Below are 107723 nucleotides of genomic sequence, written 5' to 3'. Positions count from 1 at the left end.
TCCGGTGCTCGTCCATCTGATCCGTTCAGGCGAAGCCACCGGCGACGTTACGACGATGCTCGATCGTGCAGCCGAAGGCGAAGCACGCGAACTCGAACGACGCACGATGTTTCTGACGAGTTTGCTGGAGCCGCTATTGATTCTGGCAATGGGCGGCGTCGTGCTGGTGATCGTGCTCGCGGTGATGCTGCCGATCATCGAATTGAATAATCTGGTGCAGTGAAGTCGGCAGTGAAGTCGGCAGTGAAAAAAGGCGCGGCGACGCGCCTTCGAACCGCGTATCAGCGCACGTAGATGGTCGGGCCCGCAGCGTTGGCGGGCAGCGCGATTTCCGAGCGCACGCCATGGCGGTCGATGATGATCGAGCGCGCGCGCACTTCGGCGAGCTTCGAGTCCTGGCTGATCGGGCCGCCGAGCGAGACGGCCTTGGCCGGTTCGCCGCCGACGCTCAGGATGGCCGCCGCGCCTTGCGCAAGCGCGAGGATGCCGAACAGGTGAATGTCCTGCACGGCGCTGCGTTCGAGCTTGCCGCCGAACAGCGTGCCCGCCTGGTCGAGCGACACCGGCGCCTGGGCGGCGGCGGCCTGCACGGGCGCGGCGCGCGTGGTGGCGATTTCGAGCGTCCACCACGCAGCCGTGGCGCAAAAGGCCGCGAAGGCGGCGAGTGACAGGAGGCGGATTTGCAGTGGGTTCATGCGCACCATTGTACGGAGTATTGTGGGCGTTTTGATGGCACCGCGAGGGCCGTCCGCGCAACCTGAGGCGGGCCTCCACAACGCGGTGGACGAGCGGCGTGAAAGGCGCGGAAAGGGACTTCGGAAACGGGTCGCGAAGGCGTCATCGTGTGACATTACAATGACCCGTCACAGAGACGCGAACGCCTGGTTCGCGTGCAGGACGGAGTGCGGCGCGCAACGGTGCGCCGCAACGATTTTTAGCGAGGAGGGAAAGAAGTCATGTCCATGTGGGCCCAAAAACGGACGCAATTCGGCCGTGCACAAATCGAGGGGCGCCGCCAGCGCGGTTTCACGCTGATCGAAATCATGGTCGTGATCGCGATCCTCGGCATTCTGGCCGCGCTGATCGTGCCGAAGATCATGAGCCGTCCCGACGAAGCGCGCCGCGTCGCGGCGAAGCAGGACATCGGCACGGTGATGCAGGCGATGAAGCTCTATCGCCTCGACAACGGCCGCTATCCGACTCAGGACCAGGGCTTGCAGGCGCTGATCCAGAAGCCCACCACCGACCCGGTGCCGAACAACTGGAAGGACGGCGGTTATCTCGAGCGCCTGCCCAACGATCCGTGGGGCAATCCGTACCAGTATCTGAATCCGGGCGTGCACGGCGAAATCGACGTGTTCAGCTACGGCGCCGACGGCAAGCCGGGCGGCGAAGGCAACGACGCCGACGTCGGCTCCTGGCAGTAAGCGACGCCACGCCACGCGCGCCTGCTTGTCATGCAAGCGGCATGCGTGGCGCGCCGCCGCAGCAGCATTCGACGTATTCAACGTATTCAACGCATTCGACCATCCGAACCCAGCCTCATCCAGCCCGCTTTTTCCAGCCTCATGCGCTCTAGTTCTTCCCGCCGCTGTGTCCGCGCGCCGGTCCGTGCGTCGGACCGCGAGCCGTCACGCGCGCGCGCGGCGGGCTTCACGCTGCTGGAAATGCTCGTTGTGCTGATGATCGCGGGCTTGCTGGTCTCGCTCGCGTCGATCTCGCTCACGCGCAATCCGCGCACCGATCTCAACGAAGAGGCGCAGCGCGTCGCGCTGCTGCTCGAATCGGCGGGCGACGAGGCGCAGGTGCGCGCGCAGCCCATCGCGTGGCAGCCGCTCTCGGGCGGTTTTCGCTTCGACGTGCGCACCGAGGACGGCTGGCGTCCGCTGCGCGACGATCTGCTCGGCCCGCGCCATTGGGAAGGCGGCGTGACGGGCGTGGTGATCAACTATCCGGGCGCCGACGACTCGCAGGCGAGCCGCGTCGTGTTCGGCACCGAGGCCGTCGATCAGCCTGTGCAGATCACGCTGTTCTCCGCCGTGGGCCGCGCGACCATCGTCGGCACCGGCACCGGCCGCTTCGAGGTGCGTTGAGATGCGCCGCCCTGCCCGCTTCGGCCCTCGTTCAGGCCGTCCTGGCCGTCCTGAACGTTTCGCGCCGCGCGCCGCGCGCGGCTTCACGATGATCGAAGTGCTGGTCGCGCTCGCGATCGTGGCGATCGCGCTCGCGGCCTCGCTGCGCGCGGTCGGCAGCCTCGCGGCCAGCGAAGCCGATCTGCACGACCGCCTGCTGGCCGGCTGGAGCGCCGACAACGCGCTCGCGCAGCTCCATCTCTCGCATGTCTGGCCCGACATCGGCCAGCGCAGTTTCGACTGCTCGCAGGGCAATCTGGCGCTCATGTGCACGCAGCGCGTGGCGTCCACGCCCAATCCGGTATTTCGCCGCGTGGAGGTGTCGGTGACGACGCCGGGCCGCGCCGGCAATCTCGCGCAACTCGTCACGGTGATCGGCAATGAAACGAACCGGTCGCTGTGATCGCGCGCTGCGCCGCGCCGCCGGCTTCACGCTGATCGAACTGCTGGTCGCCATCGCGATCCTCGCGGTGGTCGCGATTCTCGCGTGGCGCGGGCTCGACCAGATCGTGCGCGGGCGCAACATCATCAGCCAGTCGATGGCCGAGGAGCGCGTGTTCGCGCTCACCTTCGACCAGATGCGCATCGACGCGCGCATGGCCGTCAGCGACGACGAAGCGGGCGGCCCAGCCGTCTCGGTCGAGGGCGGCGCGCTGCAGATCGTGCGCGCGTTCGCGGTGCCGCCGGGTGCGCCGCCGCGTCTGCAAGTGGTGCGCTATCGCGTGTCGGATGGCCGGGTGGTGCGCTACGCGTCGCCGCCGCTGGCGACCGTGGGCGCACTGCGGCGCGCGCAGCGCGGCGGCGAATCGGACGCCTGGAGCGCCCTGCCGATGATGCAGGGCGTGGGCTCGATCGACGCGCGCCTCTATGTGCCGAAGGTCGGCTGGACCTCGAACATGGGCGACGTGCGCGGCCAGCTGAACGCGAACAACAACAACGTGAAGGTGCCGCAGCTCGGCAACGCGCCGGTGCCGCGCGCGGTGACGGGCTTGCAGGTGAGCATCGGCGCGCGCTCGCTCGCGCGGCCCGTGACGCGCGTTTTCGTGATCGGAGAATGAACGTGCGCCGCCTTCGTTCTCGCCTTCGTGCTACTTCGTATCGTTCTTCGCGCATTGCTTCGCCCGCGCCGCGGCTGCGCCGCAGGCAACGCGGCGCGGCGATCATCAGCGCGCTGCTCGTGGTGGCGCTTTCGGCGATCCTCGTGTCGGGCATGCTGTGGCGCCAGCAGGTGCAGCTGCGGCGCATCGAAAACCAGCGGCTGCTCGCGCAGGCGCAGTGGATCTCGCGCGGCGCGCTCGACTGGACGCGCCTCGTGCTGCGCTCCGAAGCCGATACCTCGGCGGGCGTGACCTATCTGGGCGGCGCGTGGGGCATGCCGGTCGCGAAGACGCGGCTGTCCGATTTCCTCGGCCAGATCGGCGACGTGCGCGCGGAGCAAGGCCAGGACACGTGGGTGTCCGGCTCCATCGAAGACGCGCAGGCGCGCTTCAATCTGCGCAACCTCGTGTCGACGCCCGCGCCGGGCGCGCTGCAACTCAATCTCACGCAGATCCAGGTGTTCGCGCGCCTGCTGCAACTGCTCGGCATCGACGGGCAACTGGCCAAGAACGCCGCCGTCTTTCTGCGCTCGGGCCTCAACTATTCGGTCACGCGCTTCCAGACCGGCTCGACGCCGGGCAGCACCACATCGAGCACGCAGCAAGTGGGCGGCGGCAGCGGCGGCACGAATTTCAGCAGCAATCCCGGCCTCTCCGATTCCGACGGCAACAGCGGCAGCGCGCCCATCCTGATGACGAGCGTCGACGCGCTGCAGGACGTGCCCGGCTTCACGCCCGACATCGTCGCGCGGCTGCGCCCGTTCGTGACGATCCTGCCGACCACCACGCCCGTGAACATGAATACCGCGCCCGCCGAAGTCGTGGCCGCGACCGTTCAGGGCATGAGCCTGTCGAGCGCGCAGGCCTTCGTGGCGCGCCGTCAGACCGTGTTTTTCCGCAATCTCAGCGACGTGCAGCTTGCGCTGGAGGGCTCCGGTGTCCCGCAAACGGGCATCGACACCTCGCTCTGCGACGTCAATTCGAGCTATTTTCTGATCCACGGGCGCGTGCAGCACGAGCGCGCCGTGGTGGACCGGACCACGCTCGTCTGGCGCGATACGCTGACCCATACGACGCGCATCGTGCGCGTGCGTGACGAACCATGAAACCGTACCAGTCCAACATCGAAAAGAGGTGCGTTTGAGCACGCTGATCGTCCTGATGCCGCCCCGCGATCCGGCGGTTCACTCGCAGGAATGGCAGTTGCCGGAACTGCCGTTCCTGCTGCTCGACAAGGCGGGCAACACGCAGCGTGCGGGCCGCTCGGCGCTCGGCTTGTTGCCGAAAGCGCCGGCGACCGTGCTGCTGATCGCCGCGCGCGACCTGCTGACCGTGTCCGCGACCGTGCCGCCGCTCAAGGGGCCGCGGCTGCGCCAGGCGCTGCCGAACGTCGTCGAGGATCATCTGATCCAGGATCCGCAGACCTGCCATCTGGCGCTCGATCCCGCGCGCCAGCCCGACGGCCGGCAGACCGTGGCCGCGATCGATCGCGGCTGGTTCCGCTTTCTCGTCGAGGGCTTCACGGGCGCGGGGCATCGCAACGTGCGCGCGGTGCCGGTGGCGCGCTGCCTGCCCGCCGCGCAGAGCGTCGTGGCGGAAGCCGCAACGGCCGACGCCGAAGCCTCTGGAGCCGCTGAAAGCGCCAGGGACGGCGCGCCCACAAGCGCCGCCGCCTCCGCTGCCGCTGGCGTCGCGCCCGCAATCACGCCGGTGACGGCCTGCGTGTTTGGCCCGGTGATGTCGACGGCGCCCACGCTGCTGCCCGATGTGGCGCTGCCGGCGTCCGCCTCCCTCGGCGCGAGCGGACTGCTCGAACTCGCGATCGTGCGCGGCGCGGCGGCAGAAGGCTTCGCGGTGCCGGCGGCGAGCGTCGCGGCCACCGTGGCGGCGCTGGCCGGCGACGCGCCCGTCACGCGCTACGTGCTGACCGGCTTGCCGGGCGAGCCCGCGAGCGCGGCCAGCAAGGCCGCCGCGCTGGCCGCCTTCCCCGGCGCGCAGCCGCTGGCCTTCGAGACGCTCGCCAAACGCGCGCTCGCCAGCAAGTTCGACTTGTGCCAGTTCGAGTTCGCCGCGCAGCCGTGGCGTCTCGACCGCGCGACGCTGCGCCGTCTGCGCGTGCCGATCGCGCTGGTGGTGGCGTCGCTGGTGGTGGCGATCGTCGGCGCCAATGTGCAGTGGCTGATGCTCTCGCGCCAGCAGGACGCCATGAGCGCGCAGATGACCGAACTGCTGCTCAACGCGTTTCCCAAGACGACTGTGGTGCTCGACCCGGCGGGCCAGATGGCGCGCCAGCTCTCGCAGCTGCGCGTGGCGGCGGGCGAACCGTCGCCCGACGATTTCCTCGCGCTCGCCGACGGCCTCGCGCGCTCGCTCGGTCCCGTGCCGGTGAACGCGATCGCGGCGCTCGACTATCACGACCGGCGTCTCGACGTGACCTTCAAACCCGGCGTGAACATCGACGCGGATCTCAACAAACGCCTCGCGCGCAACGGCCTCGCGGGCACGCAGGACAGCAGCAGCGGCAAGTGGACCATCAGGAGCGCATCGTGAAGACATCGGCGGGAAGCGGCGCTTTGGCCGAACTGTGGCAGGAGCAGTGGGGCAATTTCTGGGACGCGCGCACGGCGCGCGAAAAGACGCTGCTGACCTGGGGCGGCGCGCTGCTGGCCCTGGCGATCGGCTATTCGGTGCTGTGGGCGCCCGCCGCCGACGGCCGCGCCAAGCTGCGCCAGAACCTGCCTGCGATGCAGCGCCAGCTTGCGCAGATGACCGCGCAGGCCGACGAGGCGCGCTCGCTCGCGGGCGCGGCGGCGAGCGTCGCGCCGGGCGGCCAGGCGCTCAAGGATGCGCTGACCGCTTCGCTGGCCGATCACGGCATGCCGGGCGCGCAGGTGCAGCTGATCGGCAGCTCGGTGCAGGTGCAGTTGAAGAATGCGTCGTTCCCCGCGTGGTCGGCCTGGCTCGACGACGTGCGCAAGCAGTTCAAGGTGCAGGTGGTCGAGGCGCACATCACGGCGCTCAAGACCGACGGCCAGGTCGATCTGACCGCGTCGCTGCAAAGCGCGAACGCCCACTGAGCACGGCCGGGAGAAACGCTTCATGTCTTACTGGATGCGGCGCGTGCGCGCCGCGCTGCCCTGGCTGTTCGTCGCGATCGTCTCGGTGGCCGTCGTCCTGCTCGTGCGCCTGCCCGCCGCGTGGATCGCGCCGCAGTTCGCGCGCGCCACGCAGGGTCATGTCAATCTCGTCGATCCGCAGGGCTCGCTGTGGCGCGGTTCGGCCACGCTGATGCTCGCGGCGGGCCACGACACGCAGGGCGCGACGCTGCTGCCGGGCCGCATCGAATGGCGCGCCTCGTTCTGGGCGCTGCTCACGGGCCGCGTGCGCCTGCAGATGCGTCAGACGGAGGCGATGCCCGATCCCGTCGACGTGGAAGCGACGCTGCGCGGCGCGAACGTCACGGCGGGCGCGATCGCGGTGCCGGCCTCGCTGCTCGCGGGGCTCGGCGCGCCGTTCAACACGCTCGATCTGGACGGCAACGTGCGGCTCGCGTGGACGCCCTGGCGCGTGTTCGGCACCGATGCGTTCGGGCGGCTCACGGTCACGCTCGGCGACATGAGCTCGCGCGTCTCGCTGGTCAAGCCGCTCGGGTCGTATGAGGCGGTGTTGCAGGCGCAAGGCGCGTCGTCGACACTCGATCTGAAGACGCAGAAAGGGCCGCTGCTGCTCGACGGCCACGGCACCTTCTCGCGCAATTCGTCGATGTTCAACGGCACCGCGAGCGCGACGCCCGAGCAGCGCGAGAATCTCGCCGGACTGCTCAATCTGCTGGGACGGCCGGTTGGGCCCGGCACGGTGGCGCTGAACTTCATGCGCTGATCGGCGCGCGCGAATTTCACGCGGACGCATCGCGTAAACGAAAAACGGCGGCTCAGGCCGCCGTATTTCGTTGCAGTGCGTGTGATGGCGTTACTGCGCCCGCGCGCCCGGAGCGCCCTGCGTGGCCGCTTCCGTCGCGGTTGGCTGCGTCGAGGCCGAACCCGGCGCCTTGACCTGATCCGCCGCCGCGCCCGATGCCGCCACCGGCGCAGGCGCGCTCACGCTGCCGGTCTCGCGGTCCATCTGCGAGGCGTCCCAGCCGCCGCCGAGCGCCTTCACGAGCCCCACCGACGACACCATGCGCTGCCCCGCGAGACTCGCGAGCTTCTGCTGCGCGGTGAACGCCGTGCTCTGTGCGGTCAGCACGTTGACGTAATCGACCGTGCCCGCCTTGTATTCGTTCGTGACGATGGCAAGCGCGTGCAGCGCCGAGTCCACCGCCTGCTGCTGCACGACGATTTCCTGCGCGAGGATGCGCTGCGACGCGAGGTTGTCCTCGACGTCCTGGAACGCGGCCAGCACGGTCTGCCGATAGGTGGCGACCTGCTGGTCGTAGGCCGCGCGCGCCGCTTCGGTCTGCGCGCGGCGCAGACCCGCGTCGAACACCGTGGCCGCAAGCGACGGCCCGAGCGTCCAGAAGCGCGACGGCATCTGCAGCAACTGCGAAAACACCGAGCTTTCGAAGCCGCCGCTCGCCGAGAGCGTGAGCGTCGGGAAAAACGCCGCGATCGCCACGCCGATCTGCTCGTTGGCCGACGCTGCCTTGCGTTCCGCCGAGGCGATGTCGGGACGCCGCTCCAGCAGCGCCGACGGCATCGTGACCGGCACGACGGGCGGGGTGGCCGCGAGCGGCGACACCGGAATCGAGAACGACGAGGCCGGCTGGCCGACCAGCACGGCGATCGCGTGCTCGTCCTGCGCGCGCGCCACGCCGTTGTCGATGGCCGAGGCTTGCGCGGATTGCAGCTGCGTCTGTGCCTGGATCACGTCGGCGCGGCCCGCCACGCCTTGCGCGTACTGGTTCTGCGTGAGTTTCAGCGACTTCTCATAGGCCGCGACGGTGTCGTCGAGCAGCTTTTGCTGGGCGTCGAGCGCGCGCAGCGTGAAGTACGTCTGCGCGAGCGTGGCTTGCGCGGACAGGCGCGCGTTCGCGAGATCGGCGGCCGCGCCCTGCTGGCTCGCTTCCTCCGAGCTGACCGTGCGGCTCACCTTGCCCCAGAGGTCGGGTTCCCAGGTGGCGTCGAGGCCCAGATTGACGTTATTGGAGATCGTGCCGCTCGAGTTCGAGACGCGCGTGGGCGTGCGCGAGCGTGTGCCCGCGAACGACGCGCTCACGACCGGGAAGTACGCGGCGCGCGCCTCGCCGACCAGCGCGCGCGCCTGGCGGTAAGCCGCGGCGTACTGCGCGACGGTCTGGTTGTTCGCGTTGAGCTGGTCCATCAGGCCGTTGAGCTGCGCGTCGTCGTAGATCAGCCACCACGGGCCACGGTCGGCGGCGTCGGCGGGCTGTGCGACCTTCCAGCCTTCGGGCGCTTCCTTGTAGGCCGCGGGCACGGCGCTGTCCGGGCGGTGATAGTCAGGCCCGACCGCGCAGCCGCCCAGGGCGAACGCGAGCGCCGAGGCCGCGCCCAGCAGCGCGAGCTTCGGTGCGCGGCGCGCGCCGGCAGACGGGACGTGCTGGGCGTCGCGAGCGGCGAACGCGCCATCAGCGGCATGAGAGGCGTGACGATCGTGACGGCGGGACATGCAAGGAATTCCTGTCGATGCGGCTGGCGAACAAGCGAACAAAAGCGAACGCGCCGTGCGCGGCGATGAACGGTGTAATCGGTAAGGCGACGTGACCGGCGCGCGGCGGATCTGGCCGAAGGCGCGCGGACACGGATTGCGCGGCGTTCGCGCGGAGCGGCAATGGTAGCGCACGCGCCGCGCGTCGCGCGCAATCTGTAAGGTTAAGCCGGGAACAGGGACGGATGTGTTACGGCGTGTGAGGTGCAGATTACGCGTCGTTACGGCAGCCCGCCGCGCAAAGCAGACGGACGGCCGCCGAAGCCGGCGGGTTGGCTTCGTTTTTCGTATTGGCCGTGCTTGCGCCACTCGCTGCGCTTGCCGCGCCCGTGCTCGCGGCATCGCCGCGCCGCGCGCGACGCCAGTCGGACCACAGCATCAGCACGACCGCCACCGAACCGCCGGGCAGGAGGAACATGCCCGCGTAGAGCGCGAGCTTGCGCCAACGCGCCGCCCCGCCTGCTTGCGCAAAGGCAAGCCTGGCAGTGCTATGAACCGAGCGGCCAATGCCGCCGAGCGCGTGTTTGAGGTAAAGCATGGCGCGAGCTACGTCGTCGAAAAAGGGAATCTGTGGAGTGTAAGTGGTTGCCTGCAATAATATTGACTATGCAATCAATTCACAACATACTTTGCAGCGCATCAAATCCGTTGTTGTTTTTACGCCGCGATAGCGACGAATCGATGACGAATGCTGCGAGGCAATCACCGAAATTCCTGCCCAGGCAGAAAATTCTCGGGCTAGAATTCGCCAGTTTCGTTTGCCTGCGATGAGAGTGCTTTCCCCATGAGCGACGGCTCCAACATGTCCAGCAAAGTCGGCGTCGTGCCGAGTCTCGGCTACTTCCTGTCGACGGCCCGCAACGTGCTGGCCACCCGCATGGACCGCGCGGTTGCGCCGCTCGGGCTCACCTCGTCGCAGATCGGCGTGATCCTGCTGCTCTGGTACGAACGCGCGCGCACGCCCAACGAGATGTCGCGCGTGCTCTCGTACGACACCGGTTCGATGACGCGCATGCTCGACCGCCTGGAGCGCAAAGGTTTCCTGCTGCGTCAGCGCAGCCAGTCGGACCGCCGCGTCGTCGAACTCGTGCTCACGCCGCTGGGACGCGACGCGGCGCAGCAATTGCCCGACGCCATCGCCACGGTGATGGATGACCAATTGCGCGGCTTTTCCGCCGAGGAAGTCACGACGCTCGTGCATCTGCTGCAGCGCTTTATCGCCAATGACGCCGAAACCAGCGCGGTCTGTACGGGCGCCGAATGCCCGGACGGCCCGGCGGAAGGCGATTCAGGCGCCGATAGCGGCGTCGATAACGGCGCATAAGAACTGGCCGCCCGGCGGCCTCCTTTGGGCCGCTCGCAACGCTGTATTCGGGCCCTTCTGCAAGTGAATACCTGTCTGGGCAGAGAATGCCACGACACGAAATCGTCGGCCGCAAGCCCTACCCGGCTGCTTGCACGCGGCAACGGTCTGCCTCATTGAAAGCACCGCAAGGACACTGAAGATGGACGCATCCACCGCCGCGCCGGCCGGCGCGCCGCCGCAGACACCCGCACAGCCAGCGCCACCTGCGCCCCTTTCGGGCGGCACGCTCGCGCTGCTCACCGTGGGCCTCGCGCTCGGCACCTTCATGGAAGTGCTCGACACTTCGATCGCCAACGTCGCCGTCCCGACCATTTCGGGCAACCTCGGCGTGGCCAACAGCGAGGGCACGTGGGTCATCTCCTCGTACTCGGTGGCCTCGGCCATCGCCGTGCCGCTCACGGGCTGGCTCGCGCGCCGCGTGGGTGAAGTGCGCCTTTTCACGCTCTCGGTGCTGCTGTTCACGATCGCGTCGGCGGCCTGCGGCTTCGCCACGAACTTCGAGACGCTGATCGCGTTCCGGCTCGTGCAGGGGCTCGTCTCCGGTCCGATGGTGCCGCTCTCGCAGACCATCCTCATGCGCTCCTACCCGCCCGAAAAACGCGGGCTCGCGCTCGGCCTCTGGGCGATGACGGTGATCGTCGCGCCGATCTTCGGCCCGGTGATGGGCGGCTATATCACCGACAACTACACGTGGCCGTGGATCTTCTACATCAACGTGCCGATCGGGCTATTTTCCGGCGTGTGCGCGTTCCTGCTGCTGCGCGGCCGCGAAACGAAAATCACGAAACAGCGCATCGATGCCGTGGGCCTCGCGCTGCTCGTGATCGGCGTGTCGTGCCTGCAAATGATGCTCGACCTCGGCAAGGACCGCGACTGGTTCAGCTCGAAGTTCATCGTCGCGCTCGCGATCATCGCGGTGGTGTCGCTCGCGTTCATGCTCGCGTGGGAGGCGACGGAAAAAGAGCCGGTGGTCGATCTCTCGCTGTTCCGCGACCGCAACTTCGCGCTCGGCGCCACCATCGTCTCGTTCGGCTTCATGGCCTTCTTCGGCTCGGTCGTGATCTTCCCGCTCTGGCTGCAAACGGTGATGGGCTACACCGCCGGCATCGCGGGCCTCGCGACCGCGCCCGTGGGGCTGCTCGCGCTCGTGCTATCGCCCTTGATCGGACGCAATATGCACAAGCTCGACCTGCGCATGGTGGCGAGCTTCGCGTTCATCGTGTTCGCGCTGGTGTCGATCTGGAATTCGACCTTCACGCTCGATGTGTCCTTCAATGACGTGATCCTGCCGCGTCTCGTGCAGGGCATCGGCGTGGCCTGCTTCTTCGTGCCGATGACGACGATCACGCTCTCCAGCGTCTCCGACGAGCAGCTCGCAAGCGCGTCGGGACTCTCGAACTTTCTGCGCACGCTCTCGGGCGCGATCGGCACGGCGGTCAGCACGACCTTCTGGGAAGACGATGCGATCTATCACCACGCAGTGCTCTCGGAGTCGGTGAATCCGTATTCGGCGAACACGATTGCGTATCAGGACGCGCTGAAGACGCTCGGTTACGCGGGCCAAAGCGTGACGGCGAAAATAAACGATGTGGTGACGTCGCAGGGCTACATGATGGCGACCAACGACTTCTTCCGCATTTCGTGCGCGGTGTTCGTGGTGCTGGCGCTGCTGGTGTGGGCGACGAAGCCAAGAAAAGGCGCGGGACCGTCGATGGGCCATTGAGGCCCGGTCCCGCGCCTGGTGCGCTCTGAACGTTGAGAACGAAAACGTTCAGAGCGTTCAGAACGATTGGCGAGCGCGATTAGCGCGCCGTGATGCCGCTCGTCTGGATCTCGACGCGGCGGTTCTTCGCGCGGCCCTCGGCCGAAGCGTTCGAGGCGACCGGCTTCGAGAAGCCATAACCGTTCACCTCATACTGGCCCGCGTGCAGCCCGTGCGATTGCAGATAGTTGCGCACCGACTGCGCGCGGCGCAGCGAGAGGCGGTCGTTGTAGGCCTTCGTGCCCTTCGAGTCCGTATGGCCGTTGATGACGACGGTGCCGATGTTCACGCCGTCGCTCTGCTGGATGAACTGGTCGAGCGCCTGCTTGCCCGCGGGCAGCAGGTCGGACTTGTCGAACGCGAAGTTGGCGTCGGCGTTCAGCGTGATGGTTTGCGGCCGCGTGTCGACAGGCGGGGGCGGCGGAGGCGGCGGTGCGACGTGCGGCTGCACGACCGGTTGCGGTGCCTGGCAGATGAACATGATTTCACGCGGGTCGTTTTCGGGCACGAAGCCCGACGCCGCACGGTCGACTGCCGAGACGCGCAGCGGCTGCTTGTCGCCGCAGATCTCGTTGACCTTCTTCATACAGGCCTTCGAGCTTTCGAGCAGGCCCAGACACTGCACGCGATAGGCTTGCGTGCCATTCGCGAGCGTAACGATGTCGAGATTGTGCAAAGGCCCCGATGCCGTGGTGCAGCCTGCAGCCGCGACGAAAAGAGCGGCCAGCGGGACGGCGAGCGCACTAGCAGGCAGAAGTCGCATTTTCATTGTCGATTCGAGTGATGGAATAAGAGTGAACTGCCCGGCGCGGGCCGAACCAGCGCCAAGGTTACGAGGCCTCGGCGCTGCTGTTCCATCAGAAACGGCTTAAATGCGTAATCGGAGTGATTCGAATCGCGATAATCGTTCGGACTGCATTCGATCGTGCCGCCAGGCGGCAGTGCGATCGAATGCGGATCGGGGCAACGCCCGAAGGCGTCGCTCCGACACTGCGTCGACGCTATGCCGACTTCATTGCGCCGCGGCGGCGGGCGCCGAGGCCGGCGCGGTGGCGGTGGTCTTGCCCGAGTCGGCTTCGTCGCCGGCCTGGTCGTGGACCGGCTGCTCGACGCCGGTGCGCACGTACTGCTTGAAGGCCGCGCCCGCGGCCCACGGATCGGGCTTGCAGCCGATCGAACTGTCGCAGTGCGCCGCGAAACCGATCGTGGTCGTGCCGTCGGGGTTCTTCGTCTTCGTGATTTCGTAGGCCAGCGCACGCTTGCCGCCGCCGGGGCCGGTGGTCTGGATCAGCGTGTCGGTGGCGGTTTGCACTTCGTACTTCGAATGGCCGCGCACCCAGTCCTGGGCGCGTTGCCACCAGATGTCGCACTCGGGCTGATCGCCGCAGGTGAGCGGCGCGGTGGCGATCTGCATCACGTCGGGATTGACCTGACCGCGCGGCGCGCAGGCCGCCGCCGTCACGCAGAGCAGGATCGGCAGGATTCGTTTCATCGCGTGGGTTCCTCGCAGAATGGGCGCGCGGCGTGCGCGCGCCGGTCGTTTGTCGTTGGTGTGAGGTTCGTGTGACAAGGGCGGCGCGCGCAGCGATGCGTGACGTTGCGCGCGCGGCGCCAATATGACATTGGACTGCGTGGGCGCGCCAGTGTTTCGAGCAAAAGCGATACCCGGCGCGATCGAGCACGCACCACATGCACCACCTGCACCACACGCGCCGCCGCTGGACGGCGGCGCGGCCGTGCGACGGGCGCGGCGATCAAACGCTGTAGCGATTGAGCGTGTAGGCGCGATAGGCGGCGACGAAGGCGTCGAACGAGCCGACTTCCTCGCGTTCGAGCTTGGCCTGCTGATCGAGCGATTCGCGTGCGAGCGCTTCGAACTGCGCCGTGGCCTCGGCGTCGAGCGGACGCGAAAGGAAATACGCCGCGTGACGCTCGCTTTGCACGAGCGCAAATTGCAGGAAGGATTGCTGCTGCTCGCGCATCGTCTTCAACACGCGCGCGGACGGCGTGAGCGACGCATCGGCGAGCTTCGCGCGCTGTGCGGCCAGTGCGCGCGCATGTTCGTCGCCGCCCTTCGCCGCGTCGAGCAGCGCAGCCGCCTGCTCGATCTTCGCGAACAACTCGGTGGCCCAGTCCTGCATCGCGACGCGCTGGCCGTTGCGCGTGAGTTCGAGCCCCGGCTTGCGCCCTTCCTTCGTGACGATGCCGAAGTTCTCGTTGGCTTCCGCGTAATCGGCTTCCGGCAGCGACGCGCTCTCATCGAATGCGCAGGCGAGCAGATAGGCGTCGAGAAAACGCGCGGCTTCGAGCGAGATACCGGTCGGCTCGAACGGATCGATATCCATGCAGCGCACTTCGACGTATTGCACGCCGCGCGCGGCGAGCGCATGCAGCGGGCGCTCGCCCGGATACGTCACGCGCTTCGGGCGGATCGTCGAGTAGAACTCGTTCTCGATCTGCAGCACGTTGGTGTTGATCTGCACCCACTCGCCGTCGCGATGCGTGCCGATCGCCTCGTAAGGCGGATACGGCTGGCTCACGGCCTGTGCGAGCGCTGTGAGATAACCGGGCAGCGTGTCGTAATCGGCGTGCAGCGCGGACTGGCCCGTGGTGTTCGAGTAGCCGAGATCGCTCATGCGCAGGCTGGTGGCGTACGGCAGATAGAGCGTGTCGGCGTCGAAGGTGTCGAGCGTGTGCGGACGGCCGCGCAGGAAGCGCGCGTCGAGCGCGGGCGACGCGCCGAACAGGTACATCAGCAGCCAGCTCGTGCGGCGGAAGTTGCGGATCAGCGCGAGATAACGCTCCGACTGATAGTCGGTTTGCGTGGCCGTGGACTGATCGTGCGCGTGCAGCGTGCGCCACACGTCTTCGTTAAGCGAATAGTTGTAGTGGATGCCCGCGATGCACTGCATCGTGCGCCCGTAACGCAGCGCGAGGCCCATCCGGTAGACGTATTTCAGCTGGCCGATGTTCGAGCTGCCGTAACGCGCGATGGGAATGCCCTCGTCGCTCGCGGGCAGCAGGCCCGGCATCGATTCGTTCCACAGCATTTCGCCGTCGCGCGCGAGCACGCCGTAGACGAAGCGATGCAGTTCGTCGAGCTTGTCGAGCGTGATGGAGGCGTCGTGTTCGGCGGGCGTGATGATCTCGATCAACGCTTCCGAATAATCGGTCGTGAGCGACGGATGCGTGAGCGCAGAACCGAGCGCCGCGGCATGCGGCGTCGTGGCCAGCTGGCCGTCGCGCGTCACCCGCAGGCTTTCCTTTTCGATGCCGCGCAGACCGCGCGTGAGCGCGTCGCGTTGCGGCCCGGCGCTCAGCACGGAAAGGCGCTGTGCGAGAACGTCGTTCGTGCGTGTGGAGGTCGTGTCTGGCATTGAAGGCAGGTCGGGCTCTGGCCGGCGAGACGGTGCTGCGCGCGCCGCCGACAGGGATATTTTCGGTAGCGGGCACTTTAACATCTCGCCGGAAGACCTGCTTGAGGCCGCTTCGGGCGGGGTTTTGCGGCCTGTGGCGCGGGTTCGGCGGCGGTTCTGCCGCGTGCGGGCGGACGTCGAATCGGCGTGATTTCAACGCCGGTTTGAGGCGGGGTTGACGTCGGGTTGACGTGATCGCGACGGTTTTTATGTGATTGCAGAGATGCGTTTGCGCGACGTTCCGCCACGTCCATGTATCGGGCGTATCAGCCGCCGCGCGCCCCGCCCGCCCGATCGGCGATTTCGTTCCACAGATGCATCGCCGCATACGCGCGCCACGGACGCCAGGTGTCGGTGCGCGCGCGCTGCTGCGTCGCACGCACGAGCGCCGGATCGCGCGCGGCGATGGCCTGCATCAGCACGAGATCGGTGGCGGGCCAGGCGTTCGGATCGCGCCACGCGCGCATCGCCACGTATTCGACCGTCCACGGCCCGATGCCTGGCAGCGCGAGCAGCGCGGCGCGCATGGCGTCGAGTTCAGCGGCGTCGCCTGCCTGCGCCGCGCCCGGCAGATTGCTGCGTTCGATCGCGACCTCGCCGCTCGCGACCGCGCGCGCGAAGCCTTGCAGCGCCGCAACGCGTTTGCCCGGCATGCCGATGCCCGCGAGATCGGCGGCCCCGAGCGCGGCGGGCGTCGGAAAACGCCACGCGGTATGCGCGTGCGGATGCCCGTCGATGCGCTCGCCCACGCGCTGAACCAGCCGACCGATGATGGTCGTCGCAGCCTTCACGCTCACCTGCTGCCCGACGATCGCGCGCACCACCAGCTCGAAGCCCGACCACGCGCCCGGCACGCGCAGCCCCGGCACGGCCTCGATGAGCGGCGCGAGCCACGGGTCGCTCGAAAGATGCGCGCCGATGGCCGCCGTATCGGCCTGAAGATCGAACATGCGCGAGAGCGGCGCGGCGAGCGCCTGCGCGTGCGCGCTCACGGGCCCGTCGATCTGCACGACGAGGCAGCGCTTGCGCGCGTGGCGGCGCACGGCGAGCGTGCCGCTCGCGCCCGCGAAGTCGATGGCGCGCAGCCACGCGCCGTCCTCGACGGCTTCGACGCCGGGCGTCGCGCGGCCGCCGAAAAAGCGCAGCACGCGCGGCCAGTCGTAGGGCGCGCGAAACGGCAGTTCGAGCGTGGCGGAGTCGGTGCCGGACGCCGGGTTGGGCGGCGTCGGCCGGGATGTTCGGGATGTCGACTGGACGGCGCTCAAGCGGCGGTCTCCGGCGTGGCTGCGGCGCGTTTGGCGCGGGGTTTCTGGTCCGCTGGATCGGATGAATTCGCGGGCGAATTCGCGGCGGATTTAGCGGCGGGCTTCGCGATCGAAGTCCTGGCCGATTGTGCCGCATCGGGGCGCACCTCGCCCGCGCGCGCTTCCGCGTCGAGCAGCGCCGCCTTGCGCGTGATGCCCCAGCGATAGCCCGCGAGCGAGCCGCCCTTCTGCACGACGCGATGGCACGGAATCGCCAGGGCCACCGGGTTCGACGCGCAGGCGCTCGCCACCGCCCGCACCGCGCGCGGCGCGCCCAGCGCTTCGGCGATCTGCGTGTAGCTGCGCGTTTCGCCGTAGGGAATGTGCTGGAGCGCGTCCCAGACGCGCTGCTGGAACGCCGTCGGCGCCACGTCGAGCGGCAGGTCGAAGCGCTCGCGGCGGCCGTGCAGATAGGCGTCGATCTGCGCGACGAACGGCGCGAGCGCGGCGGCGTCTTCCACGCATCGCGCGTTTTCGAAGTCGGCGCGCAGGCCGGCCGTCAGCGCGTCGCCATCGTCGCCGAATGCGATGCGGCAGATGCCCTTCTCGGTGGCCGCGATCAGCACGCGGCCGAGCGGCGTGGCCGCGTTCGCGAAGCGGATCGTCAGGCCCGCGCCCTTGCGCCGGAACGCCGACGGCTTCATGCCCAGTTCGCCCGCCACGCTCTCGTAGAGCCGCGACGATGAGTTGAAGCCCGCATCGGCGCTGGCGCGCGTGACGTCGGCGCCCTGGGCGAGCGCGTCGCGCAGCACGGCCCCGCGGCGCGCGGCCTGATACTGACGCGGCGACACGCCCAGCACACGCTTGAACAGGCGTTGCAGATGGAACGGGCTCAGATGCACAGCCTCGCCGAGCTGCGCGAGCGTGAGGCGCGATGGCGGATCGGCGTCGAGCGCGGCGCAGGCGCGGCGCACGATGTCGAGTTCGCGCGGCAGTCCGCCCGGACGGCAGCGCTTGCATTCGCGATAGCCGGCGGCGCGCGCGGCGTCCGCATCGGCGAAAAACTCGACGTTCTCGCGGCGCGGCAGCCGCGATGCGCAGGACGGACGGCAGAACACGCCGGTCGTGCGCACGGCGTAGAAGAACTGGCCGTCGGCGTGGGCGTCGCGCGCCTGGACGGCGGCCCAGCGCTCGGCGTCGGCCTTGCTGCTCCTGGCGCTGTCGGTCACGGTTCGGGATGCGTCGTTCGGAATGGCGTTCATGTCAGGACTCCCGCTGGTGCTCGTGCTTGAGCTCACTCGATGGTCCCACTGTAAAGGCTCGGGCGCAGCACGGCGCGCCGGTTCTTGCGCTGTCGTTCGGGTGAAGTGCGGGTGAAGTTCGGGTGAACAAAAGGGCACCATTCACGCGCACGCCCGCCCTGTCAACGTGCAACTGCGACAAAATGGCACCATTGCGGGTTTTCCCTTAAAAACTTGTTGCGTCGCGTCAGACCGCTGTGTATAGTGATTCCTGTCTCCTCCATGTCTCCTCCTGATATGGATTAAGCCCGCTCACAGCAGCGGGCTTTTTTTCGTCCAGCGTTTTTAGCGCGCTCGGCGTCCGGTGTGTCCCCCGCCTTCCCCTACACTGCAATGACCGTTTCCGCACACGCCAATCGGCGGAGGACGTCATGCAAATCCAGATTCGCGAAATCGATCACGTGGTGATTCGCGCCGCCGATCCTGTCGTCATGACGCGGTTTTACTGCGACGTGCTCGGCTGCCGCGTGGAACGCGAGGAAGCGCAGCTCGGCCTCGTGCAACTGCGCGCGGGCCGCTCGCTGGTCGATCTGGTGTCGATCGGCGGCCCGCTCGACCGTGAGAAGGCGGACAACGCCAGCGTGTCGCCGACGGGCGCGGGCCGCAACATGGATCATCTGTGTCTGCGCGTGGAGCCGTTCGACGGCGCGGCGCTCAAGGCGCATCTCGCCGCGCTGGGCGCGCGTCCCGGCGATGTGGTCGAGCGATACGGCGCGGAAGGTTTTGGGCCCTCGCTGTATCTGTTCGATCCCGAGGGCAACATGCTGGAGCTGAAAGGGCCGCCGAACGGCTAGCCCCGAAGTGCCGCAAGTTGCGGCGGACGGCGCTCAGACGTTCTCGGGCGCCTTGAGCACAGTCCATTCGACGGCCACCGGCTCGCTCGTCGTGCTGCCGATCCACGCGGCGCCGTCCTGCACCGTGCATTGCAGGCGCATCGTCCGTTCGGCCAGCTTGCCGAGCGAGGCCGCCACGTCTTCGCCGAGCGACCAGACCGTCACGTTGCGCAGACGTTCGACCTTGCCGCGCACGCCCTGCCACCAGATGTCCGAGGTGCGGCCGCCGTAGGCGATCACGATCACCTCATCCGCGCGCCCCGCCGCCTTGGCGATGCGGCGCTCGTCGGGCTGGCCGACTTCGATCCAGGTCTGGATCGCGCCCGTGTAGTCCTTGCTCCACAGATCGGGCTCGTCGGTGTCCGACAGGCCCTTGCAGAATTCGAGACGCTCGCCCGCGAACAGCGCGAAGGCGGCGATGCGCACCATCATCCGGTCATTGGTTTCCGACGGATGGCACGCGATCGTCAGCGCATGGTCGGCGTAGTAATGCCGGTCCATGTCCGCGATCTGCAGTTCTGCCTTGAAGATGGTCGATTTGAGTGCCATGCCGAATTTCGCCCCTCGATACCCGCTGCGACGGCATGTGGCCGCGCAAAAACCGCACATGATAGCGAGTTTCCAGCACGAGCTGTGCCGGATTCATCAGACGGCGACGTCACGCTTACGTCGATTTGACGCCGAATGCACGTTGATGATCGGAAGCGAAAATGACGCCGCGATGAAGGGGGCGAAACAGAAACGGTGACGATGACGGGGACGAGCAAACGCTCGCGCCGCGCCTGTGTGTGCGCGGCGTCGGCGGCAATGCGCGCGAAGACCGGCTTATTGCTTGATGAAGCGGTCGCTGGTCCAGAGGCCCTGATCGTCGGCGTTGGCGGCGTTCACGAACTCGACGTCGTGGCCCACGACGCGCACCACGCGATACGACTGGTTTTCGGGCGTGGCGAGGCAGCGGTAATCCGCGAAATATTCCTGCATCTGCTGATGCTCGCCGGCCTGCTCGTGCTGGGAGACGGCATCGAGCTTGTCCCGGGAGAGGCAGCCGTACGCGCCCGGTTTGAGCTGCACGGTCTGTTGTGGCTTGACCGGCGCCTCTTGCGCCTGCGCCGGTAGCGCGGCGGCGAAACTCGAAGCGCCGACGACCCAAGCGGCCACGGCCATTGCGGATAGCCCTTTCATTGTTCTGCCTCCTGGGCGGGTTTGTTGACTTCGGTTAGCTATGTATTTAACGGCCACGTCCGACCCGCGTCTTTCAATGTAGAGGAGCGCGAAGGGAGTGCAAGAACAACTTGTGTGCAGGCGCAACAGGCGGCAACGAAAGCCGCGCCCGGACGGCGCGTAACCCGCATGACGCGCCGCACATAAAGACCTTCGACGCCCGCTTCGAAATGCTCGCGTGCATTCGCAAGTCGCTGAATAAAAACGATGCCAGGCTCGCCGCGATCGCGCCGCCGCCGCCGCCATATCGCGACTTGCGCACGCCCGATCTTCGTGGATAAATCGGGCTTCCCAATCGGGCTTCCCTTCAGGAGACTCCCATGACTCTCGCTCACTGGCTGCCGTTCGCGATCGCCTCGGCCATCCTCGTCGCTATTCCGGGGCCGACGGTGCTGCTCGTCGTGTCCTACGCGCTCGGCCACGGCCGCCGCTATGCGCTCGCGACCACCGCGGGCGTCGCGCTCGGCGACTTCACGGCGATGACCGCGTCGATGCTCGGCCTCGGCGTGATTCTGGCCGCCTCGGCGACGCTGTTTTCCGCGCTCAAGTGGGTCGGCGCCGCGTACCTGATCTATCTGGGCATCAAGCTCTGGCGCGCGCCCGTGGCGAACCCCGAAGCGCCCGATACCAGCGAAACGCGCACCGGCCGCATCTTCGCGCACGCCTTCGCGGTCACGGCGCTGAACCCCAAGAGCATCATTTTCTTCGTCGCGTTCGTGCCGCAGTTCATCGACCCGCATCTGCGCGCGCTGCCGCAGATCGTCGTCTTCGAGGCAACGTTCCTCGTGCTCGCGACGCTCAACGCCTTCGGCTACGCGCTGCTCGCCGCCGCGGCGCGCAAGGCCGTGCGCAGCCCGCGCGTGCAGCGCGCGGTCAATCGCACCGGCGGCTCGCTGCTGATCGGCGCGGGCCTGTTCGCCGCCGTCTGGAAGCGGTCGGCCGCCTGAATGCGCCCGGCCTCGCCCGTCGGTGTTTTCCCGGCTTGCGAAGGCGGGCACGCGCGCTGCTCAAGGCTTTACGTACGGCGGATCACGTTCGTTTCCGAATAAGTCGACGCCCGGCGTGCAAACTGTAGCGTTCCAGCTACAATGCAATTGCAACCGCTTGACAGCCAGGAGGTAATCGTGATCGAACACGTAATACTGGGCGCGTTTCTGGTCATCCCCCTCGTCATTGTTGTATTCCTGTTCTCAGACGAGATTCTTGAGGAGCACCGACAGCGCGTACTCGCCGGGGATCACCATATCGACTGGCGTCATCCGTTACGCAGCATTCTTCATCATTGATGAAGCGAGCCGGCGTCGCGCCCGGTCTCTACAGGTCCGGGCCGCGCGCACTCTGGCTTTGGCGCGCGCCGGCGTTCGTCCGGCGTCGCGTTAATTCATCATCCGCGTAATTCGTCGTTACCCTTTGCAGCACCTGTATCCGCGCTTCGGGGCCACAATCGTTTGCATGTTTTCATACAGTTCTCGAGGAGAACGACATGCGTAAGATTGCAGCCGTACTGGTGCTGGCAGGATGCGTGGTGGCGGCTGGCCCGGCCAGCGCGCACGATGGGGGTGGCGACGTGGTGGGCGCGCTCGTGGGCGGCGCGCTGATCGGCGCCGTGGTGGGTGCGGCGATCAACGGCCCGGTGGTCGCGGCGCCGCCGGTTTATGCCGAACCGGCCCCGGTAGCCGTGCCCGTCTACGCCGAGCCTGCGCCGGTCTATGCCGCGGCGCCCGCTCCGGGCGGCTGCTACGATCAGTATTCGGGCCGTTACGTGCCGTGCGGGCCGCCCCAACCCGCGCCGCCGCCGCCGTATGGCGGGTATGGGCAGCCGGGCTGGTAACAGGCTGGCAACGGATCGGCAACGGGTCAACAAGTCACCCGGCTTCGAGCCGATCCGTCACACGCGGCCGCGCTCCGGTTTCCCGGAGGCGGCCGCGAGTCATTTGGGCGGCGCGCTTTCGCGTGTCGCCATCGCTGATCAAGAAGCCTGCTCGACGGGCGTCACCTGCAGATTCAACTTCTGCGTCAAACGGATCACCGTGAATTCGACCGCGCGATCGATGCGCGAAGCGTCGAGCAGCCGTTGCAGCGCATCGATGCTGTCGACGGGCAGGCCGTCGATTGCAACGATCGTGTCGTCCACACGCAGGCCGCCTTGCGCCGCCGGACTGCCCTTCACGCTTTCCATCACCCGCACGCCGGTCGTCGTGGCCAGCTCGAAATAGCGCTGCACCTTGCGCGCGATCGGCACGTTGGTCCCGGCGATGCCCACATAGGCGCGGCGCACGCGTCCGTGCATGAACAGCTGCGTGATGACCCATTTCGCCGTATCGATCGCCGTCGAAAAGCAGATCGCCTGCGCGCCCGGGATGATCGCCGTGTTCACGCCGATCACCTGGCCCGCCGAGTTGACAAGCGGTCCGCCCGAATTGCCGGGATTGAGCGCGGCATCGGTCTGGATGACGTCGTAGATCATGCGCCCGGAGGCCGATCGCAGCGAACGCCCGAGCGCCGACACGACGCCCGTGGTGACGGTCTGCGCGAGTCCGAGCGGGCTGCCGACGGCGATCGCGATCTGGCCGACGCGCAATTTCGCCGATTCGCCAAGCGTGGCGTGCGGCAGGGCCTCGGACGCGCCGATGCGCAGCACGGCGAGGTCGGTGCTCGGGTCGTCGCCGATCAGGTCGGCGTCGTGCGTCGAGCCGTCGGCGAGCGTGACGCGCAGCGCGCTCGCGCCATGCACGACGTGGCTGTTGGTGAGCAGATAGCCGTCGGGCGTGAACAAAAAGCCCGAGCCGGTGCCGCCGCGCGCCGCGGCGTGGCCGGTCGGGCGATGCTCGACGGCGATATGGGCGACGGCGTGCTGCACGCGCTCGAGCGCCCCGATGACAGTTTGCGAATAGGCGTCGAGAATCGCTTCGTCGCTCGCGGTGCGCACGTGGGCGCCGTCGGGCGAGAGATCCCGAGCCAGATCGTCGATGAAGGCAGGTCGGCTTCCCACGATCGATGTTCTCCGATGAAAGTGGGCTCTACATGCAGGGAGTCCGCCGGGATTTCAAGATGGATTCGGCGAGCGGGAAAACTTCGCCTTGGAGGGTCATAACGCAGGGCGCGCGGACGGCTGGCGGCACGAACGAGGCGCGACGGTTAAGGATTGTCAGATCGGCCTCGTAGCCATTGATGGCCCAGGAATCAGCCGTGACAATGATTCGGCGGCGACGTCCCCTCGCGCCGTGTTGTCAGTAGGCAAGCTCTTCGCCGCGGCCCCTGCCGCGGCATTTTTTCGTCCGCGCATTGCGCACATGTCGTGGGCGTTGGTCGTGTTGGTCGTGCGCCGATTGCTGCGGAATCCTTAAAAAGAAAAAAGCCCGCGCGAAGGCGGGCTAATCCATGCTCGGGTTACATGGCGAGGTAAATCGGCGGGCCGTGCCTTTTTGCGGATTACCGCGGGCATCGGCCGGGACGAGCGGAATGCTCAGGCAGCGGCGCGTATTTGCAGGCGCTCGAGCTGGGTCATGAGCGAGTCGATCGTACAAAACTGGGCGTGGGAGAGCTGTGCCGTATCGAGCAGATTCGAGAGGCGCTTGTGCCAATACTCGAACGAAAGGATGGGGATCGCGCCTTCAGTCAGCAGCGATGGCACCATGACGCGCATGATGTGCGCGATTTCCTGATCGATAAACTTCACTTTTCACCCCCCGGAGATCATCGAAATCTCATTGACTGGATTTCGTGTAAACAACTGTAATTCGCCGCTCGGAGGTGTATAGCTATCACTTCTGATAGGGCGTTGTGAGGGCGTGTTCCACCCCGGATCAAAGCCTTGCCAGCCGGGCATTTCAGCCATCCTGACGATCGGTTGACAGGCTCGGATCGGGAGATATCCTGGTGTGGCTAGCGCGCTATTCACACGCATTTTGCGAGGTATTGCGCGTGGTTCTACGGGAGTGCTTAATGTCGCCAGCCGCGGCCGTAATAGCCGCCCACGCCTACCCCAATATCGACGGCCGGCGCCGCGTAATAACCCGGCGCATAACCGTAGCCGTATCCATAAGCCGGCGCCGGTGCATACGCATAAGGCGGCGCCACTACGCATCCCGTGAGGCTGGCGAGTCCGGCGGCCAGCGCAATCGCGCAACAGAGTTTGATCGTCTTCATCGTTTTCTCCTGATGCACGTATTGTCGGCGTGCGCTTCGTTTGAAAACGAAACGATGTGTGACGATGAATTACCGTCTAAAGGCGCGGCGGCGCTGCCACGCGGGGCGCGTAGCGATTCCTTACGTTTATGCGGAACTCGCAATGGGAATCGGCGGCGTATTCGGGGATTTTGCCTTTCGAAGGGCTAACGAAAACGCGTAAAAAGGCGCGTTATTTCCCAATACAAAAACGGCTGAAAATCACGCCGAGCAAATCGTCGGAAGTGAATTCGCCGGTAATGGAATTAAGCGATTCCTGCGCAAGCCGCAATTCTTCCGCAAAGAGATCGAGCGCCTGTGCATTTTGATCGGCATGCGCTGCTGCGTTGGCGAGCTGGTCGCGCGCCGCGCGCAACGCGATCAGATGGCGTTCGCGCGCGAGATAGACGCTTTGCGCGTCCGCCTGCCAGCCCGCGATGCGCAGCAGTTCCCCGCGCAGCAGCGCCACACCGTCGCCCTGCTTCGCCGACAAACGGACTTCGCACACCTGCGAGCCGTCGCTCGCCGCGCGCGTGGCGACGGCGGGCTCGACGCCCGTGAGATCGGTCTTGTTGAGCACGCGCACGACCGGCACGCCCGCCGGAAACCGCGCCGCGATGACTTCGTCTTCGGGCGTCATGCCCACGCGCGCGTCGAGCAGATGCAGCACCACGTCGGCGCGGCCGATCTCGCTCCACGTGCGCTCGATGCCGATCTTTTCGACTTCGTCTTCGGTGTCGCGCAGACCCGCCGTATCGATCACGTGCAGCGGAATGCCCTCGATCTGGATGGTTTGCGAGATCTTGTCGCGCGTGGTGCCCGCGACGGGCGTGACGATCGCGAGCTCCGCGCCCGCGAGCGCATTGAGCAGCGACGACTTGCCGACGTTCGGCTGCCCCGCGAGCACGACCGCGAGGCCCTCGCGCAGCAGCGCGCCCTGACGCGCCTCAGCCAGCACATGGTCGAGTTGCGCGCGGATGTGCGCGAGCTTGCCGCGCGCGTCGGCGGCTTCGAGGAAATCGATTTCTTCTTCGGGGAAGTCGAGCGTGGCTTCGACGAGCATGCGCAGCGTCACGACGTCGTCGACGAGTGCGTGGATATCGCGCGAGAACGCGCCGTCGAGCGAGCGGCCCGCCGAGCGCACCGCTGCTTCGGTGCTCGCTTCGATCAGGTCGGCGACGGCTTCGGCCTGCGCGAGGTCGAGCTTGTCGTTGAGGAACGCGCGGCGCGTGAACTCGCCGGGCTCGGCCAGACGCAGGCCGAACGCGCGCCCTGCCTCGATGCAGCGCTGCAAGACGAGTTGCAGCACGATCGGGCCGCCGTGCCCCTGCAGTTCGAGCACGTGCTCGCCGGTGTACGAATTCGGCGCCGGGAAATACAGCGCGATGCCGCGGTCGAGCGCGGTGCTTTCACCGTCGAGAAACGGCACGTAGCTCGCATGACGCGGCGCGAGCGTCTGGCCCGTGAGCGCCTGCATCAGCGTTTCGGCGGCAGCCGCGCCCGCGCGGCCGAACGAGACCCGCACGACGCCGATCCCGCCGCGTCCGGGCGCAGTGGCAATGGCAACGATGGGATCGGAATCGGTGGCGAGCATGGCGGGATGAATCGAGGTGGTCAAGGCCGCAACGGGCAGGCCGACGCCGCGACGGACGCCGGAAAGAAAGTGCGTGGATTGTAACGCGGCACGCGCGAGCGCCTTGGCGCCCGGCTTCGCCGAGTCTTATCTCAATTTATCTCAGATTGGCTAAGATTGATCTTAGAGCGCGGCTGCGATTTTCGGAGCGCGAAGCGGATCTCGCAGGCATCTCGTCGGCACAACGCCGCATTAACAGGCATCGACGAATCGCGCCCCAATTCGCAACCGATTTATTGCGCTACTTGCGACTTCAGGCGAACTCTAACTTATATGAGCTAGATCTAGCTCAACCAGTTGCCAACTTCGACAAAAGCCGATTGCACAATCTGGCCCATGCCAACGCCCGAAGAAAAAGCCGCCTTCGCTGAACGCCTGCAACTGGCGATGCGGCGCTCGCCCGACAAACCGCGCGGCAGCACGGATCTGGCGAACAAGTTCAATCTGCGCCACCACGGCGAGCATCCGGTCTCGCCGCAAACGGCTCACAAATGGTTGAGCGGCCGCACCATTCCCACGCACGACAAATTGCAGACGCTCGCCAGCTGGCTCGACGTGGATGTGCACTGGCTGCACTACGGCCCTTCTCCTCAAACGCCGGCGACCGGGACCACACCGAAGCCGCGCAAACCCGACGAGCGCTACCCGCTTTCCGAGGAAACGCTCGAACTCGCTTCGAAGATCGAGTCGCTGAGCCCGCACCATCGCTATTTGCTGGAAGAACTCGTTTCGCAGTTCTACGGCGGCCCGGAGAAACGCTGAGCGCCAGTATCGCCTGAGCGCGCTTTGCGGCTGCAAGCGAATAACGCGTCGTCCCTGTCCACGGACAAATAAAAAAGCCGCCCGGTTTGCACCGGGCGGCTTTTTTTGCGGCTAAGGCCTGAGAGACCGGAACCCGCGCTTACGCGGCTTCCTTCTTCTTGCTCTTGCCCATCATGCGCGTGATGTAGTACTGCTGCGCGATCGACAGCACGTTGTTCACGACGTAGTACAGCACGAGACCTGCCGGGAAGAAGAAGAACATGACCGAGAACGCGATCGGCATGAACATCATCATCTTGGCCTGGACGGGGTCCGGCGGCGTCGGGTTCAGCTTGGTCTGCACGAACATCGAGACGGCCATCAGCACCGGCAGGATGAAGAACGGATCCTGCTGCGAAAGGTCGTGAATCCAGAGAATCCACGGCGCGCCGCGCATTTCCACCGACGACAGCAGCACCCAGTACAGCGAGATGAACACCGGAATCTGGATCACCACCGGCAGACAGCCGCCGAACGGATTCACCTTCTCGGTCTTGTAGAGCTCCATGAGCGCCGCGTTCATCTTCTGCGGGTCGCTCTTGAAGCGCTCGCGCAGCGCCTGCATACGCGGCGTGATTTCCTTCATGCGCGCCATCGACTTGTAGCTCGCGGCGGACAGCGGGAAGAACACAGCCTTGATCAGCAGCGTGAGCAGCACGATCGCCCAGCCCCAGTTGCCCACGTAGCCGTGGATCTTCTCGAGCAGCCAGAACAGCGGCTTGGCGATGATCGTCACCCAGCCATAGTCCTTCACCAGCTCCAGACCCGGCGCGATGCCTTCGAGCATGCGCTCCTCTTCCGGGCCGGCGAACAGGCGTGCCTGCACGTTGTCGGTCGCGCCCGGCGCGATCGTGCCGAGCGGCTGCTTGACGCCCACGCGGTAGAGGTTGTTGTCGAACTTCTCGACGTAGATGTCACGCTTGACGCCCTGCTGCGGAATCCACGCCGTGGCGAAGTAATGCTGCACCATCGCGACCCAGCCGTTGTCGGCCTGGTTCACGTAGTCCGCCTTGTTCTTGTCGATGTCGCCGAACGTGATCTTCTGGAAGTGATGCTCGTTCGAGTACACCGCCGGGCCGATGAACGTATGCGAGAAACGCGGCGTTTCGACCGGCTCGCTGTCGCGCACGAGCTCCATGTAGAGCGTGGGCGAAACCGGCGTGCTGCCGACGTTCTGCACCTTGGTGTCGACGCCGATCACATAGCTGCCCTTCGTGAACGTGTAGGTCTTGCTGACCTTCACGCCGCCTTTTTCGGGCGATTCGAGGGCGATCTGGAACGACGTGGCGTCGCCGCTCAGGTCGCGCGGACCGTTGGCGACCGTGTAGACGTCGGTGTGATTCGGGAAGTCGCCGCCCAGCAGACCCGTACGCGCGAGGTACGTGTGGTCCTTGGTGTGGTCGAACAGCGTGATGTACTGGTCGGGTTGCTTGCCGTCGCCTTCCTTCACGAGCGAAAGCTTCGTGAGCGTGCCGCCGCGCGTGTCGATCACGCCGTCGTAGACATCGGTACGGAAGTGCACGAGCTGCGCGGCGGCTTCGGCGGGCTGGGCCGTGCCGGTGGGCGCCTGGCCTGCGGCCGTGGCCGGCAGATCGGAGGCGGCGTTAGCCGCGCTCGCGGGCGTCGCGCCGCTTGCGGCGGCCTGCTGCGTTTGCGTCGCGCTCGGGAAGAACATCGACTGACGTCCGTGGTCGCGCTGCCAGTTGTCGTACAGCATGACCGCTGACATGAAGAAGATGACCCATAGGACGGTGCGTTTGATATCCATGCGTTGTCTCAGTGTCGATGGAAGGCGCGTCAGCGCTTTTTCGGAGATGCAGGCGGGACCAGGTCGACGCCGCCCGCCGAAAACGGGTGGCAGCGGCAAAGCCGCCGCGCGGCGAGGTAAGTCCCGCGCGCGGCGCCATGATACTGGATTGCCTCGCGCGCGTAATCCGAACAGGAAGGGTAAAAACGGCAGCGGTTGCCGAGCAGGGGACTCACGGCAAGCTTGTAGAAGCGCAGTAAAGCGATCAGTACCGTTTGCATGGCGTGGCGGCCGGACAGCGCCGCTTGGAAAGACGAACGTCGTGCCCGGCCAGCGGGCGCGGCCTGCACAGCAATCGCGACGGACCGGCGCACGGCCCTCACGAGGCGGCGCTGCCCGTCTCGGGCGCGGCGCGCCGCTTCGCGACTTCGCGCGCGGCCTTGTCGAGCAACATCTCGATTTCGGTGCGGCAAAGTGTCTTCAGCGGCGGCGACGAAGCACACGGCATGGCCTTGCGGTCGAATTTCGTATGCAGGCGCAGCAGCAGGTCGAAGCCTTCGAACTGCGCGCGGCGCAAGCGAAACGCCTCGCGGGCGATGCGGCGCACCAGGTTGCGCGTGACCGCGCGCGGCGCGTACTTCTTGCCGATCACGAGCCCGAGCCGCGCCTCGTTGCCGGTGGCGCGCCCGTACACGACGAAGTGCGCGGCGCGGCGCCAGGGGCGCAAACGAAAAACGGATGAGAACTCATCCGTTTTCAGTAGCCTTGCGGCTTTCGGGAAAGCGGCCTGCGTTCGCGACGTGCTGTGAGGCACCTCGTTCGCGTTGTCCGCTTCGTCCGACAGTTTCACGTCTGGCCCGCTATCGTCGATCGTGGTCGATTGTGCTGATAGCGGTGCTATCGACAAAACTGGAAAGCGGCGCGCTTAGATGGCGAGACGCTTGCGACCCTTCGCACGGCGTGCGTTGATCACTTTGCGACCACCGGCGGTCTTCATGCGCACGCGAAAGCCGTGGGTACGCTTGCGACGGGTAACGGAAGGTTGGTAAGTACGTTTCATGTTGCTCTCACTTGTTGAGAAATGACCGCGGCGAGCATCGCGGAAAAAAGCAATGGCCGGTGGTACAAGGGATTGGTTTTCGCGGAACCCGCTATTTAATCCGGTTTTTCGTTGGCCGTCAATAGGTTAGAGCGGGTTAGCGCTTCGAAGGCCGCGCGAAGGGTCCGCGAAGGAGGCAAATCCGGTGCAAATCGCTCCGTCCCGTATTCGTGCGGCGCCTTGTTGCGCGACGCTCGCCCAGACTATGGGAGAAGATACGCCCCCTTGATCCGTCCCTGTGGATAACTTCCTGGCCAGGGCTTTTCGGCGTTAGAATCTCGGCTATCCCAAGAATCCTGCTTGCCGCTCCGGCCCGCCTGCTTGCCGCAACTCCTTGCCGCGCGGGCGTCCGGAGCATTTGTTTTCGCCCCGCCAGGGCCTTGTTGCATTTGTGCGACACGCGCGGCGCGAAGGCATTTGCACGCAAACAAAACGACCACAGCATCTCGATGAACGAATTCTGGCAACACTGTTCCGCACTACTGGAGCGCGAGTTGACGCCCCAGCAGTACGTGACGTGGATTAAACCGTTGGCCCCGGTTGCCTTCGACGCTGCGGCGAACACGCTGCAGATAGCCGCTCCCAACCGCTTCAAGCTCGACTGGGTCAAAAGTCAGTTCTCGGGCCGGATCACCGATCTGGCGCGCGACTTCTGGCAGACGCCCGTCGACGTGCAATTCGTCCTCGACCCGAAGGCGGGTATGCGCGCGCCTGTCGCCGCTCCGGCTCCGCGCGCGCCGCTGGCCGCCGCCGAAGCCGCGCCCGCTGCCGCCTCGGCGATCTCCGCCATGCAGCAAGCCGCGCCGATCCACGCGGGCGCCGCCGCTGTCGCCGCCATCAACAGCCTCGCCGCCGCGCAAACCGCGAGCGCGGCTCACGCCGACGACGCAGCCGACCTCGACCTGCCGAGCCTCGACGCCAACGAAGCCGCCGCCGGCCGCCGCAGCTGGCGTCCGGGCCAGGGCGCGGCCGCCGCGGCCAGCGCCGAGCCGGATCCGACCTACGAGCGCTCGAAGCTCAACCCGGTGCTCACGTTCGACAATTTCGTGACCGGTAAGGCGAACCAGCTCGCGCGCGCCGCGGCCATCCAGGTCGCCGACAACCCCGGCATCTCGTACAACCCGCTGTTCCTGTACGGCGGCGTGGGCCTCGGCAAGACCCACTTGATCCACGCGATCGGCAATCAGCTGCTGATCGACAAGCCGGGCGCGCGCATCCGCTACATCCACGCCGAACAGTACGTGTCCGACGTGGTGAAGGCGTACCAGCGCAAGGCGTTCGACGACTTCAAGCGCTACTACCACTCGCTCGACCTGCTGCTGATCGACGATATTCAGTTCTTCTCGGGCAAGTCGCGCACGCAGGAAGAGTTCTTCTACGCGTTCGAGGCGCTGGTCGCCAACAAGGCGCAGGTGATCATCACGAGCGACACGTATCCGAAGGAAATCTCGGGTATCGACGACCGCCTGATCTCGCGTTTCGACTCGGGCCTGACGGTCGCGATCGAGCCGCCCGAACTCGAAATGCGCGTCGCCATCCTGATGCGCAAGGCGCAGTCGGAAGGCGTGAGCCTGAATGAAGATGTCGCGTTCTTCGTCGCCAAGCATCTGCGCTCGAACGTGCGCGAACTCGAAGGTGCGCTGCGCAAGATCCTCGCGTACTCGAAGTTCCACGGCCGCGAAATCTCGATCGAGCTGACCAAGGAAGCGCTCAAGGATTTGCTGACGGTGCAGAACCGCCAGATCTCGGTGGAAAACATCCAGAAGACGGTGGCCGACTTCTACAGCATCAAGGTCGCCGACATGTACTCGAAGAAGCGCCCCGCGAACATCGCGCGGCCGCGCCAGATCGCGATGTACCTGGCCAAGGAGCTTACGCAGAAAAGCCTGCCGGAAATCGGCGAGCTGTTCGGCGGACGCGATCACACCACGGTGCTGCACGCCGTGCGCAAGATCGCCGACGAGCGCACCAAGGACGCCCAGCTCAACCACGAGCTGCACGTTCTGGAGCAAACCCTCAAGGGCTGACGGGGCGGCTCCCCTGAGGTTCCCCCTGTTTATTGCGTGGATCGCCCCCAATTTAGGGAAGTGGTCCGTTTTCAGGCACAATATGGGTTTAACCGTCCGGCGCTCCGGCCGACCGGGCGGATTCCACGCCACGGCCTGTGCTGCAGGGCGGCGCCGGGATCGGGCGCACGACGCCCGGCCCGGACAGGGTGCGCAGACCGTCACATCAACGAAGGAACTCTATGCAACTGGTCAAGACCGAACGCGATAACCTGCTGAGGCCGCTGCAAACGGTGAGCGGCATTGTCGAACGCCGCCACACGTTGCCGATCCTCGCCAATCTGCTGATCACCAAAACCGGTTCCGACGTCTCGTTCCTGTCGACCGACCTCGAGTTGCAGATCACCACGACGGCCGACTTCGGCGTTGGCAGCGAGCAGGTCGCGACCACGGTCGCCGCACGCAAGCTGCTCGACATCCTGCGCGCGATGCCCGACGGCCAGGTCACGCTCACGCTCGCCGACAAGCGCCTCACGGTGCAGTCGGGCAAGAGCCGCTTCGCCCTGCAAACGCTCGCCGCGGACGAGTTCCCCACGGTGGCGCAGGCCAAGGACTTCGGCGCGAACCTCGCGGTGCCGCAGAAGACCTTCCGCCAGTTGCTCGGCATGGTCTACTTCGCGATGGCGCAGCAGGACATCCGCTACTACCTGAACGGCATGCTGCTCGTGGTGGACGGCGACCAGCTGATGGCCGTGGCCACCGACGGCCACCGCCTCGCGTTCTCGTCGATGAAGATCGAAGGCTCGTTCGCGCGCCAGGAAGTCATCATCCCGCGCAAGACCATTCTCGAACTCCAGCGCCTGCTCGAAGACATCGACGACACGCTGAAGATCGACATCGGCTCCACGCAGGTGAAGTTCACGTTCGGCCAGGTCGAGCTCGTCTCGAAGCTCGTGGAAGGCAAGTTCCCCGACTTCCAGCGCGTGATCCCGAAGGCGCACAAGAACACCTTCCAGATCGGCCGCGAAGAACTGCAACGCTCGCTGCAACGCGCGGCGATTCTCACGTCCGACAAGTTCAAGGGCGTGCGCTGCATCATCGAGCCGGGTCAGCTCAAGATCATGTCGACCAACGCCGACCAGGAAGAGGCGCAGGAAGAACTGGAAATCGCCTACCAGGGCGACACCATCGACATCGGGTTCAACGTCACGTATCTGCTCGACGTCCTCGCGAACCTGAAGGTCGACACGCTGGAAGTGAGCCTCGGCGACTCCAGCTCCAGCGCGCTCATCACGATTCCCGAGAACGAGGAATTCAAGTACGTGGTGATGCCGATGCGCATCTAAAAAGCGCGACAGAAGAAGAACACCAGGGGGCGCTGCGCCCCTTTGGCGTTTTTATGGCTTTTCAAAAAGTCTCGAGCAGTAACGCTGGCAGTACAGCAGAACCGGAAAAATTCCATGACTGATACGAACAACTCGCAACCCGACAACAGCTACGGCGCTTCGTCGATCCAGATCCTCGAAGGTCTGGAAGCGGTGCGCAAGCGTCCCGGGATGTACATCGGCGACACGTCGGACGGCACCGGTCTGCATCACCTCGTCTTCGAAGTGCTGGACAACTCCATCGACGAAGCGCTCGCCGGCTATTGCAACGACATTCGCGTCGTCATTCACGCCGACAACTCGATCTCGATCACCGACAACGGCCGCGGCATTCCCACGGACGTGAAGATGGACGACAAGCACGATCCGAAGCGCAGCGCCGCTGAAATCGTGATGACCGAGCTGCACGCGGGCGGCAAGTTCGACCAGAACAGCTACAAGGTGTCGGGCGGCCTGCACGGCGTGGGCGTCTCGTGCGTGAACGCGCTGTCGAGCTTCCTGCGCCTGACCGTGCGCCGCAACGGCAAGAAGCACTTCATGGAGTTCCACCGTGGCGTGCCGCAGAACCGCGTGCTCGAAGAACGCGACGGCGTGACGGTCTCGCCCATGCAGCTGGTCGGCGACACGGAAAACCGCGGCACCGAAGTGCACTTCATGGCCGATGAAACCATCTTCGGCAGCGTCGAATATCACTACGACATTCTCGCCAAGCGCATCCGCGAACTCTCGTTCCTGAACAACGGCGTGCGTATCCGCCTGACCGACCAGCGCTCGGGCAAGGAAGACGATTTCGCGTTCGCGGGCGGCGTGAAAGGCTTCGTCGAGTACATCAACAAGGCGAAGACGGTCCTGCACCCGAACATCTTCTACATCTCGGGCGAGAAGGACGGCGTGGGCGTGGAAGTCGCCATGCAGTGGAACGACAGCTACAACGAAAGCGTGCTGTGCTTCACGAACAACATTCCGCAGCGCGACGGCGGCACGCACTTGACGGGCTTGCGCGCGGCCATGACGCGCGTGATCAACAAGTACATCGCCGACAACGAAATCGCCAAGAAGGCCAAGGTCGAAACCTCGGGCGACGACATGCGCGAAGGTCTGTCGTGCGTGCTGTCCGTGAAGGTGCCGGAGCCGAAGTTCAGCTCGCAAACCAAGGACAAGCTGGTGTCGTCGGAAGTGCGCGCGCCGGTGGAAGATGTCGTGGCGAAGGCGCTCGAAGACTTCCTGCAGGAAACGCCGAACGACGCGAAGACCATTTGCAGCAAGATCGTCGACGCCGCGCGTGCGCGCGACGCCGCACGCAAGGCGCGTGAGATGACGCGACGCAAGGGCGTGCTCGACGGCGTGGGCCTGCCGGGCAAGCTCGCGGACTGCCAGGAGAAGGATCCGGCGAAGTCCGAGGTGTATATCGTCGAGGGCGACTCCGCAGGCGGTTCGGCCAAGCAGGGCCGCGATCGTAAGTTCCAGGCGATCCTGCCGCTGCGCGGCAAGGTGCTGAACGTCGAGAAGGCGCGTTACGACAAGCTGCTCTCGTCGGAGCAGATCGTCACGCTGATTACCGCGCTCGGTTGCGGTATCGGCAAGGAAGATTACAACCTCGATAAGCTGCGTTATCACCGCATCATCATCATGACCGACGCGGACGTGGACGGTGCGCACATCCGCACGCTGCTGCTCACGTTCTTCTATCGCCAGATGCCGGAGATGATCGAGCGCGGTTATGTGTATATCGCGCAGCCGCCGCTTTACAAGCTCAAGGCGGGCAAGGACGAGCGTTATCTGAAGGACGACGCCGATCTGAACGCGCATATGCTGCGCCTGGCGCTGAATGGCTCGGAGCTGGTGCCGACGGAAGGCGCGACGGCGATTTCGGGCGATGCGCTGGGTGAACTGGCGCGGTCGTATCAGTTGGCTCGGGCGGTGGTGGATCGGTTGTCGCGTCTGTATGACGTGCGCGCGCTTGAGGCCATTATGGATGGCGTGGCGATTGATCTTTCGAGTGAAGCGTCGACGGAGGCTTCGGCTCGGGCGCTCGAAGCGCAGCTGCGCGATGATCCTTTGAAGCCTGAGGTTTCAGTCGTGCCGATGTATGACCCGGTGCGTGAGCAACGTTCGCTGCGTGTGGAACGTCGTCATCATGGGAACGTTAAGGTTTCTGTTATTGATGAAGAGTTCCAGCTGACCGCGGATTATCAGCAGCTTGTGAATACGGCTAATACGTTTAAGGGTTTGATCGGCAAGAATGCGCTGATCAAACGTGGTGAACGTAGCATGGCTGTGACGGACTTCAAGAGCGCGATGAAGTGGCTGATTGCGGATGCTGAGCGCAATGTCTCCAAGCAGCGTTATAAGGGCTTGGGTGAGATGAATCCTGAGCAGCTTTGGGAAACGACGATGGATCCGGCTGTGCGTCGTTTGTTGCGCGTGCAGATCGAGGACGCTATTGCTGCCGATGGGATCTTCACTACGTTGATGGGTGACGATGTGGAGCCGCGTCGCGCGTTTATTGAGAGCAATGCGCTGCGGGCGGGGAATATTGATGTTTGATGGTGTTGTAGCGAGAGCCATAACCTGAGATTTTGGGAAGCATCCATTGAGACATTTATTGATGGATGCGCCCCGATAGCCAGATGACGGCAGTAACAGACCTCACAACCGCAAGAACAAGGGGCACGATGTTCGTGTGCTCTCGCTTTCTCCGTCTGCGCAGCAATCACGGGGACGCTGGCGTACGGAAAGCGGTTCAGCGCCCGACGTAGTCACCCAACTCTCGTTGGTCGCAGAGCATCGTAGTCGAGGGACCCGGTTCGCTCTCTCGCAATTGCACTCTTTGTAGATAGACGCATGCACGGCGCTCACTATGCCACCAGCTGTGTTAAAGCGCACCATTGCTGGAGACGCGAGAGTCGCAGAGGCTTTCTGACATTCAGCGATGTCCTAATGGCCGTTGTCTCGGATGTTGGCGCGTTGTCCCCTTCTTGGTAAACGTCCATGTTTTTGCGCGAAGACACGCGATACGCTTTTGAAGCTTTGACTCGCTGGAACTACTTCCCGAACCAGAAGTTTCGGGTCGGCGAACTTCCCCCAAGTATTTCTACGCGGCAATTCACACCAGAAATTGCACAACTCGTGGCCGCGTGCAAAGACTCGTTGGACCGCGGCAACTCGTGGTATGACGACGTTTCATATTTCATGACGCGATATGACAACGTGCCTCGTGAGTTGTCGTTGATTCATCCTCGGGCATATTCAAGAATTGCGGTGAACATGGCCGCTAACTGGAGCGAACTCGCCCCGCTCATTGATAGTCCGAATAGCGCTGTCAAGCCGGAGTATCACGACGACGGGCGTCTGCTCATAATGAATTACGAGGACCCGCATGAGAAGACTAAGCTTGCTCTGACGACGAGCTTCGGAAAGCGCTTTCGGGTTCACACTGACATCGCCGGATGTTTCCATAGCATTTACGCTCATTCCATCCCGTGGGCGACGGTGGGTTTCGAGCAAGAAAAGAATCGCGTGCGTACCCGGGGTGCAAAACACTGGAGCAACGAACTTGACACGCTGCAGTGTGCTGCGCGTAGAGGCGAGACGGTAGGCACGGCAATTGGCCCGGGTACGTCGAGTGTCATCGTTGAACTGATTCTTGGCAAAGTTGACGCCAAGCTGCGTGAAGCTAAGTTCGAGTTTCGCCGATACATTGATGACTACATTTGCTATTGCGAGACGCACGAAAAGGCTAACGATTTTCTCAACCTGTTAGCCGACGCTTTGTCCGCATACAGACTCCGGCTGAGCATAGATAAAACAGCTATTGTGGAGCTACCGGAACCGCTAGTTGAGCCATGGGTGATGGCGTTAGGGACCGCGCTCGATAGCCGCCTAGTCAGAGAGGAAAATGGCATTGCGAAGATGCACAGCGCCGACGCAATTCACTATCTAGACTACGCTACGAGACTTAACAAGGATACGCGGGACGGGAGTGTTCTGCGATACGCGGTTGGGTCAATGCTGCCATATCTCACGGAGAACGCACTCGCGACGGTTGCTGACTACTTGGTGAATCTGAGCTGGCATTTTCCTTCGTTGATTCCATACCTCGCAAAGCTGGCAGAAAACGAAAACAACTTTCTCGAACCTTATGAGGAGCAGCTCAACACTATCATTGTGGAGAATGCCAGACATCGACGTTCGGATGGCATGGTGTGGCCGTTGCATCTTCTAAAGGTGGCAAAACTAAAGGTTAGCTCTTCGGCTATAGACGCAGTTTTGATGTCCAGAGATTGCGTTGCCTGCACACTGCTGTATGAGCTCCATCAAGCAGACGACCGGTTGGTTGCGTTTGCGAATGATGTCAAGGCGGCAAGCCTGATGGAACGAGACCAGCAGTGGTTGTTGCTCTATCAGCTCCACCTGCACGGAGCCATCGCGATTGATGACGAACCTTCCTTCGATGTTTTGAAGCAATACAACGTCAATTTTGTGCCGAGGGATGGCGAAAAGACAGCGGCGGAGCGGTACTGCGAGGTTCTGAACAATCCTTTCTTAGCGCCAGACGACATATTGCCGTTTGCGACCTGGTTGGCCGCGGAATCGGGCGACTGAGCCCCAGTGTATTCAAGGTGGACGTTCGTCTGTTCCGCGCGGGATACCAATACATCGCCCCCCGTGAGATGCGGCGCGCTCGTAGTGGAAAAGACAGTGAAACACCGTCGTCACCGCGTCGAGGCCGACCATCCAAGAACGCCCCCCATGACCTGCTATCGGTATGGGCAGCTGTCGTGAACTAGATGTTCTAGGAGAGCGGCTGAAGGGCCGCTTCGTATCGTTACGGTGAGAACATTCTATTCTCACCGGTGCCTCGCATACGCAATGAGCCACGAACATGTCATTTTTAGATTTCCCGCTGCATCCGCTCTTTAACCAAGCGGCGATGTAAGGCTCGAAACGTCGGGTCGACACGACGTTGGTCGGTACCTCGCACAATTTCTTCCGCGCGAGACCACGACAGCGCAGCAAGCCAGTCCACAATATGCGTGGCTTTAGAACTGAACGGCTTGTACGCCTGTGATAGTCGTGTCGCGTCGGCGCGCTCGACGCCTAACGACAATGTCAGCGTCAACGCGTCAAAGTTCGGCACGCCCTCGGCAGCGAGCACCGAAAGCGCGCTGACGCCGTCGCCGACCACAATACCCCTACAATTCGCTTCATATTTCAGAAGCTCATGCATTCCAAAGAGGCCCCAAGGGAGCAAATACTGCATTCGTCCGTAGATTCTTGCAATCATTTGGCCGAATGAACCGCGCACTTCAAACTTCGAGAGAGGCATTCCGGCAATCCATTGCTTCGCGAGGAACGAATATACTCCACCCAGCGCCTCGCCATCGAAAGCGAGCAAATGCTTGGCGACCGGTCCAATCAAGTAGCTAACATTCGAAACATCCATGATGTAGCCGCCCAGAACAAGTCGTCCGAATCGCTCCAATTGCCAGTTATCTGTAGTCTCTAACCACCTGTAGATGTTCGATTGAGCTTCCAGAGACCAGCCTACCCGCGCCGCGATTTCAATAAGAGCTGGATTTTCATCAGTTGCCGCTTTGACGACCTTCCGCTGCTGCGCTCCTAGACGGACAGCAAATTCTCGCTCAGATTTGCTCAACTGCATCGAGGCGAGAAGTTGGCTTTCATACTCCGGTGCTGCATCGGCCCTGATGTCAACGATGCCCGTGGAGCTGGCGTGCGCATAGCCTACTCGCATGATGTTGACTAGTGCGCGAACATCCTTCGCGTCTGCTGTCACCTTACCGCCGACTTTAATCCCCGATAACGAGACATTGTCTAGCACATCCAGCGATAACTTGCCACTCTGAACCAGTTCGTTGAGTTTGGAGATTCCTTGTGCCAAAGCCGACCTGACAGGGGGAATGTCTCCCAATGCGGTCTGAAGATAGTCCTCAATTTTGTAGTCTCTTAACCGCTTGGCCCAAAGCTCTGGTCTATAGAGGATACAAAGCCCTTCTGTATCAACGCCAAACCGACCCGCGCGGCCAGCAATGTTCCACAGCGCGCGCGGCGAAAGCTGAAAGTTATGTCCCACTAGTGATTCGACGATGACAGTAGAGAAAGGAAAATTGACCCCTTCCGCCAACGTCGTAGTCGCACAGATGACGTCGACCTTTCTGGCGCGGACAGCTTCTTCGATGCCCAGACGCACTCTCGGTGGCATTTGGGCGTGGTGAAAAAGGACACGCTTCTTGTAATGAGTTCGCAGTTCGGATTCAGGATGGAGTTCGCGCTCGACCCACGCGTCAAGCCGCTCCGAGATGTCGTCACTCACGTCCTGGTGTTCGCTGCGAAGGTCCGCCACTGCTTTCGCAACTCGTTCAGCAGAACCGGGGCTCATGCAAAGGACGAGGACGATGCTGTTCTTCGCCATAGTATTGGCGAGCACCGCCAGACCCTTCTCGTCGTCGTCAGGCAGCCTCCCCTGAGGAAGCACTACATACGGGCTCCCTTGTTGGAATTGAAGATAAGCTGCCCCATCCTGTGTTCGACTCAACAGGCCGACCCGAAGCCGGCTGGTCCGCGAGTCAACCATGACCGCATGCGACGATTCCTTGCTCGAGAGCCACGATGTCAACTCCGAGATATTCGGAGCAACGGCTGACAGCTGAATAATTCTCGCGGACGTGGGAATCATTCTTCTCAACCGCCACAAATAGAGCTCAAGCAGAACACCGCGACTTCCTTGCTCGATGTGGTGAGCTTCGTCCACAATTACCAGTGAGGTCTGCTCCAAAAATTCGGGGTCGACGCGAAGCAACAAATCCGCGCGCTCGGGAGTGAAAACGATGACGTCGGGAGACCCGGACGTAGGGCCAAGAGTCTGATGAGCAGTTAAGTGCGCACCCGCCTCAAAAACATTTGCCCCGATACCGCTTAACGAGTTGGAAAGGTCGGACCAAACCTCATGCACTAGCGCACGGCTAGGACACAGATAAAAAATCTTACTTCCAGGGTTCGCTTTCAGTGCATTCGCAATCAGAATTCGCGTGAGAGCGGTTTTGCCTGTTCCCGTTGGGGCGGCAAACCCAAAGCTACGCATTTCAGCATCAAGCAAACCTTCCCTTAATGCGACAGACTGGGCGGGCCAGAGCTCCACCGGGGCGGAAATTGCCCGCAGGTCTTCAATTGTGAGCGCACTGTGTTGCGGAATCACAGATAGAGAGCTGTTCGCCGTGCGCAACGCGAGCAATTTTTTCAATGCCAAGACGTCATCGCCGGTCACCCCTAAGGCAAAGTCACCCGCGAGACTGCCTAATAATTTGAGGTCACCAGACTCTGCCCCGCCTTTTCCAGTCTCTTGAAGTCTACGACCAGCGCCAGCTAGGATTTCACCAAGACTCTCCTCGAGAAGTACGGGGGCTTCCAGCTCAGTGAGTTCGACCGAGAGAGTTATTGGAGGAGAAAAAGAGGCCCAGTCATTTGTCGCGCTCCGCCAGATGGAATCGCTATCGCGAGTGAAAAAAGCGCGAAATCTCGGGTCGAAACCATTGCGGGCAGCATGGGACGAGCTAGCTCCCGGCAGGCCCGCGAGTTCGTACAGGAAGATAGCCTTCAAGTGAGACAGGTGAGCCTGCTGTGCATCACTTTCACCTTCAATCGATAGACTCGCCTCGATATCCGCCGCAGACTGACACAGCATCCGCGCATGATTCTCCCGTGGATTCTCCCAATCCGCGGCGCTCGAAATCACTGCTTGCGCGAAGCGCTTCAATTGCTTCCGAACCGTTCGAGAAAGTGGCTCGCGAGGCTGACCGAGTCGAGCGAGAAATAAGTTGCGCTCAAGCGCCGAATAGCCTTCCAAAAACCAAGGCTCGGACATACATTCGGAGAGTTGCTCGATTGTAAACATTACGCCGCCGCCGCTTTCATGTTCATCCACCGGCCGTATGCGTCTTTTGCCAGCTCAGCTAAGTCTGTAACTACAAGAGCATAGTAATCGAAGTTAATATCGCATTGTTTCGATAATATAAAATCATCATCGTCAGTATTTACGGTGGATGCATTTGTCACGGAGATACCGAGGAATTTCAAATTATCCGGCCCGGGGGGAGTCAAATCACCTCTTATTATCTTAGCCTCATCAATCGCGAACGACTCTTCCAAGTTATCCCTAATCCTAGCGAATTCGAATCGCGGGTCCTCGTCGTCATACGTGTGAAGGGATTCCAGCATGGCTGTCAATATGCCCGACCTATGCGTCTTGGTCTTCGTTTTCACGGTCGGTAGAATGCTGCTCTTTGCCTCTACGAACAGGTACTCGAACGGAGTACAACTCGTCTTCACGAACAGACCATCCATCTTGTGTGCATTGGTATTTTCCGACGTTGTCATTGTCAGCTTTGAATAGAGTCGGCGATAGCCGAGCAGCTCTTCGACGAATTGTGCTGCCGCAATCTCTCCGCAATGGCTGTTCTGAAATGAAGCGACCGTTGGCATGCAGGCAATCATGCCCAGTACCGCCTCCAAACAGGAATTTCCCGATTCGAAATCTGAGGCAATAGCATCAAGCGTCCGATAGTGCTTCGGAAGTTGTCCCGTGAGGTATTTGCCCAGCGAATACCCCTTATAGTCGTCAGCCAAAACAGTTCGGCTTCCGTCCCGAATCGCTGTAACGCCGGTCGCTGTTGGCGCAAGCACCAACTCTTTCGCGACATAATTTCTAAGTTTCGACAAAATTTTCCCCGCAATCATTCATAACCAACATCAGCGCCTTCTTCCATGGCAGCGCCTGTGCTGTTGAACTGTTCTAGCACCTTAACGACCATGTGCGTGGTATTTGCATCTTTGGGGACGTCGGCTTCTTTGCTTGTCGCTTGCAGTATGTGAATCCGCTCTCGTTGGTTGCGCATTTCGCGGCTGATTCGGGCAACAATTCTCCCCGTGAAGGCGCTGACGGGTTCGTCGGGGGAAACCCGAAGACACAAAGATGATTGGTTGACACTGCAGGTCTTTTAAAGTCTTAGCTACGTCAGCCCAAACTTCTTCTTGATATTGAGTGAAGTTTTGCATGGTGGTCCCCGGAACCGTAATATTAGACCATACTCAAAGCGGCGAGCTGCGCCTCCGCAAAAGCTAAACGGAGCCCGACGACAGCTAGATTCCCATTTAAAACACTAAATTTATGCACTATGCATATTCGCCGACCTCTGGAAGCACCGGCGCGGTTAGTGCAAGCTGTTTCACCGGCAGGAGATTCAATCCGACCGGTTTCATTATCGGCTAGAGTCCTTACGAAACTCGTTGGCTCTGTGAAACATCAGGTATGGCACATGAGCTGGCTTCAGACTCCGAATCGTCCATTCAGGGGATACCCCCAATTGAGTCCTGGCAGCGGACGGCAAGGCATCCGACACAAGCAAGCTGCCTTGGTCCGAGAATGAAATCCAACCATCGTCGAACAGCGCATCCACGTGTGGCGCAAGCAGAAACCCGTTGAACACGTCCAGCCTCTCGTCGTCGCTTTGGCACTTAGCCCAAGGCTTGATGTGCGAGGCTCGTAGCAAGGCCGGGACGGCGAGGCCCGTTACGCAGCAGCGTCTCTGCCAGTAATCCATCAGTGCGCTTCGATACAAGTCTTGCCCGACACGTTGTACCACCAGGCGCTCTGCCTCAGTAGTTTGAGGTAGGTGCTTCTTCGCGCGTCGGAACTGGTCAGCCACACGGTTTGGTATGGTTCTGGCGATGGCCGAGGCACGTTGGAGGACAACGTAAAGCTGGTCCAAATCACCCACAGAGATTTCACTGGTGGCTGCGCCATCCAATAAGACTTCGTTCGAAGCCGAAACGCGAAGCGCACCCTCGCGAATTTTTACGAATATCGCTTCTGGAAACTGCACCGAGCGCAACTCTAGCCCGCCGTCGCTCAGCAGAATAGGCGTGCGCTCAAAGCCACAATCTGAAGCAGCTTTCTCGACGCGAAGGCGCTCAAGCGGTGTCATCATTCCCTCGGCTGCTCAAAACCGGGCAATTCAGGCAATAGTTCCCGTTTAAACAGAAGCTTTTCTTCAGCGCCCGGCTCAAGCTCCAGCACAACATATCGGTCCCCGTGTACCTCTTCTGGCGGAGGCGAAGTGGTCGTCACGATGAACTGAAACGGGACAGCGCCATCCTCACCAAGTTGCGCCGCAGCTTCGGACGCTACAAGAAAGAATTCTCTATAGAGACGCTCGCTCATGTCGGCTTCTCGCGGACAGTCGTGAACCAGGAACCCTGGATGGCTACTGACCTCGGACGTGGCCGAGTCCAGCAAGCAGACGATGTCGCCGAGAAGAACCTCCAGGACCTGATAAGCCTCGCCACCGCGCAAGACCCCAAACGGGCGAACCTCATCGTCTGGAACAAAGCGGGCGTGCCCTTCGGCCCCCAGCAGCCGAGACGATACGCATGCAGTTAGGGATTTAATTGCATCAACTCGTGCCGACCGCTGTGACCGTCGGTCCGCAGCCAAAGTCCGAAGACGATTTAGGCCCGACTCAAGCTCCTCCTGCCGTTGCCGTGCTTGTATTAAATCAAACGTGTCAATCCCTTGAACTCGTTGTGAATGCAACGCTTGAAGCTCGTCCCAAGACTTTTTCAGAAGCGTATTAGTACTTTCGTTTGTCGCAATTCGCACTCGAACCCGGCGTAGCTCGGCCTTTTTCTCTGAGATTCGTTGAGATTGCTCGGAGACTGCAGTTGACACACCTCGGAGTTCAGCTTCGCGGCGGGCAAGTTGTAGTGCGAGTTCCTGAGCATTCGCGTGCACTTCTTTACCATCCCGATGCCACGTCAGCCTGACAGCGCTTTTCCGGTCTTGGATATACTGGCATGCGGAAAACTCGACGTTGCCGTGGTCACATCGACCACCGTCGAGCCCCTCCAACCGGTCACGAACGTTAGTCAATCGCTCGTAGTCTTCTCGGTTTGCGTCGACGAGCGCCTTCGCGATGCCCACCTCGGCCTCAGCCAGCCGCATCGCGTGATTGAGATTTGTGAGGCGAATTTGCTCCTGTGCCAGTTGCTCCTCGGCTTGCTCCACCTCACGTTCCCAGCGCTCATCCTCTTGCTGAGCGGTCTCGAAAGCGGCTAGAACACGGGACTCGATGGACTGGCCAATGGTTGCAGCATAGAGCGGCTCGTCCTCTCCGGCACCAAGCCGGATACGTAGTTGACGGTCGGCATGAGCAAGAGCAAACACCGGCGCGCGTTCCAACTCTGGAATTCGTTCCTTCCCTTGGTCGAACTGGATTTGCTTTGACTCAATCTCGCGAAGCAGCTGGTCCAGTTCGGCATCCACGAGGCCGAGAACAGACCCGACGAACAGTGGAGGGTCCCGCCGCGGTCTTGTGAAGCCTAAACCCTCACCGTCGCGCCAGTGGTAGAACCCGTCAAAGCGCGTTCGCTGGTCCCTGATGCACCAGGCCAGTAGATGCCGCCATTTAAGTTGGTGATTCGTACCGGGCAACGATTGTGCGGCGAGGCGGCCAACTGAGAACTGCTCCAACGCATCGAGATATGCCTGGAAATCATTGGAGACATCTCCCTGAAGAAGCTGCTCTAGCGTTTCGCACTGCGCGGCAAGGGAATGGCTGTAGGCCCCATACGGCCGACAGACCAACCACGTCACGCCATCGATATGGACCTTCGCCGCAACGCCTCCCTTTGGAAAGCCGCTCGAAGCCTTGTCGCGCAACGTCGAGATGGAAGGGGCATCGTCACCCAGTACATATCGCATGAGAAGACACAGCGATGTCTTCCCGACCCCATGGCCAGCGCTGGACAGGCCCGGGGTCGCATTCGACGCCGACTCCTTGGCCCATACAATGTTCAGCCCTTGATGCAAACTGATAACACGCGTCAGGACTAGAGGCTCCCGAGATTCGACCAGCCATACAGTTTCAACCCATAGTCGAGGATGCTTGTGAGTTGGCTTGTGTCCCTCGAGCCAGCGTGTCATTGTTTCTCCTATCTCGTGCCTGTCGACCTACGTGTTGCAGAACTGTCGTCTGTTGTCGTTCCCTCCAGCGCAACGCGCCGCGATTCGGCAGCGACCAGCAATCGAGCAATGCCGGTATGTTCCGAAAGTTGGGTTACATCTCCAGGAATCGCTCCGCTCCCCCGTCTGAATAACGACGCGACACCTTGCTGCTCACGCACAAGAACGGAAACAGCCTCTAGGCGTTGAACGATAGGTAGGACACGGTCAATCAGTGGCACGAGACTCGAATTCCCATGCGCGTCCAACAGTGACGTAAGCTGCTGCACCTCAGCCGGTTCAAGGTACTGAGCAGCTATTGCCGAACGAGCAACGAGGGATTGAAGCTCCGATACAGAGCAACCCTCTGGACGAAGTTCCGCGAGCGCGACAATGAGGCCCGCCAACTTTGCTTCTTCGGCGTTTCGAATAAAACCTTGCTCGGAATATTGAACCCGCACGGCTGAAGCGGCCGAAGAATGTTGCGATGGCGTCGCGCTTTGTCGGTCCCACGCCTCAAGTACAAGACGCTGAGTGCGGTACTCCCCGAACTCGCGCATCTCATTGTTTCTGAGTACACGGAACGTTTCGCTGGGATAGTCGATGCCCAAAACGTCGGCAGGGTCGAGGATGTAGCGCAGCTCATCGCGGGTCAGTCCATAGAGACGAGCGTAATAAGCATCCAGCTCGGCGCGCAATTGAGCACGCCGTTCAGGGTTCCATGCAAATGGTTGACCACGTTCGCCAGCGGGCCTAGGGTCATACATAACCAAGTCGTCGGCCCAAGGCGCGAGGTCGTACGCTGTGTATGTCAGTTCCAAGACACGGGGGACGATGAATTCAAGTGCCGTGGAGGTGTACCCGTCTGGCGGCAGCACGGGCAACTGCTTCAAATACCCGTAAGTGAGGTGCGTGCCCCCAACTTTCTGTCTCGCTACGTAATCGAAGGTCAATGAAAGCCAATTTCCAAGAAATGCTGCAACTTGGGGGGCGTTCGCACTAGTAGAGAAAAGCGGCATCGTGTGGCCGATTCCAACGCGAGGCATTACAGACGCAATTACGGTCCTCTCGTCCGTGCTACGGCAAATATCCCGCCACCCCATCAGCCAACGGGGACTACGGTAGTCCATCCAGCCATCAAGCAAGTCGAGCAACGCGCCTTCCTTCGGTGTAACGCGGAGTGCATCGGCCAAGACCGACAGCTCTTCGTCACGGAGACGTGTATTGAAGTTCTGGGTCGCCCATTTTGGAAACTCAGACAGGGCTTTCTTCGTCGTCAGGCCTTCGCCGCGCAGCGCATCGCCAAGACGCGGAAACTGAGATTGAAGCTGAACCTCGACGGTCGCGATATGGGGCTGCGCTTGGGTCGGCGTCCAGCCTTCTCCTGTGCGCGACGAAGCAGCAGCAACATGGAACAACTCACCAGCGACCCATTGTGCCAGCGCACGCTGCAAATCGGCCAGCGCGATGCTCACCTGCTCACGCTGTCCCGAATCCTGCGCTGAATGAAGTTCTAGCCAAGCGCGAGCCACTTTTGCTGGCACATTGGCAATGCGCGCGAGTACTTCCCGCTCGCTCACCCAGTAACGCGGACGCACGGTGAAGTCCGGGTCGGCTCGCTGCAACGGGCTTAGGTCGACTGCATCTATCCCATCCGGCTTGTCGGGTGCATCCACGTAAGTCGCCCATCGATGGTCGAATTGGTGAATCATCTTGGCTTCATACAGCGGCAGTCGCGATGGCTTACCAACGGCTGCGGGTACGTCTCGGAACAGCGCAGCGTCACCCGACATATGGAACATTGTCTGAAAGCGAATACCCCAAGGATTAGCCTCGGCGTTGAGTTGTTCTCCCTCTGGGTCGTACTGCGCTTCGCGGATGAGCACTGGGGCAGCGCGGTAGAGCTTCTTCGTCAATTCGGCATCGCGCTCACTGCGAAACACAGGAAGCGTGAGTGTGTTGGGGTTTAGTGACGCGAATTCCGAAGGTGTGAGGCGATAGCGCTTCTCCGGTCTGTCGAAGGCGTCCCAGTCCTCGATGTCGTAGGCAAACTGAGCGCGCTCCTGAGTTCCAACGGTGAGAAGGCAGAAGGCCTTACGGTCGTCTGTGGCAGGGAACCACCGACGAATCTCGTAGAAGCTAAACAGGGATGAGAGTCGACCAGAGCGGACCAGGTGGGAGAAATAGGCCTTCGTCGTGTCGTCCGTCGCGATGCCAGTAGGCACAATGAACCCTGCGCGCCCCGTCGGCGCTGTCGCCTGCAGAAACGTCTCTGCAAACAGAGCATAGGTGTTCACGTCACCCACGCCAGTAAGCGGGTAGCGCCGGCTATCGTGCGCATACAGGCTGGCGGCCTCAGCCCCGTGCCGTGCCGCAATAAAGCCGGCGTACAACGACATCTCAGCACGGTTAGGCGGTGCCAAGCCTTCAGCGCGCTCGAGGTCGGGATTCACGTTATGCAGCAATACGCCTTCACGCAACCATTCGATACGCTCGCTGCGCTCAGCCTTGTTCCTGGCTGTCGCGACCAGTGGACTGCGTGTAGCAAAGAACTCTTCCTCCTGCAGCTTGATGCGCTCCCACGGCGGATTACCCAGCATGACCGAGAACCCACCACGCGCAGCCACCTGCGGGAACGCCAGCCACCAGTGGAAAACGGCGTGCTGCCGGCAAAGAGCTTGAGCGGCATCCTCCAGTTCGGCCTTGGCAGGCTGGCCGCTGAACACACCCCACAGATAGCCCGACAAAGGCACGGTATTTTTTGTATCGGCCAGCTTCGGAGCGAGGAAGGCCGCCACGTAGGTGTCGGCCAATTGGGCAAACTTGCTGCGCTGCGCGTCTGCCTCGGCTTCGGTCCATGCTTGACGCTTCGCAGTCAGATGTTCGGGGGTATCGTCGTCCAATGCCTCGACCGTCACTGCTTGCGCAGCCAGCCCGGCTTGCGTCAGCAGGTCACCGCCCGCAATGGCACGCCAGCTCTTCAGGTCGGCTTTGTTCTGCTTCTTCAGCGCACTCGCCGTTGCCTTGTCATCACCCGAAAGAACGGTATAAGCCTCGTCGGGGATACCGTGTTCCAGTACCTTGGGGTCCAACACACCCAGCAGCGCGTCCCCTACGCGGACGTGGTGGTCGACAAAGCTCAAAGGTCGGTCAGGGGAATAGGCTTCCAGCCACAACGCGGTCTTCGCGAGCTGGATGGCCATGGGATTCTTGTCCACGCCATAGATGCAACGGCTAACCACATCGCGTAGCGCGTGGCGATAGTCCATAGGCGTCGCGGCTCCGCCTTCCCGCTCAGCCGCAGCACGACGCAGTGCGACCTCGTCGGCCAAGCGCCGGGCAGCGGCGAGCAGGAAGTGGCCGCTACCGCAGGCGGGGTCGCAGATGGTCAGCTCGAGCAGGGCCTCCACCGGGCGCTGCGGGTTGCTCTTGACGGTTTGCTCAATGACCGGCTCGAGCGCGCTTTTGATGAGTTCCTGCACTAGGCTGTCAGGGGTGTAGTAGCTGCCGGTGAGCTTGCGGGTATTTCCTTTGGTGGACGCATCCGTTATCTCATCGCCCACGAACGCAAGGCGAGCGGTGCCAGCGTGTGCAAGGCCTTGAAGGTCCGGTACAAGTTCCAGAAGGCTCTCGTATACGCTTCCAAGCTCCTCCGGCCCCATGTCACGATAATTGACACGGGACAGGCTACCGTCAGCCCGGAACCAGCCCAGCTCGAACACCGCTGTCAACAGGTAGCGATTTTCGAGCTCTGCGGCGTCCAGATGCGAGCACTGTTCAACGTCGAACAGCCCGCCGATGGCCGGCAGGCCGAGTGCCGCCTCGCCGTTCGCCAAGGCACGGAACGTGATGGTCAATGCCTGCCAGAGGTCTGCGTGGCGGTCATGCTGGCTGCGGCGAACCGCGCGCTCGCGCAGCCAGGTGAGCGAGTAGCCGTCAAGATACCGCGCCTTGGCCTCATCACTTGCGTCAGGTGCAAAGACCAGGCGTTCGCCACTGCCACGGTCGCGCCGGTCCTCCACGGTGGAAAGAAAAATGAGACGGTAAACAAGGCGCAGTAGTTCTTCAAAAAAGGCCTGACGGTCATAGCCGCTTCCGGCATCCTGCAACGCAGCCCGCAGCGAACCATTGGCAGGGTGAGAAAGAAAGCCTGTACCCAACGCCCGCAATGCGTTGGCCACCTGGTTGCGCAATTTGCCTCGCACGGTAACGCCAACCTGCTGGCCGGCATCGCGCCAACGCTCCCATGGACAATCGGTCGGCAAGGCTTCGGCGCTACCGAAGCGGCTTGCGTGAGCCAGCAGCCAGAATGCACTGAAATCGGCCAGCAGCTCTTCGGCGAAGATGGCTTCGAGGTCAACCTCGATATAGGCTGGACGCGTGAGGCTGGGGTTGTCACGCAGGATGCGTAGTGACAACCCATTGCTGACCAGGGCCCAAAGCGAATCATCGCTGGCGTTGAGCGCTTCCTGCGTCAGCATGAAGGGACTGCGGCGACGAATCTTGCCGGTGTCCGGATTCGTTTCGCCAAACCGGTCGGCAGCAGTATCAAGCGGTTCGTCGACACCAGCCAGCACCAGTGGCACACGACCACCACTCCCGGCATGACCAATGTTGTACTGGTGCCCAGCAACCTCTACAGGGGAATGGCGGGCAATATCGTGGAAGTGCAGTACGTCCCGCAGCAACGGAATCAGCCACTCACGCACTGTGACCTCATGTAGCCGCACGTCCTGGCGCTGCCTTAGTACCTGAAAATCCTGCCACAGATTGAGTGCAATCTTGAAGTCGCGGGCAATTTCGTCGCGCAGCTTCAAACCTTTCGCAATACGGTAGTGGCTTTCCGTCTGCTCAGTGTCCTTGGGGTCTGCAAGCAGAGTCAGGCGCGTCAGCTCGTCGGCCGGAATGAGACCGCCTTCGATACGAATGGCACGGTAGTTCAGCTGATGCGTTTTGCGCGTTGAGTTCAATCGGGCCATCGCGTCAGGCTCGCGTGGTAGCCGCTGCTGCGTCAGGCAGCAACACGTAGATGCCCATCACGTCGACCGGCAAACTGGCAGTCACCTGGTAGCTCCCTCGACCTTCCGCAGCTTCGCGCACGCGGCGGTGGTCTTGCAACAGTGCTTGGGCACGCGCCTGAGCAATGGCGTCGAGACGCGGTTGCCAGCCCGGCAAAGTGTCGAGGGCGGATTGCAACTGGCGGTCGCGAAGCGGCGCGGGCATGTTGCGGGTAGCCTCGGCACCCAGCAGGGCCCGGGTTTGGTCAGCAGAAAGTTCAGTCAAAGGTTCATTTCCAGATGCGGCTACGACGACAGCCTCCTCACACATCAGTAGGTGTGTACTAGCGCCATGCGTCACCGTGAGCTGGTGACGAATGCGTAACAGCAGGACCGTGGTTTTGAGCGAGACGTGATTGACAAAAGCGCTCCCTGCACGCGCGACGGTCGTATCTTCAATCGCGTACGCGGCGTCATCCAGTGCCCGTTCGAGGAGCGTGTCAGCCAGTACCGCTACCAGCGGATGAGTACGGTGAATGAAGCTCGCGCCCTGCGCAGGAGGCTGGTGAAAATCGATACGCAAAGTGTCGGTCAGACCCTCGACAGCCAGTCGTTCACGTACCGAGGCAGGCAGGTGCTCCGTGAGCAACTTGAAGTGGTCATTAGCTGGCTGTAGGGGCGCGCCGAGCTGGCTGGCAGCGCGGCTAACGAAGCGCGCGACGTCTGTTTCACCGCCAAGAACCGCAGCGGTCTTCTGCCACTCAGGCAGCACATCTTCTGGCCTCAGCCGGCGTTGGGCGAAAATGGAACGATTCTGCCTGGCTTTTTCGCGAGCACTCTCCCACGCAAGTTCAATCTCCTTCGCAGGTTCACCAAACAGGTCAAGCTCTCCCTGCATGCCGATTGATGCCCCCTTGCGCAACAACACGGCATTCATCAGCGCTTGCGTGAGTTTGCCCTCATCGTCTGGCATCGGGACAAGTATGCCGAGTTCCTTGCGGATGCTCTCCGCCTTGCGCAGGATAACCTGCAGCACCGCACCGTCGACCGGATTGTCCTCGCCGAAGAGCATGGTGCTGCGCACCTCACGGGCCTTCTGCCCGAAACGGTCCACGCGTCCTTCCCGCTGTTCATGCCGAGTGGGGTTCCAGCTCAGGTCGTAGTGGACAACGGCCGTAAAGAGGCCCTGCAGGTTGATACCTTCAGAAAGGCAGTCGGTCGCGACAAGAATGCGCGTATCACTTTCGCCCAGGCGCTCGACGGCATCTTCGCGTTCATCGGGCGTTAGCTCACCCGTTACCGCCTTAACCGTTGCGGACTTGAATTTCTCCTGTAATGCGGTCTCAAGGTAGTGCGCTGTCGCGATGTAACGGCAGAAAACAACGGGCTGAAAACCATCCTTCAGTAACAACGCGAGGTGTTCCTGCAATTTGGCGAGCTTTGGGTCGTTTTGCTGACCGGCCAGCGCTGTGGCACTTGCTATCAGTGCCTGCAAACGCTCACTGTCCTCGGTCTGCGCGCCCGGTTCAATGTCGTCAGTCGACAGGGCGTCGTCCGTGCCATCAAGCACCCGGTCCGTGGCTTGTGCCTCAAGCTCTTCGAGAGGTATGGCGTCAGATGCACCAGCGTCTCCAGCGACACCAGTCAACCGCGTACGCAAGGCGTTGACTGCCGCCGCCGGCGACGAGGAGATGCAGCGAAGCAATGCTAATGCTGCCCACCAGTTCATGCGTTGCTCTCGCAGCCCCTGGTTCTCGGAGCGCTCAACAAGTTCGCGCGCGTAGGTCAGCACGTCATTGAACAGCTTGCCCCAAGCGCCTGTGAGTCGATAAGTAATCTCGGCAGTGAGACGCTCGGGGAACATCGATGTGTCCTGCCACTCGGCAATGTCAGGCCGTCGACGCTGGACAAAATGACGCGCCAAGGCCTCACGCAAGTCGCTACGCTGGTCGGCTGGCATATCCTTCAGCTGCGTGAAATCTGGACGCAACAGGCCGAGCAGGTTGAAAAAGGCATCCTCGTCGCCGCTGTGCGGGGTGGCGGTCAACAACACCAGGTGCCTCTCGGCGTCATCGGCGAGTCCTTTGAGCAGCTGATACCGCTGCTGACGCCCTTGGCCTGCCTGAGTGCACGTGTGCGCCTCGTCGACGACTACGAACTCCGGGCAATGACGCTGGAATGCTTCCCGGCGTCGCTCGGACTTGATGTAATCCAGACTGACCACCGTGTACGGGTGAGCGTGAAACAGCGACGTGCCGGGCGGAAGGTCGCGCTCCAGCCGGTCTGCTGTGTTCGACCGCACGACGACTGCGTGAATATGAAAGCGCTCGGCGAGTTCGCGCTGCCATTGCTCGCACAGATGGGGAGGGCATAGCACGGTAAGGCGCTGGATTTCTCCGCGGTCGAGCAGTTCGCGGGCGATGAGCGCACCTTCAATCGTCTTGCCGATACCCACGTCATCGGCAATCAGCAGGCGCACGGTCGGCAGCTTGAGTGCCATCAGCAATGGCACAAGCTGGTAAGCACGCGGCTCGACAGCGATGTTGCCGAAGCTGCGGAATGGGCCGGCGCCGCTACGCAGCTTCAACTGCAGAGCATCGAGCAGCATCTGGCTAGCCGTATGATTACGCGCCTGTGCAACGGTCGGCCAGGGGAAAGTCGCAGGCCGAACCGTCTGCGGCTTTTCAAGCGGCAGGTAGATAAGCGTTTCGTCATGCTCCCCCCCGCCCAGAGGACGCAGTCGCAGCGTCTCTGCGGTGGATTCGGGCAAAACAACCCATTCCCGGCCACGTGCCGAAATCAGGGAACCCGGATGAAACTCCGGCGTCGGTGCATTCATGTTTAATCAAACCTTCCCGGGACCAAACAGGTCTACGTTCTTCTTGAAGATGTCAGCCCAGGACGTTTTTTCCTTGGGGAAACGAACGACCAGATAGCCAAGCCCATCTAGCTGTTGATTGATATTTGCGTCCCGCTGACGCAGCGCCTCTGTCTCATGATGTGGCCCATCGATAAAGACAGCGAGGTGCAGGTCATCGTAAAAAAAATCGGCGCAGCACGCAGCAGCTGCAATGGTGTGTTGCCCACGGTCCGGTTTGCGAAAACCGTGCTCGGAGACGTAGTCCAGCCAGGTCTGCTCCAACGTGCTGCCAGCTGTACGCGCCAGTTCTGCGTCATGCTGACCGGGGTCTCGCCCCTGAGTGCCCTGTTTCGTGCCGGCTTGCGTCAGACGACACAGGATGTCCAGTACCAGGCCACTGGCCTCGGCGTCTTTCCTGTCGATGAGTTGATGGTCGGGCTGGTTATAGTACGAAAGCAGGCATCGGTAGCAACCTGCCTCGCAAATCGGATTGCCGTGCTCGAACTCTTCCGTCAGCGTCGCACGCTGCCATGGCGTACCTGACGCAGGGGGCACGAAATGCATCACTTCAAGCGCCTTGGCTGCTACAGCGGACATCGCCGCCGACTCAGTGGCGATGCGCGTCAGCACGCCGGCACCACCTTCCGCCGCCTCGAAGAACAGGATGGACTGCCGGTTGTCGCGAGTCGGCAGGGGTTCTGCCATCAGTTCGCTTTCTTCCAGCTGATAGACCGCCTCGATACCCCGTTTGAGTGCATATTGCAGCGTCGTCAACGTTGTTGAGGAGAGGTCGCCCAGGCTGAAATGCGGGCGAATAATGAGAATATTTCTCCGGTCTTCCACATATGGAACGATACGCTGCGGCGGCGTCTTGTCTGGCGGTGCCTCGGCGTCGTTTTCCGATTCGCCATTGCCGTCGTCAACGCCACCGACCCAGTGGCCCGTGACCGGGTTCATCATGAAACCCTGAATAGCCTTTTCCTTGCGCCGGCGCCAGCCAAAGTTCATGCGCCAGACCGTGGCGGTTGGACCATATTGCATCTCCAGCAACGGTCCGTGGGCATCTTCGACCAGGGTCGTGACCATCTGAAGCTTGCCGTCAGCCTCAGCAAACTGCAGTGTAGTCTGCATCTCGTAGCCTTGGCGAACGCGCTCTTCCTCATTAGCCGTAATGCGCTCGGCACGCTTGGTCGAAACGTTTTCGATGCGATACAGATTCTTCACTTCCTGGGCACCGGCCAGCGATGCGCCGCATGAAATGCAGCGGTCCGCATCGCGCTGGGAACGAAAATGGCCGTAACCGCACGCAGGGCACAGGCGAGCAACTTCGGTGGGCAAGCGCGCCCCGTCGCTAATTTGGTCTTTCCCCGTGATGGTCAGCAATGCCTTGATAACCCGATACTGGCTGCCCTCGTGATAGATAAGACTGTAGGGACCAAACTCTCCGAGTGCGAGAAAGCGTGGGCGAGACAGGAAACTCTCACGCCCGATGCTTCCGCGACGGGCAGGCAGGTAGGCCAGTAACGGCAAGCGCGGGAAGTTATACCCCGGCAGAAAACCTTGGCTCGCCATATAGCGATATGTGTAGAAATCGCTGTTGAACGCACTGTCGCCGGCCAGCAGCAGGTCGCGCTGCTTACGCGCTTCATTGTGGCGCTGCTGAGCTTCGCGCCGCTCCCGTTCATTGGCCGCAGGGTTGTTCTCAATCTTGAAGTTGAGGTCAATGGCCTGTGCGGTGGCTCGATAAAGGTCGCGCCAACGCTGCAGTGCCCCGTTGAACTCGATAAAGGCGCGTTGGAATACGGTCTCGGCCCACTGCTCGTTGAACCACGGCGCTCTTTGCGGAGTCAACTCATCTTTCAGCATGCCCAGCACCTTGAGCCCACGCTTATGGGCACGCAGCTTCGCTTCCGGCTTATCAAGGTCGGAGGCAACGTCTTCCGCAACAGGTAGCGCGTCCGGCTGGTTCATGTCCAGCAAGTCACGCACGCTGTTGCCGAGTTTCCTGCCCGTTTCGGCCAGCCAGATGGCATGCATGTGGCTCTTGATGAGCTCTAGATTAGCTAGGTCGAGTGTTGGCGCTTTAACCTGGCCATGCACCATCCGGACCGGGTCGCGGAAGTAATACTGGTCGTGCGGACTCTGTGCTGCGCAGTAAGTAATAACGAGCGCAGGCTGCCCCGCGCGCCCGGCTCGACCACTGCGCTGCGCATAGTTTGCCGGCGTCGGCGGCACGTTGCGCATGTACACCGTATTCAGCGAAGAAATGTCAACGCCGAGTTCCATCGTCGGCGAGCAGAACAGCACCGGCAGCCACTCAAGCGCCATGCCGGTCTTCTCCTGCCACTCAGCCTTGTCCTTTTCCGTGAAGCGAAAGCGTGCTTCCCGCTCCATCCGGTCTTCCTGTTCAACCTGGGCGGTATGTTCGCGAGCTTCAAAATCGAAAAGCTGATGAACTGGACTGTCCAGCAACGCCGCAATGTTCTGGTACAGCCCCTGGAAAAAAGCGTTGTTGTTCGACGGGCTGCTGCTTTGCCCGTTGCCGGATGTCCAGACAAGCGCTGAACCATTTAACTGCCAGCCGGCCAGACCAACATCGGTTTCGTCCTTGCGCACAAGGCCATAAGATTCGGCAGCCTTCAGTAATGCGGCGATAACATCCGGATAGGTCTGGTCGTTGACGTCCGTACAAAACGGATTGCCACCTCCCCAGGTACTGGCCCTGCGAAGCTCTCTGCCCAAACGGGAGCGGCTGGAACCAATGACCAGGAAGTCGTCCAGATTCAGACGTCGGCCCCGGCGGTCCACCTCCTCACGAGGGCGGCGCGTGACAAACCATCTGGCCGGCTGCGGACGCTCGTCTTCGGTAAACCCCCATGGCTCCAGAAGATTTGCGTAACTTTGGGTACGCAGTTGTTCCAGCTCGCTACGGTCAAGATAGCGCGTCGCGATACAGAGCCCTTGCCGCATAAAGTTAAAGAGCACTCGCAATACCGCGGCCCGCTCGGCAGGTTTAGCTGCCTGCAACACCCGTGGGGCATCGGCCCACTCGTCACTATCAGCAGCAAGGTCATCTATGTCCTGATAGTCGATGCGAATCAGCCCAAGCTGCTCAAGGTTGGGATTGTTGAAGCGCCAGCCACGACGTAAGTCGAAGTAGCTGCGGTAACCTAGGATGCCGCGCATCGCCTCTTGCACTTGGCGCCGCGCATTGCCTTTCACTTCAGGTTGCTGCATGTACTCCGCACGGACGCTGGGGTCGTCACGATGGAAGCCCAACGCTTCAAAAACAGCATTGGATATTTCCTTTTCGCCCAGCACTTTCGACGGAGATTTGTCGACTGCCGAAAGCAATGCTGCGCGAGTCAAGAGAACCTGCAGGAAGTCGTTGAAGTGTCCAGCCTGCAGCGCGGCATCCTGGCGGTTGTCAGAAAAGCCGAGTACCTTTCTGGCGTCAGGTGTTAGCTCCTGGTCGTGCTCGTAGAGATATCGTAGCGCTGACAACGTCAGCATCGTCGTGGCAGAACTCCGCCCCTCACCGGATAGCGACGTCAGGCGCAACGCATCCTTGCCGGCAGTGGCATGGGTGGTCCCGCAAGCCGGACAGAAACGAAAAGCCCCGGGGATAAACCAGGCATTCAAACCAATGCCGTCGGTTACCACTCCATCTGGCCGAACACGGACCTCTTGAGGAACAAACTTGCGCTTGTCCGCTTTGACGCGCCAATCGTCGTCACGCCGCCAATTGTTATCGCCCCGCTCCTCAATCCAGCCCTCGGGGTACCGCTCAGGGTCTGACGGGTCCCAGTTATCCAGTCCCGGCATCAGGAAGCCGAATCGGACCTCGTCATCGTCGTGCTGTCGCTCGTCGATACTGCGCACGTTGAAGGTGCGACCTTCGGCGCCATTCGTGTCCCAGACCGGCATGAACTCCCGGCCACAATCCCGACAGAAATGGACGTGGTAATAGCGCCGGACACGGTCGGTATCGCCCGCAACGAACTGCTGCCCATCGAGCGTGATGGCACGGTGTCGGGGTGCTTCCAGCGTTGCATAGACCTTTCCACCGCCGGCGATAAACTGGTGGAGCTTGAACGCAAACAGCGATTTGCCTGTCTCATCCTGAACTGCGTAGGCGAGCAGCATGAACTTCTGGAGATAGCTCAGGCACGTATCGACGGATTGGCCCGAAACCGCATGCAGCTTCTGCGCAGCGTCAGCGAGCTTCTGCGGACGCGCTCGCCTCGGTTTGTCACCCTCGTAATCCAACCCCAGAGTCAACTCGACCCAGACGGACACGGGATGTGACGCCAGCGACGCAAAATCGGTCGTCTCAGGCACACCGGCGCGAATAGCCTCACCTAGACGGGGTGAAACAGTCGCAATGGTTTCCTCCTCCGGCGTGACACGGCGCAGCGTCTCGGTAACGATGTTCCGGTCGGGGATGTTGGTACCAAACAGCCGGGAAGCAACGTCTGCGACGATAGCATTGCGCTCCATCTGCGTGCCTTCGGTGGCCATCGTGGCCGAGGTACCGATGCAGATAAGGTTTTCCGCAAGTGCTTCACGCACGCGACGAACGAGTAGCGCGACATCCGCACCTTGGCGTCCGCGGTAGGTGTGGAGTTCGTCCAGCACGAGAAAGCGCAGGCCTTTGGCGTTGCGCATCACCGCCTTGTCGATGTCGTTCTGCCGGGTCATCAGCAACTCGAGCATCATGAAGTTGGTGAGCAAAATGTCAGGCGGGTTGGCCGCCATCGCCTGGCGTTCTTCATCAGACTCCTGGCCCGTGTAGCGCCCAAAAGTTACAGCGCGCTCGGCTGGATTTGAACCAAGGAATTTTTTCAATTCCTCCAGCTGCGAGTTCGCCAGCGCGTTCATCGGGTAGATGACAATGGCTCGAGTCCGTGCTGTCTGGTCAACTGACTTGGCCCTAAGGCACTCATCGATGATAGGAATGAAATAACTGAGTGACTTGCCTGAACCAGTTCCTGTCGTCAGAACATAGCTTTCGCCGCCCGCAGCGAGGCTGATGGCCTCTGCCTGGTGCTTGTGTAGCGGCAGCGAAACGCCCGCCGATGAGGCAGACTTCCCAAGACGAAAAATATCCGCGCACTCGGGTCGCAATTGACCCGCGGCGACAAACTCGTCGACTGTGCCACCGGATTTGAAATTCGGATTAATCTGGATGAGCGGCGCTGGCCAATATCGTTGGCTGAGGTACTGCTCATCAACGTAATGACGAATGTCATCGGCGCGAATGCTTGTGAAGCTGCGCGTAAATTGTTCGTATTCGGCGACGATGTGCTCGCGGAATTTGAAAACGTCCATTATTTTCCCCGGTGAGCGGCGGCCGTACGGAGGCTTATGCGAATTGGTTATGCCGTATTTACCGCAACGCCCTTATTCGACCAGCTTGGCTAATCGACAATTGTACGGCGGCGCTCCTCTCCACGGATTGTTTTGGCACCCGCGTCATGTGTCGGAGGCGAATCGCTGCCTCCGTGAAAACCTGACCTCAGCGATAGTCCGACAGTCCGAGCAGCTTGAAAATTCTCCCAGCATTGCCTACGTTGGTAAACCCAAGCCGGTGCAACGCCGGCGTGCAGTAGCAGGAATGAGCTTGCATTCGTCTGGTTGACCGTCCGCCCGGTCAGGCCCTCTATTTATGAGAGGGTATGACGCGGGAGCAGACGATGAAGCTGGTCTGGCTGCGGGCGAACTGGGCGACGTGGATAGTAGTCCGTCGTCTACCCCTTCTTGTTTTGTCCCTGATTAAGCAGATGCAGCGTGATGGTCTGCACACCCATCGCGCTCAGGCAAGCTATCAGGAAGGCTGCCGAGAACCGCTTCCGATTTACTTTGCGGTTGAGCTGGTCGGGCGACTCGTAGATGCCCAGTTGTTCCAGCATCCGCGAAAGCTGTTTGTACCGGATGCCGCGCCGCATCATCTCCTCCTCTATCAACCCCTTCGCTTCTTCTTCCCACGACCCATAGGGCTCGGCCGACAGCCGACTACGCCCGTTCGGCGGTTCTTCCATCACTTTCCCTCGACTCCACTCACGTGCCGATTCTTGTATCGCTGGAATTTTCCCACAGCGATTTTCGGTCGTATACGACCGGAGCCGAATTGGGCGCCCTACACGTCCTCAGCAACCCATTTTTGCGAGGACACAATGCTGACAAAAACGTTACAAACCAAGGTATCGGCCACCCTGGTCGCAGGTACACGCTGGACGACCATCTCAACACAGGGTCAGCTGCAGACCCTGGGCGGAGGCGCGAAATGAGAAGCGCACCGTCCTATGGCGTCCGTAATCGCCGGAGCGCGGCGAACGCCGGCATCCGGTCGACGGCCCGGACCTATGGCAAGGCCCGCATCGGCACCTATGCCGAAAAAGCCGCCGGCCACATCACCGTGGAGTCTGACCCGGAGCGCCTTGTCGCGCATATGTTGTCCATCGACCCACGCGTGCGCTCCTTCAAGCAGCAACCGTTCACCGTCGACCTGATTCTGGAGCGGCTGCTGTTCACGCGTGAGGAGCTGACAGAAGCACGCAAAGCGCGCGGTGGTCGCGCAGGCGAGGCGGAGTACACGCCCGACTTCGCCACCGTTCAGGCCGATGGCCTGCAGCGCGCATACGAGGTCAAGCTCGAAGGCTTCGAGGGTGATGGTCGGTACTGGGCCAAGGTTGAGCGGGCTCGGGAAATCATGGAGGCGTACTGTTACCCGCTATCCATGGTGGTCGTCCCAGCCGATGAACGACACCCGGCCATCGTCAACGCGCAACTGCTGAAGCCCGCGATAGTGCGTGCGCGCGAATACGTGACGCCGGACATCATCGACCGCGTCGAACGCTATTGCGAATCGGGTCCGGTACTGCAGCGCGCGCTGTGCACCGACCTCCAGATTCAGACGGGCCTGATTCCTCCGTTGCTGGCGACGGGCGTGCTGCAGGCGGACCTCGCGCATCAGCACATCTGCGCGACTCTGCAACTGTCGGCCGCGTATGGTGACCTGAGCCACCTCTGCCTGATTGAGGAACTGCAGCCATGAAGTCCGACCTGCGCATCGGCGACAAGTTGGCTCCTCCGGGGAAGTCGGACAGCTACTTCGAGGTGCTGGACAGCCGCCTCCATGCCGGCTCAATCCACATCTTCGATGCAGAGAAACGGGAGGACCGGTATGTCGATGAACCACGCCTCCGAGCCCAGATTTCGGAAGGCAGCCTGGTCCTACATCGGAAAGGGATGCCGCGCGTCAGCATCGCCGCTCAATACGACAACCATGCACTGCACGACCAGGTCCGCGTGCTGACTTATGCCCTACGGCGCATTGATGAAATCCGCGAGCAACGCGGCATTTCGTTTGACGCAGCCATTCCTGTGGCCCGCGAGGCGTACGAAAAGGAGCGAGTGGGGCAACTGCTGGTCCGTTCGTTTCCCTCGCGCGCGACGCTGTACCGCGCTCGCAAGAATCAACAGCTCGGCCTTCCAGTTCTCAGGGGCGACAGGAATAAAGGCAACACGACGGCCAGGTATTCAAGGGGGCTTGTCGAATTCGTCGATGGGGTCATCGAGAGCGAATACCTGGTCACCGAATCGAAGTGGAATATTCTCGACACGACGAAATATATCGACCGTGAGGCTCGACGTCGCGGCCTGCATGTCGCGAAGCACGCTATCAGCCGCAAGTTTGTATGCGCGAGGATTCGCGACCTGAGCCCCGATGCGGAATACGACCGCATGGACCCGCTCGACCGTGTCGCTGGTAAGTCATATGCGAAAAAACGTATCCGGGCGGCGTTCCCGTTCGCCCGCATCGAGCAGGACGCGCTGCACCTGCCATTCGTCGTGCGCACGCCCCATGGCATCGCCCGGACCGTCTATCTGGTACTGGCGATTGATGTCTGCACCGGATATCCCGTGGGATGGCATCTCGTCATCGGTTCGCCGCGCGAGATGGATTCTCTGTTGTGCCTCGAAATGTATCTGACGCCCGCGAAGGCTGCCCGCTTCGCCGAACTCGGCATCGCTCACGCCCTCAACGTTTATGGCACGCCATCACAGGTGATTTTTGATAACGGCCCGGAGACAAAGGGCGGACGAATCTTCCGCCTTGAACGACTGGGAATGGACGTCAAGCACTGCAAAGCAAAAGAAGCTCAAGGCAAGCCATTCATCGAGCGCCTGAACAGGTCGCTCAAGGAGGCGCTGCAGCGTCTCGAGGGGTGCACGCGCTTCGAAGGAAAGGATGGCGTTCGCGACCCGGAGGCGTTGGGCGACGAGTTGATGACGGTCGACGCACTCGAGAAGTGGATTGTCCGGTGGCTCTATGAGGACTGGGTCAACAGCCCGCTTGAGCGGCTTTGTTGGGACGAGCTGCTGGTCGATTCGGTCAAAGGTAAGACGCCGCTTGAACGTCTGACTCACCAGACCGAAGAAATGGGGCAGCCCATCACCATGCCGCCGCCGCGTCATGAATGGATGGCCGCACTCTTCGAGCACGAGCTGTGCGCGTTGAACGCCCATACGGGCATCACGCTCAAGCACGGCTTCAGGTACAAGGGCGAAGCCATTTCGTACCTGCTGTCCAAGTATGGCGACCACACGGAACTTCATGTGGTCTACAACCCGGACGATTTCCGTCAGGCGTATGTGTACGAGGGAAGTGACCTTCCACTCGTCACGTTAACGCACGAACACGTTCGACCGGACACACCGGCCTGGACCTTCGCGGAAGCCAAAGCCCGATTCGATGAGGGCATGGACGACTGGGCGGTTCCGCCCGAAAAGGAGCAATTCGAGCGCGACATGGATGAGGCGGTCACCGGAAGCAGAACGACCACCAAGCGCAAGACCCGCGGCAAGCGCGAGGAAAACAAAGAAACCGTGCGGCGTGCCAAAAACAACTCTGCAGTCCAGCGGGCCATCGACCGACCGCTTTCGGCGGCAGCTCCGTTTGGGCCCGCACCTTCGACCAGCCCATCGCCGACGGCGGAAGACATTCTGTCTCACGGCATTTCATACGACGACGCGCCTTTGATGAACATCGTGAACAGAAACACCGGAGAGAAATTGCTGTGACGCCTGCTCAACAACTACGCCTCGATATTGAGGCCTGCGAACTTCCCCATCCCATGTTCGCGGAACACCTCAATGCGCTCAAACGACGCATCGATGACACTCTCGCTGGCTTCGCGCCAAAGATTGTTCGCGTACCCGGTCCGAGCGGTGTGGGCAAATCTTCGCTCATCGCCAACCTGTCGCGAGGCTACCCTGAATCCCGCATCGACGGACGGCGCCACGTACCCGTGCTGGTTGTAGAAGTGCCTGTTGGCGCAACGGCCAAAGTGCTTCCCAAAAGTGTGCTCGGCGCATTAGGCATTCAGGTCCCCGGCAGCATGACGGCCGGCGCAATGTTCGAGCTGATGGTGAAGCAGATACGCCTCGCCGGAACACGTGTCGTGATTTTCGACGAGATATCGCACCTCGTTGACGAAGGGTCGCGGGTGCCTCCGCGTGCGGCCAGCGACTGGCTCAAGACGCTGGCGGACACGCTCGCCTTAACGCTGATTCTCTTCGGCATTCCGCGACTCGAGCGGCTTTTTTCCGCAAACGAACAGTTGCGCCGTCGTGCCTGTCCTGCGCGTAACTTCCTGCCGTACGACGCCACGGATGCTGAGCAGATGACCGCCTACGTTGCGTGCGTCGTCAATTATGCACGCCTGTTCGTGGCAGCAGGTTATCCCATTGACGTGCCGGCCCGCGTGCTGACGCAGCAATGCTACCTGCTCACCGGTGGCCTGATTGGCGTGCTCGCCGACTTCATGGGCGAGTTGGCCAATGTGATTAAAGACGAAGCGCCACGCCCCATTACGTACGCCGACTGCCAGAAGGCACTGGAAGATGTCAGTCATGCGGGGTCACCTCACAGGCTGGCGTTCGAAGGTTCTGGAATCGACGACGCAGGCGTGGAACCGGCGGCGCTGAAGCAGGCATACGTTCATGTCCTGACCAGTAACGCCGCGTCTGTGCCAGTTCGTAAAAAATCAGGAGATAAAAAATGAGCCTCGTTCTCACCTATGCACCGCGCGACGACGAATCTGGGATGGGCTACTACCGACGCCTCTCCGCCGACAATGCGCTTTTCAGTTGGCGGGACCTGGCAAGCACCGCGGGCGTCGAGCGCAATCGCCGCGCTTTGCTGATGCGCACGGTCGACGTGGCCCGTAACCTTGGCGTGGAACCGGCATGGAGCGAATTCACTCGACAACAGGAAGACCTCTGCCGCGAATGGGGACGTCTGCACCGTGCGCAATCTGACGCCGTGTGTCCTGCGTGTCTGGCTGAGTCGCCTTACCTGCGACATCACTGGGAACACACTTATGTCACGGCATGTCCGCAGCATCGCGTACTGCTGGTGGACCAATGCAACGCCTGCGGGAAGCACCTCTCGCCGGAGCGGCTGTACATTGGATTGTGCGAATGCGGTCACGACCTGAGCAGCCTGCCGCGTGTCCCCGCGACCCGCGCGCAGCAGTGGCTATCGGCGCTGATTGCGAGCAATGGCCGCCAATCTTGCAGCATGAAGCCCGCTGTGCACGGCGTCGACATCAATGTGCTGATGAAGGTCATCCGCACGCTCTGCCAATATGCGGACCCGACGCGCCAGACCACCGAGCGCAGCGCAGCATTGCCGAAATTCGTCGCCGAAGCGGTCGAATTTCTCTCGCCGCTCGAAGCCTTGCTCGCCGACTGGCCGACTGGCTTCCAGAATCACGTCGAGCAGCGCATTGCCGCCGGTCGTAAAGATGCCCGCACTCTGAACACGTTGCTCGGCGACTGGTACATCAATCTGCGCAAGCTCTGCCTCGGCACCACTCTCGAACCTCTGCTGCAAATCGTCATCGACGTCGCCGCGCAGAAGTCCGACTGTGTTCTGGGCATGGATTCGGCCAAAGACATCGCCGAAGATGCGACGGGCTACATGCGCGCGCCAGCTGCAGCGAAGACTATTGGCGTCAGCGCTTCACGATTGCGTGACTCGATAGACGCTGGCGAGTGCGAGCACCGTGCGCAACGCACTGGCACCCGCGGCCAGATATTCGAAATTCCGCGCGCTGAGGTTGAGCGCATACAGCGGCAACGCGCCGGATGGATTTCCGACGACGATGCCAGTGAGCTGGCGGGCGTATCACCCATCGTGCTCGAACGCATGAAAACCGGCGGCGTAGTCCGGTCAGACAAGCGCTGGCGCGAAGACCTGATGAAAGGCGGTCCGGTCGAACGTCAATCAGTCCTGGATTTGTATGAGCGTGTGGAACGATGGGCACAGCCCATGGCGGTGGCCGACGATGCGACGCTCACATGGGCGCAACTGACCAGCCGACGTATGGGTGACAGAAGGGCCATCGAGTCGCTGATGCAAGCCATCGCAACTGGCAAAGTGAAAGCTGTCGTGCGCGGCCGGAATCTCGGCGAAATGTCCTTTCTGATGACAGATGTGTCGCAGTATTTCGGCACTCCGCTGCTTGAGGCCGGCATGTCGATTCAGCAACTGGCCAAAGCGACGGGGTGGAAATGGGAGTCCATCTCACACTGGGTGGACGAAGGACTGCTGGCGTCGGAGCTGATTCAAAGACGTGGTCAGACTTGCCGGGTCGTGCTGCCGCACCAGTTGCTGGAGTTCCGGCAAGCCTACGTTCCGCTGGCAGACCTGGCCCGTGCTATGGGCACGAAGTCGTCGGCACTGTCGCGCCTTCTGCCCAGAGTCGAGCTGGTCGGCGCAAAGCAACTGCCAGACGGCGCCATGCGGGGCGGGCTGCTGCGTATCGCCGAGCTCGGACGGCTCGCGGTTATTGGTGCGAGAGAAGGTTACGACCTTTTTGTGCCCGCATCGTCGACGCCATGAACCAGCGAGCGACACGTCGAATGACCGGCATGTCCCGACCGGCGAATCGTGCGCCGGTCGGGACGTGGTCGGGCCCGCACGGAGTGCCGCCAGGTCTCTCCGGCTAAACGAAGCGTATGGCTCTCTACCACCACTAGGAGACTGCGATGCCCATCTGGAAACCGCGCCCCGCATCCGAAATGCCAAGGATTCCGTTGTCTCGATGGCGCATATTCGAGACCGAGGATGGAAGTCGTCATTTCGTTGGCGTGGACATGTTCGACTGGTCCGGTCGCGTCAGTTCCCCGATAGTCGCATTCGACCGCGTTGCCTTACAGGGTACGACAGAGACGGGACGCATTTATGAGCTGATTGGCAGGAAAGGCTCGTCGTTGAATGTTGAATACGTCTGGATAAGGTGGTGCGAAATATATGAGGTGACGTCGTACACCGACGTCACCGACCGCCTGCTTGAGGGAGAAGATGATGACGACGCCACGTGAGCGCACGAAAGCCGTTACCGATACCCGCGAGCTATTACAGATGCTCGCGCGTGCCGACGAAATAACCATCGGCGGTCTTGTCCAGACGGTGGCGCTCGGCTTGCTCAGGCACTATCCGGTCGACAACGATTTGGACGTGTCGAGCGCTGCGTTACCCGAAGTTTGGGGCGCACCCGAACAACGACAACCAGGCTCTACCGGAGCCCCGCTGTGTCAAGGAAACGCCCCTGGCGAGAGCAATACTGACGAAGTTCGTAGCCGAGGAGAAGATGATGGCTGGAAGGCATACGGTTCCTGACGATTTTCCGAGGGCGCCAGCGCCTGGAGTTGTGTCTGGCGCACAGCCCAAGCTCCTGGTGCGAGAGATGGGCGGGCGGTATCACACCGGACTTACAGACGATGAGCTTTGGACACGCTATGACGTGTGCGAGGACCTTGCCGGTCAACTCGCGGAGTACGCGTCGAGAAAGATGTCTGTGCCTGGCCTGTCGCTGGACGACGCGTTGCAGCGGGTTGAAAAAGGTCTGAGCGCGAAAGTCGGCGCCCGTCTGTGGGATTTTTCCCGAGATGAGATGACCTGGCTTATGAAGCGCACGCGTGAGCTACTGCGTGCGGCTGCGAGTGGCAACGGGAGCAGGTGACCGCAATGTCCCGATGTTTCCTGACCCAATCATGGCAAACCGTGAAGCGATTCAGTTGCCTCTCTGAATGGCGACTTCACTTCGCTTCATCACGGAGAAGAATGTCGACCGCGTCGCGATTTGGTTCGGCACCAGCTTCCCGGTTGCGGCAGCCGCGATGTCCTTGGCGACCATGGTCAAGCTGCTGCGCAGATGAGCTTGCCAGAGAACGACATCGACTGATTCCCGAGATGTCTTTGCGATGCGGCAGGCTGACCGCTGCGGGCTGGCTGCCTGACTCCGTGACCGTGCTCCGCCGACGCAAAGGAGGGATATATGTCTTCGGAAAATAATCTGGACCTCAAGATTGCACTTCGGAAGATTCACGAGCTTTCAGTGACAGACGGCGATTTAGGGTTTGCGTACTGGCACGAAGTCGGTAGGCTTCTACGGAGAGCAGGTGACATGCAAGCCGAAATAGATTCCCTCACGAAGGAGTTGGAGCGATGTCGCGCCAAGCTTGCTCGCGATACTGGTTGAACGGTTGTGTCATTCCCCTGTTTTGATTTCCGCATTCTGGTTTATGGGATTGCCTAGTGGTCCCTTGTCTACGTTTCTGCAATCTCCGCAAAAAGGCTCAGCCCTGAGCATCTCTTTGGGTTTGAGTCTCTCCGGGTGGTGAGGCTGAGCCCAGCCCTCCCTACGGCGTATGCCCGGGAAAGCCTTCCACTCAGCTTCACCACCCGTATTGTCACCGGTATGGAGCCGCCTCGCCCGCCAGCCTCTACGCGTCCTCCGGGACGCTAGCTTCGCCATCCCGTTGCCGATATCTCAGACGCTAATCCCCGCAGTCTCGACTTTCCCCTGCGCGCTGCCGGTGGTTCTGCCCCCGTCCACGCAAGCGGCATTGCATCGTGCCACCGAAGCCAACCAGTCGGGTTGGGCGGCCCTCCTGCCCGGCGGCTCGATGACTCGGCGGGCAGGCACGAATGCACTGCAGAACGGTATAAGCGTTCCGATGGCAGAACAAAGGGGAATGGCGCATCAAAGTTTCTTATCGGACCATAAATTGTTATGACCTGACTTCGGAGCTGGGCGAACCTAAGCTATACGTTCCTTTGACTGGACCGAACGCCTAGCGACCATGATTGAGCTCATCGAAGAACAAATCGCCGAACTGGAACTGCGCAAGGCCGCTTACCATGAGGCAGGCCATAAAACGGTCTACGAACGATTCGGTGGTGCTGGTGACGCTGTCGTGTGGAGAAACGAAAGCGGCAATCCGGAGGAGGCAGCGTGGCGCGGGCAATTTCGTCCTCGTACCTGTCCCGAGGAGATGCGAGCCATTGCTCTCGCGTCCGGGTTTTCCTTTCCTGACCTACCTGCGAACTGGAAGGCGCTTGTCGGCGTCGCTGGCATGGTAGCTGAGGAAATTCTGTATGACGGCACGGACGATGCCGGTGTAATTTCCGATGCCCTTCACCAGAGAATCTGGGATGGAGAGGCCTCGGTGTCTGACCTCGCGATGATGGGCATCACGGATATCGAGAGCTATGACCTGTCGGATGAGCTCGTTGAGGAGGCAACGCGGATTTTGCGAGAAGGGTGGCAGGCCGTGCAACAGGAGGCCGAATATCTGATTGAGTCCTCCACCGAGTAGCTTTTCTTCATTGGACTTCGCCTCGATGCGGCGGCGCTCGTCGCACAGCGCGCCTCCCGCGACGTGGACGAAAACCATGTCGCGGGTAATTTAGAGGGCCGCGCTGAATTGCTGCTGGTCCAGCGAAATCGTTGCGATGATGGACTCGAACTCACTCATCAAGTCCGGGTGGCGCTGGCCAACATATTGACGTGCAGATTCGTTTTCAAGGAGCTTGGCCAGGTAGCCTTTCGCAAGCACCAGATTCAGCACGTCCTGCCCGTAAGTCTGCTCCACGAGCTTGTACTGGCCCTGCAGGTTGCTCATTTCGCGTTCCATTTTCGCCATCTGCTCCGGGCTGACGCCGGTGAGTTTGCTTGGCTTCTTTCCTTCAACGAGCAGCGCGGCAGGCGTGGCCACCAACAATGCCTCGGCGTAGGAGACGGTCACATTGTTCGCGGCCACCATCAGCTCGACGCATTCCACCTGCCGTGTCGGCTTCATCTTGCGAATTGCGCGAACCAGCTCCGGCGAGAACTGCCGGTCGCCGAGAAGTTCGGCCGCCTCTGGACACACGCCGTCGAGCAGCGACATCTTTTTTACAATCAGCGATACATCCACGGAAAGAGCCTTCGCCAATCGTTCAGGCGATACGCCTTTGTCGACAACGCGCCTTATCATATAGTGCTCCTGGATTGTCGAAAGGCGATTGACACGGTTGTTATAGGTGTAGCTTTCGTCATCGGTCGCGACAAGACAAGCAACGCGCTCTTGCCCCAGGTCCTGGATAGCGTGCAAGCGTAGATGTCCATCCAGGAGAACATGTTGCCCGGAAGACTGGTCCGCAGCGGTTACAGAGAGCGGCTCGATGAGGCCCACCTCCTCAATGGAGGTCCTTATCTGTTTGTATTTTCGCGATTCGACCACGGGCGCCGGTATCCTGCGCGAAGGCAGGATGTTGCAGACTGGCACTGACAACGGCTCGGGGATGAATCCAAGAGTGACGCCAGTCATGTAACGCTCCCGCTTGGCCAGACGCGTTCGGCAAGATATTTCGGCAGGCTGGCCAGCCCTTCCGCGCGCAGGAGGTTGATGAAGTTCTCATCGGCAAACAGTTGCCTCAATGCACCGACGACAAACAGCAGCCGCTGTTGTGTGAATTCGGCCTTCCTGACCATGGATTTTTGACGTTCCACCTCGCGCTCATATGTGCGTACGAGACTCGATGTCGTCACGGCAGCAGCCTTGCGGGTCATATTACGCGTGGCGCTTCTCCCGAGCGTTTTTCTGCGCTCGATGACACGGCGAGCGTTCATCAACTGCTTGCCCCGCAATTTGCCAGACTCGTAGGCCTCCTGGAGTGCGGCCTGTATTTCAGCGTCATCATCACCGGCGCCGACAATCGTGAGTGCGGCGTTCAGGGGGACGAGGCCTTTCTCCACTGCAACCACGAGTCTCTCTTCTCCTTGATGCAGCAGCGTCAGGATGCCGTGAACATAAGCCGACGTGAGACCTGTTTTTTCGGCGATGACCTTCGGCGCATACCCTTGCTGCTGCAACAGCCGAATGCCGGCAAGCCGTTCGATGGGCCGACACTGTCTGCGCGCGATGTTTTCCGTCAGACTCATGACGAACGCGTCCTCATCGCTGACGCTCACCACGAGGGCGGGAATAGTCGTTTCGCCGAGCGTGCGGAACGCCTTCAGTCGCCCCTCGCCGCACACGAGCAGATATTTTTCGATGCCGCTGGCCGTGGCTCGCGGCGTGACCACGATAGGCTTTTTGAGCCCGATGGTCTTGATGTTGTCGACGATTTCCTTGAAGACGCGACCATTCCGTTCTCGCGGATTGAGAACTTCAATCTGGGAGACGGGGACCATGCGGATTTCACCGGTCTGCTGCCGCGTATTCACGCTACTCTCCTGAGACGGGCGCGTTCCGCCATGCCATAGAGGTAATCCAGCGTATCGAAGCGATAGCTCTCAAACTCGATGGGATTCTGGTCTGCCAGATGGATGCGCGGTTGGCAAAAATCCAGGTGCGGCAACAGGTAATAGTCGAGGGTCGATTCATTCGCCTGGTCGAGCCTCACGGCAACCGTGATGTCCGGCAGCAGGCTGGTATCAAAGCGCACCTTCCAGTGATTGCGGCCATTGTCATGCGCCTGACAGCGCGCGAGCACAATGCAGGCTGTGAACTCATCATTGACCGTCAGCAGGTCGGTCGCCGGGTCGCGCATCACCGAGCCACCCAAATCTGCGATTTTCGTCTCCGTTTGCGCGACGATTTCTGGATGCAAATGCCGGAGGAACCGGTTGGTTTCGATGTAACGATAGTCCCGGCCGGGTGTAAAGCCGACAGTCTGGTAGGCGCGAATCAGGCTTCCGAAGCGGTACACATAGACCGACGTGGAAGGCATGCCATCGGTTTCATCAATCACGACGCCGGACAGAAACCCACGACTTCGGTACAGGTTGCGCAGCCGCTCGATTAGCTCCTCGTTTGAATAGCGACGCGCTCGTGCTCGCATGATGCCCTGAGCGGTGTAGAACGTCTCGCTCGGCACGATTGCCTCGAACGCGCCTTCCTTTCGAATCCACATGTCAGGCGTGTTGGTCACGCGCATCTTCTTCAGCTTGAAAGACACACGGTTGTACACGTTGTTGCCGATGTACTTCTCGTTGGTCAGCACCTCTCGTACCGTGGCTCGAGTCCATTCCCGGTCAAGGTCAGTCCGCACGCGCATGCCGTTCAGACGCGCGGCAATTTCGTATTCATCGAGCGACCCGTCGATAAACCAGTCGTAGATTAGGTTGACGGTTCGCACCTCGCTTTCCGGTCCTGGCATGAGAATTACCCGGTCCGTCTGCAGGCTTTTATGTTCGCCGCGGCGCAGTTCTGTCTTCATGAGACCGTGGTCGTCGACCAGCACGCGGCGCAGTCCATAGCCAGCTGGCCCTCCTTGCCGGAAGCCCATCTCAATCAAGCGGCACTGGCCGGCGAACACCTTCGCCGACAGCTCCCGGCTGTATTCGCCGGCCATGGCCCGCTTTACGCCTTTGACAATGGTCGAGACAGGTGAGCCGTCGTTCTCGAACTGCTCGGCGCAGTACGCAACCTGGATGCCTGCGCGGCGGCAGATGTACTCGTAATACGCGCTCTCGTCGGCGTCCTGGAATCGACCCCATCGACTCACGTCGTAGACGAGGATGACGCAGAAGTCCGCTTTGCCATTGACGACATCTGCGATGAGATTTTGAAGTGCCTGGCGGCCGTCAATTCGAAGACCGCTTTTACCCTCATCGGCATACGTGCGGACGATTTGGAATCCGCGGCGGGCAGCGTAGTCCCGAATCCGGTCGCGCTGATTCTCAGTCGAATACTGCTGATGTTCGGTCGACATGCGCACGTACTCCGCTGCGCGCCCGGCAGACGAACTAGCGACGGCCGGTGCATCCGCGTTATTGAATGACATGCTCCACCCCGCAACTCAGAGACGGACACGCGGCAGGCACCGGACGCGAGTCAGCGTCGGATGCGAGCGTCGCGGCTTCACATCAGGAGGTCGCATTCGAAAGCGAACGGCGACAAGGCAAAGGTAGCAGGCCTGACACCAATGCGTATCAGGTCATCTCTTTGCAATCACGTCGGTGGCGCTATCGGCGCAGACAGCACGGCAATGTGAACCGTCCACGTGTCCATTTTTGCAATTCCGGTGTCGCCCGCGTGCGATAGCAGGTAGAAGCCCGAGCCGAGCGACCGGGGGAGGCGGATGACGTCCATCTTTGCAATTGGCCTGACGCTCCGCCGCGCGTTGCGCAACCGCTGCATGCTGCGGTTGTGCTCTCGATACGCCGGATGGGCAGCTCGATATTCGCGCCAGTAGCCCGAGTGGGCTGCGCGCCATTTCGCTTGGGCGCGGGCCTGGTTGTCTCGATAGTCGCTGTCGTTATGGAGTCGGTTTCTCTGCCAGTCGCGCCGACGGGCGCGCTGGCACGCCTTCGAGGAGCAGTATTTCTGACGGGGAACATGCACCAGCGGCACGAAGGCGTTGCCGCAGGCGAGACGGAGGCGGGGGGATTTCATGCGTGCCCTCCATGTCGGGTTGCGACTGGCGAACGCCGACGCCTCAACCAGCCGTGAAACCACTGGCCCGAAACGGAATAGAGAGGGGCTACCCGGTAATTGCTTCGTTAAACGGCCATCGCCATTAGCTTGTCGCGTTAGTAGGCCAGTCTAAGAAACTTGGACATTTTCTGACCGTCGGTGTGCATCGAAATGGTTCGCTAACGACCGCCCGATGGGTGATGGCGATGGGAGAGCCTCGCCAAGAAGGGAGCTCCTAATCATGCGGACCCAGGCGCGTGGCGAACAATCTCACGCGATGCTTCCCCGAGTCTCATCCGATGCGTCCCACAATCTGCGGCGCCTTATCTGACGGGCCCAAAAATCTCATGTTTTGGGTATCGCTACAGGTGTAGGTTTTCAGAGATAGTGAAAAACGTGTCACTGAGATAAAAATAAATTCTCAGTGTTCGTGAAAAATTGGAGCTTCGTTGTAGCCCGGTCGACTGCCAAGGTCTTCCGGGCTTTTTTATTCTATGACGCCGAAAATCTCCCGACATTAAAGCCTTCGAGCTTTAAAGCATAGAATATTGCCGTTGCACCAGTGAAATCGATCGCGCAATTTTATCGAAAAATATCCATAAATTTCAATGCACTATGTAAAAATTTAGGATTTTAAATTCATGACGGAAAAATCCTGAAATAATTATCGATCACGCGCCGGCAATCAATAAAATAATTTCTTCGTTGAAAAAGATGCTAATTTGAAGCAGGATGGTGCTCGCCTGCCGATTTTGTCGCGCGAAAATCGAGGCTGGAATGTAAAAACGGAGCAAACTCCTTATTAGAAGCTTGCCCCGTTGGTGGGAGCTGACGCTACCCCTGTGGGATCTGCTTGGCGGACGGCCTGCAGGCTGGAAAGAGAAGCTCATCTGTTCAAGGATCGATCCAGTGGCGAAGGAGCAATATTTCCGCGTGCAGGGTGGCCGACACCATGTACTTCATGATGCGCGCGCGAACCGGGCTGCATACCGGCAGCGACGGACCACCGATACACCATCTCACCTGTCGAAGCGCGCTGACGAGATGAGGCATAGTGGCCAAACTGACACGAACGTGGCACTCCGCGTTCAGTTGCGAACGGCCATCAGCAGACGGTGACGACAGACAGCTTCCTCGTCTCGTCGACATCGCACCGGAAGTAACTGCCAACTGTTCGCAAGAACGATACGCTACAGAGGCAGGCGCGCATCAGTGGGTGACGCTCGGAGCGGTTGTTACGCGGCATAAGCCTCGAGACCATGCAGGTTCACAATCTTCCTGGAGCCCTGCGTGCAAGCCATCGACCGGCAGCCACGGCGGGCGCCGGGTCGCGCAAACCACGCTGGGTCGCCTGGTACAGCCGCGTGCCGGACCATCTTTGCGCAGGCTGAGACCGGGGCCTGCACGGACAAGTCAGTGAGAGCGCCTATGGCAACGGCTTCAAACCCAGTTCTCTCAGGAAAGCGTTGTGCTTGTCCTTCGCAGCCGCAATCGCCTTTTCAATCTCCACCAGCTCTTGGTGAGTCTCATCCAGAACAATCTCCGTCTCGTTCACCGCCGTACTGATATAGCGCGAGATGTTCAGGTTGAAATCGTTCTTCTCGATCTCGGCCATCTCCACCTTGCGTGAGTAGCGCGCCTCTTCCTCGCGGAACTGGTAGGTCTTGATGATCTTGGCGATGTGCTCGGGCTTGAGCTGGTTCTGGCGTTTGCCTTTCTCGAAGTGCTCCGGCCCGCTTGCGTTAATGAACAGGACATCGTCCGGCTTCTTGCACTTCTTCAACACCAGGATGCAGACGGGGATGCCAGTGGAATAGAACAGATTGGCGGGCAGGCCGATCACCGTGTCGACGTGCCCGTCCTTCAGCAGCTTGGTGCGAATGCGTTCTTCCGCCCCACCTCGGAACAGCACACCGTGCGGCAGGATGATGGCCATCACGCCTTCGTCTTTGAGGTAGTGGAAGCCGTGCAGCAGGAAAGCGAAGTCGGCAGCGGACTTGGGCGCGAGGCCGTGGCTCTTGAAGCGCACGTCGTCGGCCAGCGCTTCGGTCGGTTCCCAGCGGTAGCTGAAGGGCGGGTTGGCAACGATGGCGTCAAAGCTGGGCTTCTTGGCCGGGTTCTGCTCCCGCATCATGTCCCACTCGTTAAGCAGGGTATCCCCGTGGAAGATCTCGAACTCAGTGTCTTTCACCCCGTGCAACAGCATGTTCATGCGTGCGAGGTTGTAGGTCGTGATGTTCTTTTCCTGGCCGAAGATTCTGCCGATCGTGCCGTTTGCCTTGGCCACTTTCTTGCGCACGTTGAGCAACAGCGAGCCAGAGCCACAGGCAAAGTCCAGCACGCTTTCCAGCCGCTTCTTGGTCCCGGTTTTCGGTTCCTGACTGTCCAGCGTGACGATGGTGGAGAGGATGTCGGAAATCTGCTGCGGGGTGTAGAACTCGCCTGCCTTCTTGCCGGACCCAGCGGCAAACTGGCCTATCAGGTATTCATAGGCATCGCCCAGCGCGTCGATGTCGGTGGAGAACTCCGCCAGTCCTTCGGCGATTTTCTGGATGATGGCGCAGAGCTTAGCGTTCCGGTCGGCGTAGGTTTTGCCGAGCTTCGGGGAACTCAGATCGATCTCGGAGAACAGACCCTGAAACGTGCTCTCGAAGGATTCCGTCTCGATGTACTTGAATCCCGCTTGCAGCGTGTTTAGCAGCTCTGCGTCTTGGGTGCGGGCCAGGTTGGCGATGCTGTTCCAGAGATGCGCGGGCTGAATGACGTAATGCACCTTGCGGCGCATCTGCTTCTCTAACGCCGGGATGTCGTCAGCGTTGTTCGCATACCAGAGCGCCAGCGGCACCTTGCGGATGTCGCTTCCCACATCAGGGTAGTCCCGCCCCAACTCCTTCTTCGCCGCCGTTTCATAATTTTCCGAAAGGTAGCGCAGGAAAAGAAAGGACAGCATGTAGTCGCGGAAGTCGTCCGCATCCATGGCGCCGCGCAGTTGGTCCGCGATGGTCCAGAGGGTCTGGTTGAGTTGCTTTTGTTTGGATTCTTTCATGGGATCGTGGCAGGTGCGGTGGCGGTTACTGCGGGTGCTGCGGCTGGTGTCGGTGTCGGCGCCGTCTCAAGAATGTCAGGCAGGTCAAATTGGAATTTGGTGGTGAAGTCTTCCAGAATGCGCCGGAACAGCTCTTTGTTGTCCTCCCCCATTTCGGTCGGTTCGTGGATGGCGTATTTGCCATGACTGAGGAGGTTCAGTGCGCGATTGTAGAGTGCACGGTCTTCCTCGATGCTCAGCGCCTTAAGGCAGAAGGAGATGTCAGCGTGGCCGAAGAACGATGCCGTTTTTTCCATGATGCTGCGCAGGGCGTTGAAATGGAAGGTGTATAGCTTGCCGGTGCTGGGGGCGGCGGCAAGTTGGAGCTCAGCGAGTGACGCGACGTGATGGAAGAAGGGCGTGTCTTCGGTGGCCCGCAGGGTATATACGCCGTCTCCGTTCGGGCGGTGCAGAAAGTAGCGCTTGTGGGTCACCCTCGACTCGCCCTCTTTTGCTCTGCCAATCTCGTTGCACATCACGTTGAAGAAAAGGGCGTGATGGGACGAGAAAACAACCTTGATGGGCGCGGGAGTGCTGTCCTGGCCTTTGCGGCTCACAGCCCGGCGCAGGAGTTGGGCGAGGTCGCAAGCCACGGCGATGGCGTTGTTGTCGTCCAGTGAAGAGATGGGGTCATCAATGTAGAGATATTTGTTTAATTGATAGGAGACGTGGCCGTCGAGCATCCGCTCGCAAATGGCCATGAAGAGGCACCAAATGAAGATATTTTGCTCGCCACGGGAGATCTTGATGTTCTCGGCTTCACCTTTGCGGAAAGAGACCTTCCATGTCTCGTAGTCAATGTCGAAATCGAAGTCCGCGTAACGGTCGAGGTAGCCCGCGATCGTTTCGTCCAGTGCGAGGTCTTTCAGGCCATTGAAGAAGCTGGAGTTGGGATTGAGCTGAAGCCGCCGGACAGCATCACCGTCTAAATCGTTGTCCCAAGTGAACAAGTCTTCGGTAAAGGCATTGAAGTAGAGGGTGTCGGGAGCGCCGTCGTTCTTGCGCTTCCCCTCGTCCTTAAACTCCATCGACAGCCGCGTCTTGCCCGTGCGGTTGTAGGCATACAGAAGGATGAGATCGACACCGCCCAGATCGTCACGCAGCTTCCTCGCGAGTGTCCTGAGGTTGGTGTACTTGTTGATCTTCGGCTTGGTGCTCATGCGTCAATGCCTTCCGCGGATGGGAAAAGCTGCTGTGTCAGCCCTTTTTTATGGATCGCGAGGGCTTCGAGCTTTTGGGTTTCGGCGCTGATCAGGGCGTCGAAATTACTGAGAATCGAGGCTATTTTTCGTTGCTCTTCAAGTTGCGGGAAATAGACCTCGAGTGTTCCTAATGTCCCGGCATTGACGTTTTTTTGCGCCCCGCCAGCCTCTGCTCCCAACATGAACTTTTTCCCAATAGGAGAGTTTATATATAGACAGAGATAATTTGAATCCAAAATATCAGCTTTGGGGCGAGTTATTAGGGATGTAAAACACTGTGCGTTCTCATAAGACTTGGTAACTACCGCAGACAAACCAGGGTAGCCAGTTCTTACTGTTATGACATCGCCTGCTTTCAATCGTTTATTTTTGTGAGTCGCTTCATAAATCGGATCGATAAATAGAAGGCTAGAATCGTCAATTCCACCCTCCTTAATATTTTGATTCCTTAGCATAGGCACGCCAGTTTCACGATATGCATGAGTGGCTGCACTAGCGATTCCGACCATAATCTTGTCGGCCAAAGCGGCGAGTGGCAAACTTTTCCAACCCTCTTTCCCTTGAAACTCCGGAAGCCGAAGGCTCGGAAATGTTTTGTCTTCGCGGGGGAAAAGCTGCTGCATCAGCCCATTTTTATGGGTCTTGAGCACGCCCACTTTCCGCGCTTGCGCGGCGATCAGCTCGTCCATCGAACTCAAGCACTTGGCGATTTTCTGCTGTTCGGCGAACTTGGGAACACAGATGTCGCCTTTGAGCACATCTGTGTTGTTGACCTTCATGTCGTTCTTCGCGCCCTTCTTTACGAGGGGTTGCAAATAGGCATTGAGGTTGTAGTCCCCGGAAAAGAAGTGATCCAAGTAGATTCCGGAGCAGTTGGCAAAAGGCCGATAGACGGCATACAAAGTCGAAACGATGCCTCGTTTTCCTTTGTTCACTTTGATAATGCCAAAGGGGTTCTTCTTTAGCGGGCTCTTCGTGTAAACAATGTCGCCGGTCTCGACGATATGATAGTCCTTCACGCTTACGCCCGCATACGAGCGGCCCATGAACTCGATCTGATTCACGCACCCGTGCTGGCCAGACACGGATAGGACATCGGCAGGCCCAAATTCAAGACTCCTGTTCCGCTTTTTTGGCTCAAACAACAACTCATTAAGCTTCTTCACCTGCCATTCATCTTCTTTCCGAAACTCCGGAAACCGCAGCTTCGGTATTTGTGCAGGCTTAGCCTCTTCCGCCGTTGCGGTGGCTTTCGTCTTACTGCTCATACGCACTGAGTCCTGAAATGTCGCGGCCACCGGCGCGTTTAGTGAGGAGGGAGTGGAGGTCATCCATGAGGGCGAGTTCGGCCTTGGTGCGGGCTTTCCAGCCGAGGTTGAGTGGGGTCATCAGGTCACTGAGTTGCTCGCCATCGAAGATCATGCGGTCGAGGATGCCGTCCACGAAGCTTTGAAGGGCGGCGGTGGTGAGGCCGTGCTTCGCTGCGATGTTGGCGAGTTCCTTCGAGTTCTTCTCTGCCTTGAAGCGGGTGTAGCCGTCGCGGATGGCGGCCTCAGAGAGGCCTTCGCCGGCCTGGAGTGTGCCGATGTATTCGGCGATGTCGTCGCGCTCGTTCATGAACTTGGCATCGGCGCTGATGAGCCCGATCAGTTCCTCGCGAGTCATCTTGGCCTTGCCGGGCCCCTTGGCGGAGAACTTGGCAATAAGGCCCATGATGTAGTCGTAGTCGATGACGGCGGAAGCGAAGAGGACAAACTCGAAGTCGAGCTGGTCCACGGGGTCATCGTTGCCGGGGCCATCAACTTCCTTGACGTCTTTGCCCTGCTGCGCTCTGAGCTCTTTGGCAGTTTGAAGATACTGGCCTTTGAAGCCGCGCAGGTTTTCATCGGGCAGCACCTGCTCGATGGCGGCCTTGTTGTCTTCGCTGAGGTCGGTGTATTGGTCCAGCTGGGTTTTGAGTCGCTGGACTTCCTTGAAGTGGCTGATGAAGGCGGCGCGGGCCTCGTCGCCCTTCAGGTTGGCTACGGCGGATGGCGTGCAGGCAAGGCCCTGGGACGTCATGAAGTCGTCCAACTTCTGCACTGCGGTCTCCAGCTTCTGGATGACCAAAGGCGCCTTGTCCACGAGCCAGATTTCCCGCGCCTGCTTGTCGGTCTTCTCTCCGGAGAAGAGGGCGATGGCAGCATCGACGGAATCTTGCTGCTGGCGAAAGTCGAGGATGTTGCCGTAAGGCTTGGTGCCATTGAGCACGCGATTGGTGCGGGAGAACGCTTGGATCAAGCCATGGTGCTTGAGGTTCTTGTCCACATAGAGCGTGTTCAGAAATTTGGAATCGAAGCCGGTGAGCAGCATGTCCACCACGATGGTGACGTCGATCTTCTGAGCGGCCGGATAGTCGGCATTGGGCCACTGCTGGTCCTTGATGCGCTGCTGCACATCCTGGTAGTAGAGGTCGAACTCGCTCAAACGATGGTTGGTACCGTAGCGGGCGTTGTAGTCGGCGAGGACGGCCTTGAGCGCAGCTTTCTTGCCCTCGGGATCTTCTTCGTTGTCCACTTGTTCCTGCGGCAGGTCTTCCTGGATCTGCTTGACGTCTGGGTCGCCCTCGGCCGGCGGGGAGAAGACGCAGGCAATGTTCAGCGGCTTGAAATCGGGATCGGCGGCCTGCTTGTCCGCCTGCATGGTCTTGAACAGAGCGTGGTATTCGATGGCGTCGTTGATGGACGCGGTGGCGAGGATAGCGTTGAAGCGGCGCCCGCCGGTGGCTGCATCGTGCTTGGCGAGAATGGCCTCGATGACGGCCTTCTTGGCAATGGCTTCGCCGGGCTTTGGTGGGTTCTTACCCTCGGGCTTGAAGTAGTCGACGTGGAAGCGCAGGACGTTGCCATCCTCGATGGCATGGGTGATGGTGTAGGCGTGGAGCTGCTTGTGGAAGAGCTCCTCGGTGGTCCGATACGAGGCCACCTCACCGTCGATTTTTATGCGACTGGCGTTGCCGTTGGGTCCACCAAATATCGGCGTGCCGGTGAAACCGAAGAGCTGCGCCTTCGGGAAAAATGCTTTGATGGCCTTGTGATTGTCGCCAAACTGCGAACGGTGACATTCGTCGAAGATGAAGACAATGCGCTTGTCCTGCAGTGCTTCGAGCTGTTCTTTGTAGGTGGCCTGGCCGTTTTTGCTGCGCTGCTTATTGCGCTTGCTGTTTTCGTCCAGCGCGAGGCCGAGCTTCTGAATGGTGGTGACGATGACCTTGTCGGCGTAGTCCTCTGAAAGCAGGCGGCGCACGAGGGCGGCGGTGTTGGTGTTTTCTTCGACGCAGCCTTCCTGGAACCTGTTGAATTCCTCCCGTGTTTGGCGGTCGAGGTCCTTCCGGTCCACGACAAACACACACTTGTGAATGTGCTCGTTTTCCTTCAGCAACGTTGAGGTCTTGAAGGAGGTGAGCGTCTTGCCACTGCCCGTGGTATGCCAGATGTAGCCGTTGCCATTGTCTTCGTCGATGCACTTGATGATGTGCTGCACGGCATAGACCTGATAGGGCCGCATGATCATAAGCTTTTGCTCACCTGCAAGCAGCACCATGTAGCGGCTGATGGTGCGGCCGAGGTTGCATTTTCTCAGAAAATGATCGGCGAACTCGTCGAGTTGGGTGATCTTGCGGTTGTCCTCGCCTGCAAACTCATAGATGGGCAGAAAGCGCTCGTCCGCATTGAAGGCAAAGTGGCGGACGTTGTTGTTGGCGAAGTAGTAGGTGCGGTCGCGGTTGCTGACGATGAACAGCTGCATGAAGCAGAGCAGCGTCTTCGTGTAGCCGTTGCCCGGGTCGCGCTTGTAATCGACGATCTGCTCCATTGCCCTGCGTGGATTCACGCCTAGGGTCTTCAGCTCGATCTGCACACAGGGCACGCCGTTGATGAGGATGAGAACGTCGTAGCGATGGTGGCTGTTGTCGGTGTTGATGCGGAGCTGGTGAACGACCTCGAAGTGGTTTTTGCACCAGTCCTTGATGTTCACCAGCGTGTAGTTCAACGGCGTACCGTCGTCGCGGGTGAAGGCGTTGATGCCGCGCAGGGTCTTGGCAGCGGTGTAGACATCCTCGGTAACTATTTCATCCAGGAGCCTGGCGAATTCGGCGTCGGTCAGCGTGACGCGATTGAGTGCCTCGAATTTCTCCCGGAAGTTCCTTTCCAGCGCGGCGCGATCGCGAATTTCGTCGCGGTATTCGTACTTCAAGTTCTGAAGCTTGCCAAGGAGGCCGTATTCGATGTGCTCTTCTTTGACGACGGGGCTCGTTGCTCCGGGCGGCAGATCGTAGGTGAACTTGGATGAAGGCATGAAGGAGGAACGTTCGTAGGCTATGGATCGGAAGGCAATGCGGGTGGCGAGTCGCTATGTATTGTGTCCGTTGGGATGTACTACGCCGACTTATAAGCTAGCCAGTGTGAGGTCCAAATTCCGCTCATTTGTCGCGGGAGGCGTTGACGCGCGGGCTCTGGTCGAGCGCCGACTTCGCAAATCCGTACCCGGTAACGATTTCCTTGCGCGATCGCGCCCCACGGCTCGTCATCTAACGGAAGACTTAGCTCGGTGCCACTCCACGGACGTTTCGAGGATGTGCTCTGGCAGTTGTTTACGCCTTGGCGCTACCAGCCCTCTATTCTAGCCGAGGCAACCTTTCGCCTGCCGGGCGCTTCTCGTCCTGCTGCCGGTTCACGTCGTGCAACGGAAAGTTCAAATAAGAACCTACGCATACCGGCTCTTCGTGCGTCGCTCAACCAGTCCTGCGAACTTGCAATTGAGACACTCGGCCTGTAGGTGGAGGTATGACGCGATCCATGTGTTAGCTCGCGTTGCCGAAATTATTGGCGTTCACCGAATCCTGACCCCGTATTGCGCTCGATGCGTAGCGTCTGTGCCAGAATGCGGCACCCAAAAGATCAAAAAAGAGGAGCAGGGGTCGTGGATGAAAGGAACGTGGACTTGGTACGCCTGACAGTCGAACGTGAACTCGAACGTGTGAGGGCAGAGGTGGCGAGTGCGAAGGCCGAGCTGGAGACTATTAAGGCCAGTCTTACTCAGCAGGTTGCCGACGCGAAGGTGCAGATCGGTGACCAAGCCATGGACAAGATGCAAAAAGTCTTCGCCGAATTCCGGGCTTGGGCGCTGTTCGGGATTGTGCTCTTAGGCGCGGCGGGTGGCTTTAGTGTCTATCAGATCTATACCAGCGCGCGTCAGACCATTGAGTCCAAGATCACCGACTGGCTCTCATTTGATAAAAAGGGCGCGCTGCTCAAAGAGTCCTTGGAGAGCATTCGGATGAGAGTCGTGCTGGACGGCTTCGTGACACGAATCGCGCGTTCGAGTCTATCAGGCAACTACCGTAGTTCAATTGAACTCAGCACTGCGGAGAAGTCTCGGCTTGTGGTGTACATGCTGGACCCAGACACCTCGGAACTGGATTTTCGCGATGGCGCGCGCATTCTCGCTGCCCACCTTGGCCTCTTTTATCCGGGTGTCGACACGAAGATTGATGAGTTGTTATCGAAGACCATGTCGCGTTTTAAGATTGACAGCTATCGGCCGCGCGTATTATTGGAGACGCTCAAGCGCTACCAAGGTGTATACCCTTATGCCGACAGCATCTTAAAAAGTCCGAACGTTCCGAACGACCTTCGCGAAGCCGCCTTTGGTGCCCTCAGCGGGCCCTTTTATGGTGACGACGCATCGAAATATGCAATGGCGGCTCTGCTAACTGAGCAATACGCTCCGTTGGCGGAAGCGGAAGCGAAGGTGATCGTTGATGAAGAGAAGGCAGTCGGCGTAGTCGATAGGTGGCTGGCGACAAAGACTGCGCTAGGTGAAGGCATCGGTGCACGAGTAATGCTTGCGGATAGCCTTGCCACTCACCTCTCCTCCATGAACTTCGACGCCGCCCATCAGAGATGGATAGCGGAACGAACAGCATCATTGCTGGTGTCAGCCATCTCGCAAGGGGCGAAGCTCGACTATGACGATCGCTTCTGGCCACAAGTGACGCTCGGTTTTCGAACCGATGGAACGGCTGGCTTTCGCCAACCTGAGCATTTGTTCGACGACAACAATACGCTGATGCCAGCTATGCTCAAAACCGCGTCATCGGCAGGCATTCCCGCCGAAACCTTTGTTCGGGCACTGACCACCAAAGGGACTCGCGGGGAGGTCTTTGGCCTGAGAGTCATCCTGAATTCGGCCTCTCTGATCGGCGAGACATTTGGTACGGTCAACCCAGCGAGTGTCGCTGGACCTCTGCTGCTCGTTGCTGACGACAAGGCAACCGTCCCGGCCGTCCAGGTCAGCTTCCGTGCAAAGGACGGCCGATGGGTGACTGATCGAGTCAAGTCATTTATTAATTTCTACAGTGCGAATGTGAGTTTCGCGTACGACAAGGCAGTCCTTCAACTGGCCAGAACCCGAAACCTAAACGATCAGATAAATTCGCTTGAGTAACGGCGAGAGCCCGCATTTCGCGAACCGCCGATCGGATCGGAACGGCCGACTCTGTTCGCGTGAAAAACTTTGACTGATATCTGCATTCAACGCCGAGTCCCGATTTTTCACGAATTCTGACAATTCGGGCGGAAATTTTCACGTTCCCCAAAAAATTTAAAAAAAAGGAATTCGTCACGGGAATGAAAAAAGGCTTGCTTTTCAGAGGATCAATTTTTCACTTTCTTTGAGAACCTACAGATGATTTTTAGTCGAGTCGCTGTGAGCGATTTGGCTGGGAATTGGAGACCCACGAGTTGAGAGACTTGTGGGTTTTTTTGTTTTTGGGGCGGGTGGAGTATCGATGGTGATCGTGTTCGTAATTGCGAAGGTCGGGAGTTCGATCCTCCTCCGCTCACTGAAATATCACCGCCTTAGCCTCCCCCACTCCCCAATAAACCGGCGCGACACCCTACGGCATCGCGCCGCCGCTCACCCCTCCACCACCTCCCTCAAAAACCCATCCAACATCCCCACTTCCCCCCAAGGCCGTTTGTACTCCCGACCAACCTCAGCCTCCCCAAGCATCGCTTCGATCAACGCATGAACCGCAGGCCGCCGCGCCCCATACTCCCCTTCTCCGGCGCGCATCTTCACCTCCAGCAACGCATCGACCTCGGCAACCACGTCAGCCTCCCCCACCGTCCCCGCCACAAGATCCGCAAACCGCATCGGCGGCATCCCTAAGCCCATATCGATCCACCGCACAGCCAGCAGCGGCCGCAGCACGTAAAGATACTTCTTGTACCGCACCGTCTCGCCTTGCAGATAGCCGCGAAAATTCTTCTTCGCCATCGAAAGATAATGATGCCGCCCGCGCATCGGCGAAAAGAACGCCTCAGCCATTGACCTCAACCTGGGCGCCCAAAGCACATCCTCGCGATACACAACCGGCGAATCCAGCCACTCCAGCAAGGTCGGATTCGACCGATGCAGCAACTGCAACGCCTTGCGCAACTCCCAGCCGCTCACATCCAGCACATCATCGAGCGGCCGTTCGATCACATCGCGTTGCGGCTCGACTTTCAGATACCACTCACGCCGATGCACATAAACAAAGCGCACGTCATAGTCGCTATCCGGCGAAGCAAAGCCCCACCCCCGACTCCCCGACTCACAGGCAAACAGCACCTTCACCTCATGCTTGCGCTCGATATCGTCGAGTTCCGCGAGCACACGCGCACGCACCTCGGGCTCCACCGGATGAGCACTCCTAACCGTCTCAAGTTTTTCAAAGCCAGCCATAACATTTCCCCACAAGCCCTAAAAAACGCGCAGCCGGCCAAATTCCAGATTCAACCGGCCACGCATCCTCATCCCTTCACACAAACCACCTGCCGCAGCGTATGCACGACTTCCACGAGACTGCGCTGCGCCGCCATCACCGCGTCGATGTCCTTATAAGCCATCGGAATTTCATCAACGACACCCGCATCCTTCCGGCATTCAACGCCCTGCGTAGCCGCCACCTGATCCGCGACCGTGAACCGACGCTTAGCCTCAGTCCGGCTCATCGTCCGCCCGGCACCGTGGCTGCAAGAACAAAAACTCTCCGCATTCCCGAGTCCGCGCACGATAAAACTTTTCGCGCCCATCGACCCCGGAATGATCCCGAGTTGTCCCTTCTGCGCCGACACCGCGCCCTTACGCGTCACGAGCACGTCCTCACCGAAATGCCGCTCGCGCTGCACATAGTTGTGGTGGCAATTCACCGCGTGCCCGTCGATCTCAAACGCCTTCCCGATCGTCGCACGCGCCGCGCCAATCACCGCATCCATCATCGCCTGCCGGTTATGGCGCGCGTAATCCTGCGCCCAGCCCACCGCTTCGACGTAGTCCTCGAAATGCCGACTGCCTTCGTTCAGATACGCGAGATTGCGATCCGGCAGATTCGCCATGTGCTGACGCATATCCTGCTGCGCCAGTTCGATAAACAGACTGCCGATCGCATTGCCCACGCCGCGTGAACCGCTGTGCAGCATGAACCACACGCGCTCGCTTTCATCGAGACACACTTCGATGAAGTGATTCCCGGTGCCGAGCGTACCGAGGTGCGTATAGTGGTTGGTCTTTTCGAGCTTCGGATGCTTCTCGACGATGCGCCTGAAGCCCGGCTCCAACTCCTTCCACATCGCATCGACGTTCGCTGGCGCGCGATTGCCCCATGCGCCCGGATCGCGACGTCCCGGCGCGCGACCATGCGGCACCGCGCGCTCGATCGCGCTACGCAGTCCCGCAAGCGAGTCCGGCAGATCGGCGGCCGTGAGCGTCGTGCGCGCGGCCATCATGCCGCAGCCGATATCCACGCCCACCGCTGCCGGAATAATCGCGCCCTTCGTCGGAATCACGCTGCCGATCGTCGAGCCCTTGCCGAGATGCACGTCCGGCATCACGGCGATATGGCGGAACACGAACGGCATCTGCGCCACGTTGCGCAGTTGCGCGCGCGCTTCGTCCTCGACGGCCACGCCGTGGGTCCACATCTTCACCGGCTTGCCATGCGCCAGTTCCATCACCTGATAATCGAGTTCACTCATTGCTTCACCTGAATGCTTCATTGCGCGAGGCACGGCACGCATGCGCCGCGCCTCGTCGTTCTTTTAACTAGCTATTCGCCGCCGCTCACACCGCCGGCTTGAGGCTCACCAGCCCGTTCAGCACCTGATCGAGGCCGCCGAACACGGAGATGCGATCGATCCGTTCCGCCACGCGCTCAAGCGTTTCCAGCTCCTTGAGCCGCAGCGCGGTCGGGTTCTCTTCCATCACCTTCGCCGTGTTCAGCAGCGAGCGTGTCGCGGCGGTTTCCTCGCGTCGGCGGATCACGTTGGCTTGCGCCGCCTTCTCCGCCTCGACCACCTGCGCGAGGATCGTCTTCATATCGCCCGGCAGCACGATGTCCTTCACGCCGACGCTGCGGATCTCCAGCCCCGAATCCACGAGTCGCGAGCGTACCTGCGCGATCACGACCTCGTCGATCATCTGCTTATCTTCGAGCAATTCATCGAGCGTGCGCGTGCCGACGGCGGCGCGCAGCGCGAATTGCAGCTCGCGATAGAGATGATCGGCGGGTTTCTGCAACTGCCCGAAGGCGCGCAGCACGTCCGCGTAGCACCACGTCGCGGCCAGATTGAGCCGCAGCGAGACCTTGTCGCGTGTGAGGATTTCCTGGCCGCCGACTTCGAGCGCCTGCACACGCAGATCGACGAGTTCAACGGTCACCTCACGCCCGAAACGCCAGAATGCCGCGAGACCGGCGTCGAGCAAACGCTCGATCTTGCCGTCGATCTTCAGCACGCCGACGTGGTACGCCGGCACCTGCGCAATCAGCACGCCGTTCAAGCCGACGATACCGCGCGCACGCAGCGCAGGCTGCATCAGGCGCTTCGTGAGCGTCGCGTCCAGTTCGCCGTTCTGCGCAAAATCCACGCGATCGAGGCGATGCTCGACGAGCCCGCGCCAGTACAGGCGCCGCGTGCCCGGCGGCAGAATCTCGACGAGGACGCCATCCACATAGCGCAGGCCCGCTTCGTCGTCGGCGAGATCCATCGCGACGAAGTGTTCGGCGAGTACATCCTGCGCGTCGCGGCGCAGCCAGTCGGCGAGCGCGGCGTCGGCGAGCGGCGCATCGAGCTGCGCGGTCTGCACCGAGAGGCGCTTGAACGGATCGAACGCGCGGAACACACCCGGTTCCAGCACCTTCACGAAATCGCCTTCGTTCATCAACAGCGCGCGTTCGTTCTTTTTCACTACATGACGCATCCACATATTCGTTGTCCTTATTCTTCGTTCAGGGCCGGCGCGCGCGCGCCGCACGGATCAGGGCGCGACGCGAACGGGTGAGCGGGGCGAAGGGTTCGCACTCGCGGATCGGGCGGCGTCGTGTTGCGTGACGTCGCCGCGTCCGGTTGCGCTGGCCGCTTCGGCCGCCCGGCCATTCGCGCGGCGCCGCAACCGGTGCGACGCGCGGCGGGCCTCGCGGCCCACACCGGCGGGTACTGCTTATCGAGAGACTGTCCTTGCGGACAGCGTTCGAGCGGGATTCGAACCCGCTACCGTCCGGCTTGCGCCGGCTGCTCTACCAGGTCGAGCTATCGAACAGGTGGGCGCTCCGGGAATCGAACCCGAACGCGACGCTCCAGTGCGCGCCCATTCGCCATCGTCTGTCCATGACGGCATGCGCTGCCGCGACGAAGGAACTCGGCGGCGGCGCACCAGCAAGGCTTGTGAACCTTGGCTCGTGGGCCAGCGGGACATCAGGCTGCCTTCTATTTAGCGAGGAGCGTGCCAGTGCCTGCCGTCCGCCTCGAAAAATTTCACAACTCATTGAATTGAAGCGAGAAAAAATTTCGTCTGCGGGCGAGTAGGGTGATCGCCATCGGCAGGTGATCCGCCTGATTTCGATACAATCAGATCGTCACTTATCTTTTTGGATAAACATGCGCAAGACCGTCGCGATCGGATTTCTCGGCACCGTGCTCGATCAAGGCGGCCGCGCGCCGCGCCGCTGGCAGAAGTGGCGGCCGACGATTTCGCTGTGCTCGCAGCCGGACTGGCCGGTCGATCGGCTCGAACTTCTGCATTCGCCCGATTTCGATCGTCTCGCGAACCGCATCAAGGACGACCTCGCGCGGCTCTCGCCGCACACCGAAGTCCGCCTCACGCCGCTCACGATCCGCGACCCATGGGATTTCGAGGAGGTCTACGCGGCGCTGCACGATTACGCGCGCGGCTATCCGTTCGACCTCGATCACGAGGATTACGCGATCCACATCACGACCGGCACGCACGTCGCGCAGATCTGCTGGTTTCTGCTCGCGGAAGCGCGCTATCTGCCCGCGCGGCTCGTACAAACCGCGCCGCCGCAGATGACCGACGAAGGTCCGAGCGGGCCGGGCACGATCTCGGTCATCGATCTCGATCTCTCGCGCTACAACCGCATCGCGCAGCGCTTCACGCGCGAGCGCGACGAAACCGTCTCGTTCCTGAAGGCCGGCATCGCCACGCGCAACGCCCAGTTCAACGCGCTGATCGAGCAACTCGAACGCGTCGCGGTGCGCTCGCGTGCGCCGATGCTGCTGGTCGGCCCGACCGGCGCGGGGAAGTCGTTTCTCGCGAAGCGCATCTACGAACTCAAGCGCGCGCGGCATCGGCTTGCCGGGCCGTTTATCGAGGTCAATTGCGCGACCTTGCGCGGCGATGCGGCCATGTCGACGCTGTTCGGCCACGTGAAGGGCGCGTTCACGGGCGCGCAGACCGCGCGCGCCGGTTTGCTGCGCACGGCGCACGGCGGGCTGCTGTTTCTCGATGAAATCGGCGAACTCGGTCTCGACGAGCAGGCGATGCTGCTCAAGGCGGTCGAGGAAAAGCGCTTTTTCCCGGTCGGCGCGGACAGCGAAGTCACGAGCGATTTCGAACTGATCGCGGGCACGCACCGCGACTTGCGGCAGATGGTGGCGGCGGGCGCGTTTCGCGAGGATCTCTACGCGCGCATCAACCTGTGGACGTACGCGCTGCCTGGACTCGCCGGGCGTCGCGAGGACATCGAGCCGAATCTCGATTTCGAACTCGACCGCTTCGGCCGTGAACAGGGCGAGCAGGTGCGTTTCAACGTCGAAGCGAAGCGGCGCTTTCTGGCGTTCGCGACGTCGCCGCGCGCGGCGTGGGCGGGCAATTTCCGCGAATTGTCGGCGTCGGTGACGCGCATGGCCACGCTGGCCGACGCGGGCCGTATCACCGAAATCATCGCCGAAGAAGAAGTGACGCGGCTCGCGCGCACGTGGACCGATGAGCAGCCTGCGCGCGATCTCGTCGATGCCGCGCTGGGCGAGGGTGCGAGCGAGATCGACCTGTTCGACCGCGTGCAGCTGGAGCGCGTGCTCGACGTTTGCCGCGTGTCGGCGAGTTTGTCGGAGGCGGGGCGCGCGTTGTTCGCGGTATCGCGGCAAAGCAAGAAGCAGCCGAACGACGCGGACCGGCTGCGCAAGTATCTGGCGCGCTTCGGGCTCGACTGGGAACACGTGCGGCGGGCGTTGGCCGTGGAGGGTTGAGCGGCGATTCACGTCGCCGCGATGGCGATCGGCGCATGAACGGAGCCGCCCCCGCAATCTATCCACAGCCTCCTGCGGATAACCCGCGCACAACCCCCATAACATCCGGTGCACGAAACCTGAACAACTCGGCCCCTGGATAAAACAGTGGAAAAGTTGTCAGCAACTGCCTGGGATTGTCCCGTTAACACCCTCAAGGTTATGAATTTTCCACAGCCTTGTTTACTCAATGGTTTTCCGGGGTTATCCACAGAAAACCCAGGGACTTGTTAACTATTACTACGTTTACGTATACATAGATTGAAAAAACCTAAGAGACCGCGCTTCGGAAACGAAAAAGCCGCTGGACAACCTACCCAGCGGCCTCAAAATCCCTGAGCAAGCCATCAAGCCAGCGGAATATAAAGCTCGGTCTTCAGATCCTCGGGCGCGACCTCATCCGGCGTATTCAGATACACCTCGAACGACGGCACCGAAAAGTCCGCGTTGCGCCCAAGCTTCGTCAAGCCCTCGTTGTAAAGCCACATCCACGCTTGCTGCAACCCTTGATACGGGCCCGAATGCAGCAACATCGCGTGCTCGCCGCCGCGCAACTGAAACCTCTCCACCGGCGCGACCACCTGCACATCCCGATCGTGCACGAGCTGCACCGCGGCCTTCGACCTGAGCTTCGATTCGTCGACCGAATTCGGATCGTCGTAATAGATGCCGACCAGCTTCGAGCCCGATGTGCCCACATTCCGCTCGCCGAGCCACTGCGCGAGCGTATAAAACGCGTCGCCGATCTTCATATACGGGCCGATATGGCTTACGGCGAGCAGATCCATCGGATCGAGCTTGAGCAGCTTCACGTCGCGGTCTTGCATGATGTCGTCTCCGGTCGGGCGCGCGAATGCGCGGATGCCGGCCAGGATAGCACCGGCCCCGAAAGACCTCTCGCTACGTGCCGCGGCGCGACGTCACAAACTCACCCGCGTCACCGGATGCGCTTCGAGCCAAGCATTCTCCGCATCGTCATAGAGCCGGGAACGCGTGAGAAAACGCAGCCCGGTCGGCCGTTCGAGCGAAAACATGCCGCCATTGCCCGGCACCGCATCGATGATCAACTGCGTGTGCTGCCAATACTCGAACTGCGACGCGGTCATATAAAACGGCACGCCGCCGATCTCGCCGAGTTGCACATCGGCGTTACCGACCAGAAATTCTCCAGCGGGAAAACACATCGGCGCGCTGCCGTCGCAGCAGCCGCCCGATTGATGAAACAGCAGCGAGCCGTGCTCGCGCGCGAGTTGCTCGATCAGCGCGAGCGCGGCGGGCGTGGCGGTGACGCGTTCGACCATGTCACGGTCTCCTCGAAAAAACGCTCGCCGAACGCCCCACACGGCGCCCGGCGAGCCAGTACCACTCCCGCAATCGGATCAAGACGAGATCAGTGGAAAATCAGAAGAAGCCCAGCGGCTGATCGCTATAGCTGACGAGCAGGTTCTTCGTCTGCTGATAGTGGTCGAGCATCATCTTGTGGTTCTCACGGCCGATGCCGGACTGCTTGTAGCCGCCGAACGCCGCGTGCGCCGGATACGCGTGATAGCAGTTGGTCCACACGCGGCCAGCCTGAATCTCGCGGCCGAAGCGATAGGCGCGCGTACCGTCACGCGTCCAGACGCCCGCGCCGAGGCCGTAGAGCGTGTCGTTGGCGATCTCCAGCGCTTCCTCTTCGGTCTTGAACGTCGTCACCGAGACGACCGGCCCGAAAATTTCCTCCTGGAAGATGCGCATCTTGTTGTGGCCGCGGAACACGGTCGGCTTCACGTAGTAGCCGTCGCCGAGTTCGCCGGCCAGCGCGTTGCGTTCGCCGCCGATCAGGCACTGCGCGCCTTCCTGCTTGCCCAGATCGATATACGACAGGATCTTTTCGAGCTGTTCCTGCGAGGCCTGCGCGCCGATCATCGTCTTCGTATCGAGCGGATGGCCTTGCTGGATCGCCGCCACGCGCTTGATCGCGCGCTCCATGAAGCGGTCGTAGATCTTTTCGTCGATCAGCACGCGCGACGGGCACGTGCACACCTCGCCCTGATTGAGCGCGAACATCGCGAAGCCTTCGAGCGCCTTGTCGAAATAGCTGTCGTCGTGATCGAGCACGTCGGCGAAGAAAATGTTCGGGCTCTTGCCGCCCAGTTCGAGCGTCACCGGAATGATGTTCTGGCTCGCGTACTGCATGATCAGGCGGCCCGTCGTGGTCTCGCCCGTGAAGGCGATCTTGGCGATGCGCTTGTTCGAGGCGAGCGGCTTGCCCGCTTCGAGGCCGAAGCCGTTCACGATGTTGAGCACGCCTGGCGGCAGCAGGTCCTGAATGATCTCGGCGAACACGAGCATCGAGGCGGGCGTCTGTTCGGCGGGCTTGAGCACGACGCAGTTGCCGGCCGCGAGCGCGGGCGCGAGCTTCCAGGCGGCCATCAGGATCGGGAAATTCCACGGAATGATCTGGCCGACCACGCCGAGCGGCTCGTGGAAGTGATAGGCGACCGTGTCGTGATCGATTTCGGAGATGCCGCCTTCCTGCGAGCGCAGGCAGCTCGCGAAATAGCGGAAGTGATCGGCGGACAGCGGAATGTCGGCGGCCAGCGTTTCGCGCAGCGGCTTGCCGTTGTCGATGGTTTCGGCGACGGCGAGCCTGTGCAGGTTCTGCTCGATGCGGTCGGCGATGCGGTTCAGGATATTGGCGCGATCGGTCGGCGCGGTCTTGCCCCAGGCGGTCCTGGCCTTGTGCGCGGCGTCGAGCGCAAGCTCGATGTCGGCTTCGCGCGAGCGCGGAATCGACGTGAACGGATGGCCGGTGATCGGCGAAATGTCGTCGAAATACTCGCCGCCCAGCGGCGCAACCCACTCGCCGCCGATGAAGTTGCCGTATTGCTTCTTGTACGGGAACTCGGTCGTCAGGAACTGCATGTCCGCGTGATTCATCTGCGTGCTCCTCGCTGTGCTCTATCTCGATATGGATGGGCGCGTCAGGCTGGGTGCCGCGCAACCGGTGCTCGTTGATGCCAGAAGCGTGCCAATCGCGATTCGAGGGCGATTCAGGCGTCGGACGAGCGCGCGTGCAGGGCCGCCGCGGCGCGCTTGCGCATACGCGCGGCTGCGGGAACGAACAGCCCGTGAGAACGACGATGAGGACGACAGCAAGGAAGGCGAGGGTGGCGGCGCGGCTGCATTGCGCCGCAACGGCGCAGCGTGGCGCGGGCGCGTTGCTCAAAAACGGAACAGCGCGAGGGAAGCGGCGAGAAAAACAGTGAGGAAAACGCGCCGGAAAGCTCGCGGAATTGCGGCGCGCGAGGCCCGCATGCTGTAGGCTTTGCAGCCGTAACAGCAAGGAGAGTCTGCAATGTCTGAATCTGAATCGTTCGTCTGCCGCAATCAGTCGTGCGGCACGCCGTGGGAGCAAAGCGAAGTGGTCATCAAGAACGAGGGCCAGGGCCCGTTGTTCCGTTGCCCGCTGTGCGGCGCCCGCAACTATCTGGAACAGTTCGAGGACGACGACGGCAACGTCGTCTACGAACAGGTGGATGGCAAGCCGTTCCTTTGAGCCTTTGAGCGGACGCGCGCCTCAGAGAATTTCCGAGGCCAGCGAAATGCCGAAAATGATGCCACCGACGAGACCGAGCGCGCGGCCCACGAGCAGCAGGTTCAGGTCTTCGTCGAGCAGGCTCGGATCGCGCCGCTCCCGCAGCAGCGTGCGATGCAGGATCGGACGCGGGAACAGCAGCAGGGCGGAGATCAGGGCCGGCACCGAAAGCCGGACGAACGCGCTGTAGTGGCGGTCCGACGGAAAATCGAGCCAGACCATCAATACGACGAGCAAGGCGGTGAGAACGCCGCCGATGACCGCGCCGGCGACGAGTTTGTCGGTAGGATGCCCGTGCATGGCAGTAACCTCTGGAGTGTTTTTCGATAGCTCCATGATCTGATGCAGGTCAGAAAAACCCTATCGGAGCAGTCTTAAAACACGCGCGGCACGATGCGGCACCCAATAGCATCGCGCGTGCCCAGCCATGCGGTTTGGCTGGATTTTCGCCCTATCCATTCGGGTAGGCTGGCGTCGCGCTCCGGTCGTCCTACAGTTACGTCATACGATAAGAAACACTGTCGGATACCCGGGGTTCGCCATGACATTCGTTGAACAGGAAATCGCGCACATCGCGCGCGTGATGCCGGCGTCGCTTTCGAGCGACTTCGAAGAGCCGATCATGGACGTCGCCTATTGGCGCAAACGGCTGCACGCCTTGCTCAAGCAGAATCACCTGACACACGTCCAGCTCGCCACCGTCGACACGCTGCTGCGTCAGCTCGACGGTTTCGAGTCGCTCGGCCGCTGGTTGCCGCAGCCGCCGCGCGCGGTGCGCTTTTCGATGAAAGTGAAGGATCGCAGCGCCGACGTATTCGTTTGAGCGCGCGGGACGCGAGCGCGTAGCGGGCCACGGCCGCGCGCGTCAGGCGTCACGGAAATCAGCGCAGAAATGCAAAAAGCCCGGTCAGAAGACCGGGCTTTTCACATGAATTCGCTGGTGGGGCGTGAGTGACTCGAACACTCGACCTACGGATTAAGAGTCCGCTGCTCTACCAACTGAGCTAACGCCCCCAACAGAAGAAAGATTATGCCCTGCCTTTTGAGTCTTGGCAAGTCCTTTTCGCAAATTTCCTAAAAAACTTGCTGGCGGCCTGGAACGGCACGTCGGCGCCTCGCTGAAGCTCCATCGCCGTATCCCGTATTAACGGGACGCGGTACCTCCCGGTATCATGTCGCCACGCTGGCGAGCCCGCTTTCGGTCCGCTTTGGACAGCAAGCCGGCCGTACCGCGCGCCGCCCGCCGGGTCCGTCGAAACGAAGGAATCCGCTGCGCGGCACGCACTCCATAAAAGGCATAAAAGAGACGATGGACGACAAGGCAATCGACGCGCTGCTCGAGCGCGTGCTGGCGCCGTGGGTGAAGGCGCTCGGGTTGAAGCCGCTCGAAGTGACGGAGGACAGCGCCACGCTGCGGCTGCCGTTCTCCGGCGAACTGCGCCACGCGGGCGGCGTGATCTGCGGCCAGGTGTTCATGGCGGCCGCCGACACGGCGATGATCGTCGCGATCGCGGCGGCGCTCGGCGAATTCAAGCCGATGACCACGGTCGCGCTCAACACCAATTTCATGCGAGCGGTGCGCAAGGGCGACGTGAAGGTCACGGCGCGCGTGCTGCGCATGGGCCGCAATCTGGTGTTCGGCGAAATAGAACTCTACGACGAAGACGGCCGGATGGCCGTTCACGCGACCTCGACTTACGCGCTGCTCGACTAAGCTGTCGGATTCAGGACGAATCGAAGACAAGAGGGCGCATGTTCGATCAGGTTGTCTTTGCCGGCGGCGGCAACCGCTGCTGGTGGCAGGCGGGTTTCTGGGACGTCGTCCAGCCGAAGCTGGATCTGCGTCCGCGCGTCATCACGGGCATTTCGGCGGGCGCGGCCACCGCTTGCATGATCTACACGCGCGATTCGCAATGGGTCATGCGCTATTACGAGGAAGCGCTCAAGCACAACAAGCGCAACGCGTACTGGGGCAACCTGCTGCGCAGCGAATCGGTGTTTCCGCACTACCGCATCTATCGGCAGGCGCTGCTCGACATCTACGGGCCGCGCTTCGAGAAACTGCAGGACGCCCCGGAGATCCGCATCGGCGTTTCGCATCTGCCGCGCTGGCTCGGCGCGCGCAGCGCGGTCGCGGCGGGGCTGATCGCGTACAACATCGAAAAGCACATCCGCAAGACGCTGCATCCCACGCTCGGGCGCAAGCTCGGCTTCCATCCTGAATTCGTGACGGCGCAAGCCTGCGCGAGCGTCGACGATCTCGCCGATCTCGTGCTGCAGTCGTCGTGCACGCCGCCGTTCACGCCGGTGCTGCGCCGCAACGGGCGCGCCGTGCTCGATGGCGGCATGGTCGACAACGTGCCGGTCGGCGCGCTCGACGACACGCCCGGGCGCGTGCTCGTGATGGTCACGCGGCTGTATCCGCGTCCGCAGATGTTCGTGGTGAAGCACCGCACGGGCGGCGAAGGCGGGCAAGCGGGCGAACAGCTGCGTTTGTATGTGCAGCCCACGGCCAAGGTGCCGATTTCAAGCTGGGACTACACGAGCCCGCAGCAGATGCAGCACGCGTACAACCTCGGCGCCGAAGACGGCGAGCGCTTTCTCGTTCGTCTGCCGGAGATGTTCGAGGCGGCCGCGCACGCCTGAGCCGGGTCACGCGGACGCATCGACACAGCGCATCGACGCAAAAAAGGCGGCCATCTGGCCGCCTTTTTCTTTATCGCGTGCGCGAATGCCCCGCGCGAAGCTGGCCGCCTTACTTGCGGCGTCCGCCTTGCAGCGCTTCCGGATTCGCGACGTGCGAAAGATCGCCCGCATCGAACGAGAGGATGTTGCGGAAGGCCGCGCCGAAATACAGCTCGTAGCTTTCGCGTTCCACATAGCCGATGTGCGGCGTGCAGATCACGTTTTCCATGCGCAGCAGGCTGTAGCCCTGCAGGATCGGCTCGCTCTCGAACACGTCGATCGCGACCATGCCCGGACGGTTATGCGCGAGCGCGCCGAGCAGCGCGTTCTCTTCGAGCAGTTCCGCGCGGCTCGTGTTGACGAGCAGCGAGGTCGGCTTCATGCGCAACAGGTCTTCCTGCTTGACGATGCCGCGCGTGTCGTCGTGCAGACGCAGATGCAGCGAGAGGATGTCGCTTTCCTCGAACAGCGCTTCGCGGCTGGCGGCGGCTTCGTAGCCGTCGGCGCGCGCGGCTTCGAGCGAATGCTCGCGGCCCCAGATGATCACGCGCATGCCGAAGGCCTTGCCGTAACCGGCCACCAGACGCCCGATCTTGCCGTAACCCCAGATGCCGAGCGTCTGGCCGCGCAGCACCTGGCCAAGACCGAAGTTCGGCGGCATCGCCGAGGTCTTCAGGCCCGATTGCTGCCACGCGCCCTGCTTGAGGTTGGCGACGTACTGCGGAATGCGCCGCTGCGCCGCCATGATGAGCGCCCAGGTGAGTTCGGCGGGCGCGACGGGCGAACCGGTGCCTTCGAGCACCGCGATGCCGCGCTCGGTACAGGCGTCGATGTCGATATGCGGACCGGCCTTGCCCGTCTGGCTGATCATGCGCAGATGCGGGAGCTTGTCGAGCAGTTGCGAGGAGATGCGCGTGCGTTCGCGGATCAGCACGAGCGCTTCGACTTCCGAGAGGCGGCTCGCGAGCTGACCGAGCCCACGTACGGTGTTGTTGAAGACCTTGACCTCGTGATCGGCAAGCAGCGTGAAGCAGTCGAGCTTGCGGACGGCGTCCTGGTAGTCGTCAAGGATGGCAATTTTCATGGCGGCAGAAGTGATAGGCAGCGCACCGTACGTGGCGCGACTCGATGTTCATCTGGTGGTTATCCCACTATGCAGCGTTTGACAGGCTGGTATGAATACGGGGTCGCCTCACGTTGCACCGGTCGCAGCGAAGAAATAGCGCTCGCGGGTATCGCAATTGCTGTTTCTTTCGATGGCGCTCAATGCGGCTGCACGAGGTTTGAACGAGAATTTTTCCCCTTTTATCAGCTTGTCGGGTCGCCGCGCAAGCCGCTTTACAGACGGTTGCGAACCCCTGCTGATTGGACCTTGACGACCTGCACAACTGCGCGGACCGCAGCCCCGGTTTCGCCGTTGAAACGCTTAAAAAAGTGCCTCTCGCACGCAGCGTCGAAAAGGGCCTGAAACGATTTTTTATCAGCCCCTATGGAGACTTTTCGATGAATCATCCCGACTTCCCGGCCCAGGCGGCCACGCAGGCGCCGTCCTGGGTTCGCCACCGGGCACTGGTGGAATGGGTCAAGAAGATCGCAGCGCACACGCAGCCTGAACGCATCGTCTGGTGCGACGGCTCGCAGGAAGAATACGACCGACTGTGCCAGCAGATGGTCGACGCGGGCACGATGCGCCGCCTGAATCCGCAGAAGCGCCCCAACTCGTTTCTCGCCTGCTCCGATCCCTCGGACGTGGCGCGCGTCGAGGATCGCACCTTCATCTGCTCGCAGAAAAAGGAAGACGCGGGTCCGACCAACAACTGGATCGCGCCCGCCGAAATGCGCACGACGCTCGACGGCCTGTTCGCCGGCTCGATGCGCGGCCGCACGATGTACGTCGTGCCGTTCTCGATGGGCCCGCTCGGCTCGCCGATCGCGCATATCGGCGTCGAACTCTCCGATAGCCCTTACGTGGCCGTGAACATGCGCATCATGACGCGCATGGGCCGCGCGGTGTACGACGTGCTCGGCGAAGACGGCCCGTTCGTGCCCTGCGTGCACACCGTGGGCGCGCCGCTGGCGGCGGGCGAGCAGGACGTGGCGTGGCCGTGCAACAAGACCAAGTACATCGTCCATTTCCCGGAAACGCGCGAGATCTGGAGCTATGGCTCGGGCTACGGCGGCAATGCGCTGCTCGGCAAGAAGTGCTTTGCGCTGCGCATCGCCTCGACGATGGGCCGCGACGAAGGCTGGCTCGCCGAGCACATGCTGATTCTCGGCGTGAAGTCGCCGGAAGGCCGCAAGTATCACGTCGCGGCGGCGTTCCCGTCGGCGTGCGGCAAGACCAATTTCGCGATGCTGATTCCGCCGGCCGCCATGAACGGCTGGGAAATCACCACGATCGGCGACGATATCGCCTGGATCAAGCCGGGCGCGGACGGCCGCCTCTACGCCATCAACCCGGAAGCGGGCTATTTCGGCGTGGCGCCGGGCACGAGCGAAAAGACCAACTTCAACGCCATGGCGACGCTCAAGGAGAACGTGATCTTCACGAACGTCGCGCTCACCGACGACGGCGACGTCTGGTGGGAAGGCATGACGGACACGCCGCCCGCGCATCTGATCGACTGGCAGGGCCAGGACTGGACGCCGGAAATCGCGAAGGAAACGGGCCGCAAGGCCGCGCATCCGAACGCGCGCTTCACGGCGCCCGCGTCGCAATGCCCGTCGATCGACGCCGAATGGGAGAACCCGAAGGGCGTCGCCATCGACGCATTCGTGTTCGGCGGCCGCCGCTCGACCACGGTGCCGCTCGTGACCGAGGCGCGCGACTGGACCGAAGGCGTCTACATGGCCGCGACCATGGGCTCGGAAACCACGGCGGCCGCGGCAGGGCAGCAGGGCGTGGTGCGCCGCGATCCGTTCGCGATGCTGCCGTTCTGCGGCTACAACATGGCCGACTACTTCGGCCACTGGCTCGACGTGGGCGGCCGCCTCGAAAAGCTCGGCGCCACGCTGCCGCGCATCTTCTGCGTGAACTGGTTCCGCAAGGGCGACGACGGCAAGTTTGTGTGGCCGGGATTCGGCGAGAACATGCGCGTGCTCGAATGGATGGTGCGCCGCATCGAAGGCAAGGGCGAGGGCGAAGCGCACGCGTTCGGCGTGTCGCCGCGTTATGGCGATCTCGACTGGCGCGGCCTGAACTTCACGCCCGAGCAGTTCGCCCAGGTGATTTCGGTCGATGCCGATGCCTGGCGCGCGGAACTGGCGCTGCATTCGGAGCTGTTCGAAACGCTCGCGCAAGGGCTGCCGCCTTCGCTGCGCGACGCGCGCACGGCACTGGAAGGACGCCTTTGAGCGTGGTTTTTTGCTCAATGTGAGCGCTCACTATCATCGTGAGCGCTCGAAATAAACAAAAAGATCGTCCCCGGACGATCTTTTTTATTTGGGGTCGCAAGTATTCACAAAAAACTGACGAGCAATAAACTGCTTTTAAAGGCGGTTTCTGTTCGCGATGTCTCGATCATTTCGCTGCGATGCGGAAAATTGTTTCTAACGGGGAAACAATAACGCTTGTGATAATGCGTAATCAGTGACAGTAGCGAAAATCTCGAAGAAATTCAGGGCTTCTTAGGCAACTTCTGCACGATTTCTCGTGTCGTAGGAGAATTCGTGGTTTCCTCCGTCGGATTCCGACGGACAGTAACAGGCAGGAGTTGTCTCATGGATCATTTGCAGTCGATGCGAGTTTTCGTCAAGGTGGCTGACCTCGGCAGTTTTGCCCGGGCCGCTTCGGCGATGGATATCTCGAATGCGGTTGCGACGCGTCACGTGGCCGACCTCGAAGGTCGCCTTGGCACGCGTCTGCTCAACCGCACGACCCGCAGCCTTTCCCTCACCGAGTCCGGTCAGGTCTATCTCGAACGCGCGCGCCAGATTCTCGACGAGCTCGAAGACGTCGAGCAGATGGTGGTGGCGCGTAACCACGAGCCCGTCGGCACGCTGCGCATCGTCGCGCCGGTGGTGTTCGGGCTGCACAATCTCGCGCCCGTGCTGCAGACCTATACGCAGCGCTATCCGCAGGTCATCCCCGACGTCACGCTGGTCGACCGCCAGGTCGATCTGGTCGAAGAAGGCTTCGACCTGGGCGTCGTGACCGCGCGCCAGATGCGCAGCGCGAGCATCGTCACGCGCCGCCTCACGACGGGCTGCATGACCGTGTGCGCGACGCCCGCGTATCTGGAAAAGCACGGCACGCCTACGCGCCCCGAGCACCTGATGGAGCATCCGTCGCTGTCGCTGCCCTCGGAATACTGGGGCGACGAGCGCGTGTTCACGGGGCCGGATGGCGAAGTGCGCGTGCGCCCGAGCAACGTGATCGTGGCCAACAATACCGAAATGCTGCGCCAGTTCGCGCTGCTGGGCATGGGCCTCGCGATTCTGCCGAGCTACCTGATCGGCCGCGACATGACGCGCGGACGCCTCGTGCGCCTGCTCGGCGACTACCGTCTGCCGCAGGTCGAGATCAACGTCGCGTACCCGAGCCGCCGCCATTTGCCCGCCAAGGTGCGCACGTTCATCGACCATCTGGTCGAGCACTTCAGCCAGACGCCGAACAGCCAGCTGGGCGAGCAGTGGGTCAAGGACGGTCTCGCGCGCCCGGCCAATGCGCGCAACGGCGCGCCTGAGGCGTTCGACGGCGCGGAGCCGATTTCGGATCTGCTCGACGCTTCGCGTGGCGCGGAAGGCGAGCACAACGGCGCCGACGAGCGCGCGCCGAAGGCGGGCCGCGCTTCGGCCGGTCGCACGCGTTCTTCGGCGATTTCGCCGATTTGATGCGCGTTATGCGTTGATCGTCGGTTAATTTCGGCGATCTATCAGGCAAAAAAAGGCGCGGCTTCGTGAGAAGCTGCGCCTTTTTGTTTGGCGATGCGATGAACAATGCCGCGCGCCGCAAGCCTGAACGGCGCGCGACGCGGGCGATCCGCGCTTAAGAACCCGTCTTGCGCGCGGCAGTCTTCTTCGCCGCGGTCTTGCGTGCGGGCGCAGCCTTCGCGGCCGCCGTCTTGCGGGCCGGCTTGGCGGTTTCTTCCGCGCCTTCGGCGGCATCGTTGGCGGCGTCGGCGCTCGCGGCGGACTTCTTCGCCGCGGTCTTGGCCGCCGTCTTCGCGCTCGGTTCCTTCTTTTCGAACTCGAAGCCGATCTTGCCGTCCGGCTGCTTCACGAGGAAGGCCTTGAAGTTACGTCCCGTGCGCGACGACTTGAAGTTCGTCAGCAGGTCGGTGCGGCCTTCGGTCAGCAGCTTGGCCATCTGCTCGCGCGCGATTTCCTGCTGGAGAATCACCTTGCCCGAGCGGAAGTCGCAGGTCTTCGGATTCGCCACCGAGTTTTCGCAGACGTAGCTCATGCCGTGCTCGAACACGCGGCCCTTGCACTTCGGACACGCGCCGACCGCCTCCTGCTGCGAGAAGTCGGGCGCTTCGCCGTCTTCCGTGCCCTGATCCTGGCCGAAGTCGAATTCGAGCTTGAAGTTCTTGATCTCGTCGTCGAACGACAGCTTGAGGATGGCCGAGAACGGACGGCCCATCTTGCTGCGGAAGCCCGACAGCGGACCGATCGTCTTGTTCTGCAGCAGTTCCTCGACTTCGGGAATCTCGAACTGACGGCCGCCCGGAATCTTCGAAATCGAGAACTCGCACTTCGTACACGCGAAGCGGCGGTAGTTTTCCTTCACCTGACCGCCGCAATTCGGACACGGCGTTTCCAGAGTGGCGTAGTCGCCCGGAATGGTGTCCGAGTCGTATTCCTTCGCGCGCTTGACGATGGTCTGCGTCATGCGGGCGATTTCCTGCATGAACGCGTCGCGCGGAAGCTTGCCGCGCTCCATCTGCGAAAGCTTGTATTCCCACTCGCCCGTGAGTTCCGGCGCGGTCAGTTCCTCCACGCCGAGGCCGCGCAGCAGCGTCATCAGCTGGAATGCCTTGGCCGTGGGAATCAGCTCGCGGCCTTCGCGCACGAGATACTTTTCGCCGAGCAGACCTTCGATGATCGCCGCGCGCGTGGCCGGCGTGCCGAGACCCTTGGCGGCCATCGCCTCGCGCAGTTCTTCGTCGTCGACGAGCTTGCCCGCGCCTTCCATCGCCGAGAGCAGCGTCGCTTCGTTGTAGCGTGCGGGCGGCTTCGTCACGAGCTGGTGCGCGGCGATCTTGTCGGTCTTGACCTTCTCGTCCTTCTTCACCGGCACGAGGTTGGCGTCTTCGCCGCTCGTGTCGCGGCCATAGATCTGCAGCCAGCCCGGCTCGACCATCACCTTGCCTTCGGTCTTGAAGTGATGGCCCGCGACTTCGGTGATACGCGTGGTGACGCGGTATTCCGCCGCCGGGAAGAACACGGCGAGGAAGCGCTTCACGACGAGGTCGTACAGCTTCTGCTCCGGCTCCGACAGATTCTTCGGCGCCTGCAGCGTCGGGATGATTGCGAAGTGGTCGCTGATCTTCGAGTTGTCGAAGATGCGCTTGTTCGGCTTCACCCAACCCTTGTCGAGCGCCTGCTTGGCGAACGGCAGGTAGTTGTTGCTCTCCTTGAGCATCTCCATCGTCTCTTTCACGGTGCTGAGGTAGTCCTCAGGCAGCGCGCGCGAATCGGTACGCGGATAGGTGAGCACCTTGTGCTTTTCGTACAGCGCCTGGGCGAGGCCGAGCGTGTTCTTGGCCGAAAAGCCGAAGCGGCCGTTGGCTTCGCGCTGCAGGCTCGTCAGGTCGAAGAGGGCGGGCGAGAGCTGCGTGGACGGCTTCGACTCTTCCGTGACCGTGCCTTCGCGGCCATGGCAGGCGGCGACGATGGTTTCGGCGGCCGGCACGCTCCAGAGACGCGAGTCGCGCTTTTCAGGATCGTGCTCGTCCTTCTTGAATTTCGGGTCGTACCAGCGGCCTTCGTAGAAGCCGCCCGCGCAGACGAATTCGGCGCGCACTTCCCAGTAATCGCGCGGCACGAAACGGCGGATTTTCTCTTCACGTTCGACGACGATCGAGAGCGTTGGCGTCTGAACGCGACCGACCGTGGTCAGGAAGAAGCCGCCGCCCTTGCTGTTGAAGGCCGTCATGGCGCGCGTGCCGTTGATGCCGACGAGCCAGTCCGCTTCCGAGCGGCAGCGCGCGGCGTCGGCCAGCGGCAGCATGTCGTCGTCGCTGCGCAGGTTCGCGAAGCCGTCGCGGATCGCCTGCTGCGTCATCGACTGGAGCCAGAGGCGCTGCACGGGCTGCTTCGCCTTCGCGTGCTGCGCGATCAGGCGGAAGATCAGTTCGCCCTCGCGCCCCGCGTCGCAGGCGTTGATCAGCTTCGTGACGTCCTTGCGCTTGAGCAGCTTCGTGAGCACCTTGAGCCGCGATTCGCTCTTGGCGATCGGGTTCAGGTCGAAGTGGGGCGGGATGACGGGCAGGTTCGCGAAGCTCCATTTGCCTCGCTTGACCTCGTACTCCTCGGGCGCGGCGATCTCCAGCAGGTGGCCGACCGCCGACGAGAGCACGTAGTCGTCGCTCTCGTAGTACTCGTCATGCTTGGTAAATCCGCCCAGAGCGCGCGCGATGTCGTTCGCGACGGATGGCTTCTCGGCGATGATCAGAGCTTTGGACATGACTGATTGTGTGTGGGTGTATCCGGTGGGCGCCCCGTCTATGCCAGGTGACTCGCGGTGGCGGGGCCGTCGCGCCCTGGGGGCGCCTCGTTAACGACCGCTTTATAGCACATGGCGCGGCGGTGGCGATTTTCGTGTCATCGGTTGTTGCCGACCGCGCGCCGCTGGCTGCGGCTTTTTCGGGCGCCAATCATAAGGGCGCGGCGCGGCGGCGGGCAAGCGGGCCGTAAGGCGGCGATGTGGCGCAGACGGCGAACCTGAGCGGGCGCAAAGTCAATCGTGAGACCGGCGGCACGGCGCGCTCACAGCGCGTTGCCAACGGGGCGCGATGCGTTTGCGTGCGCGCTGACCGTCACGTGCCGATCAAGCTTGCGTCACGCTTCGAGTAGCGCGGGGCGCAGCTTCGGCGCGTCGGCGACACCCGGCAACGCGGTGAGGTCGGCGAGCATGCGCTCGACCACGGCGCCATGCGGCAGCACCGTGCCGAAGAAGCGCGTGGCGTGGCTGTCTTCGATCAGGATGGTCGGGAAATTTTCCACGTCGAGGTCGTCGAAGCGGTCGGCGTGGGTTTCGATATCGATGTACGCGAAGCAGATCTCGGGATGGGCGTCGGCGATGCGGTCGAAGGTCGCCCGATAGTCGCGACAGGTGCCGCACCACTCGGCGCACAGACACGCGACGAACAGCGTGTCGCGGTCGGCGACGCGCTCGGCGATCTGGTCGGCGTCGGTGTCGAGGTCAAGCGCGGGCATGGTCGTTCCTTGCGTTCTCTTCTATATAGAGGCAATGCGTGGGGCGGTGCATTTGGCGCGAATGTAACACGGCGCGCCGCTAGCAGTGAGACGCCCTCGCGAACCAGCCGCCGGGCAGCGCGCTCACGTGGCCGGCCAGTTCGAGCCGCAGCAGCGTGGCCTGGAGCAGCGCTTCGGCCATGTCGGTGCGTTGCGCGAGGATTTCAAGGGTGGCGGGCGCGTGGCCGAGGGCGGCGAGCAAGGTCCGGGCGTCGGCGTCGAGACGATCGGGTGCTGGCGGACGTGCGGGCGGTTCAGCGTGCGGTGCTGGATCCAGCGGCAAGGCGATCTGGTTTGCGACGCTCGTCGGCGGAGAGCGCGTTGCTTCACTGCCGCGCTTTTCCCGCTTTTTGGCGGGCGCTCGCGAGGTTTTCACTGCTGCCGCCGCCGCCATCGGTGCGATAAAACCCAGCGCCTCAAGCACCTCCTCCGGCGTTTCCACCAACTGCGCCCCCTGCTTGATCAGCCGATGACAACCGCGCGTGAGCGGCGCGTGAATCGAGCCGGGCAGCGCGAACACGTCGCGGCCCATTTCGTTCGCGAGCCGCGCGGTGATGAGCGAGCCCGAGCGCATCGCCGCCTCGATCACGACCACGCCTTCGACGAGCGCCGCGATCACGCCGTTGCGCTGCGGGAAATTGGCCGAGCGCGCGGGCGTGCCGAGCGACGATTCGGAGACGATCGCGCCGTGCGTGGCGATCTGCGCGGCGAGCGCGTGATGCACGGCGGGATAGACGAGATCGGCGCCCGTGCCGATCACCGCAACGGTGCCGCCGCGCTCGTCGAGCGCACCGCGATGCGCGGCCCCATCCACACCGAGCGCGAGCCCCGAAACGACAGTCACTCCTGCCGCCGCGAGCGTGCGGGCAAAGCGCGCTGCGTCCTCGACGGCCTGAGGCGTGGCGCTGCGGCTGCCCACCACCGCGACGCTACGCGCATGCAGCAGGTCCAGCCGGCCCTTCACGTAGAGCAGCGGCGGCGGATCGGTCATCGTCAGCAGGCGCGGCGGATAGGCGGGATCGGCCAGCGTCACGAGCGCGTTGCCGGGCTGCGCGCACCAGTCGCGCACGGCATCGGCCTGCTGCGCGAAACCGGCGGACGGCGCGGCAAGCACGGCCTGCGCCGCCGCGCTGCCCGCCACCGCCGCGAGCGCGTTGAATGGTTGCGCGAGCACCTGCTGCGGCAGGCCGAACGCGCCGAGCAACGCGCGCAGCGCGGCGGGCTTCAGGCCGCGCGCAGTGGCGAGACGCAGCCAGGCATGCAATTCGTCCGCGGCGAGCGGCAACGGCGCCAGCGGCGACGCATCGGGCGACGTAAGTGGCGACGTAAGTGGCGACGTATCTGGCCGCGTAACGGGCGGCAAGGTGTCGAGCATCGGCGATTCTCCCGTGGGCGGGCGAAGCGCAGCCCGTCGTGTTAAAATTTTCACCATCCGAAATTTGTAGGCGGCGCTCATTGAGGCGATCTCTGAGACGCTGCCGCGACGCGCCGCAGCGAGGCATCGCCCTTGCGCGGCCGCGTTGGCCTGTGCGAGTGCGCGAGCGGCGCGGCGCTGGCTGCCCGAGGCGGCCCGCGCATTGAATCCGGCCGTTTTGTCCGTATATCCTCCGTATCCTGTACTGGGCCCGCAAGCTGGCCGAACGGCCAATCCGCGCGCGATCCGCAACATCGGCGCGGCCTGCCGCCCAACGAGAAACCGTGAAATCATGGCTCTACTGAATATTCTTCATTACCCGGACAAGCGCCTGCACAAGGTCGCCAAGCCGGTCGAAGTGGTCAACGACCGCATCCGCAAGCTCGTCGGCGACATGGCCGAGACGATGTACGCGGCGCCGGGCGTCGGCCTCGCCGCGACCCAGGTGGACGTGCACGAGCGCGTCGTGGTGATCGACGTGTCCGATACGCACGACCAGCTGCAGGTGTTCATCAACCCGGAAATCGTCTGGGCGAGCAACGAGCGCGAAGTGCACGAAGAGGGCTGCCTCTCGGTGCCGGGCATCTACGACGAAGTCGAACGCGCCGAGAAAGTGCGCGTGCGCGCCCTCAACGAGAAGGGCGAGAGCTACGAGGTCGACTGCGACGGCCTGCTCGCCGTGTGCATCCAGCACGAGATGGATCACCTGATGGGCAAGGTGTTCGTCGAATATCTCTCGTCGCTCAAGCAGACGCGCATCAAGAGCAAGATGAAGAAGCTCGAACGCGCGATGTAAGCGCCGCGCACGCCCGTCGTGCGCTTCACTGTTTCACCCCGTATTCGCTTGTGCCCATGAGCCACTCTCTTCGCGTGATCTTCGCCGGTACGCCGGAATTCGCCGCCTCGGCGCTCGCCGCCATTCACGAGGCGGGCTTTCCCGTGCCGCTCGTGCTGACCCAGCCCGACCGGCCCGCCGGACGCGGCATGAAACTCCAGGCGAGCCCGGTCAAGCGTTACGCGCAGGAGCATGGCATCGCCGTCGCGCAGCCCACTTCGCTGCGCCGCGCGGGCAAGTACCCGCAGGAAGCCGCCGAGGCGATCGACCTGCTGCGCGCGACGCCGCACGACGTCATGGTGGTGGCCGCCTACGGCCTGATCCTGCCGCAGGAAGTGCTCGACATTCCGACGGACGGCTGCATCAACATTCACGCCTCGATCCTGCCGCGCTGGCGCGGCGCCGCGCCGATCCATCGCGCGATCGAGGCCGGCGACGCCGAGACCGGCATCACGCTGATGCAGATGGACGCGGGCCTCGACACCGGCGCGATGATCTCGGAAGTGCGCACGCCGATCACGCCCACCGACACCACGGCGACGCTGCACGACCGCCTCGCGAATCTGGGCGCGCAACTGGTGGTGGACTGGCTCACGCAGCTCGAGCGCACCGGCCAGTTGCCGCTGACGCCGCAGCCTACCGATGGCGTGACTTACGCCGAAAAAATCGGCAAGCACGAAGCCGCACTCGATTTCCGCCGCCCCGCTGTTGCGCTCGCGCGCCAGATTCGCGCGTTCGACCCGTTCCCGGGCGGCGCGGCCACGCTCGACGGCGCGCAGCTCAAGCTGTGGGCCGCCGAACCGGCCGACGGCGTGACGCTGCCCGAAGGCGCCGCGCCGGGCCAGATTCTCGACGTTTCGCCCGCCGGCGTGGTGGTGGCGTCCGGCGAAGGCGCGCTGCGCCTCACGCAGTTGCAAAAGCCGGGCGGCAAGCGCCTGCCCGCGCGCGAATTCCTGGCCGGCATGCCGCTTACGGCGGGCCAGCGCTTCGCGTTGCCCGACACCTCCGCAGCGTAAATTCGGGCGCGTTCGCGCGCCAGTCATCCGTTCGGCCAGGTGACGCGCGCCACGCCGCGCGCGTTAGAATCGGTGGTCGCTTCGCGTCCCGTGCGAGTCCCGCGCGGCTGCGTTCGTGCGCTATTTCTTCATCGTTTTGGCAGAGACAGTCATGTTCGGCATCACCCATTTCGGCTTCTTCGTGGTCGCGGTTTTTCTCCTGAACGTCACGCCCGGCCCGGACACCGCGTACATCGTCGGCCGCAGCGTCGCGCAGGGCCGCAGCGCCGGCCTGGTGTCGGCGCTCGGTATCTCGGCGGGCTGCTGCGTGCACGCGCTCGCCTGCGCGTTCGGTCTCACGGCGCTGCTGGCGGCGTCGGCCACCGCGTTCACGGTCATCAAGCTGGTGGGGGCCTGCTATCTGGTCTATCTCGGCGTGCGCCTGATCTTTGCAAAAAGCGAAGCCAAGGCCGCCGCGGCTCAAGCCAACGAGCCGCGTTCGGCCGCGCCGCGTCCGCTGCGCCAGCTGTTCCTCTCGGGCTTCTGGACCAACGTGCTGAACCCGAAGGTCGTGCTGTTCTTCGTCTCGTTCTTCCCGCAGTTCGTGAGCGTGACGAGCCCGTACAAGGTGCTCGCGTTCCTCACGCTCGGCGCGGTGTTCGTGCTGATGAGCTGGGTCTGGAACAGCTTCGTCGCCTGGATCGCGGGCAGCGTCACGCAGCGCGTCTCCGGCAAGCCGGGTATCAAGAAGTGGCTCGACCGCACGGTTGGCTCGGCGTTCGTCGGGCTTGGTGTGAAGCTGGCCACCACCACGCGCTGAGCGCACGCACCGGCTTCGGGGCGCTCGCTCGCGCGCCGGTTTGCCCGCGCGCGGAGATTGAATTTTTCGCACCCGCCCATATCTAACAGATCGCTTACAATGCGCTCGCTGCCGCGACCTGTCCCTCAGGGAAAGTCGAGCGGCGGGCGTCCAACGATTTGATCCCCACTGGGTGAAGGAGCACAGCACATGTTCAACTGGGTCAAGACCGCGATGTTGATGGCCGCGATTACGGCCCTGTTCATCGCGATTGGCGGTTTGATCGGCGGGCGCAGCGGCATGATGTTCGCGCTCGTGATCGCGCTCGGCATGAACTTCTTCTCGTACTGGTTCTCGGACAAGATGGTTCTGCGCATGTACAACGCGCAGGAAGTCGACGAGACCACGGCGCCGCAGTTCTACCGCATGGTCCGCGATCTGGCCGCGCGCGCGAATCTGCCGATGCCGCGCGTCTACCTCATCAACGAAGACGCGCCCAACGCGTTCGCCACGGGCCGCAATCCCGAGCACGCTGCGGTGGCGGCCACCACGGGCATTCTGCGCGTGCTGTCCGAGCGCGAGAT

Annotated in this window: 87 protein-coding genes and 2 tRNA genes (1 of these 89 only partly in view); 40 read left to right on the top strand and 49 right to left on the bottom strand. The window is 61.9% G+C overall.

All coding sequences use genetic code 11. The features are described from left to right. A partial coding sequence (locus U4Y88_RS19975) for a type II secretion system F family protein (protein WP_321785830.1) occupies positions 1–223 on the top strand: 223 nt, incomplete at its 5' end. A 58-nt stretch (positions 224–281) separates the two neighbouring features. Here the strand turns inward: U4Y88_RS19975 and U4Y88_RS19970 are convergent. Next, positions 282–695, bottom strand: a complete 414-nt coding sequence (locus U4Y88_RS19970; RefSeq protein WP_224006747.1) for a general secretion pathway protein GspC — start codon at positions 693–695, stop codon at positions 282–284. Between the two features lie 267 nt (positions 696–962). On the opposite strand from U4Y88_RS19970, the gene gspG reads away from it, so the two are divergent. The 8 genes from gspG (at position 963) to U4Y88_RS19930 (ending at position 7108) form a co-directional block, all read left to right on the top strand. Next, positions 963–1427 (top strand): type II secretion system major pseudopilin GspG, encoded by a 465-nt coding sequence (gene gspG, locus U4Y88_RS19965; protein ID WP_224006783.1) that lies wholly within the window; start codon positions 963–965, stop codon positions 1425–1427. A gap of 141 nt (positions 1428–1568) precedes the next feature. Continuing rightward, positions 1569–2093 carry a GspH/FimT family pseudopilin gene (locus tag U4Y88_RS19960; protein WP_321785828.1) on the top strand — a complete coding sequence of 175 codons (525 nt, stop codon included), beginning with the start codon at positions 1569–1571 and terminating at the stop codon, positions 2091–2093. A gap of 1 nt (position 2094) precedes the next feature. Then, positions 2095–2535: a type II secretion system minor pseudopilin GspI gene (gene gspI, locus U4Y88_RS19955; protein WP_415774468.1), complete on the top strand. Its 441-nt coding sequence runs from the start codon at positions 2095–2097 to the stop codon at positions 2533–2535. Further along, positions 2513–3190, top strand: a complete 678-nt coding sequence (locus U4Y88_RS19950) for a type II secretion system protein J (RefSeq protein WP_321785826.1) — start codon at positions 2513–2515, stop codon at positions 3188–3190. The genes gspI and U4Y88_RS19950 overlap by 23 nt, the downstream gene beginning before the upstream one ends. Continuing rightward, positions 3187–4335 (top strand): type II secretion system minor pseudopilin GspK, encoded by a 1149-nt coding sequence (gene gspK, locus U4Y88_RS19945; RefSeq protein ID WP_321785824.1) that lies wholly within the window; start codon positions 3187–3189, stop codon positions 4333–4335. The genes U4Y88_RS19950 and gspK overlap by 4 nt, the downstream gene beginning before the upstream one ends. A 34-nt stretch (positions 4336–4369) precedes the next feature. Continuing rightward, positions 4370–5779: a type II secretion system protein GspL gene (gspL, locus tag U4Y88_RS19940; protein ID WP_321785822.1), complete on the top strand. Its 1410-nt coding sequence runs from the start codon at positions 4370–4372 to the stop codon at positions 5777–5779. 23 nt (positions 5780–5802) lie between these two features. Beyond that, a complete protein-coding gene (locus tag U4Y88_RS19935) occupies positions 5803–6306 on the top strand; it encodes a type II secretion system protein M (RefSeq protein WP_224018405.1) in 504 nt (167 codons plus the stop codon). 22 nt (positions 6307–6328) lie between these two features. Continuing rightward, on the top strand, positions 6329–7108 hold the full coding sequence (locus tag U4Y88_RS19930) for a type II secretion system protein N (protein WP_224018363.1): 780 nt from the start codon (positions 6329–6331) through the stop codon (positions 7106–7108). Between the two features lie 90 nt (positions 7109–7198). Here the strand turns inward: U4Y88_RS19930 and U4Y88_RS19925 are convergent, their stop codons facing one another. Together U4Y88_RS19925 and U4Y88_RS19920 are read right to left on the bottom strand one after the other, a co-directional pair. After that, positions 7199–8854 carry an efflux transporter outer membrane subunit gene (locus tag U4Y88_RS19925; protein ID WP_321785820.1) on the bottom strand — a complete coding sequence of 552 codons (1656 nt, stop codon included), beginning with the start codon at positions 8852–8854 and terminating at the stop codon, positions 7199–7201. Positions 8855–9104: 250 nt separating this feature from the next. Further along, on the bottom strand, positions 9105–9431 hold the full coding sequence (locus U4Y88_RS19920; protein WP_321785818.1) for a hypothetical protein: 327 nt from the start codon (positions 9429–9431) through the stop codon (positions 9105–9107). A gap of 246 nt (positions 9432–9677) precedes the next feature. Here U4Y88_RS19920 and U4Y88_RS19915 point away from each other — a divergent pair, with 246 nt between their 5' ends. Together U4Y88_RS19915 and U4Y88_RS19910 are read left to right on the top strand one after the other, a co-directional pair. Continuing rightward, positions 9678–10217, top strand: coding sequence for a MarR family transcriptional regulator (locus U4Y88_RS19915; protein WP_321785816.1), 540 nt, complete (start codon positions 9678–9680; stop codon positions 10215–10217). Positions 10218–10398: 181 nt separating this feature from the next. Continuing rightward, complete coding sequence (locus U4Y88_RS19910) at positions 10399–11982, top strand: DHA2 family efflux MFS transporter permease subunit (RefSeq protein ID WP_321785814.1); 1584 nt, start codon at positions 10399–10401, stop codon at positions 11980–11982. A gap of 79 nt (positions 11983–12061) precedes the next feature. Here the strand turns inward: U4Y88_RS19910 and U4Y88_RS19905 are convergent, their stop codons facing one another. From U4Y88_RS19905 to ada, 5 genes are all read right to left on the bottom strand, one after another. Next, on the bottom strand, positions 12062–12790 hold the full coding sequence (locus U4Y88_RS19905; RefSeq protein ID WP_321785812.1) for an OmpA family protein: 729 nt from the start codon (positions 12788–12790) through the stop codon (positions 12062–12064). Between the two features lie 243 nt (positions 12791–13033). Further along, positions 13034–13513: a hypothetical protein gene (locus tag U4Y88_RS19900; protein WP_310632417.1), complete on the bottom strand. Its 480-nt coding sequence runs from the start codon at positions 13511–13513 to the stop codon at positions 13034–13036. 262 nt (positions 13514–13775) lie between these two features. Continuing rightward, entirely contained in the window at positions 13776–15398 is a 1623-nt protein-coding gene (gene gshA, locus U4Y88_RS19895; protein WP_321785811.1) for a glutamate--cysteine ligase, read from the bottom strand. A gap of 305 nt (positions 15399–15703) precedes the next feature. After that, the gene (locus tag U4Y88_RS19890; protein WP_321785857.1) at positions 15704–16618 is read right to left on the bottom strand and encodes a DNA-3-methyladenine glycosylase family protein; all 915 of its coding nucleotides are present in this window, start codon (positions 16616–16618) and stop codon (positions 15704–15706) included. An 80-nt stretch (positions 16619–16698) separates the two neighbouring features. After that, positions 16699–17943 (bottom strand): bifunctional DNA-binding transcriptional regulator/O6-methylguanine-DNA methyltransferase Ada, encoded by a 1245-nt coding sequence (gene ada, locus U4Y88_RS19885; protein ID WP_321785810.1) that lies wholly within the window; start codon positions 17941–17943, stop codon positions 16699–16701. 410 nt (positions 17944–18353) lie between these two features. On the opposite strand from ada, the gene U4Y88_RS19880 reads away from it, so the two are divergent. Continuing rightward, entirely contained in the window at positions 18354–18776 is a 423-nt protein-coding gene (locus U4Y88_RS19880) for a VOC family protein (protein WP_224018381.1), read from the top strand. 33 nt (positions 18777–18809) lie between these two features. Here U4Y88_RS19880 and U4Y88_RS19875 read toward each other — a convergent pair whose 3' ends face one another. After that, on the bottom strand, positions 18810–19364 hold the full coding sequence (locus U4Y88_RS19875) for a YaeQ family protein (RefSeq protein ID WP_224018383.1): 555 nt from the start codon (positions 19362–19364) through the stop codon (positions 18810–18812). A 276-nt stretch (positions 19365–19640) separates the two neighbouring features. Then, positions 19641–19979, bottom strand: coding sequence for a surface attachment protein Sap1 (gene sap1, locus U4Y88_RS19870; RefSeq protein WP_321785855.1), 339 nt, complete (start codon positions 19977–19979; stop codon positions 19641–19643). Positions 19980–20107: 128 nt separating this feature from the next. On the opposite strand from sap1, the gene U4Y88_RS19865 reads away from it, so the two are divergent. From U4Y88_RS19865 to U4Y88_RS19850, 4 genes are all read left to right on the top strand, one after another. Further along, the gene (locus U4Y88_RS19865; RefSeq protein ID WP_321785808.1) at positions 20108–20317 is read left to right on the top strand and encodes a hypothetical protein; all 210 of its coding nucleotides are present in this window, start codon (positions 20108–20110) and stop codon (positions 20315–20317) included. A 39-nt stretch (positions 20318–20356) separates the two neighbouring features. Then, positions 20357–20983 carry a LysE family translocator gene (locus U4Y88_RS19860; RefSeq protein ID WP_224018385.1) on the top strand — a complete coding sequence of 209 codons (627 nt, stop codon included), beginning with the start codon at positions 20357–20359 and terminating at the stop codon, positions 20981–20983. A 177-nt stretch (positions 20984–21160) separates the two neighbouring features. Beyond that, on the top strand, positions 21161–21322 hold the full coding sequence (locus U4Y88_RS19855) for a hypothetical protein (RefSeq protein WP_167371405.1): 162 nt from the start codon (positions 21161–21163) through the stop codon (positions 21320–21322). Between the two features lie 197 nt (positions 21323–21519). Further along, positions 21520–21867: an ecotin precursor gene (locus tag U4Y88_RS19850; protein WP_321785806.1), complete on the top strand. Its 348-nt coding sequence runs from the start codon at positions 21520–21522 to the stop codon at positions 21865–21867. A gap of 138 nt (positions 21868–22005) precedes the next feature. Here the strand turns inward: U4Y88_RS19850 and U4Y88_RS19845 are convergent, their stop codons facing one another. The 4 genes from U4Y88_RS19845 to mnmE form a co-directional block, all read right to left on the bottom strand. Beyond that, a complete protein-coding gene (locus U4Y88_RS19845) occupies positions 22006–23028 on the bottom strand; it encodes a S1C family serine protease (protein ID WP_310630164.1) in 1023 nt (340 codons plus the stop codon). Positions 23029–23502: 474 nt separating this feature from the next. After that, positions 23503–23715, bottom strand: a complete 213-nt coding sequence (locus U4Y88_RS19840) for a hypothetical protein (protein WP_310630163.1) — start codon at positions 23713–23715, stop codon at positions 23503–23505. A gap of 263 nt (positions 23716–23978) precedes the next feature. Further along, entirely contained in the window at positions 23979–24185 is a 207-nt protein-coding gene (locus U4Y88_RS19835; RefSeq protein WP_224018400.1) for a hypothetical protein, read from the bottom strand. A gap of 211 nt (positions 24186–24396) precedes the next feature. After that, a complete protein-coding gene (gene mnmE, locus U4Y88_RS19830) occupies positions 24397–25797 on the bottom strand; it encodes a tRNA uridine-5-carboxymethylaminomethyl(34) synthesis GTPase MnmE (RefSeq protein WP_321785854.1) in 1401 nt (466 codons plus the stop codon). Between the two features lie 375 nt (positions 25798–26172). Here mnmE and U4Y88_RS19825 point away from each other — a divergent pair, with 375 nt between their 5' ends. Beyond that, positions 26173–26598 carry a transcriptional regulator gene (locus tag U4Y88_RS19825; RefSeq protein ID WP_224018402.1) on the top strand — a complete coding sequence of 142 codons (426 nt, stop codon included), beginning with the start codon at positions 26173–26175 and terminating at the stop codon, positions 26596–26598. A gap of 139 nt (positions 26599–26737) precedes the next feature. Here the strand turns inward: U4Y88_RS19825 and yidC are convergent, their stop codons facing one another. The 4 genes from yidC to rpmH all read right to left on the bottom strand — a co-directional run bounded on the left by yidC (position 26738) and on the right by rpmH (position 29444). Continuing rightward, positions 26738–28405: a membrane protein insertase YidC gene (gene yidC / locus U4Y88_RS19820; protein WP_224018404.1), complete on the bottom strand. Its 1668-nt coding sequence runs from the start codon at positions 28403–28405 to the stop codon at positions 26738–26740. Between the two features lie 29 nt (positions 28406–28434). Then, complete coding sequence (gene yidD / locus U4Y88_RS19815) at positions 28435–28665, bottom strand: membrane protein insertion efficiency factor YidD (protein ID WP_028211944.1); 231 nt, start codon at positions 28663–28665, stop codon at positions 28435–28437. Positions 28666–28763: 98 nt separating this feature from the next. Continuing rightward, on the bottom strand, positions 28764–29234 hold the full coding sequence (rnpA, locus tag U4Y88_RS19810) for a ribonuclease P protein component (protein WP_415774467.1): 471 nt from the start codon (positions 29232–29234) through the stop codon (positions 28764–28766). 75 nt (positions 29235–29309) lie between these two features. Then, a complete protein-coding gene (gene rpmH, locus U4Y88_RS19805; protein WP_004198824.1) occupies positions 29310–29444 on the bottom strand; it encodes a 50S ribosomal protein L34 in 135 nt (44 codons plus the stop codon). A gap of 488 nt (positions 29445–29932) precedes the next feature. Between rpmH and dnaA the strand changes: the two genes are divergently transcribed. From dnaA to drt4, 4 genes are all read left to right on the top strand, one after another. After that, positions 29933–31510, top strand: a complete 1578-nt coding sequence (dnaA, locus tag U4Y88_RS19800; protein WP_321785804.1) for a chromosomal replication initiator protein DnaA — start codon at positions 29933–29935, stop codon at positions 31508–31510. A 221-nt stretch (positions 31511–31731) separates the two neighbouring features. Then, positions 31732–32835 (top strand): DNA polymerase III subunit beta, encoded by a 1104-nt coding sequence (gene dnaN, locus U4Y88_RS19795; RefSeq protein WP_321785803.1) that lies wholly within the window; start codon positions 31732–31734, stop codon positions 32833–32835. A gap of 114 nt (positions 32836–32949) precedes the next feature. Continuing rightward, entirely contained in the window at positions 32950–35421 is a 2472-nt protein-coding gene (gene gyrB / locus U4Y88_RS19790; protein WP_310630161.1) for a DNA topoisomerase (ATP-hydrolyzing) subunit B, read from the top strand. A 444-nt stretch (positions 35422–35865) separates the two neighbouring features. After that, the gene (gene drt4 / locus U4Y88_RS19785) at positions 35866–37479 is read left to right on the top strand and encodes an antiviral reverse transcriptase Drt4 (RefSeq protein WP_321785801.1); all 1614 of its coding nucleotides are present in this window, start codon (positions 35866–35868) and stop codon (positions 37477–37479) included. 289 nt (positions 37480–37768) lie between these two features. On the opposite strand, the gene U4Y88_RS19780 is transcribed toward drt4, so the two are convergent. From U4Y88_RS19780 to U4Y88_RS19740, 9 genes are all read right to left on the bottom strand, one after another. Then, positions 37769–40819 (bottom strand): DEAD/DEAH box helicase, encoded by a 3051-nt coding sequence (locus U4Y88_RS19780; RefSeq protein ID WP_321785799.1) that lies wholly within the window; start codon positions 40817–40819, stop codon positions 37769–37771. Continuing rightward, positions 40789–41631 carry a hypothetical protein gene (locus U4Y88_RS19775; RefSeq protein ID WP_321785797.1) on the bottom strand — a complete coding sequence of 281 codons (843 nt, stop codon included), beginning with the start codon at positions 41629–41631 and terminating at the stop codon, positions 40789–40791. The genes U4Y88_RS19780 and U4Y88_RS19775 overlap by 31 nt, the downstream gene beginning before the upstream one ends. Continuing rightward, the gene (locus U4Y88_RS19770) at positions 41628–41789 is read right to left on the bottom strand and encodes a hypothetical protein (protein ID WP_321785795.1); all 162 of its coding nucleotides are present in this window, start codon (positions 41787–41789) and stop codon (positions 41628–41630) included. Before U4Y88_RS19770 ends, U4Y88_RS19775 begins: the two co-directional genes overlap by 4 nt. A 363-nt stretch (positions 41790–42152) precedes the next feature. After that, positions 42153–42881, bottom strand: coding sequence for an HNH endonuclease signature motif containing protein (locus U4Y88_RS19765; RefSeq protein WP_321785793.1), 729 nt, complete (start codon positions 42879–42881; stop codon positions 42153–42155). Further along, on the bottom strand, positions 42878–44875 hold the full coding sequence (locus tag U4Y88_RS19760; RefSeq protein ID WP_321785791.1) for a hypothetical protein: 1998 nt from the start codon (positions 44873–44875) through the stop codon (positions 42878–42880). The genes U4Y88_RS19765 and U4Y88_RS19760 overlap by 4 nt, the downstream gene beginning before the upstream one ends. Positions 44876–44883: 8 nt before the next feature. Then, the gene (locus tag U4Y88_RS19755) at positions 44884–49872 is read right to left on the bottom strand and encodes an Eco57I restriction-modification methylase domain-containing protein (RefSeq protein WP_321785789.1); all 4989 of its coding nucleotides are present in this window, start codon (positions 49870–49872) and stop codon (positions 44884–44886) included. A gap of 4 nt (positions 49873–49876) precedes the next feature. After that, positions 49877–52729 carry a helicase-related protein gene (locus U4Y88_RS19750; RefSeq protein ID WP_321785787.1) on the bottom strand — a complete coding sequence of 951 codons (2853 nt, stop codon included), beginning with the start codon at positions 52727–52729 and terminating at the stop codon, positions 49877–49879. 6 nt (positions 52730–52735) lie between these two features. Further along, the gene (locus tag U4Y88_RS19745; RefSeq protein ID WP_321785785.1) at positions 52736–58081 is read right to left on the bottom strand and encodes a DEAD/DEAH box helicase; all 5346 of its coding nucleotides are present in this window, start codon (positions 58079–58081) and stop codon (positions 52736–52738) included. A gap of 419 nt (positions 58082–58500) precedes the next feature. Beyond that, entirely contained in the window at positions 58501–58791 is a 291-nt protein-coding gene (locus tag U4Y88_RS19740) for a DUF6471 domain-containing protein (RefSeq protein ID WP_321785783.1), read from the bottom strand. Positions 58792–59036: 245 nt separating this feature from the next. Between U4Y88_RS19740 and U4Y88_RS19735 the strand changes: the two genes are divergently transcribed. From U4Y88_RS19735 to U4Y88_RS19710, 6 genes are all read left to right on the top strand, one after another. After that, positions 59037–59807, top strand: coding sequence for a hypothetical protein (locus U4Y88_RS19735; protein WP_321785781.1), 771 nt, complete (start codon positions 59037–59039; stop codon positions 59805–59807). Further along, the gene (locus U4Y88_RS19730) at positions 59804–61837 is read left to right on the top strand and encodes a transposase (RefSeq protein WP_321785779.1); all 2034 of its coding nucleotides are present in this window, start codon (positions 59804–59806) and stop codon (positions 61835–61837) included. The genes U4Y88_RS19735 and U4Y88_RS19730 overlap by 4 nt, the downstream gene beginning before the upstream one ends. Further along, entirely contained in the window at positions 61834–62820 is a 987-nt protein-coding gene (locus U4Y88_RS19725) for a TniB family NTP-binding protein (protein ID WP_321785777.1), read from the top strand. The genes U4Y88_RS19730 and U4Y88_RS19725 overlap by 4 nt, the downstream gene beginning before the upstream one ends. After that, complete coding sequence (locus U4Y88_RS19720; protein WP_321785775.1) at positions 62817–64664, top strand: TniQ family protein; 1848 nt, start codon at positions 62817–62819, stop codon at positions 64662–64664. Before U4Y88_RS19725 ends, U4Y88_RS19720 begins: the two co-directional genes overlap by 4 nt. A gap of 146 nt (positions 64665–64810) precedes the next feature. Next, complete coding sequence (locus U4Y88_RS19715) at positions 64811–65146, top strand: hypothetical protein (RefSeq protein ID WP_321785774.1); 336 nt, start codon at positions 64811–64813, stop codon at positions 65144–65146. After that, complete coding sequence (locus tag U4Y88_RS19710; RefSeq protein ID WP_321785772.1) at positions 65130–65444, top strand: BPSL0761 family protein; 315 nt, start codon at positions 65130–65132, stop codon at positions 65442–65444. The genes U4Y88_RS19715 and U4Y88_RS19710 overlap by 17 nt, the downstream gene beginning before the upstream one ends. Positions 65445–65838: 394 nt before the next feature. Here the strand turns inward: U4Y88_RS19710 and U4Y88_RS19705 are convergent, their stop codons facing one another. Continuing rightward, positions 65839–65961 carry a hypothetical protein gene (locus tag U4Y88_RS19705; RefSeq protein WP_321785770.1) on the bottom strand — a complete coding sequence of 41 codons (123 nt, stop codon included), beginning with the start codon at positions 65959–65961 and terminating at the stop codon, positions 65839–65841. 949 nt (positions 65962–66910) lie between these two features. Here U4Y88_RS19705 and U4Y88_RS19700 point away from each other — a divergent pair. Beyond that, positions 66911–67426: a hypothetical protein gene (locus U4Y88_RS19700; protein ID WP_321785769.1), complete on the top strand. Its 516-nt coding sequence runs from the start codon at positions 66911–66913 to the stop codon at positions 67424–67426. Between the two features lie 90 nt (positions 67427–67516). Here the strand turns inward: U4Y88_RS19700 and U4Y88_RS19695 are convergent, their stop codons facing one another. The 8 genes from U4Y88_RS19695 to U4Y88_RS19660 form a co-directional block, all read right to left on the bottom strand. After that, complete coding sequence (locus tag U4Y88_RS19695; protein ID WP_321785767.1) at positions 67517–68419, bottom strand: plasmid partitioning protein RepB C-terminal domain-containing protein; 903 nt, start codon at positions 68417–68419, stop codon at positions 67517–67519. After that, positions 68416–69285 (bottom strand): plasmid partitioning protein RepB C-terminal domain-containing protein, encoded by an 870-nt coding sequence (locus tag U4Y88_RS19690; protein ID WP_415774473.1) that lies wholly within the window; start codon positions 69283–69285, stop codon positions 68416–68418. The genes U4Y88_RS19695 and U4Y88_RS19690 overlap by 4 nt, the downstream gene beginning before the upstream one ends. Before the next feature lie 29 nt (positions 69286–69314). After that, the gene (locus tag U4Y88_RS19685) at positions 69315–70880 is read right to left on the bottom strand and encodes a recombinase family protein (protein WP_321785763.1); all 1566 of its coding nucleotides are present in this window, start codon (positions 70878–70880) and stop codon (positions 69315–69317) included. 167 nt (positions 70881–71047) lie between these two features. After that, complete coding sequence (locus U4Y88_RS19680) at positions 71048–71491, bottom strand: hypothetical protein (RefSeq protein WP_321785761.1); 444 nt, start codon at positions 71489–71491, stop codon at positions 71048–71050. A gap of 1447 nt (positions 71492–72938) precedes the next feature. Next, complete coding sequence (locus tag U4Y88_RS19675; protein ID WP_321785759.1) at positions 72939–74558, bottom strand: type I restriction-modification system subunit M; 1620 nt, start codon at positions 74556–74558, stop codon at positions 72939–72941. Next, entirely contained in the window at positions 74555–75757 is a 1203-nt protein-coding gene (locus U4Y88_RS19670; RefSeq protein ID WP_321785758.1) for an anticodon nuclease, read from the bottom strand. Before U4Y88_RS19670 ends, U4Y88_RS19675 begins: the two co-directional genes overlap by 4 nt. Continuing rightward, positions 75754–77067, bottom strand: a complete 1314-nt coding sequence (locus tag U4Y88_RS19665; RefSeq protein ID WP_321785756.1) for a restriction endonuclease subunit S — start codon at positions 77065–77067, stop codon at positions 75754–75756. The genes U4Y88_RS19670 and U4Y88_RS19665 overlap by 4 nt, the downstream gene beginning before the upstream one ends. Continuing rightward, a complete protein-coding gene (locus U4Y88_RS19660; RefSeq protein WP_321785754.1) occupies positions 77057–80134 on the bottom strand; it encodes a type I restriction endonuclease subunit R in 3078 nt (1025 codons plus the stop codon). Before U4Y88_RS19660 ends, U4Y88_RS19665 begins: the two co-directional genes overlap by 11 nt. Positions 80135–80758: 624 nt before the next feature. On the opposite strand from U4Y88_RS19660, the gene U4Y88_RS19655 reads away from it, so the two are divergent. Further along, positions 80759–82285, top strand: coding sequence for a hypothetical protein (locus U4Y88_RS19655; RefSeq protein ID WP_321785752.1), 1527 nt, complete (start codon positions 80759–80761; stop codon positions 82283–82285). A 471-nt stretch (positions 82286–82756) separates the two neighbouring features. On the opposite strand, the gene U4Y88_RS19650 is transcribed toward U4Y88_RS19655, so the two are convergent. The 4 genes from U4Y88_RS19650 to U4Y88_RS19635 form a co-directional block, all read right to left on the bottom strand. Continuing rightward, entirely contained in the window at positions 82757–83569 is an 813-nt protein-coding gene (locus U4Y88_RS19650) for a nucleotidyltransferase domain-containing protein (RefSeq protein WP_321785750.1), read from the bottom strand. Between the two features lie 68 nt (positions 83570–83637). Continuing rightward, positions 83638–84861 carry an RtcB family protein gene (locus U4Y88_RS19645; RefSeq protein WP_321785748.1) on the bottom strand — a complete coding sequence of 408 codons (1224 nt, stop codon included), beginning with the start codon at positions 84859–84861 and terminating at the stop codon, positions 83638–83640. Between the two features lie 85 nt (positions 84862–84946). After that, on the bottom strand, positions 84947–86089 hold the full coding sequence (locus tag U4Y88_RS19640) for a slipin family protein (RefSeq protein WP_310630157.1): 1143 nt from the start codon (positions 86087–86089) through the stop codon (positions 84947–84949). 260 nt (positions 86090–86349) lie between these two features. After that, a tRNA-Cys gene (locus U4Y88_RS19635) sits at positions 86350–86422 on the bottom strand. 338 nt (positions 86423–86760) lie between these two features. Between U4Y88_RS19635 and rtcR the strand changes: the two genes are divergently transcribed. Beyond that, complete coding sequence (rtcR, locus tag U4Y88_RS19630) at positions 86761–88371, top strand: RNA repair transcriptional activator RtcR (RefSeq protein ID WP_321785746.1); 1611 nt, start codon at positions 86761–86763, stop codon at positions 88369–88371. A gap of 386 nt (positions 88372–88757) precedes the next feature. On the opposite strand, the gene U4Y88_RS19625 is transcribed toward rtcR, so the two are convergent. From U4Y88_RS19625 to adh, 3 genes are all read right to left on the bottom strand, one after another. After that, the gene (locus U4Y88_RS19625) at positions 88758–89237 is read right to left on the bottom strand and encodes a GyrI-like domain-containing protein (protein ID WP_321785744.1); all 480 of its coding nucleotides are present in this window, start codon (positions 89235–89237) and stop codon (positions 88758–88760) included. Positions 89238–89330: 93 nt separating this feature from the next. Next, positions 89331–89711, bottom strand: coding sequence for a DUF779 domain-containing protein (locus U4Y88_RS19620; RefSeq protein WP_224013071.1), 381 nt, complete (start codon positions 89709–89711; stop codon positions 89331–89333). Between the two features lie 100 nt (positions 89712–89811). Continuing rightward, positions 89812–91332: an aldehyde dehydrogenase gene (adh, locus tag U4Y88_RS19615; protein ID WP_321785743.1), complete on the bottom strand. Its 1521-nt coding sequence runs from the start codon at positions 91330–91332 to the stop codon at positions 89812–89814. Positions 91333–91750: 418 nt separating this feature from the next. Here adh and U4Y88_RS19610 point away from each other — a divergent pair, with 418 nt between their 5' ends. Continuing rightward, on the top strand, positions 91751–91951 hold the full coding sequence (locus U4Y88_RS19610) for a hypothetical protein (protein ID WP_224013069.1): 201 nt from the start codon (positions 91751–91753) through the stop codon (positions 91949–91951). A 21-nt stretch (positions 91952–91972) separates the two neighbouring features. On the opposite strand, the gene U4Y88_RS19605 is transcribed toward U4Y88_RS19610, so the two are convergent. Beyond that, positions 91973–92290: a hypothetical protein gene (locus U4Y88_RS19605; RefSeq protein ID WP_224013068.1), complete on the bottom strand. Its 318-nt coding sequence runs from the start codon at positions 92288–92290 to the stop codon at positions 91973–91975. A gap of 241 nt (positions 92291–92531) precedes the next feature. Between U4Y88_RS19605 and U4Y88_RS19600 the strand changes: the two genes are divergently transcribed. After that, positions 92532–92813, top strand: a complete 282-nt coding sequence (locus tag U4Y88_RS19600) for a hypothetical protein (protein ID WP_224013067.1) — start codon at positions 92532–92534, stop codon at positions 92811–92813. A 115-nt stretch (positions 92814–92928) separates the two neighbouring features. On the opposite strand, the gene U4Y88_RS19595 is transcribed toward U4Y88_RS19600, so the two are convergent. Continuing rightward, positions 92929–93004: transfer RNA gene (locus U4Y88_RS19595), tRNA-Lys, on the bottom strand. Positions 93005–93299: 295 nt separating this feature from the next. On the opposite strand from U4Y88_RS19595, the gene U4Y88_RS19590 reads away from it, so the two are divergent. Both U4Y88_RS19590 and U4Y88_RS19585 read left to right on the top strand, forming a co-directional pair. After that, complete coding sequence (locus tag U4Y88_RS19590) at positions 93300–93704, top strand: PaaI family thioesterase (RefSeq protein ID WP_224013055.1); 405 nt, start codon at positions 93300–93302, stop codon at positions 93702–93704. A 38-nt stretch (positions 93705–93742) separates the two neighbouring features. Further along, positions 93743–94636 carry a patatin-like phospholipase family protein gene (locus tag U4Y88_RS19585; RefSeq protein ID WP_224013054.1) on the top strand — a complete coding sequence of 298 codons (894 nt, stop codon included), beginning with the start codon at positions 93743–93745 and terminating at the stop codon, positions 94634–94636. A gap of 109 nt (positions 94637–94745) precedes the next feature. Here the strand turns inward: U4Y88_RS19585 and U4Y88_RS19580 are convergent, their stop codons facing one another. Further along, positions 94746–95759, bottom strand: coding sequence for a D-2-hydroxyacid dehydrogenase family protein (locus U4Y88_RS19580; protein ID WP_224013053.1), 1014 nt, complete (start codon positions 95757–95759; stop codon positions 94746–94748). A gap of 419 nt (positions 95760–96178) precedes the next feature. On the opposite strand from U4Y88_RS19580, the gene U4Y88_RS19575 reads away from it, so the two are divergent. Together U4Y88_RS19575 and U4Y88_RS19570 are read left to right on the top strand one after the other, a co-directional pair. Then, on the top strand, positions 96179–98029 hold the full coding sequence (locus U4Y88_RS19575; RefSeq protein WP_321785742.1) for a phosphoenolpyruvate carboxykinase (GTP): 1851 nt from the start codon (positions 96179–96181) through the stop codon (positions 98027–98029). Between the two features lie 366 nt (positions 98030–98395). Continuing rightward, positions 98396–99508: a LysR family transcriptional regulator gene (locus U4Y88_RS19570; protein ID WP_224013051.1), complete on the top strand. Its 1113-nt coding sequence runs from the start codon at positions 98396–98398 to the stop codon at positions 99506–99508. 154 nt (positions 99509–99662) lie between these two features. On the opposite strand, the gene U4Y88_RS19565 is transcribed toward U4Y88_RS19570, so the two are convergent. From U4Y88_RS19565 to dprA, 3 genes are all read right to left on the bottom strand, one after another. Beyond that, positions 99663–102305: a DNA topoisomerase III gene (locus tag U4Y88_RS19565; RefSeq protein ID WP_224013050.1), complete on the bottom strand. Its 2643-nt coding sequence runs from the start codon at positions 102303–102305 to the stop codon at positions 99663–99665. Between the two features lie 374 nt (positions 102306–102679). Beyond that, complete coding sequence (locus tag U4Y88_RS19560; RefSeq protein WP_321785741.1) at positions 102680–103057, bottom strand: thioredoxin family protein; 378 nt, start codon at positions 103055–103057, stop codon at positions 102680–102682. A 79-nt stretch (positions 103058–103136) separates the two neighbouring features. Next, positions 103137–104471 (bottom strand): DNA-processing protein DprA, encoded by a 1335-nt coding sequence (dprA, locus tag U4Y88_RS19555; protein WP_415774466.1) that lies wholly within the window; start codon positions 104469–104471, stop codon positions 103137–103139. Positions 104472–104802: 331 nt separating this feature from the next. Between dprA and def the strand changes: the two genes are divergently transcribed. The 4 genes from def to htpX form a co-directional block, all read left to right on the top strand. Next, positions 104803–105306, top strand: coding sequence for a peptide deformylase (gene def, locus U4Y88_RS19550; RefSeq protein WP_321785740.1), 504 nt, complete (start codon positions 104803–104805; stop codon positions 105304–105306). 56 nt (positions 105307–105362) lie between these two features. After that, positions 105363–106361: a methionyl-tRNA formyltransferase gene (gene fmt / locus U4Y88_RS19545; RefSeq protein WP_321785739.1), complete on the top strand. Its 999-nt coding sequence runs from the start codon at positions 105363–105365 to the stop codon at positions 106359–106361. A gap of 151 nt (positions 106362–106512) precedes the next feature. Next, positions 106513–107160: a LysE family translocator gene (locus tag U4Y88_RS19540; RefSeq protein ID WP_321785737.1), complete on the top strand. Its 648-nt coding sequence runs from the start codon at positions 106513–106515 to the stop codon at positions 107158–107160. A 189-nt stretch (positions 107161–107349) separates the two neighbouring features. Next, positions 107350–107723, top strand: partial view of a zinc metalloprotease HtpX gene (htpX, locus tag U4Y88_RS19535; protein WP_310633541.1) — the 5' portion only. Its footprint extends 478 nt past the window's final position; 374 of the gene's 852 nt are visible here — the first part of the coding sequence; the start codon lies at positions 107350–107352; its stop codon lies off the right edge, out of view.

Source organism: Paraburkholderia sp. J94 (genome assembly GCF_905220285.1).
Lineage (GTDB): Bacteria > Pseudomonadota > Gammaproteobacteria > Burkholderiales > Burkholderiaceae > Paraburkholderia > Paraburkholderia tropica_A.
The sequence above is the reverse complement of the archived record's forward strand: the minus strand, read 5'-3'. Positions and strand labels throughout refer to the sequence as shown.

Coding starts and splice junctions, on each gene's coding strand:
- U4Y88_RS19970 (WP_224006747.1), bottom strand. CDS start 695: ATGAACCCACTGCAAATCCGCCTCCTGTCACTCGCCGCCTTCGCGGCC.
- gspG (WP_224006783.1), top strand. CDS start 963: ATGTGGGCCCAAAAACGGACGCAATTCGGCCGTGCACAAATCGAGGGG.
- U4Y88_RS19960 (WP_321785828.1), top strand. CDS start 1,569: ATGCGCTCTAGTTCTTCCCGCCGCTGTGTCCGCGCGCCGGTCCGTGCG.
- gspI (WP_415774468.1), top strand. CDS start 2,095: ATGCGCCGCCCTGCCCGCTTCGGCCCTCGTTCAGGCCGTCCTGGCCGT.
- U4Y88_RS19950 (WP_321785826.1), top strand. CDS start 2,513: ATGAAACGAACCGGTCGCTGTGATCGCGCGCTGCGCCGCGCCGCCGGC.
- gspK (WP_321785824.1), top strand. CDS start 3,187: ATGAACGTGCGCCGCCTTCGTTCTCGCCTTCGTGCTACTTCGTATCGT.
- U4Y88_RS19930 (WP_224018363.1), top strand. CDS start 6,329: ATGTCTTACTGGATGCGGCGCGTGCGCGCCGCGCTGCCCTGGCTGTTC.
- U4Y88_RS19925 (WP_321785820.1), bottom strand. CDS start 8,854: ATGTCCCGCCGTCACGATCGTCACGCCTCTCATGCCGCTGATGGCGCG.
- U4Y88_RS19920 (WP_321785818.1), bottom strand. CDS start 9,431: ATGCTTTACCTCAAACACGCGCTCGGCGGCATTGGCCGCTCGGTTCAT.
- U4Y88_RS19915 (WP_321785816.1), top strand. CDS start 9,678: ATGAGCGACGGCTCCAACATGTCCAGCAAAGTCGGCGTCGTGCCGAGT.
- U4Y88_RS19910 (WP_321785814.1), top strand. CDS start 10,399: ATGGACGCATCCACCGCCGCGCCGGCCGGCGCGCCGCCGCAGACACCC.
- U4Y88_RS19905 (WP_321785812.1), bottom strand. CDS start 12,790: ATGAAAATGCGACTTCTGCCTGCTAGTGCGCTCGCCGTCCCGCTGGCC.
- U4Y88_RS19900 (WP_310632417.1), bottom strand. CDS start 13,513: ATGAAACGAATCCTGCCGATCCTGCTCTGCGTGACGGCGGCGGCCTGC.
- gshA (WP_321785811.1), bottom strand. CDS start 15,398: ATGCCAGACACGACCTCCACACGCACGAACGACGTTCTCGCACAGCGC.
- ada (WP_321785810.1), bottom strand. CDS start 17,943: ATGAACGCCATTCCGAACGACGCATCCCGAACCGTGACCGACAGCGCC.
- U4Y88_RS19880 (WP_224018381.1), top strand. CDS start 18,354: ATGCAAATCCAGATTCGCGAAATCGATCACGTGGTGATTCGCGCCGCC.
- U4Y88_RS19875 (WP_224018383.1), bottom strand. CDS start 19,364: ATGGCACTCAAATCGACCATCTTCAAGGCAGAACTGCAGATCGCGGAC.
- sap1 (WP_321785855.1), bottom strand. CDS start 19,979: ATGGCCGTGGCCGCTTGGGTCGTCGGCGCTTCGAGTTTCGCCGCCGCG.
- U4Y88_RS19860 (WP_224018385.1), top strand. CDS start 20,357: ATGACTCTCGCTCACTGGCTGCCGTTCGCGATCGCCTCGGCCATCCTC.
- U4Y88_RS19850 (WP_321785806.1), top strand. CDS start 21,520: ATGCGTAAGATTGCAGCCGTACTGGTGCTGGCAGGATGCGTGGTGGCG.
- U4Y88_RS19835 (WP_224018400.1), bottom strand. CDS start 24,185: ATGAAGACGATCAAACTCTGTTGCGCGATTGCGCTGGCCGCCGGACTC.
- mnmE (WP_321785854.1), bottom strand. CDS start 25,797: ATGCTCGCCACCGATTCCGATCCCATCGTTGCCATTGCCACTGCGCCC.
- U4Y88_RS19825 (WP_224018402.1), top strand. CDS start 26,173: ATGCCAACGCCCGAAGAAAAAGCCGCCTTCGCTGAACGCCTGCAACTG.
- yidC (WP_224018404.1), bottom strand. CDS start 28,405: ATGGATATCAAACGCACCGTCCTATGGGTCATCTTCTTCATGTCAGCG.
- yidD (WP_028211944.1), bottom strand. CDS start 28,665: ATGCAAACGGTACTGATCGCTTTACTGCGCTTCTACAAGCTTGCCGTG.
- rpmH (WP_004198824.1), bottom strand. CDS start 29,444: ATGAAACGTACTTACCAACCTTCCGTTACCCGTCGCAAGCGTACCCAC.
- dnaA (WP_321785804.1), top strand. CDS start 29,933: ATGAACGAATTCTGGCAACACTGTTCCGCACTACTGGAGCGCGAGTTG.
- dnaN (WP_321785803.1), top strand. CDS start 31,732: ATGCAACTGGTCAAGACCGAACGCGATAACCTGCTGAGGCCGCTGCAA.
- gyrB (WP_310630161.1), top strand. CDS start 32,950: ATGACTGATACGAACAACTCGCAACCCGACAACAGCTACGGCGCTTCG.
- drt4 (WP_321785801.1), top strand. CDS start 35,866: ATGTTTTTGCGCGAAGACACGCGATACGCTTTTGAAGCTTTGACTCGC.
- U4Y88_RS19775 (WP_321785797.1), bottom strand. CDS start 41,631: ATGATTGCGGGGAAAATTTTGTCGAAACTTAGAAATTATGTCGCGAAA.
- U4Y88_RS19770 (WP_321785795.1), bottom strand. CDS start 41,789: ATGCGCAACCAACGAGAGCGGATTCACATACTGCAAGCGACAAGCAAA.
- U4Y88_RS19765 (WP_321785793.1), bottom strand. CDS start 42,881: ATGATGACACCGCTTGAGCGCCTTCGCGTCGAGAAAGCTGCTTCAGAT.
- U4Y88_RS19760 (WP_321785791.1), bottom strand. CDS start 44,875: ATGACACGCTGGCTCGAGGGACACAAGCCAACTCACAAGCATCCTCGA.
- U4Y88_RS19755 (WP_321785789.1), bottom strand. CDS start 49,872: ATGGCCCGATTGAACTCAACGCGCAAAACGCATCAGCTGAACTACCGT.
- U4Y88_RS19750 (WP_321785787.1), bottom strand. CDS start 52,729: ATGAATGCACCGACGCCGGAGTTTCATCCGGGTTCCCTGATTTCGGCA.
- U4Y88_RS19745 (WP_321785785.1), bottom strand. CDS start 58,081: ATGGACGTTTTCAAATTCCGCGAGCACATCGTCGCCGAATACGAACAA.
- U4Y88_RS19740 (WP_321785783.1), bottom strand. CDS start 58,791: ATGGAAGAACCGCCGAACGGGCGTAGTCGGCTGTCGGCCGAGCCCTAT.
- U4Y88_RS19735 (WP_321785781.1), top strand. CDS start 59,037: ATGAGAAGCGCACCGTCCTATGGCGTCCGTAATCGCCGGAGCGCGGCG.
- U4Y88_RS19730 (WP_321785779.1), top strand. CDS start 59,804: ATGAAGTCCGACCTGCGCATCGGCGACAAGTTGGCTCCTCCGGGGAAG.
- U4Y88_RS19720 (WP_321785775.1), top strand. CDS start 62,817: ATGAGCCTCGTTCTCACCTATGCACCGCGCGACGACGAATCTGGGATG.
- U4Y88_RS19715 (WP_321785774.1), top strand. CDS start 64,811: ATGCCCATCTGGAAACCGCGCCCCGCATCCGAAATGCCAAGGATTCCG.
- U4Y88_RS19710 (WP_321785772.1), top strand. CDS start 65,130: ATGACGACGCCACGTGAGCGCACGAAAGCCGTTACCGATACCCGCGAG.
- U4Y88_RS19705 (WP_321785770.1), bottom strand. CDS start 65,961: ATGGTCGCCAAGGACATCGCGGCTGCCGCAACCGGGAAGCTGGTGCCG.
- U4Y88_RS19700 (WP_321785769.1), top strand. CDS start 66,911: ATGATTGAGCTCATCGAAGAACAAATCGCCGAACTGGAACTGCGCAAG.
- U4Y88_RS19695 (WP_321785767.1), bottom strand. CDS start 68,419: ATGACTGGCGTCACTCTTGGATTCATCCCCGAGCCGTTGTCAGTGCCA.
- U4Y88_RS19690 (WP_415774473.1), bottom strand. CDS start 69,285: ATGGTCCCCGTCTCCCAGATTGAAGTTCTCAATCCGCGAGAACGGAAT.
- U4Y88_RS19685 (WP_321785763.1), bottom strand. CDS start 70,880: ATGTCATTCAATAACGCGGATGCACCGGCCGTCGCTAGTTCGTCTGCC.
- U4Y88_RS19680 (WP_321785761.1), bottom strand. CDS start 71,491: ATGAAATCCCCCCGCCTCCGTCTCGCCTGCGGCAACGCCTTCGTGCCG.
- U4Y88_RS19675 (WP_321785759.1), bottom strand. CDS start 74,558: ATGAAAGAATCCAAACAAAAGCAACTCAACCAGACCCTCTGGACCATC.
- U4Y88_RS19670 (WP_321785758.1), bottom strand. CDS start 75,757: ATGAGCACCAAGCCGAAGATCAACAAGTACACCAACCTCAGGACACTC.
- U4Y88_RS19665 (WP_321785756.1), bottom strand. CDS start 77,067: ATGAGCAGTAAGACGAAAGCCACCGCAACGGCGGAAGAGGCTAAGCCT.
- U4Y88_RS19660 (WP_321785754.1), bottom strand. CDS start 80,134: ATGCCTTCATCCAAGTTCACCTACGATCTGCCGCCCGGAGCAACGAGC.
- U4Y88_RS19650 (WP_321785750.1), bottom strand. CDS start 83,569: ATGGCTGGCTTTGAAAAACTTGAGACGGTTAGGAGTGCTCATCCGGTG.
- U4Y88_RS19645 (WP_321785748.1), bottom strand. CDS start 84,861: ATGAGTGAACTCGATTATCAGGTGATGGAACTGGCGCATGGCAAGCCG.
- U4Y88_RS19640 (WP_310630157.1), bottom strand. CDS start 86,089: ATGTGGATGCGTCATGTAGTGAAAAAGAACGAACGCGCGCTGTTGATG.
- rtcR (WP_321785746.1), top strand. CDS start 86,761: ATGCGCAAGACCGTCGCGATCGGATTTCTCGGCACCGTGCTCGATCAA.
- U4Y88_RS19625 (WP_321785744.1), bottom strand. CDS start 89,237: ATGCAAGACCGCGACGTGAAGCTGCTCAAGCTCGATCCGATGGATCTG.
- U4Y88_RS19620 (WP_224013071.1), bottom strand. CDS start 89,711: ATGGTCGAACGCGTCACCGCCACGCCCGCCGCGCTCGCGCTGATCGAG.
- adh (WP_321785743.1), bottom strand. CDS start 91,332: ATGAATCACGCGGACATGCAGTTCCTGACGACCGAGTTCCCGTACAAG.
- U4Y88_RS19610 (WP_224013069.1), top strand. CDS start 91,751: ATGTCTGAATCTGAATCGTTCGTCTGCCGCAATCAGTCGTGCGGCACG.
- U4Y88_RS19605 (WP_224013068.1), bottom strand. CDS start 92,290: ATGCACGGGCATCCTACCGACAAACTCGTCGCCGGCGCGGTCATCGGC.
- U4Y88_RS19600 (WP_224013067.1), top strand. CDS start 92,532: ATGACATTCGTTGAACAGGAAATCGCGCACATCGCGCGCGTGATGCCG.
- U4Y88_RS19590 (WP_224013055.1), top strand. CDS start 93,300: ATGGACGACAAGGCAATCGACGCGCTGCTCGAGCGCGTGCTGGCGCCG.
- U4Y88_RS19585 (WP_224013054.1), top strand. CDS start 93,743: ATGTTCGATCAGGTTGTCTTTGCCGGCGGCGGCAACCGCTGCTGGTGG.
- U4Y88_RS19580 (WP_224013053.1), bottom strand. CDS start 95,759: ATGAAAATTGCCATCCTTGACGACTACCAGGACGCCGTCCGCAAGCTC.
- U4Y88_RS19575 (WP_321785742.1), top strand. CDS start 96,179: ATGAATCATCCCGACTTCCCGGCCCAGGCGGCCACGCAGGCGCCGTCC.
- U4Y88_RS19570 (WP_224013051.1), top strand. CDS start 98,396: ATGGATCATTTGCAGTCGATGCGAGTTTTCGTCAAGGTGGCTGACCTC.
- U4Y88_RS19565 (WP_224013050.1), bottom strand. CDS start 102,305: ATGTCCAAAGCTCTGATCATCGCCGAGAAGCCATCCGTCGCGAACGAC.
- U4Y88_RS19560 (WP_321785741.1), bottom strand. CDS start 103,057: ATGCCCGCGCTTGACCTCGACACCGACGCCGACCAGATCGCCGAGCGC.
- dprA (WP_415774466.1), bottom strand. CDS start 104,471: ATGCTCGACACCTTGCCGCCCGTTACGCGGCCAGATACGTCGCCACTT.
- def (WP_321785740.1), top strand. CDS start 104,803: ATGGCTCTACTGAATATTCTTCATTACCCGGACAAGCGCCTGCACAAG.
- fmt (WP_321785739.1), top strand. CDS start 105,363: ATGAGCCACTCTCTTCGCGTGATCTTCGCCGGTACGCCGGAATTCGCC.
- U4Y88_RS19540 (WP_321785737.1), top strand. CDS start 106,513: ATGTTCGGCATCACCCATTTCGGCTTCTTCGTGGTCGCGGTTTTTCTC.